This is a genomic window from Burkholderia sp. NFPP32, from assembly GCF_900119325.1.
GTDB classification, from domain to species: Bacteria; Pseudomonadota; Gammaproteobacteria; order Burkholderiales; family Burkholderiaceae; genus Burkholderia; species Burkholderia pyrrocinia_C.
The window spans coordinates 326,633-439,784 of the sequence record NZ_FPJP01000003.1; the positions used below are offsets into that span (position 1 = coordinate 326,633).

Sequence of the window (113,152 nt, forward strand, 5' to 3'; positions counted from 1 at the left end):
CGATCGGACTCGCCTTGCGACAACCGGTCGTGCTTGGCAATTTTCCGCAGAATGGTCGAGCTGGGCAGGCTCAGCGCGCTCAAGAGGGACTGAACCGGCACGCCGAGCAACTCGCGCGCGACACGCTCGATGATGACCGCGTCGAAACCCTCCGCGATCGCGCGCCGCTGCGACATCGGCGCCATCCGGCCAAAGGTGTCGAAATCGCCCTTGCCGGCGCCCAAACCGTTCGAGCCGCCCGCCGGCGTCGCGGCACGGGATGCGGCAACCCGCTTGGCAGGCTGACGGGCCGCAGGTGTGGTTGCTGTCATGGCGATTCCCAAATGGGTTAATTTGAATTCTCATTGTATACACCCAAACGGGAATTTTCAATTAGCCAAACGGCATAGCCTAGGCTAATGGGAATCGACGACGCTCCGCGCTACACCGGCAGCGCATGCGTCGACAATATCTCCTTGAGCACCATGAACGACCGCACCTGCCGCACGCCGGGCAGGTAGATCAGTTGCTCCGCGTGCAGCCGGTTGAAGCTCTCGTTGTCGCGTGTGCGCACCAGCATGAAATAGTCGAACTCGCCCGTTACGACGTGACATTCGACACATCCCGACACCTTCTGCGCGGCCTTCTCGAACGCGGCGAACGCTTCCGGCGTCGAGCGGTCGAGCACGAAGCCGATCACGACCAGCATGCCGGCCCCGAGCGGCTTCGGGTCGAGCAGTGCGACGATCCCGCGAATCATCCCCATTTCCTTGAGCCGTTCGACGCGCCGCAGGCACGCCGGCGCGCTCAGCTTCACCTTCGCGGCGAGGCTCACGTTCGAGATCGACGCGTCCTGCTGAAGCTGCCTGAGGATCGCGCGATCGATGCGATCGAGCGCGGGCGTGGCATCGGCCTGCGTCGCCGGTCTTCCAGTTAATTTCATTGCGTCTTCCTCGATTTTTTCGAACTCAAATTGCTTGATCAGCACTTGATTCGTTATCAACGTAGGCCGACGATATTTATTTCGCAAGCTCATTTCGCGCGTGCTTGCCTATCATTTTTCCATCGGGACACGGCGTGCCGCCCCTCCCGAACACACCGATGCCCGCGCCAACCCCGCCTTTCCGGAGACAAAAATCGATGAACCTGCAACGCTTCCCCCGTTATCCGCTGACGTTCGGCCCCACGCCCATCCAGCCGCTCAAGCGCCTGAGCGCGCACCTCGGCGGCAAGGTCGAGTTGTATGCGAAGCGTGAGGACTGCAACAGCGGCCTCGCGTTCGGCGGCAACAAGACCCGCAAGCTCGAATACCTGATCCCCGATGCGCTCGCGCAGGGCGCGGACACGCTCGTGTCGATCGGCGGCGTCCAGTCGAACCAGACGCGTCAGGTCGCGGCCGTTGCAGCGCATCTCGGCATGAAATGCGTGCTCGTGCAGGAGCACTGGGTCAACTACGACGATCCCGTCTACGACCGCGTCGGCAACATCCAGCTATCGCGGATGATGGGCGCCGACGTGCGGCTCGTTGCCGACGGCTTCGACATCGGCATCCGCCGTAGCTGGGAAGAAGCGATGGAGAGCGTGCGACAGGCAGGCGGCAAGCCGTATCCGGTTCCGGCCGGCTGTTCCGAGCATCCGCTCGGCGGGCTCGGGTTCGTCGGCTTCGCGGAAGAAGTACGTGCGCAGGAAGCGGAACTCGGATTCAGGTTCGACTACATCGTCGTGTGCTCGGTGACGGGCAGCACGCAGGCCGGGATGGTCGTCGGCTTCGCGGCCGACGGGCGCGCGGATCGCGTGATCGGGATCGACGCGTCGGCGACACCGGAGAAAACGCAAGCGCAGATCACGCGCATCGCGCGGCATACGGCTGAAATCGTCGAGCTCGGGCGTCGCATCGACGAGCAGGACGTCGTGCTCGACACGCGCTACGCGGGCCCCGAATACGGGCTGCCGAACGACGGCACGCTCGAGGCGATCCGGCTGTGCGCGCGGCTCGAAGGCGTGCTGACCGATCCCGTCTATGAAGGCAAGTCGATGCACGGGATGATCGACAAGGTGCGGCGCGGGGAATTCGAGCCGGGCTCGAAGGTGCTGTATGCGCACCTGGGCGGCGTGCCGGCGTTGAGCGCGTATGCGGAGATTTTCCGACAGGGGTGATGCGGGCCGGGCGGAGGCGCGGCGTGCGCTGTTAGCGCCAGTTTCGAGCCTCCGCCGAACGGGTGCCAGACGGCGCGGTTCGTCGATGCCTCGCGCGTCATCTGCTCGTTAAAAGCACGTGTCGTCGGACGAACCGCTCTGCGGACCCGCGTGACAGACCGTTGCAACGAGCATGTGGGCGGCAAAAACACATCTAATGCGCATCGACCTCTCCCTTGCGCCGAAACAACCGCGACACATACGCACCTGTCAGCATCACGAGGAACCGGCTGTTGGTCGACAGATAGCGCTTCCACATCCGCCCCGGTTCCTGGATGACGCGGAACGCCCACTCCAGGCCACTGCGCTGCATCCACAGCGGCGCACGCTTCACCTTCCCCGCCACCACGTCGAACGTCCCGCCTACGCCCATTACGAAATCGACGCCCAATTGGGATTTCCAGCGATTGATGAAGTTTTCCTTGCGCGGCGACGTAATCGCAACGAACAGGAGCTTCGCGCCCGACGCACAAATCTGGTCGACGACGGTACGCTCGTCATCCCAGAAGTAGCCATGGTGAATACCGGCAATCCGCAACATCGGGTACTTTGCCGAGACTGCGCAGGCCGCCTTTTGCACAACGACCTCGGAGCCGCCCAGCATGAAAACCGGCAGTCCGTCCTGCTGGGCCATGTCGAGCAGGCGCTCGAACAGGTCGACGCCGGCGACGCGCTCCGAAACGTCATGGCCAAGCAGGCGGGCGCCCCACACGACACCCATCCCGTCGATGTTGACGATATCGCAGGCATGCACCGAGGCGGCCAGCTCCGGATCGGCCTGCATATTGACCAGCTTGGCGACGTTGACGACCACGTGCTGCGTGAATTGCGAGCGCGCAATGCGATCGCGGATCAGCTCGACGGTTTGGGTCATGGTACCGACGTCCATCGGACAGCCGAACAGTTCAATGCGATTCATGCGAATTCTCTCCGGGACAGGGAATGGGACGACAGAGCGTCGGGCTGGACGTGGTTCGCAAGAAGGCCGATCGAATAGAACGCCCACGCTTGCGTCCATCGCAGGTAGTCAACGCGATTGACTGAACGGGCAGTGCGCTGATAGGCGAAGCGGCGTTCGGCAGGCAGGTAGAGCGTCTGCATCGCGCGATCGAATACACGCTGCGCCAGCGGGCGGTCGGACTCCACCGGCGACACCGTCAGCAGCGTGATCAGCGCTTGCGCGAACGAATGCATGTCGAGAGGCCAGATCCGGTCGGCGTAGTATTTCGCAGTGCCGTCGGGCGTGAAGAACGTGTTCCGGTAGTACTTGAGGCCCCGATCGATCGCGTCGTCGAAGCACCGCGTGCCCGCGGCCTGTCGCAGGCAGTGCAGCGCCTCGAGGTTGTAGCCGGTGTGGAAGCCGTCGACGAACGCGTGATGACTACGCAGGCCGTAAGCCCATGCGCCGTCGTCGCGCTGCATCGACACGCTGAGCATCGCCGCACGCAGCGCGCGTTCGCACATCGCGGAATCGCCGGTTCGGCGAGCCGTCTCTGCAACGAATGCGGTCACCCACAGGTTCGCGTTGTGGACGAACGCTGATTCGCCCGGGATGTATGCGTAGTATCCGGAACCGTCGTGTTCCGTATAAAGCGAATCCAGGAAGTATCCGGCATCGACAGCCGTGTCGATGAAACGGGAATCTCCGGTCGCGTCGCCAAGCGCGTACAGCGCCCGCGCGGCGTAGCACGTCGTGATTGCGTTCGGTGTGCCGACCGGTACAAAGAAAGCGCGCGCCGCCCAGTCGAAGTGATAACCCCATGCACTATGGCGCCACAGCCGCCGATCAACGCGTTGCTCCAGCAGCCAGTTGCCTAGCACGCGCGCTTCCGCAACGCTCGTTCCGTCGCCGATCCGACGTTCACGTTCAAGCAAACCGAGAATGATCAGCGCGATACCCTTCGGATTCCGCTTGCGTGGGACGCCGGCCAGACCGCGCAGATTGATCGGGCTGCGCTTGTGAAATTGAAGCCATGCGATGCGCGCGAGCGGCAAGCACGACAGGCCGGAATAACGAAACAGGCGGCTGTTCAGGCCATCGAACGGATCGTGGCCGGCGTAGTCGTGGCGCTGGCAATGCGCGAGCAGGCCGTCGGCGACGGCGGCGGGATCGGGAAATTCAGTCATCAATCGTTTCTCTTGACATCCACGGAGACAGCGCCGAAATACACGGCGAGTGCATCGACGTCAGTGGGATAGGTTTGCCAACTCGGCTTGTAGATGCCGAACTTGAGATAGCTGTGCCGATCGCCGACATACGCGTTCGGTATGCCATTCGCATCGAAAACGGCGAGCTTGTCCTTCCACACCTGCGTAATAGCCTGGCGCCCCGATGAATCGGGCGCATAGCGGATCGTCCAGTCAACCCATCTTCCCCGGTCATTCGCGGCGCAGCAGAGATGCCTTTGCGTGTCTTGCGTCGTATCGTGGCCGCCGCGGACGGATATGATGTATTCCGATCCAAACAGTTTCAGCATGACCGGGGGCGAGCCGCTATGCTCACCCTGGTGAATTTGAGTGAGGATTGCGAATTGCTTGCTATCGAATCTGAGATCGCTCGGAAGATAGGTGCGCCACCGGATCAGATATTCATGTCCGGGAGCAAGCTGGATGTCGCGCGGCAAGAGAAATTCTGCCCTCGGCAACCGATTGATCAGATGGGAAAAATCTTGACTCTTTCGAAGTTCGACTCGAATCGCGCGACGGTCAGAGGCAACCGGATCGTCAACCAGCGTGATATTCGTCGGCGTGGTTTGCTGGAACGTCAGGCCGTTCAGATCGTTATGCCACGAGTTCGAATAAACGGATTGGTAATCGGCAGACTCCACGCGAACTGCCGTCGTCGTTGCACAAGCCACGACCAGTATTGATCCGAGCCCTACCACAATGCCGGACGTGACGGGCTTGCCGAATTTCATACGGCGACTCCGTTCGTGATGTCGCGATAGCAATGAACATACCGCTCCGAAATCGCCTCGGCGACGTAGTTCTGTTTTGCCCGGGACAGTGCGGCGGCTTTCATGCGTGTCGCGAGAGCCGGATTTTCGAGTAGTTGACGAACACGGCCGGCAAGTGCCTCGGCGTCATTGGGTGGGACGAGATACCCGGTCACACCTTCGCTCACCAGATCTTCCAGCCCGCCAACCCGTGTGGCAACGACAGGCACGCCACAGAACATGGCTTCCAGTGCTGCGATACCGAATGCCTCGAACTGGCTAGGCAGACAGAACACGAATGCGTTTCGATAGAACGAGAGCTTGTCGTCGCGCTCGAGCCATCCCTCGAAATGGACTCGATCGATCACGTCATGAGCGTTTGCAACGCCACGCCATCGCTCCGTATCACCTTCGCCGGCCAGCCTCAGCGCGATATCGAATCCCTGCCTCGTGAGCAGGCCGAGAGCCTCGATCAGCACGTCGACGCCTTTCTGGGTCGACAAGCGGCCGGCAAATGCGATATAGGGTTGAACGCAGGCCTGCGGGCGATCATGCGAACCGCCGTGCATTGCATCATGTTCCGCATCCGTCGCGAAATTGGCAACGACGCTTGTATCGTCAGCGTTTCTCCGAAACTGATTCAACAGCCGTGCCGACGCAGAAGACGCGCCGATTACCGCATCAGCGCCTCCTATGAACTGACGTATTGCCGCACGCGTCACGCCGTCGGCACGCGCGACAAAGCGGTCGAAATTGCCCGAATGCAAATGGAACACCACCCGTCGTCGCATCGCTTTCGCGATCATATAGAGGGCGAACTTTCGGTAGAAGGAACCACGCTCCGAAACGTGGAAATGCACAACGTCGGCCCCCCTTGCGGCAAAGATGAATTTCGGCATGTCCGACGAAAAGAATCGCAGTGATGAACCGGTGTTCTGGAAGCCATGTGTTTCGAAGATCGTCGTTCCGATGTCGGCACGCTCGAAGCTGGCCCGCCGGGCGGCCAGTTCCCCGAGTACCGAAGCAATACCGCCGCGTTGACCATATCCGGGACCGACGTGCAATACGTTGATCCGGTTCGCGTTGGGAATCCCTGCATCACTCGCCTCATATCTCATTCGATTCCCCCCCCGATGACCTGGTATGCGCGGATAGCACATACATCATCAGCAACGCTGAAAACACATAGGATGGCGATAGAAATGCCATCGAGAACAGATTGTCGAAACAAAACGCAAGAACGACATACATCCAGATCATGTTTTTCCTCCTGGATTGCCCATAGAAAAGCATGAATGCGAGCCAGAGAATCGCGCCAAACAAGCCCATTTCGACAAACAAATGCGGGTAGAACGTATCGGTGGTCTTCAACACACCGTCGAGCCCATACCAGTTGAAGTGATAGGTCTGATATAGCGGCGAGTTGTACTTCACCGACGCGGGGCCGCCGAAACTCCCGAGGCCCTCGCCGAGCAAATTGCCGTTCAGCAGAGACTCGAACATCACCCGATAGGATTCCGCTCGCGCCGAGTTACCGGAGAGGATGTAGAACGACAGTTTCGCCATCGCGACCCGAACGAACGAATCGAATAATCCGATCAGCAGAAACAGAGTTCCGGCCAGCATCGCGAGAAGCGACACCGCCCAAACTCGAATATCCCGCCAGCCAAGAAATACCGGGTAAAGAATGACCGCGACGTACATCTTGAAAGAAAATCCGAGCAGCGAGAACAGCAGGAATACCCACGACCATTTCAGCCTGGACGAATTTCGAAAATGGAAGCGGCACAGCAAAAAAGCACAAAAGTTGATGAAGCTGAACTCCGAAAAGAATCCCATCCACCCCTGCGCACGCAGGAACAATCCCGAGTCGATCCGCACCGGCATGAACAGCGGCAGCCCAACCGCATACGACACGTAGAAATACAGCTGGAACAGGTCGTTGCTCACGACCACGCCGATGAACGTCTTGACCAGCACGTCGAGCCGGTCGCGGTACGGGAAGATCGCCACCGTGATCGCGACCGGAAAGAGGAAGCGGACGAGTTCCTCGATCCCGGCATGGACGTTGAACGACAGCAGCATCCCGATGCAGAGCGACACGGCGATGGGCAGCGCGAGAACGGCCAGCCGGTGAAATCGCGGACGCAACAGGATCGCCGCGAACACGAGGCCGAACGCGCCGATCTTCACGACCTGCGAACGATCGTCGTCGAGTGTGAGCAGCGTGTCGCTGACGCAGAAGACGAAGTAAGCGAGCGCCAGCAGGCCGGCGCCCAGGTCGGCCACGCGCGATCGACGATGCGGCACGATCGCCGGAAATCGGGCGGCCGCGTTCATGGACGCGCTCCCGCCGCCTGCATCGCTTTCATATCGGCGACGCCCAACGCGCTGATCGATTCCGTATAGGCCGCGCATACCCGCCGTGCATGCATCACGACGATCGCGTTCCGGATCAGCGTCACGACCACCGCGGATGCCAGCATGCAGAAGAACCCGATTTCGCCGCCGATGGCGACGCAGCCACCGAGCAAAACGACGAACAGTGCCGAGGTACCGATGTTGATCCGCGCGGTGGCCGCGCTCTGCTCGAACGCCATCATCACGTTGCTGCCGACGACGCCAAGGACGCCGGCCGCACACTGGATCGCCAGCAGCACGCCGCCCGCGAGCACCATGTACACGCCGTTGCCATCGAGCCCGTAGCGCCAGGTCAGCCCCGCCACCATCGCAAGGTTCGCGACAAGTACGACCAGATTCGACAGGTCGATATTGCGCCGCATCGCGCCCAGCGTCGCGTCGAGCGGCGCCTTGTCCTTCTTCCGCTTAACGAGGTCCGGCAATTGCGCGATCGAAATGGCGCGCGGCAGCAGGTTGCCGATCGCGGTCACCGAGGAAAACAACGACAGCATCCCCGCGAACGACGCACCGCACATCGCGTTCGCCATCGGTACGGTCACCAGCGCGATGCCGCCTGACAGGAAATTGGTCAGCCCGAACTGCAGCCCCTTCACGTCGATGCGCATCGAAAACGCGCGACGATCGGGCATGCCGATCGCGGCGAACATCGCGACGGCCACCACGACCAGCGCAACGGCGAGGCACAGCGACGCGGAATAGCCGTGGCGCGTGCCGATCCACAGCATCGCGCACGAGCCTGCGATCAGCAGGCAGTCGAACGCGATCGTGATCCGGTAGCGGCGGTACGACACGAAGAAATGCCGCGCGAGCTGATACACGGTCCAGCCCCACATCAGCGCGACCACGCCGCCGAGATCGAACGCGACGAAGCCTGACGCGGACACCAGCACGCATGCGATCGTGGCGGCCACGGCGGTCCATCCCGCCATCGACACCAGCGAGTAGAACGCGCCGCGCGCCGCCTGCTCCCCGTCGCTCGCCGGTACGCGTACCAGAATCAGCGTCGCCCAGCCGATGGCCGTGAAGAAACCGATCATCTGTGCGATCGACAGGTTGGACGCCGCAGCCCCAAGCTCGTCCAGCGAATAGATCCGCTGGACGAGCCAGAACGTCAGCACGCGATAGAGGCCGGGCGCGCCGGTACAGACAAGCGCCTCGACACGGCCCAGCAGATTTTTGGCGTCGGCATTCCGCAGCATGATTTTTGTGCGCCCGTCCGTTACCCGCGCGCCAGCACGCCGCGCGTGTCGATCACGACCTTGGTCTGCAGCCGCACTGGGTCCATGCGACGGAACGGGGCGTGATCGACGAGGATCACGATCACGTCGGCTTCGGCCAGCGCTATGTTCAGATCGCACAGCCGGGTCGTTGCTTCCAACGCTGCCGGCAACGCGGCGATGTTGGGTTCGACGACCAGCAGCGTCGCGTCGGCGTTCGCCGCCAGCGCTTCGACGATCTCCATCGCCGGGCTCTCGCGCAGATCGTCGATATCCGCCTTGAACGCAAGCCCGAGACACGCGATCACCGGCTCGCGGAACCGGCTCGCCGCCTGCCGCACACGCTCGTAGACGAAATGCGGCTTGTCGTCGTTCACGTTGCGCGCGGTGCGGATCAAACGCGCGTGCTCCGGCGCGGAATCGACGATGAACCACGGATCGACCGCGATGCAATGACCGCCCACGCCCGGCCCAGGCTGCAGCACGCTGACGCGCGGATGGCGGTTCGCCAGCCGGATCAGTTCCCATACGTTGATGTCCAGCTGGTCGCAAATCACCGACAGCTCGTTCGCGAACGCGATGTTCACGTCGCGAAACGCGTTCTCGGTCAGCTTGCACATTTCGGCAGTGCGCGCATCGGTCAGGATGCACTCGCCGCGCACGAACACCTCGTACAGCTCCTGCGCACGCGTGCCGCATTTGCGCGTCATGCCGCCGATCACGCGGTCGTTCTCCACGAGTTCGCGCACGACATGGCCCGGCAGCACGCGCTCGGGGCAATGCGCGATACGGATGTCCGAGCGCTCGCCGGCCTGTTGCGGAAAGCTCAGGTCCGGGCGGTGCGCCGCGAGCCACGCCGCAATTTTTTCGGTCGCGCCGACCGGCGAAGTCGACTCCAGCACCACCAGGTCGCCCTTCTTCAGCACCGGCGCGATCGACCGGCATGCGGCCTCGATATAGGTCAGGTCCGGCTTGTTGCCATCGGCAAACGGTGTCGGCACCGCGATCAGGAACGCATCGGCCGGCTCGGGCGTTGCCGTCGCGCGCAGGTAGCCTTGCGTCACGGCGGCATGCACGAGCATGTCCAGTTCGGGTTCGACGATATGGATCTCGCCGCGATTGATCGTGTCGACCGCATGCTGCGACACGTCGACGCCGACCACGCTTTTACGGCGCGCGGCAAAGGCCGCCGCGGTGGGCAGGCCGATATAGCCCAGCCCGATGACGGAAATGGTTTCGAATGACATGAATGAGGTTCTCCAGACGTCGGGGGATTCAGCAGGGCGAGCCGGCCAGGTATGCCGGCCCCTGCGTCAGGATCGGCGGCGAGACCAGCAGATCCGCAATCCGCTCGCTTGCACGACCGTCGCCGTACGGGTTGTGCGCGCGGCTCATCGCGCGATAGGCAGCGCCGTCGTCCCACAGCTCGACCACCGCGCCGACCAGCCGCTCGACTTCGGTACCGACCAGCCTCACCGTGCCGGCCGCGACGGCTTCCGGCCGCTCGGTGGTGTCGCGCATCACGAGCACCGGCTTGCCGAGCGACGGCGCCTCTTCCTGGATCCCGCCGGAATCGGTCAGGATCAGCCACGCGCGGCTCATCAGGTACACGAACGGCAAGTACTCCTGCGGCTCGATCAGCACGACGTTGCCGATGTCGCCGAGCAGCCGCGCGACGGGTTCGCGCACGTTCGGATTCAGGTGCATCGGGTAGACGATGCGGCACTCCGGATAGCGCTTCGCGATGATCGCGATCGCTTCGCAGATCTGCTCGAACCCGCGGCCGAAGTTCTCGCGGCGATGGCCGGTGACGAGGATCATGCGCCGCTCGTCGTCGACGAACGGAAACCGCTCGCGCATCTGCCGCACCAGCGCCCGGTCGTGCTTGAGGCGCTCGGTGATCGTCAGCAACGCATCGATCACGGTGTTGCCGGTCACGTGCACGCGAGCGGCTTCGACGCCTTCGGCCAGCAGGTTCGCCCGTGAGGTTTCGGTGGGCGCGAAGTGATGCAGCGCGAGCGCGCCCGTCACCTTCCGGTTCGCCTCTTCCGGCCACGGTGAATATAGGTTGCCGGTGCGCAACCCGGCTTCCACGTGACCGACCGGAATGCGTCGGTAGTACGCCGCGAGCGTCGCGCCGAGCGTCGTGGTCGTATCGCCGTGCACGAGCACGAGATCGGGCCGGAACGATTCCAGCACCGGGTCGAGCGCATTGAGGATGTGCCCGGTCAGGCTGCCGAGCGTCTGCCCCGCGCGCATCAGGTCGAGATCGAAATCCGGCACGATGCCGAACAGGTCGAGCACCTGGTCGAGCATCTGGCGATGCTGGGCCGTCACGCAGACGCCGCAGCGCACGCCTTCGCGGGCCCGCAGCGCGTGGACGAGCGGCGCCATCTTAATGGCTTCCGGACGGGTGCCGAACGTGACGAGGATGTTTTCGTGGTGATGGGTCATTGGAATCTCCGTCGGCGAATCACGTGCGATCCGCCGCGGTTTGCGAATCGGCGTTGTCATACCCGTACGCGCCGTAGTTGCCGTACCGGGCGGAGCGCAGCCCCGGTCGGAAGCCGTTGAACACGACCGCGGTCGCGCGCGCGCCGGCGCGTTCGATCCGCTTCGCCGCTTCGAGCAGTTCGCCCGAGGTCGTCACGCCGGCACGTGCCGCGAGCAGGATCGTGTCCGCCTGCGCGGCCAGGACGACGGCGTCCGTCACCGGCAACAACGGCGGCGCGTCGAGCAGCACGACGTCGTAATCGCGTGCGACGTGCATCAGCAACGCCGACAGACGATCGGAAGACAGCAGTTCGACAGGCCGGTCGGCATACGGGCCGGCCGGCAACAGGTCGACGTTCGGCGCAACGTCGCGCACGATGGCGTCGGCGGCGGTCGCGCCGCCGCGAAGGACGGTCGACAGGCCGATCTCCGGCCGCATGCCGAAGCGCTTGGCCAGCTCGCCGCGACGCAGGTCGCCGTCGATCAGCAGCACACGCTTGTTCGACTGTCCGAGCAGCGCGGCCACGTTGGCCGACACGAACGATTTCCCGACACCCGCGGACGGTCCCGTGATCAGCACACGGTTGCCGTCGGGCTGGTCCATCAACTGGAATCGCAGCGCCGTGCACAGGCTTCGCAGCGCCTCGACCGCGGGTTCGTTCGGTCGCGCCAGCGCCAGGACCGTCGCCCCGCCTGCCGCAGCGTCACGCTGCGCAAGCCGGTGTTGCGCAACGCTGTGCGGAATCGTCGCCATCACGTTCAGGTTCGTGTCGCGCTCGATCTCCGCGGGATCGGTCACGCCGCCGAACAGCACCGCGCGGCCGATCACGGCGCACGTGCCGAGCACGAGCCCCATCAGGGCGGCCATCACCGTGACCAGCGCCGGCCTTGGCCGCACGGGCTTGTCCGGCACGATCGCGCGATCGATCACGCGCACGTTGCCGATCTTGCTCGCGGTCGCCAGGCGAAGCTGCTGGACGCTGTTCAGCAAGCCGACATACATCTCCGTTTGCACGGTCACATCGCGGCGCAGGCGTACGACGTTCTGCTGCGCATCGGGCAAGCGCCGGATCGTGTCGTTGATCGTCCCGACCTGCGCGTTGGCGGCGGCGATCTGCCGGTCGACCGCCGCGAGCTCCGGGTGAGCCGGCGTCAGCGTCGACGCCAACGCCCGCCGCTTCTGTTCGAGCTCGAACAGCGACATCTGCGCGGCGGTCGATTGCGTCAGCATCGCCTTCGCCTGCTCGGTCAGGTCCACGATTTCATGGCGGGCCTGGTATTCATTGAGGCGATCTTCGGCCGCACGCAACTGACGCTCCACGGTCGGGACCTGGTCGCTCAGGAACGCCAGCGACTTCTCGGCGGTGGCCGCCTTGCGGCTTGCGTTCTGCCGCACGTAGTTGTCGGCGATCGCGTTCAGCACGGCAGCCGCGCGCACCGGATCATGGCTTTCGTACGACACGCCGATCACGCCGGACTGATCCTTGCCGCGGCTCGCTATCGTCAGTTTCTTCTGCAGTTCGGCGAGCACGACCTGCCTCGAATCCGCCTTCACGACGAACTGCGCGCCCACTTCGGCTTCGATGCCGGCCACCTGCAGCGTCACGTCTCCGGCGGCCGTCTTCACGTGCAGCGGCTCGCCGATCGCGCCTTCCACATCGCGATCGAGATCGCTGCCGGACAGGCGATAGCGCCCGTCGCCCAGCGACGTGACGATGAACGCATGTTGCTGGAAGTCGCGCGGCACGTCGAATGCCGGAACATCGATGCGCTCGTTGCCCCAGACGAACCCGCCGATCCCGAACAAGCCGGGCGTCGACAGCCTGCGATTGAAGCGCGCGACGGCGGAGCCGATCACGGGCACGCGGCGCGGATACGCTTCGATGTGCAGGCGCTGACCGTCGACGACCGGTTCGGTCACGAGCCGCGAGCGCAGGATTTCCATCTCGCCGTCGTCGGTCGACTTCACGTCGAACAGCGCGCCGAGGCCGCCGACGAGCCCGCCCTCCGCCATGCTGCGCAGGTCCGAGCCGCCGCTTTCCACCTGCACGGCAATGTCTGCCTTGTAGACCGGCTTCACGACGAAGGCATAACCGGCTCCAAGCGCGGCACACGCCGCCGTGACCGCGACGATGCGGCCTGCGTGCCGGATCAGCACGTCGAGGATGCCGCGCACGTCGAGTTCGTCGGCGTCGTGTAAATGAGGTTGGCGTGGGTTCGATGCGTTCATTGGAGGCTCACTGCAAGTGTTCCGGCGCATCCGCGCCGGTATCCGGATGCGGTTGCAGGTTCGGTTCGAAGGTGGCGATCCGCGCGGCCCAATCGGCCACGCCGTGCTCGATCAGCTGCATCGCGTAGTCGTAGACATAGCGGCTTCGGCGGTACGGATCCGGAACGTCGGTCTGGTAGCGCTCGGCGAGGCGATACACACGGCCGCGCGTCATCGGGCAAGTCCGCTCGATCAGGTGGCGATGCGCGACCTCCATCACCAGGATCAGGTCGGCCCACCGGCAGGCCAGGTCATCGAAGCGTCGAGCCCGATGCGCCGACAGGTCGAAGCCGCGCTCGATCAACAGTGCATTCATCACCGGGTCGACCGGCGTCCCGCCGATCGCCGCGACGCCGGCCGACTCCACCCTACGACCGGGCAGCGCGCGCGACAACAGCGCCTGCGCGGCCGGACTGCGGCATACGTTGCCGGTACACACCACCAGGATCCGTTTCATCATTTCGTGACGATCGCGGCCGTCAGGCCCGCGTTGATGGCCGGAAGCAGTTGCGCGAGCACGCGGCCGAAGCGCGCAAGCTTCGTGCTGTCGACGTACACGACATCGCGCGGCTGCAGCTCGAACTCATTGGCGAGCACCATCGACACCGGCGAGCTGCCATCCAGATGAAACACCTGCGCCTGCCGGTCCGCGCCGGCGCGAATCACGTAGGTCTGCTTCGGATCGGCCGTACCCTGGTTCACGCTGCCGGCCTGCGACAGCGCGTCGGCCAGCGTGAGCCGGCCGTTGCGCAGCGGCAGCGCCGTCGTCGGCTTGTTGACTTCGCCCATCACGTACACGCCGAACTGGTCGCGCGCGCCGACCTGCAGCAGGTCGCCGCTGCGCAGCACGATGCGCGACGGATCGACGCGCTCGCGAATCAGGCCCGGCAGGTCGACCGGATAGGCGGCACCGTCGCGCACGAGCGTCATGCGGCTCTGATCGGCGTCGGCCGTGAAGCCGCCCGCGCGCGTGACGGCTTCGAGCAACGTCATCGGCGTGTCGTTGAGCGGCTGCGCGCCCGGCGCACGAACTTCGCCGTCGATGTAGACGCGATTCGCGCGATACGACGCGACGCGTACCGTCAACTGCGGCGCGACGAACCATTTCGACAGCCGCGCGCGAAGCGCGGACTGAATCTCGCTCGTGCTCATGCCGGCGACATGCAGTTCGCCCACGTACGGAAAAGCCAGGTTGCCGGCCTGATCGACGACGAAGCCCGCCGGCGGATCGGCAGGGCGCACCTGTTGCGTGCCCGGGTTGCCCTGCGCCGCGGCCAGTTCGGGGTGATCCCACACGGTGATCTGCAGCACGTCGCCCGCGTCGATCGCGTATGGCGCCGGCACCGCAAAGAGCTCCGCGCGCGTGCGTTCATCCTGTGTGCGCGCCTCGCGCCGCTGGGCCGCGATCAACTCGCCGTCGATCGGCCCGATCGGTACCGACGCCGCCGCTTCACGCGAAGCGGGCGCGTTTCTCGGCTGGCCGGGCGATGCCGCGACGATGCGATGCATCGACACCGCCAAACCGCCTTCGTATGCCTGCGTCGCGATCCCGCCATCCCGCGCCGCATCGTGCGCGAGGTTCATATGCATGCCCGGTTCGACCGCGCACGCGGACAGCAGTACGACGGGCAAGACCGTCATTGCCGATCGCAAGCGTTGCGCCCGTGACCCGGGCCGTTTTCCAGTTTCCATTTCCGTTGTCCAGAGCGTGTGCATCGACGCGTCATTCAATAGGCATTGCGATGCGTGAATCCATACAGGACGGTCGCGGCCACGATCCGCATGTCCATCGCAAACGACCAGTTGTTCAGGTAGTAAAGATCGTGTTCGACCCGCTTCTGCATCTTCTCGATGCGATCCGTCTCGCCGCGATGCCCGTTGACCTGGGCCCAGCCGGTGATGCCCGGCTTGATCCGGTAGCGCTGGATATAGCCGTCGACGAGATGCTGGTAGAAGCGGTCGTGCTCCACCGCATGCGGGCGCGGCCCGACCACCGACATGTCGCCCTTCAGCACGTTGAAGAACTGCGGCAGTTCGTCGAGGCTCGTGCGCCGCAGCAGCGCGCCGACACGCGTGACGCGCGGGTCGCCTTGCGTCGCCTGCCGGACTTCGCCCGGCTCGCGCGTGTCGGGCACGCGCATCGTCCGGAACTTGTAGATCGTGAAGATGCGCCCGTAAGCGCCCCTGCGTTGCTGCCGGAACAGCACCGGCCCCGGCGACGACAACTTCACCGCCAGCGCAACGACGGCCATCAGCGGTGCGATTCCGATCAACGCCAGGCCCGCGAACACGCGGTCGAACATCGCCTTGCCCGCCAGCGCCCGCGCGGACAGCGGCGACGAGACGAGATCGAGCGCATGACCGCGAATCGCCCCGTTCGGATGAAGCGGCGTCATGCCGGTGAGGTCAGGCATGAAGCGGATGTCGACCAGATCCTCGGCGAACGCGTGGACGATCTCGCCGACGCGATCGGCCTCCGACAGCGGCAGCACGATCCAGATCTCCCCGACGTGTGCGCGACGCACGTACTCGACGAATTCGTCCAGGTCACGATGCACGGCCGGCTCTTCCGGCCCGATCGGCGACGAACCGGACATGTCGAAGATCGCGGCTATCTGGAACGACCGCCCGGTTTCCCGCGCATCGCGCCCAACGAGCGCGCGGCAACGTTCGCGATGCCCGACGAGCGCAACCGGTTTGCGCCGGGCATGCCGCGCCGCCGCGAAAACGCCGAGACACCACCGCGCGGCCTGCGACACGACAAGCGCGACCGCCGACAGCGCGAACCAGCCGGCCAGCCAGTCGAGCGCGACCGGGAATTGCCGGTCGTGCGCCATGACGGAAATCGCGCCGACGCACAACGCGACGGCCAGACAGGCCGGCGCGAGCCACACGCAACGCCACGACAGGCGCCGCCCGGGAGCGCCGTACAGACCGACCAACGGAAACAGGACCAGCGCGCACACGATCGAAACGGCGATCAGCACGGCATCCGATCCGACAGACGACGAGCCGCCCAGCCAGCTTCTCGCTGCCCATGCGGTGACGACAAGCAATACGGCATCCAGCAACCAGGACCGTGAAGCTGTTCCGCGAACGGCGGGGGTGTATCTAGTTTGGTTGAACGAAGGCATAACCCTGGGCGATCATCTGTCGCGATCGATTGGCGACGGAACGGCGGCGCATCTACACGCAATGCACGCCACGCCGACACGGATCGACTCCCGGACCGACGATCGATTTCATGTGTTGTTTAGCAATGCGAATCTGAATCGATTGACATGGACCTTCAATCAAACGTCACGGATCGTTAAATTTCGAATCTGGCTGACGTGGCCTAACAACTCCAACGAGACCGACGCCCTCCGCTTACCGCGAGTCCATCGCTTATCGAAACGATGTAAGACTTGATACTGCCATTACGATCTGTCGTTTTAAATCGGTCATGTCCTAAACTAATTGGCATAGTTATGTTTCTTGTACTATTTGCCAATGACGCCCCTGCCTACAAGGCGTGTCTATTGATGTCAAGTGACCAAGCAAGCCGCGTGATGTGTGCCGGTTCACTTTGCAAGCCGGTGTGGAAGCACCGCCATCCCGCGAACACGATGACCGACGACTGCCACGTGCGCCGGCGTTGCGACAAGAGGCAGCGTCAATGCGCCGTTGCGCATGAGCGGCGGGTTTTCGCCGCGCGTCCTGGCGAGCAACGTATGCCAGCGCTACCTACGCGCGTCGTCTCAGGTGACAGTCGACTCGGTATCGACGCGCATCGGCGTCGCCTGTTCCGACATGACGTGCCGGCTCGGCGGCGAATTCGAGGATCTCGACTGCGGCAAAAAGGCGAGCGTGTGCCGTGCGCTCGTCACGCCGCCGCTCGTGCGCAGCCGTCACGGCAGCGTCAGCGTTCGCTTCGCGTGCGAGAACAGGAAAATCCGCTTTGAACGTGATCGAAATTTGCCGCGAGATCGCTTGAGGGGCACAACCCGGGCGTAAACGAAATACCGCCGGCAAGCCGGCGGCAAAAGATGCGCCACGGATGACGTGGCGCACCTGAGGCACTCGATTCAGCGAGCGCAGGTCATTCGGCTGTGAATGACTCGTGCGACGCTGCCGCGACGGACGCGCAAAGCGCCGCGGCCAGCGCACCTTGAGTGAGACGACGGGAAAGGTGGGGCTTCATGTCGTTATCGATCGATAGTGTCGTTGTTCGGCTTATGCGTCGTGCGAACTTCGATAAACCCCCGGCGTGGCGCGATGGTGGTCTCCCCGCTGCCGCCCCCGTTGCTTCCGGCCGGATCTTCAGGACGATCGGAACAACCGGTGTCGTCGCAGATCCGCACCGTATTGCCGGTCACGGACGATCCTGTACGCACGCGGCCAACAGCAACAGCAGCCCCGGTGCAAGTAAACGGCGGTACCGTGGTACCTTCCTCGAGTTTTATTTGCGCAGCAATTCTTCGAGCTTTTCACCCCCGCGAGCTCGGCTCGCAACCCGGTCGCGCGCGGCGCGGCGGATACAATCCGCCAACGCCGACACGCTGCCCAAGGCTCTCTCAGGTTCTCTCTTTGAATCGTTCCGTCACTACTTCATGCCGCCGCTTTTCGCTGTATCGGCTGTCGCCGGCATCGATCCTCAAACATGACGCGACAAACAATAGTGACGTGGTGAGCAATAATAATGGAGAAAAATGGTATGTCAAGGTCCTTCGCGTTTTCAAAGTTTGCGTGACGCGTCACTTTTGATATGCTCTTCGTCGCCCAAACCCTCTGGAGACCCCGTCGAGATGTCCAACAGCGAGCAGGCCAACGTCGACCTCATCACCGCCAACAAGGTGCGCGACCTCCTGAACCGGAACGGCATTCCGCCGCGAAGTCACAACACGACGATCGCGAATGTGCTGGGCCTCAGTTTCTCGGTCGTCACGCGCAAGATGAAAGGCCTGATCCCGTGGAACCTGTCGCAGTTGCAGGACATCGCGACGCACTTCGGCGTGCCGCCCGCGATCCTGCTCGACGACAAGGGCGCGCAGCCGGCCGCCGCCGAGATGGTCGACGCGACGCTCGTGATCGAGTCGCGACGCTTTCGCTGCCGGGCCGCAATCTCGACGAAGGCCAGCAGCCAGATCGAAACGGATTTCGTCGCGTTGCAGTGGCAAGGCGAATGGATCGTCACCGAGCGCCAGCACGCGCGCGAAGGGCGCACGTATCCGGTCGATGTCGTCGAGCTACGCTCGAGCCAGCCGAACGTGTACGCGGCACGCATCGCCGTGGTCGACGATTCGCGGGACGTCGCCGAAACGGTATGTGAATATTTCATCGAAAAAGGCGTGAACGCGATCCCGTACTTCGACGGCGCCACGTTCCGCAAGGCGCTGGAGGTCGAGGATTTCGACGGCTACATCCTCGACTGGATGCTCGGCGACCAGACGGCCGCCGATCTCGTGCGCGGCATCCGTTCGAGCGAGAACAGCGGCGCGCCGATCTTCCTGCTGACCGGCAAGATCTCGACCGGAGAAGCCAGCGAGGACGAAATCGCGCACATCGTGTCGCACTACAACGCGCGCTGCGAGGAAAAGCCGGTTCGCCTGCCGATCCTGTTCGCCGAAGTGGCGCGCGAACTGAAGATCGCGCTGCCCGCCGCGGCCGCCGCGAGCTGAGGCCGGATCGACAACCCACCACCGCACGACCGAGGGAAAGACATGCGAGTTTCGACCATCTGGACCAAGAGCCTGCTGACGGCCTGCCTGCTCGGCATGGCCGCCGCGACATGGGCGGCTTCGTCGTTTACGTTCACCGTCGACGGCAAGATCGACAAGAGCAACCAGCAGGGCAGGACGGCCTACGTGTTTTCCGAGCAGGTACTGATGGCGCTGCCGCAGCATACGATCGTCACGTCGACGAGCTGGACGCCGAAGGCGACCTTCACCGGCCCGCGCCTGTCCGACGTGCTGAAGACCGTCGGCGCGCACGGCACGCAGATCGAATTCCACTGCATCGACGAATACACGTTCACGATTCCGGTGTCCGATGCGGACAAATACGGCGTGATCCTTGCGCGAACGATGAACGGCAAGGTGCTCGGCAACGACAACTACGGCCCGCTGTGGATCATGTATCCGCGCGACCAGTATCCCGACGAGCTGAAGACGCCGCTCGGCGAAGCCAAGTTCGCGTGGCAGATCATCGGCCTGACCGTGAAGTGAAATGACGCGGCCGCGACGGAAAAACAGAAAAATCATTCTGATCCTCGGGTCGCTGTGGATCGCGGGATTCGCCGCGTGGGCGTTCCTGCTGTGGGACCTCCTCGCAACCTCGGTCAACGAGGGCGTGCTCGAAGGGCCGCGCGAAGGCGTGTTCTGGACGGCCGCGCAATACCGGAACGTCTATACGCGGTTCGACCGGCAACTGATCCTCTACGCGACGCACGAGGACGACGATTTCGATCGCGTGCAGATGCAGCTCGACAGCCTGTCGGTGTCGTTCGGGTTCCTGCAGCGGCCGTCCGAAGTATCCGAGTACTGGCTGCGCATCCCGCGCGCGCGCAACGAGATCGCCGCGCTCGGCGAATTCATGATGCGCCTGAAGCACGACGTGCCGTTGCTGCGCGGTGCGCCGAAGAACGCGCGGCAGGTGATCGACGAGGTCAATGCGTACTGGCCGAAGGTCAACGGCCTCGCGAACTACTTCCGCGCGATCGAGATGGCGCAGCGCGATTTCACGTTCCATCAGCTGAAGGAAAAGCAGCGCGCGATCCTGATCCTCGGCATCGTGCTCGGCGTGATCCTGTGTGCGCTGTTCCTGCTGCTGTTCTATACGATGCGCACGCGCGACGACCTGCTCGAACGGCAGGACGCGGCGCTCGACGCGGAGCGCAAGGCGTCGGATCGCGCGTTCGAGATGATCGAGGCGAAGAACGCGTTCCTCGGGATGGTCAGCCATGAGCTGCGCACGCCGCTGCAGGCGATCTGCGGGTCGATCGAGATCCTGCTCGCGCGCCCGCAATCCGACGCCAACCTGAAGACGATCCGGCGGCTGCAGAATTCCGCGCTGTCGCTCGAAGCGCTCGTCAAGGACCTGACCGACTACATCAAGCTGCGCTCGACCAAGCGCCTCGCCGAACTGGAAACGGTCGGCATGGCATCGCTGCTCGCCGAAGTCATCGAGCCGCTGCGCGAGAAGATCGCGACCAGGCGGATCGCGGTCGCGCAGCAGGTCCAGCCGCACGATCTGTCGATCCGCTCGGACCGCAAGCTGTTGCGGCAGGTGCTGTCGAACCTGGTCGAGAATTCCGTCAAGTACACGCTAGGTGGGTCGATCGACGTATCGATCGCGCTCGCCGACGCGCCGGCCGGCAAGCAACTGACGATCGTCGTGCGCGACACGGGCACCGGCATCGCGAAGCAGCACCTGTCGAAGATCTTCGAGCCGTTCTATCGCGCGAACGACGCGGTCGGGCTGCATGTGGACGGGATCGGCATGGGGCTCGCCGTCGTGCGCGAAATCGTCACGACGCTGCGCGGGCATGTGGACGTGCGCAGCGTCGTCGGCGAAGGCAGCGAATTCGTCGTGACGCTGCCCGTCGAAGTGCCCGACTTCATCGAGGCCGCCGGCGAAGCGCCCGCGTGGCCGGCGGCCGCCGCGCATCGCGACCGGCGCGCGCTGGTCGTCGACGACAACGACAACGCACGCGAAACACTGGGCGCGATGCTGTCGGCGCTCGGCATCGACGCCGATCTGTGTGGCACCGGCCACGAAGGCGTCGCGCGCTTCGGCGCGGGCCGCTACGACATCGTCGTGCTCGATCTCGAACTGCCGGACCTGAGCGGCTTCGAGGTCGCGCGGCGCATTCGCGCCGTCGCGCAGCCGGACGACGAAGGCCGGCATCCGGCGATCGTCGGCGTCAGCGCATACGAATCGGCCGCGCTGCACGAGAACAAGCAGGTGTTCGACGAATTCCTGCCGAAGCCCGTCCACCTGCGCGAACTCGGCGCCCTGGTCGAGAAGCTGCTCGCCTGAAGCGGTGCGCCACGTGCAAACACGCACGGCATCGCGCGCCGGCGCTGCCTCACGCGCTCCCGCTCACGTTCCCGTTTATTCGCCGATCAGATGCAGCACGATGTCGCGCCGGTGTGCCGCGCGACGATGCTCGAACAGGTAGATCCCCTGCCAGGTGCCGAGCACCATGCGCCCGTGCTCGACCGGAATCGACAACTGCACCTGCGTGAGCGCCGTGCGCAAATGAGCGGGCATGTCGTCGGGGCCTTCGGTGTCGTGCTCGTAGCGGCTTTCGTCCTCGGGCGCGAGTGTCGCGAAGTAGCGTTCGAGATCGCGCCGCACCGACGAATCCGCGTTCTCCTGGATCAGCAGCGAAGCCGACGTATGGCGACAGAACACGGTGAGCAGGCCCGTGCGGATCGACTGCTGATCGACGAACGCGCGCACCTGCGGCGTGAATTCGACGAGGCCGCTGCCGCGCGCGTCGACGGCGACATGCGTGATGGCTTGTTGCATGATCGTGACGTCAGGCCAGCGCGGCGAAGCCGTCGGCTTCGATCTGCTTCGCATCGGCGGGCCGCACGACGCGCGCGACCTCGACGCCGTCGCGCAGGAACACCAGCGTCGGCCACAGCTTGACGCGGAACGAGCGGCCGAGCGGGCGGCCCGGACCGTCCTCGATCTTCAGGTGGCGCACGGCGGGATGCGCGGCGAACGATTCGACGATCGCGGGCTGCGCACCCGCGCAGATGCCGCACCAGTTGGTGCCGAATTCGATGACGGTCGAACCGGCGAGTGCATCGACTTCCTCGCGCGTCGGTGCATTGGCGGTATAGCGTTGCGGCGTGTCCATCGGGGCCCTCATGTGCAATTCCGGATTGTGGCCGCGCGGCGCGCGAGGCGCGGCGGCACGCGGCCTGCGTTTCTTACTGTAGCGGAAAAGCAGGCGCGGTGCCGATGCGCTGATGGCCGTTTGCGCGCCGCATGCTCGCGCCGTTGCCGCGCGTTGCAAGCGCTGCTCCGCGAGCAATTTTCGTGCGTCGCCGCATCGCGCCGATCGCCGGATGACACGACAAGAATCGGAGCGCCGCACGGCCACGACAGGATCAGCATTCGAACCGATCCCTCAACGAAGCGAAGGCTCCGACCATGAACGCTCCGCATCGCGTCACCGAACCGAACATCCTCTATTTCGGCACGCCCGTCGTGCTGGTCAGCACGCTGAACCCGGACGGCACAGCAAATCTCGCGCCAATCTCGTCCGCGTTCTGGCTCGGCTGGCGCGGCGTGATCGGCATCGCCGCCAGCTCGCAGACCACCCGCAACCTGATGCGCACCGGCGAATGCGTGCTGAACCTGCCGTCGTCCGCGCAGGCGCACGCGGTCGACCGGATCGCACGGATGACGGGCACGCATCCGGTGCCCGAATCGAAGCGCGTGAGAGGCTACGTGTACGAACCCGACAAGTTCGGGGCGGCCGGGCTCATCGAGGTGGCATCGCACACCGTGTCGCCGCCTCGCGCGCTCGAATGCCCGGTACATCTGGAAGCGGTCGTCGCGGCCACGCATGGCCTCTCCGATGAAACGCCCGACCTGCGCGGGAAGATCACACTGTTCGAGCTGCGCATCCAGCGCGTGCACGTGCATCCGGACCTGCTGATGGATGGCCATCAAGACCACATCGATCCGGACAAATGGTCGCCGCTGATCATGAGCTTCCAGAAATTCTATGGCCTGGGGCCTCGACAAGTGCATGCGTCGCGGCTCGCCGAGATTCCCGAGCGCGCGTATCGCAGCCCGGACATCGAGCGCTCGCGGGAAGCGGGCGTGCCGGCCGACGCCGGGCGGTAATGAAACGCGATGCTGGCGGGCAGCGCCGCGCAGCTCGCGGCGCGGCGCTCGCGTGGCGCGCGACCGGCTCGGTCGCGCCGGCCGGTGCGCCGAAACCGATCGGATAAAATACGGTCGGCCACGCTCATTGGCCCATGACCGAACCGACGGAGTGTTTTCAGTGATTCAAGCTACCCCAGTTTTCAAGGACAACCTCGCGCAATTGCCGGCCATCGACGGCATCGCGCGCATCGATCTCGTCGGCGCGAACGGCGACGTGGTCGCCAGCATCGAAAACCAGCCCGGCAAACAGGGTTCGCTCGCGGTCTACCACTACCTGAAGCAGGCATTCGGCGCGCTCGACGCGAAGGCTGCCGAGCACGGCCTCGCCGTGTTCGCGGAGCATACCGCCGACGCACGCAACCGCCCCGGCGCGCACCCGAACGTCGATCGCCTGCTCGCGATCGTCGCCGGCGGCGACGCGCTGCGCATCGACGTCGTCGCGAAGGGTTGAACGACAGGCGGGGCAATGATTCCGGACAAGGATGCGTGGCACGCTCATGCATCTCCTCAACGGGTGCCAATGCGTGCCGCATCATCGACTCACCCGCAGAACCGCGGCAGTTCAGTCATGCAGCATCGAGCGCATGCACGTGTCGGCACAGACTCTTCGCTTTCATCGAGCACTCGCAGTTGCCCGCCGCACGTCGGCCCGGCTTGGCGAAAGGCATAGCTCCCCGCGCATGCCATGACGCATGCGCCCGCATTCATATCATCGATGACGGCCTCGCACGCCGGTCGTCATTTTCGCGATTGGCTGCCCCGATTTAGACAAAAACCTCGCGAAGATCGCCCGCACTGCCGCCGGAGGATCACCTCATCCATCACGCGTCGGCGTCGAATTTCTTGCGACGCATCGCACACACGCACTTGAGGCGCACACGGCCCGCTGCGGGAATCGCGTGCATCCGCCGCGCCTCCGCATATCGTTCGGCATGCAGAGCGCCTCCCGCGGCAACGACGACGATGCGTACCACCGCAACGTGGGCATCCAGGACGCGCTCGTGCCGCGGGAGACGCTGCTCGCACACGATGCCCATCTGGTCGTCTCGGGGCGCCTGCACGGCGCGCTGGAATCCGTGCTGCAGGGGCGGCCTGCGTACCACGTCAGCTACGAGCGCAAGGGCTTCGGCGCGTATGCGAACCAGCATCTCGACGACTCGGTCGTCAACGGCGCGGCGTTCGACCCGGACCTTGTCGCCTAAAAAATCCTCGCCGACGGCTCGGCAACCGCGCTCTGGCAATCGAACCGGACGGCGCTCGACCGGTTTCGCACCGCGCGCGAACATGTGATCGACGCGTTGCGCACGGCTCGATACGCTGGACGACCTGGAGACCGCGAGCATACAGGGCGCCGCCCCGTTCTGCGATCGAAGCACGTCAGGATAGACGCCCGAAACCGGTGCCGTTCGGATGATTGAAGCGTTTCGTCACCGGACATCTGCCGTGACGTACGCCTCCAATGGCGTGCCGTCGTAGCGGGATACCGTGGCACCGGCATGTCCTGCCGACTACCGATGCGCGATGCCCCTCGGCCTGCGCGGACGCCTCGTCCGGCATGAAATACCGGGCCGCTGACAATCATGAGGGTGACTATTCAAACTGTCACGCGACGACATCCCGTTTCTGCTGGGGATTTCGTCGCAACAGGAAACGACAGGCACGGAATGGTGCTTTTCTATATTCCGGCACAAAACATATAACGACATGAAACCGGACCATACGCGCAGCACTTGATATCGCATCCGGCGAAAATGAATTTCGCATGCAAACCGACCAAGCATTCCGGCAAGCACCGACGACATCCCCCCGTCCATCCCGCCGAGTGGTTTCCATCAGCATCAGCTCGACCCGACAACGTCAAATCCATTTAATGTTTCAACGAAATGCGTGTCGAGATTTTCTCCGAAGATACAAATTAGTACTTGTCCTATATCCACAACCCTCCATTTCGAACACGTCAGCTTATAGGCGTACCGGCGGTACGATACCATCCTTACAACTCTTCCAAAGAGTTATTTACCCCTTTAAATCACGTTGAAACGGAGAAAATCATGGCCTTCAACAAAAGCATTCTCGCTATCGCAGCAGCAGCAGCTTCGTTCGCAGCAGCAGGCTCGGCGATGGCTGCCGACGGCACCATCAACTTCACCGGCGCAATCACGACCGCATCGTGCACGCTCACGGGCGGCGCAGGCGCCAACGTGTCGCCCGGCACCGGCGGCCAGAACATTGCGGTCAACCTCGGCACTGTGAGCGCGGATTCGATCGGCGGTACCGCCGGCGGTGGCGTGGCAGCAGGCACGCAGATCAACCTGAACCTCGACTGCGGCAACACCGGCACTGGCCTGAACATGGTCAAGATGAAGTTCGACCCGGTCGCAGGCTCGGGCATCGACGGCAAGAACAACCAGTTGCTGAAGGTCTCGGGCAACGCTGAAGGTGTTGGCATCGGCCTGTACGACAGCAACAACAAGCTGCTGAACCTGGCCGCGAACGAGACGTTCGATGCCCCGCTCGTCAAGGGCGGCACGGAAGAAGCGCCGAGCTACACCGCCGCGCTGAATCTGCGTGCCGGCTATGTTGCAAACGGCGCAACGGTCAAGGCCGGTACGGCAAACGGCACGCTGCCGTTCACGCTGACCTACGAGTAAAGCTCCCCTACGGGCGACGCGGCGGGTCATGGTTCCGTCGCCCTTCTCACTTTCCAATTCCATCATGAAACGATCACTCATTGCCGGGCTGGTCGCGGCCAGCTCGCTATTACCCTATTCCGGCGCATCTGTCGCCGGCATCTCGTTGAATGGCACGCGTGTCATTTACACGGCGCAGAGCAAGGAAGCGTCCGTGCTCGTCAGGAATCCGTCTAAGCAAGACGTGATGATCCAGTCATGGCTGGAGTCCGACGACCAGAAAAGCGATCTGCCGTTCGCGATCACGCCTTCGCTGAGCCGTCTCGGCGCCGAAAAGCAGCAAACGCTGCGGATCTTCTATGCCGGCCAGGGTTTGCCGATTGACCGCGAATCCGTGTTCTGGCTCAGCGTGCAGGAAATTCCGCAGAAATTGGATGGCGAGAACACGCTGCAAGTCGCGGTGCGTCAACGCATCAAGCTGTTCTATCGACCGACCAACCTCGCCGGCAAGCCGGAGGACGCACCCAAGCAGCTTCAATGGCACTGGCGGGCGGTGGGCGGAAAATATGGCATGGAGGTTGTTAATAACACCCCCTATTACGTATCACTGGTCAAGGCAACGCTCCATAGTGGCGCGCAAACGCATCCGATCGACACGGAAATGATTCCGCCGCAATCGACCCGCCAGCTCAGCGTCAAGAACTACACCGGCCAATCGCTTGCACCGGGCGCCAAGGTCGATTTCGAGTCGATCAACGATTTCGGAGCGACCGAAGAGAACAACGCAACAGTCTCCAACTGACAGCAAATTCTGTCAGTTCCGGCTCCGAATCGCTCAATAGCAATTCGCATTACTAAATTATCGGAGGGCGCGCATTCCTGAAATCCGGGCAGGTTGGGAAAGGCACGCGATCAAGGTCAAGGCATGAATACCACTGAAAAGAAAATCGATTTGCGGGTAGCGGCGTGCCAGGGCGCATCCTGCCTGGTGGCGCTCGGGAGCCTCGTTGCGGCCACGTCGGTTCAGGCAGCAGAATTCAACGAACTGTTCCTCAAGAAAGGGGATGCGCCAGTCGAGCTCAAGTACCTCGAACAGGGCAGCTCGGTTCCGCCCGGCACGTACGACGTCGACGTGTCGCTGAACCAGCGTCCCGGCAAGCGCGAATCGATCGTCTTTCAGGCGAACGGCGGCGAGGTCAAGCCCGTCATCACGCTTGGCCTGCTCAAGGCGCTCGGCGTGGACGTGAAGCGACTCGAGCGGGAAAACAGGATTCCGGCCGACCTGCAAGACGACGCCGCGCTGAATCTCGCGGAGATCATCGACGGCGCGTCGACCGATTTCGACGTCGGCGCACTGTCGCTGAATGTCAGCGTGCCGCAAGCCTACGTGCCGGGCCGGTCGCGCGGCTATGTGGATCCGTCGAAGTGGGACGACGGAGTGATTGCGGCCTACAGCAACTATCAGGCCAATTTCAGCCACGACTCCGACTCCGGATACAACAGTTCCTACTATTACCTCGGCCTGCGTAACGGCTTCAACGTCGGCGGCTGGCGGCTCAGGAACGAATCGTCGCTCACCGGGCGCCGCGGCACGAAATCGCAGTTCACGTCGAACCGTACCTACGCGCAGCGCGACCTGCGCGGCATCAAGGGCACGCTGTCGGCAGGCGAACTGTATTCGGCCGGCGAAATCTTCGACAGCTTCCGCTTCGTCGGCGTGCAGGTCGGCTCAGACACCGGCATGCTGCCGGACGACGAGATCGGCTTCGCGCCGGTCGTGCGCGGCATCGCGCAGACCAACGCGGTCGTCGAGGTGCGTCAGAATGGCTACGTCATCTATTCGACCACGGTCACGCCCGGCGCATTCGAACTGAAGGACATCTATCCGAGCGGCTCCAACGGCGATCTCGAAATCTCGATCACCGAATCCGACGGCAGCGTCCGGCGCTATACGCAACCCTATTCGTTCCTGCCCGTGATGATCCGGCGCGGCTCGGTTCGTTATTCGTTTTCCGCGGGCCAGTATCGCGGATTTGGCGAGGTTCGCCCGAAATTCGCGCAGGGCACGATGGTGTATGGCCTGTCCGACAACTTCACTGGCTACGGTGGCCTGATCGGCGCGCAGAACTACGCCGCGATCGCGCTCGGGATCGGCTTCAACTCGCGGCTCGGCGGCATTTCGTTCGACGTGACGCATAGCCAGTCGAACGCGCCCGGCCGCAAGGCGAACGGGCAGAGCTTCCGGTTCCTGTACTCGAAGACGCTGGCGGCCACCGACACCACGTTCACGATGGTCGGCTATCGGTATTCGACCGACGGCTTCCGCACGCTTAGCCAGCACGTCGACGACATGAGCAGCCGGCAAGGCGACGGGGTACGGCGCCAGAAGAGCCGCGTCGATCTGAACATCAACCAGTCGCTCGGCCGCAATGGGTCGGTCTACGCGAGCATCGGTGAAACGAGCTACTGGAACCGTGGCGGCACGAGCCGCAACATCCAGCTCGGCTACAGCGGCTCGCTGAAGAACATCAGCTACAGCGTCGCGCTCGCGCGCACCGAGGATACGGGGCCGTTCGGGCGCACCGACAACCAGATCTCCGCGACGGTCAGCATTCCGTTCGGCAACACCGCGCGCGCGCATCGTGCCTATTCGAACGTCACGGCGTCAACGCGCGGCGACGTGAGCGTTCAGGCAGGCGTATCGGGCTTCCTGAACGACCAGAACACGGTCAACTATTCGGTACAGGGCGAATACCAGAAGGACAACGGCGGCTCCGGCGGCGTGGGCCTCGGCTGGGATACGCCGATGGTGAAGCTGACGTCGAACTACAGCCAGTCCGGCCACGGCAAGCACGTCGACGTCGGCGCAACCGGGTCGGTCGTCGCGCACCGCGGCGGCATCACGCTCGGCCAGCCGGTTGGCGAGACGTTCGCGATCGTCGAGGTGCCCGGCGTGAAGGGCGCGCGCTTCGATTCGTCGTCGACGGTCAGCACCGACCGTCGCGGCTATGCCGTGCTGCCTTATGCGCAACCGTACCGCTACAACTGGCTCAACATCGACACGGAAAGCCTCGGCAACGACACCGAGATCACCGAGAACGCGAAAACGATCGTGCCGACGCGCGGCGCGATCGTGAAGGCGCGCTTTGCCGCGGAAACGGGCCGCCGCATTCAGTTCGACGTGACGACGACCGACGGCAAGAAGGTGCCGCTCGGCGCGACGGCGTACGACCAGGACGACAAGGTACTCGGCATGGTCGACAACGCATCGCGCGTGCTCGTGTTCGGCGTGAAGGATCAAGGCCGCCTGTCGATTCGCTGGAGCGAAGGCACGTGCGAAGGCGACTACGTGTTGCCGCAGCAGAACAAGGCGCTCATGTACGAGCGTGTTGCGATGAGCTGCCGCATGGGCAATCGCTGACGCTGTGCCGGGCTCGGCTTCAAACATTTGTGCTGATGCATACCAGGAAAACGCCACGCGCTGCTCCGAACACGGCCCGATTAACTTAACGATATTCGATCCAACATGAACCTTAAGAATTTGATAATTGGACTGGCGAGCATGTTGCCATTCGTATGCGGTACCGCGCTGGCGGCTTGCCAAGTTAGCGAGGGCGGTGTTTTAACACCGAACAACGGTGGGAGCCCCTCAGTCGTCACGCTGGCGGCCTTTAATGCACCCAACTTCGATCCCGGTGTGCCGAACGGCACTGTGCTGTATTCGCAAGAAGTCAGCGTGGTACAGAACGGCAAAGGAAACGTCTACTGTAGTAACTACATCGGTGATGTCTATCATGGGCAGCTGGGGCCAGTGGATCAATATTCCACCTGGCCAACCGGTGTCGCCGGCATCGGCGTGAGAATGCGCTTTGCGACCAAGCAATCATGGTGGCCGGAAATATTGTATTTTACCACCCAAAACATGAGTTTCACTGCTTCCCCCCTTGTCGTTGAACTGGTCAAGACAGGCCGCATCACGGCCGGCGGCAGGATGACTGGAGAATTGGCCGGCTCTTGGGTCCAAGGCAAAAATTTCCAGTACCGATCCATCAGGATCAGCGGATCGATCGAACTCAAGCCGAACGTACCGACCTGCAGCGTGACGACGAAGTCGATCAACGTCCAGTTCGGCGAGGTCAACATAAATGGCACCGCTACGGCCCCCGAACGACCGGTCAATATCGGCTTGCAGTGCTCCGGCGGCACGCGCGACGCCAAGACCCGGATGTATATCACGTTGACGGACGCAACCAATCCGGGCAACCGGAGCGACGTGCTCACGCTGGCGAACACGTCAACGGCAAAAGGCGTCGGTGTCCGGATCATGAACGGGACGACACCGGTCAAATATGGGCCCGATTCGAGCGCGACCGGCAACCCGAATCAATGGTTCGTGACCGAAGCGGGCAATGAAAACATCAATATCCCGCTTAGTGCACGTTATGTCCGAACCTCGGACACGCTCAAAGCCGGTACGGCGAATGCCATCGCCACGTTCACAATGAGCTATCAGTAACGCTTTGACTGAGGCCAGGAATGCCGCATTTCGCCGGTATTCCCGTTCTTGCGCCTCTCATACGCGATGCCCGAACAGGCGCCTCGAGCCCCCGCCTCGCGGCGTCCCGGCTTTGCATAGCGTTCGCACTCGACACTTGAATGTGCCGTGTTTCAATAGCTCGACGGGAAATCGATCCCTGATCGACGTCGCGTCAACCCACGTGACGATCGTCCGGTCTCACCGGTGATGACAACTGCCATCGCGGCTTCAGTCAATCATTCGCCATTCAAACCATTGCCGAACACGTTTCACCGTGTGATTGCGGAAGATCGTGGCCACATCCTGTCGCACGCCAGCCCTATGGCGTTCTGGAGCCACGATTACATTCCGATCAGCCGGGCAAGCGTACGTTCGATGGCTGCCCGGCAAGCCGGCCACGCCTGCGCAAACGCATCCATACCGCCCTCGGCCACGGTCCGTTCGGCATGTGCGCATGCGTCTCTGGCTTCCGTATCGCCCGCCAGAGCGAAGCCGCCCCGCAGCGAGTGAAGCTCGATTTTGACCGAATCGGCTCTGCCGTTCGATACCGCATCGTCGATCATCGCCAGCGAACGCAGCGTCGACGTGCGCAGCTTGTCCCGGATCTCGTCGGTCATCACCGGGCGCATGCCGTGCGTCGCTTTCGCGTCGCTTAGCATGCCACGCCTGGCGTGCCGCTTCAGCACCGCATCGAGCGCATTGATTGTCAACGGCTTCAGCACGACCTCCACCGCGCCGACCTGTTCGCAGCGCCTGCGGTCATCATCGGTCGCGTGCGCGGTCATCGCGATCACCGGCACCTTCGCACCCTGTTCGCGGAGAAAATTCGCCAGCGCGAAGCCGTCGAGTTCCGGCATGCCGAGATCGGTCAGCACGATATCGTACGGATGCTCGAAATAGGCCCGCATCGCTTCGATGCCGTTCATGACGATCGTCGCGTCGTAGCGCAGCGCGTCGAGTTGGTCGCGCAGCAGCGCCCGGCTCGCGGGATGGTCCTCTGCAACGAGCACGCGAAGTGGTTCGTCATCGTCGTCTTCGGTCTCATCGACTTCATGCCCTACGTCCAACGCCGGCGTCGCATCCGCGTCGAACGCGGGCCGCACATCGCCGCCCGCGCCATGCTCAGGGTCGTAGGCCCGCCAGCCGGACGGCGCAGCGCGCAACGGCAGCGCCGCGACGAACGTCGAGCCTTCGCCGAGCCGGCTCTCGACCGACAGTTCGCCATCCATCAGCGTCACGATCCGCTTGCACAGCGGCAGGCCGAGCCCCGTGCCGCCAAAGCGCCGGTAGATCGACGCATCGGTCTGGATATAGACATCGAACAGGGTCGGCATGCTGTCTTCGGGAATGCCGATGCCCGTATCGCGGACGGCGATTTCGACGCCACGGTCGGCCAGGCCCGCCTGTGCAAGCCGCACGTCGATCGTCACGCCGCCGCGCTTCGTAAACTTGATCGCATTGCTGACGAGGTTCGAGAGCAGTTGCCGCAGCCGGGTCGAATCTCCTAAGTAACCATCGGCGAGATCCGGGGCAATTCGGCACGTCAGCGCAAGGTTTTTCGCATCCGCGAGCGGGCGGAAGATCGCGGCCACGTCGTCCACGACACGACGCAGGTCGAACGGAATGCTTTCCAGCGCCATCTGGTTCGACTCGGCCTTCGACAGGTCAAGCACGTCGTTGATCACGCGCAGCAGCGCGTCGGACGACGACATGATCGTCCCCAGCCGGCGCCGTAGCGGCGCCGCCATCTGCGCGCGCTCCATCAACTCCAGGTTGCCGATGATCGCGTTGAGCGGCGTGCGGATCTCGTGGCTCATCGTCGCAAGGAACGTCGACTTCGCCTTGTTCGCGAGTTCTGCGGCTTCGCGCGCCTCGCGCAGCTTCTCCTCCGCCTGCTTGCGGGCCGTGATGTCGAGCAACGTGCACAGCAGCACGTCGATCCCGCGGTATTTGGTGCGCGCGATGTGCGCGTCGAGATAGACGGTGCCGTATCCCTCGCGCTCGACGGCCAGCTCTCGCGTCACGCGCTTGCGTGCGTTGCCGGTGGGCGCGCCGTCCCGGTACGCGCGCCACAGCCGCTTGCCGAGCGGCTCGCCCGACACGTCCCGCTCGTAGGCGATCATCGCGTCGTTGCGCACGATCGCTTCGCCGTCGATGAACGACAGCAGCACGAGCCCGGCCGGCGCCGTGCGGATCAGCGTCCGGTTGAGCGCCTCGCTTTCGATCAGGCGAATCGCTCGCCGGTTCGCCGGACGCAGTGCGCGCCGGTCGAACGTCACGATTGCAACCCACATCAGCACGAGCGCCAGCAGCGCGGAACCGACCGTCATGCCCAGGCGCAGCGCGATGTCGCTCAGCACGCTGCGCCACGTGAAGGTCGCCATCACCACTTCGTCCGCCCCCGGGAGCATGTCGCTGACGAAGAAGTTCATCCCGACCCGATGTGCAACCGCTTTCTCGCCGGGCGCGCGGCGCGCATGACCGAGCGCACGGGCCACCATCGTGCTGTCGGGCTGTCTGCCGATCAGGAGATTTCCGTCGGAGTCAACGAGTGCATATTCCCTGCCGGCGCCCGGCGAACGCAAAATCTCGTCTGTCTGCGGCCGGCTGTTGATGACCAACCAGACGACCGGCCTGCCGCTCGCGCCACGCACCCATTGCACCAGCCGCAGCACGGAGCGCCCGAGCACCGGGTCGAATCGACGGTCCAGCGTAATCGTGTTTCTGCCGGGAACGGCCGGCGTCGCCGCTACGGACGCACCATCGTTCATCGGACTCAATTGCCGGATCAGTGCCCTCACGTCGAAACCGGCCGGCAACGCGAGCGATCGCTTCACCAGCGGATACCCGGTCTCGACGAGGAAATCGCCGTTCGGATCGATCAGATAGCCGGTCAACCCCGGATCGGCCGGTTGCGGCGGCGCCAGGACACCTGTCACTTCGACCCGATCGAGAAAGCGCGCAAGGTACGGCAGGTGCGTGTTCGTCGAATCCGCCGACGGGATGTCGGCGTACGCGGCAACCGCGACTCGTCCGATCCGCCCGACGAACCGCTGCTTGCCGCGCTTGCCTTCGAGCAACCCGGGCAGGCCCGACGCATCTTCAACGACGCTTGCCCAATGTAGCTCCATGTCCTCGACATAACGATTCTGCAGTGCCTTCATGACCTCCAGCTCGGCAACGAGCTCGGCCTTGCGCTCCGTGAACTCGATACGGAAGCGCTCGAGGGATTCCTGCACGTCGAGCAGCACGACGAGCGTCGCGCACACCAGAATGAACGCCGAGACCGCCGCGCCGCTTGCGTACAGCAGGAACTGCTGCTGCCGCCGGACACGACCCGGCTCGAATGGTTTGTGAACCGCCACGGTGGCGTGAGAAACAAGTCTTTTGAGCTTTGCGGGCATGTCGTATCGATCTCGTCGCTCGTGGCCGGGCAAACCGCATCATTCGCCGATACTGGCGCGTCGGCGCCCTTGAAAACAGGGTGGTCATGTCGCGCGCCGTGCGTCCACCCACACGCATTGCTTCACTTCGGCGGCGTCTGTGCTGAAGCGGATCCAGAGCGGCAACTGGCCCTCGCGCGCGTCACGCCGACGACGACGCATCGCCGTCAGGCGCGCCGGAGAGGTTTTGCTCGTCGTTGTAACGGATCAGATCCGCGTCGCGAACGATCCCGAGTTTCTTCATCGCGCTTGACTTCTGCGAACTGATGGTCTGCTTGCTGCGATGGAGCTGCGCGGCAATCTCTCCCACCGTGTAGCCCGCGCCGAACAACCGGACAACCTCGATCTCGCGTGTCGTCAGTGCGCGGGCGGCGGGCTCGGATTCGACGTCCTGCAGGAGCTGCTTGATGTACGGCGACATGTAGTTCGCGCCGACGTAGGCGGCATGCACGGCGCCGATCAGGTGCGAGATCGCGTCGGACTTGCTGAGAATGCAACTCACGCCCTGCTTGTGGATCGCGCGCAGCACGCTCGGATTGTCGATCATCGTGATCGTCACGATATGCAGCGCGGGATAGCGGCGCTGCAGGAACGACAGCAGCACGAGCCCGTCGCCGTACTTGCCGCCCGGCATCACATAGTCGAGCACGAGCACGTCGCTCTGCTGCGCGTCGAGCGCCGCGACCAGATCCGTCGAGTTCGAAACGGTGCCCACGAGCTTGATCGTGCTGTTGCCCTGCAGCGCCTGCGAGATGCCGAGCGCGGACGCCGGATGATCGTCGGCTACCATCACGCGCACAAAGAATTCGTCCATGTTCCTGTTTCCCCGAGGCTTTCAGTCACGCATCCGGTCCCCGTCGCGACGGGGAGCATGCTCGCGCCATCGTGCGATGGCTGGCCGTATTCGGCGCACCGGACAAATAGTGCCTCAATTTTAAGATAAATCCCGGTTTGCCTTTCAATCGACGCATGGCCGCGCGGCGGACGATGCATCTGCGCCCGCGGCGCGCACGATGCGGCGGCACGGCGACACCGCGCAGATTTGCCGAAGCTCGCGACGGTTCGGAGCGTTACGGAAGGCCGCGACGTCGTCCTGCCGCGCTCCCTGGTAGCGCGGCCGTGCCGCGACACGGCGCGCTATCGGTGGCTCGAATCGCCGGGCAGATCATGCGAGTTGCCATCCACCCTATTTTTCCACTCGATCAGCGCACGTCGCCGCTGAACCGGTGACATCAGCAAAAACTCGTTCATCATCGTCAGGAATTCCCGGCGAGACTTCTCAGAAAGTGCGGCGAAATCGAGCAACAGTGCGAATATCTTCCCTACATGACGCACGATGTTCCCCTCCAGTATTGATTTGAAATCTGCCGCGCGACGTGCGTCGGCACCCTGCCGCTGTTGTTATCTCGAATACTTGTTGATGCGATCGCTGCTGTTGGTTATTTGTCATGCAATTCCGTTTCATGATTGGTTGAGCCCGATGGGCATGCGGCCACGCATGCCTCCTTCGCCGCAGCCGCGGCACGTCGCTGCCACGCATGCGCAAGCGCGCCGCGCAGGTTCCCGAGCGTCACGGGTTTCGTCAATACGCGCCGAACGCCGGCTGCCGTGCAGCGCTGCATGCCTTCGGGTGTCGCATGTGACGTCACGACCAGTACGTCGCACGCGGCATCGACGCCGCGTGCCGCTTCGGCCAGCTGGTGCGCGCGCATGTCGGGCAGATCGTCGCCGATCAGCAGCACGTCCCAGCCGTCGCTGGCCAGCGATTCGAGCGCCGCGCGCCCCGATCCGACCTCGGCTGCCCTGCAGCCGAGCGCGTCTAGTTGCTCGCTGAAAATCGAGCCGTTGATGGTTTCGTCGTCTGCGACGAGCACACGCAATGCGCGACTGCCGTGCGCGGCCGCGTCGCGCGACGTTTCAGCTGTCGCCGAGCCGCGAGCATGCAGGTCGTCACGCCACAGGTCATCGCCCGATACGACATCGATCCCGCATTCATCGCCCATCGGGCCGCCAAGCGCCAACGCGGCGCGCAAGCCGCCGAGCGAATAACTCGACACGCGTACCGTGTCGCCCGCGCGATACGGTTCGAGCGGGCCGTCGGGTATCGCGAGTATCAGCGGCGCGCAATCACTCAGGCTGTTCAGATCCGCTTGCGACCACGTGTCGGAATCGCCGAACAGCACGACCGCGCCGTGTCGTGCAATGCCGGCCGGCAGACTCGACGGGCTGTCGTACACGCTGACGTCGAATCCCCATGCCCGTAGATGCGGCAACGCAAAATCGCACCATCCGGGATGCGCGGCGATCAGCGCCAGCACGTGTGGGTGTGCCGCGCGCGGCCGGTCGAGCGCGGCGACGTCCATGCCGAGCGGCAGATGCACCATGAAACGGCTGCCGACGCCCGGCTTGCTCTCCACCGTGATGCGGCCGCCCATCGCCGCGACAAGCCGGTCACACAGCGCAAGCCCGAGCCCGGTGCCGCCGTAACGCCGCGTGATCGACGTGTCGACCTGCGAAAATGCCTTGAACAGCTTGCGTCGATGTTCAGCGCCAATTCCGATGCCGGTGTCCTCGACCTCGACCGACAGTTCCGGCGCGTCGTACCCTTCGGCAACGACCGCGACGCGCACGGTCACGCGACCGACGTCGGTAAACTTGAGCGCGTTGCTCAGCAGGTTGCGGAGCACTTGCGCGAACCGGGTCGGATCGCCGCGCATCTGTTGCGTACTGCTCGCATGGATCTCGCAGAATAGCTGCACCCCCTTCGCCTTCGCGATCGTCGCGAACGCGTTCAGCTCGCGCTCGACCGCCGCGGTCACGTCGAACGCGATCGATTCGACCGACATCGCGCCGGCCTCGATCTTCGAGAAATCGAGAATGTCGCTGACGAGCGCGAGCAGGCTCGTCGCCGACGTGCGCAGCGTATGAACGCGGCCATGCTGGGTCGCGTCGAGTGCCGAGCGCTCGAGCAGTTCGAGGTTGCCGAGAATCACGTTCAGCGGCGTACGGATCTCGTGGCTCATCGCCGCGAGGAACGACGATTTCGCGGCGTTGGCCGAATCGGCCGCGCGCACGGCCTCTTCCAGCTGCTGCACGAGTTGCCGCTTCGCGCTCATGTCGGCGACAGCGGCGATCAGCACGTCCGTGCCCTGATAGCGGGCGCCACACGCGATGAATTCGAGGTGCAGGTCCGCGGCTTGCACGTCTCCCACCAGAAGGTCGCCGTACAGCACGCCGCCCGCGTGGCCGCGCGCCTGCCATGCGTCGGCCACCTGGCTCGACAGCACGTGATAGTCACCGCCGATCCGCTCGACCATGTCCGTCAGCGCGGGGCTCACGAGCATGAAATGCCCGTCGTCGCGCGCGATCAGCCCGAGCCCGATCGGCGCCATCTCGATCACGCTGCGGCACAGCGCTTCGCTGTCGAACACGCGCTGCGAGCTCACATAGAGCGGCACGAACTCCCGCCGATGAAAGCGCAGCAGCAAGCCCCACATGACCATGAGCGCGAGCAGTGTCGCGGCGCCGAGCGTACCGGCCGAATGCGCGACATCGGCCGCGATGTCGGTCCACGACAGCGCATACGCAAGCGTCCAGCCCGTCGATTCGAGCTTGCCGTGAAACAGCAGGAAGCCGTCCCGGAACACGGGCGCGCTCGACGACGACGCGCCGCCCCGCCACGGGTTCAGCTTCAGCAGGCTTTCCACGCGGCCGGTTTCGCCCGCCGTGGGATCCATCGTGACGAGCCGGCCATCGGCCGTCGTGATGTAGAACATGCCTTCGGGGCGATAGTCGGCGAGCCAGGACAGCAGGTAATCGGGCGGATATTCGGTGACGAGCACCGCGAACGGCTTGCCGTTGTCGCGCGCCTCGGCCGCGAGCCGGATGCGCGGCTGCCCGGACACGGGATCGGTGAACGGCGCCAGCCAGCGCACGTGCGGGCGCGCATCGACGATGCCCGGATAGGAGCGCTCGAAATCGACGCGCAGCGCATCCAGCACGCGTGCGCGGCTTTCCGGCGAAACCAGCGCCGGATCGTCGCGATCCCGATGGGGTATCAGCGCGAACAAGCCCGTGCGCGTGCTGTAGTGATAGCCCTCCAGCGTGCGGCCGCGATTGAGCGAACTGGCCGCGCAGATGCGTGCCAACAGGACCGACAGCGACAGATAGCGCGCGACTTCAGCCCGATCGCTGTTACGCGCGGGCACGCCGACGACGAGCGACGGATGCGGACGGGTCGCGACGCGCTGGTCGTTGAGGAAGAAATCGTCGACGACCGCCGCCGGCACGTCGCTGGCCTCCTGCCAGATCAGTTGCGCATTCGCGACGCCGTTGCGGAACGAGGTTTCGCTTACCTGGATTTCGTTCAGCGTCTGTTCCAGGCCGTTCAGGTAGTTGCGCCGCTGCCCCTCGACATAGCCCGAGACGATCGACGCCATCCCGAGACCGCAAGCGATCAGGACAAGGATGGTAACGACGATACCGCCGCCGAACACCGAAATGCTCTGATAGCGACGAAGGGATTGAAGCGGGCTCTGCGACATGGCGCGGCAACGATTGCGAGCGCTGCCGGAACGACGTCGTTCCGGCACTCGCAATCGTCTCGGGAAACACCTGGAATAATGGGATTTCCGATCATGCCAAAGGCCCGCGGGGGTGTCCTCATCGTACGAACCATTTCGTACACGTCAAAACTGACGGCATCATAATTTCGGACTTGAACGAACTTTGACGCGGTAAATTCGAGTCGTTTGTTTCGCGTTGCGTTGACAGAGCGTTCGGCGGGTTAGCCGCTCAGGCAACACATTGGACTGCAGTTTTTTTAGAGATAGCCCCGGCCGCGCGGCTAGCTGATGCGTAACGACGGCGGCCAATACCGACTGCCCGTCGATTTTCCGGCCGTACCCGGCTCGCTGCCAAAAGAAAGGGTTCTTCGCGGATCGACGTGAAGAACCCTTGAAAAACATCGTTGCGGGAAAGACCGAGCCGGCGATGGCGCGCGAGCCGCCATCGCCAGTCGCCAACCCGTCCGGTACCTATGCCGAACGGGCCTCGCATCGAAGCCGCGACAGCGCGATGTGCCCGGGAGGCGAGCGTCACTGCAACGAAACCCGGCTCCCGGAACGGGACCGATCAGTTCCCGATTTCGCCGAAATCGAGGCCCGCGAGCGGCACCGCCGCCGCGCTTCCGCTCACGCTATTGCCTTGCATCCAGCCGAAGTTGACGCCAACCAGCCCGCCGTACCACTGGTCGTAGCCGGCCGTGTAGGCAATACGGCTGCTCGAGCTCGAACGATCGACGTTGCCGAAGTTTGAGCCTGCCACGCCGCCCAGGCGGGAACCGCGCCCGCCGGACACCGTACCTGACGACGACGACGACGCGATCTTGCCGTCGTTTTCGCCGACGAGGCCGCCGACATTACTCCAATCCCCGCCCTTCGCGGAACCGGAGGCGCTGGACGCATCGATCGATGCGCTCATGACGCTCTGCCCGACCAGACCGCCGACGTAGCTATCGGCGCCCGCGACGACGTCGCCCGACGCGCTCGACGACGACACGCTGCCTTCGTTGCGCCCGACCAGGCCGCCGGCGCTGCCCGTACCGGCAATGTTGACGCTCCCGCGCGCACTGGCATTCGCCACCTTGCCCGCGTTCTTGCCGACGAGCCCGCCTGCGATGCCGTTCGCAGCGGTCGATACACTGCCTGCCGCCGAGGAAGCGACCACCTCGCCGCTGTTCTCGCCGACGAGGCCGCCCACGGTGCTCGATACGCCGGCAATAACCGGGCCGCGTGCATCGGACGACTTCACGCTTTCGGTGTTGACGCCGACCAGGCCGCCCGCCACGCTCCGCGCGCCGACCTTGACCGTCCCCGTGGCCGACGAACCGTCAATTGCGCCGTCGTTCAAACCGACCAACCCGCCGGCCTTCACGTTGTCGCGCCCGTCCACGTTGCCGTTCGCGCTCGACGCGATCACCTGGCCGAGGACGCCGTTACGGCCGACGAGGCCGCCCAGTTCGCTGTCGGCGCCTGTCGAGACCTTGCCGTTCGCGGTGGATGCGCGAACCGTGCCCGCGTTATATCCCGCGAGCCCGCCCGCCACCGCGGCGTTACCGGCCTGAACGCTGCCGTTTGCGGTCGACGCCAGGATCGTCGCACGGTTGACGCCGGCGAGCCCGCCGACGATGGCCGACTTGCCGGCAACGACATTGCCACCCGCCGTCGACGCGGCGATCTTGCCGAGATTCTCCCCGACCAGGCCGCCCGCCTTGGCGTTGTCGCCCACGGTCACGCCGCCGGTCGCGTCGGATGCCTCGATCGACGCGGCGTTGTAGCCGACGAGGCCGCCCGCCGTCGCGTCATGGCCAGCCCGCACGCTCGCGGACGACGAGGATGCCTTGATGCTCCCGCCTTCATGGTAGCCGACGAGGCCGCCGGCGCGCGCGCCGCGGGCCAGGGCGCTGACGCTGCCCGCGGCCGTCGACGCCGCGATGGCGCCCCGGTTGATACCGACCAGGCCGCCCGTAACGCCGGACGACCTGCTGCTGACCTGTACGTCGGCGTGGCTGTTGCTGATGGTCGCCTCGCCACGATTCGGCGAAAGGAACGTGCGGTTTTCTCCAGCCAGACCGCCGACATACATCGCCTCCTTGCCGCCTTCGACGCGGCCCGAAACGGATGCGCGATCGATCCGTCCGCTCAGGTTGCTGCCGACGAGACCACCGACGATCGCGTGGCCCTCGCCGCTCACCACGACGTCTTTCGCCTTCACGTTCGTGATGTCGCCTACGTTGTAGCCGGCCAATGCGCCGACGCTGATCGGCGAGACGACTTGCCCGACAAGGCCGCGCGCCGTGATTTTGTCCAGCACGAGGTTGAAGATACGGCCGCCGTTGACCGCAAACAACCCGACGGTCGCGCTACCGGGATTCGAGACCGACAGATTGCCGATGGTATTGCCCAGACCGTCGAACACACCGCCGAACTTCGCACGGTTGCCGCCGAGGCTGCGGAATTGCGCACCCTTGCCGTCGATCGCATTGCCCAGCACGTAACGGCCGTTCATGTTGCCGTCGACACCGCGCAACCCCGCGAGATCGTGGATCACGTCATACGCTTCGCCGTTCGCCGAGAACGACGCGTTGCGACCCGACAGCGTCACCACCGCATCGTCGTTCGTCAGCGTATGGCCGCTGCCCGTGTTCAACGCCAGGCTCGCGTTTTCGCCCGTCAGCGTCACCTTGTTGCCAACGCGAATCTGTTGCGCCGCGTTCATCGTCACGCCCGCGTTCGCGCCGCTCGCCGTCAGCGACTGCTTCACGTCGACGCTGCCCTTTTTCGACGTCAGCGCCAGCGCGTTGTCGCTCGCCCACGTCACCGCATCGCCCACCGTCAGGTCGCCCGATGTGTTCGTCAGCGCAACGTTCGTCGTGCCCAGGTTGCGCGACAGCGTCTCACCGTCGATCGCACCATCGGCGCTACCGACTATCACGCCTGTACCACCGTTGCCGGTATTGCCGTTGATCCCGCCTCCGATGACGAGACCGCGCTTGCCGGCCCGTGCAGCCGCACTAACCCCCGCGTTGGCAGCCTCGATCGTCCACTGGCCGGTGCGGCCCGACGCCGCGCGCGTGTCCACCTGCGCGTCACGCGACACCGCCACCCGCTCGCCGCGCGTCGTCACCGTGCCGCCTGCCGTCGACGCGTCCTGCGCGCTCGCGTCCAGCTTCCCGCCGACCTGAACCTCGCCGCCGTCCAGCGTGATCTTCCCGGCGCGGCTGCTCAGCCCCTTCGCCTCGATCGTGCCGCTGTTCTTAACCACCGATCCCAGCAGATCGCCGGCCGCGCGCGCCGTCATCAGCACTTCCCCGCCGTCCGCCTTCAGCAGCCCGCCGTTATGCGCCTGCGCGTCCACCGCCCCGCCTTCAACCTGAAGGTTCAGCAGCCCGTTGCCGTCGAAGTTCACGTTGAACGCATTGCCCGCGCCCAACGCCACGCGGCCCATCTGCGCGCGGATCACGCCCGTGTTCGACACCCGCGCACCCAGCAGCGCCACGCTCCCGCCGTCCGCCGCCGTGATCGTTCCGGCGTTCTCCACCGACTGACCCGACGCACCCGCGAACCGGTAGCGGCCCGCCAGGAAATCCGCGTCCGACAGGTTCTGCGTCGACGCCACCAGACCGCCCACGTTCACCTGCGCGCCCGCGCCGAACATCACCCCGTTCGGGTTCACCAGGAACACGCGCCCGTTCGCGTCCAGCTGACCTTGAATCTGGCTGCCGTTCGCGCCGATCACCCGGTTCAGCGCGATCGACTGGTTCGTCGGCTGCCGGAACGACACCCGCTCGCCGCCGCCCACGCTGAAGTCCTGCCAGTTCGTGATCAGCTTGTCCGTGTGCTGGTTGATCGACATCGTCTTGCCGTCCGTCGACGTCGCGATGTCCGCCTTACCCGACGCAATCTCGCCGCCCGTCGGCAGCGCATACGCGCCCGATGCGGCCGCCAGCCCCAGCAGCGACACACCCGCCGCAAGCAGGCGCTTGCCGCCGCCCGACTTGCCGCGACGGCGCGCCGTTTCCCCGACTGCGCACCAGCCACCTTGCGCTTCGTTCCACACCAGTGAATAGGCCTTGTTCATATTTGTCGTTTCCTCATGATCGGTTTGTATACGAATAATTATTTCGCATACCTATACAACTATTTGTCGAGCGTCGAACGGTGATATTCGTTGCTCGTTCCGCAGACGATGAATCCGTCCGCGCCGTGCCCGCCGGCTCCAATCTGTCCCGGAACCGGCATGCCGTGTGCGGGCGGCACCGTTGGATTCATGGCACCGCCCGAGGCATTCGCTTCCTGCGCTGAAGGGAATTACCGACTGCCGTCGATCCGGCCGAAGTTGATGCCGGCGAACGCCTCACGTGCGGCCGCGCCGGTCGTCTTGCTCGAATCGATGTTCCCCGCGTTGAATGCCACGAATCCGCCTCTCATCGCGGCCGAGAGCGCCCCCTGATAATTGAGCATTGAACTGGTCTGCGACGAACGGATCGCACCATAGTTCACGCCCGCGAACCCGGCGGCATACGAAGCGGCGGTAGTGACCGTCCCCGAAGATTCCGAGTCGGCGATCAGTGCGCCATGGCCATTCCACCCGGCAAACCCGCCGACGAACAGGCCGCCGAGGGCCGTTACGTTGCCCGAAGCCTTCGAGTCCCGGACAGCACCCGTGTTTTCGCCGACCAGTCCCCCGGCGTAGCTGCCGTGCGCCGCAGTGACCGATCCCGTCGCGCCCGACCCCGAAATCGTTCCGCGGTTCAGGCCCACGAGTCCGCCAACCCGACTCTCCGAGCCGGCATGCACGGTTCCGCCCGACGTGGATTGTTCGATTGTCCCGTCGTTCACGGCGACGAGCCCGCCCGCGCGACCGGCGTCGCCGACACTTGCATCGCCTGCCGCCTTGCCCCGACGGATCATGCCGGCATTCCTGCCGACCAGGCCTCCCACGACACCGCCAGCGATGTCGCTCACGCGTCCATTCGCTGCCACGTCTTCGAGCACGCCGCCGTCGATGTTCTCCCCCGCGAAGCCGCCGGTGGCTGCCGCGACCTTCGTGTTCACCTCGCCGTACGCTTGCGAGCGCTCAACCTGACCGCCTCTGTTGAGCCCCACGAAGCCGCCGACCGTGCTGCCATTCGTCGCGCTCACGATGCCGTGTGCAGACGAACCACGAATCGTGCCGTGGTCGCTGAGGCCGACCGCGCCGCCGACGAAGCTCGACTTCCCGGCCGACACATCGACCGTCGAGACCGCGTTGTCGATTACACCGCCCAAGGTGCGGCCGACGAGACCGCCCACGTGCGCGCGATCGCCTACCGAGATCTTGCCGGCACTCGTCGAATCCGACACCGTCGCATACAGATTCGTGCCAACGAGACCACCGATGTCGCGCATGATGTGCGATGATCGCAGGCCCGTGATCGAGACATCGGCCCGGCTGTTCGTGATCCGTGCCCCGAAGGCGTTCCTGCCGGCGATGCCGCCGATCGAATCGGCCGTATCGTTGCCGGCGATGGTGCCCTGGAATCGGGCACCGTCGATGACGCCGGCGACGTTGTCGCCGACGAGGCCACCGACGAGGCTGCCGAAATTCCCGGTCGACGAAATCGTCGTGTTCGTCGCGCGAACGTTCGAGATCGTGCCGTCATGATTGGCTCCGGCCAGCGCACCGACCGACGCGGTTGTTCGGTTCGACGGCCCGCTAACGGTGAGCGAATCGAGCGCGAGATTCGCGATACGGCCGCGATTCATCCCGAACAGGCCAACGTACTGACCGTTGCCATTGACCGCCAAGCGGGAAATCGTGTTACCCAACCCGTCGAACACACCGCCGAATGCGCCGCCGCCGCCGAGGCTGCGGAATTGCGCACCCTTGCCGTCGATCGCATTGCCCAGCACGTAACGGCCGTTCATGTTGCCGTCGACACCGCGCAACCCCGCGAGATCGTGGATCACGTCATACGCTTCGCCATTCGCCGAGAACGACGCATTGCGACCCGACAGCGTCACCACCGCATCGTCGTTCGTCAACGTATGGCCGCTACCCGCGTTCAACGCCAGGCTCGCGTTTTCGCCCGTCAGCTTCACCTTGTTGCCGACGCGGATCTGTTGCGCCGCGTTCATCGTCACGCCCGCCTTCGCGCCGCTCGCAGTCAGCGACTGGTTCACGTCGACGTTGCCCTTTTTCGACGTCAGCGCCAGTGCGTTTTCGCTTGCCCACGTCACCGCGTCGCTCACCCTGAGGTCGCCCGACGTGTTCGTCAGCGCAACGTTCGTCGTGCCCAGGTTGCGCGACAGCATCTCACCGTCGATCGCGACGTCGGCGTTACCGCCGACCCCGGCGTTGGCCGCCTCGATCGTCCACAGGCCGGTGCGGCCCGACGCCGCGCGCGTATCCACCTGCGCGTCGCGCGACACCGCCACCCGCTCGCCGCGCGTCGTCACCGTGCCGCCCGCCGTCGACGCGTCCTGCGCGCTCGCGTCCAGCATCCCGCCGACTTGAACCTCGCCGCCGTCCAGCGTGATCTTCCCCGCGCGGCTGCTCAGACCCTTCGCCTCGATCGTGCCGCTGTTCTTAACCACCGATCCCAGCAGATCGCCGGCCGCGCGCGCCGTCATCAGCACTTCCCCGCCGTCCGCCTTCAGCAGCCCGCCGTTATGCGCCTGCGCGTCCACCGCCCCGCCTTCAACCTGAAGGTTCAGCAGCCCGTTGCCGTCGAAGTTCACGTTGAACGCATTGCCCGCGCCCAACACCACGCGGCCCATCTGCGCACGGATCACGCCCGTGTTCGACACCCGCGCACCCAGCAGCGCCACGCTGCCGCCGTCCGCCGCCGTGATCGTTCCGGCGTTTTCCACCGACTGGCCCGACGTCCCCGCAAACCGGTAGCGACCGGCCAGGAAATCCGCGTCCGACAGGTTCTGCGTCGACGCCACCAGGCCGCCCACGTTCACCTGCGCGCCCGCGCCGAACATCACGCCGTTCGGGTTCACCAGGAACACGCGCCCGTTCGCGTCCAGCTGACCTTGAATCTGGCTGCCGTTCGCCCCGATCACCCGGTTCAGCGCGATCGACTGGTTCGTCGGCTGCTGGAACGACACCCGCTCGCCGCCGCCCACGCTGAAGTCCTGCCAGTTCGTGATCAGCTTGTCCGTGTGCTGGTTGATCGACATCGCCTTGCCGTCCGCCGACGTCGCGATGTCCGCCTTACCCGACGCAATCTCGCCGCCCGTCGGCAACGCATACGCGCCCGACGCGGCCGCCAGCCCCAACAGCGACACACCCGCCGCAAGCAGGCGCTTGCCGCCGCTCTTCTTGCCGCGACGGCGCGCCGTTTCCCCGACTGCGCACCAGCCACCCTGCGCTTCATTCCACACCAGTGAATAGGCCTTGTTCATTTTGGTATCCTCTTCAATATGCTTTATAGAACCCACCCTGTCGGACGGGCCGATCACGCGCGCTCAGAAATATTGAGCGGCCTGAACCCATACGCTCGGCGCGCGGGTCGGCGAGCCGAACGCCGCGCCGAGCGGCCACGCGGCCGTCAGCGTCACCTGGCGCTTCGCGCCGAACCAGCTCGCGCCGACACCGCCGGCCTGCATGTGCTGTATGTTTCGCCCTTGCGACCACGGGTACTTGTCGGCCTGCACGCGCCCGGCGTCGACAAACGTGCTGATCTGCCATCCCGGCGCGACGAGATACCGCAACTCCGCGCTGGCCTGCCAGCCCTGGTCGCCGCTGCCGGCGCCGAGCGCGTAGGCGCGCACGCCGTATGGGCCGCCGAGACTGAATTTCTCCGATTCGTCGAGATTGCGCGACGCGAGCTGCGCACTGAATTGCGTGTACAACTCGAACCGGCGCCCCAGCGCCTGCACTCGCAGCGCGCTCACATTCAGCTTCGTAAAGCTGCCGATCGATTTTTTCAGCGCATCCGCTTCGAATGGATCGTTGCTGCGCAACCGCCCGACGCCGAACATCACCGAGAACCCGTTGCGGCCGCCGCCCAGCCAGCCGTCCTGACTGTTGCCGCTGATGCCGAAGGTCCACAGGCCAACGTTCTTGTCGCGCCGAATGTCGAATACACCGTAGTCGTCGCGCAGGTTCTTGTTTTCGTACTGGATCTGCGCGGTGACGTTCAGGTTTCGCGCGCGCACGAGCGGCTGCGTCACATACGCGGTCTGCACGCTCGCGCGGCCGCTGGAATCGAGATCCGAGAATGCTCCGCCGAGCCGGTAGCGCAACGACGAATACGCAACGCCGACTCGCGTCGACGCGGGCCCGACCGGTAGCTGGTAGCCGGCGCGGTAGTAGCGCTGCAACTCGTTGCTGACGAGCCCGCGCAGGCTCAGGCGATCGCCGAGCCGCAGCGGCGAATTGACGTCGACGCTGCCGCCGACACGGTAGCGCCCAAGCGCTGCGTCGCCGAAGTTGTCGAATTCGAGCGATCCGGACGCGAGCGGCCCTTTGTCGGCGTCGACGACGAGATCGGTGGTGCCGGGCATATCGCCCGGACGCAATGTGCCGCGAGCAGCGACGCCGGCCAGGTCGTCGAGCAGCAACAGGCTGCGCTCGAGACCGGACCCGCGCACGACATCGCCCGGATGCAGCGCCGAGAGCGGCTGGCGCAGCGCGGTACCGAGCACGCGCGAATGATTCTGGATCGTGATTGCGCCGTAGCGCCCTTCGGCGATTTCGATACGCACGACGCCGTCGTCGATGTCCTGGCGAGGCAGATAGGCGCGTGCAAGCACGTAGCCATGGCGGCGATAGTAGGCAGTGATGCGCGCGGCGGCGCGTTGCAGGTCGGCGAATCCCAGCGTGCTGCCGGCAAGATCGGCGACGAGCGGCTGCAACTCGTCGTTGCCGAACACGGTATTGCCGTCGAACGCGAACGCGCGAACGAGCACGCGAGGCCCCGACTCTGGCGCGCTCTCGGCAGCCTCTTCCGACGGCGCCACCGTCAGCTCGGGCACAGCTTCCGGCGGCAGATCCGGCCGTGGTGCCTCGATATCGCGCATCGCTCGCCCCGCATCCGGCACTTGCGCATGGACCGGCTCGAACAGGCTCGCGGCACCGCCGCAGATCAGCGCCACGCACAATGCGTGGCGAACCCGCGGGACCACACCGACGTCGTGCGACACCGAACGCGAACCGGCCTCGCGCGACCGCGTCGCTTCGACGCTACCGATGTCGGCCCGAAGGCGGTCGACGACTTGCATATGATCTACCCACATGGAATACATTCGGACCTGGCCGACAAGGCACTTGCCGACTGTGACTCAATCGCCGAATGCTACAGACAGACATTCCGCATGTATTTAGATCACGTACGAAAATTCGTGACGTAATTGTTAATTGCCGGAGCAGCCGCGCGACATGCCCAAATGGCAAAAAACGGCTTCCGCTTTATCGGAAGGATGGAAGCAAGTCGGCAGTCGGCCGGATTCTGGCGCGAGCACGGTTGACCACCTGCAGCGGCACGCCTAAAGTGGCATTCCTTTTTACACCGCTCACGCAAGAAGGATTGCAATGACCGACTTCTCCACGCTCGCGTTGTTCTCGGGCGCGTGTCTCGCGCTGACGGCCACGCCGGGCCCCGACATGCTGCTGATCGCATCGCGCAGCGTGAGCCAGGGCCGGCGCGCGGGCTTCGCGACGCTCGCCGGCATTCAGGCCGGCACCTACTGTCATGCGCTCGCTGCCGCGCTCGGGCTGTCGCAGCTCTTTCTCGCGGTACCGATCGCATACGACATCGTGCGTTTCGCCGGCGCTGCCTATCTGCTCTATCTGGCGTGGAAGACGTTTCGTTCGGACGCGACCGCGCTATCGCCCGTCGCGTCGCGGCGCCGGCACTCGACCGCCGCGATCTTCCGTCAGGGCCTGACGACGAACCTGCTGAATCCGAAGATGGCGCTGTTCGTGCTCGCGCTGTTCCCGCAGTTCGTGCGGCCCGGGCACGGCTCGATCGCCGTGCAGATTCTCGTGCTCGCGACGGTGCTCAACCTGATCGGGCTCGTCGTGAACGGCGCGGTGATTCTGTCCGCGAGCCGGCTGAGCCAGCGGATCGGCGCGCGCCGCCGTCCGTCGAAACTGCCGCAATACCTGCTCGGCACGGTGTTCGTGGGGCTCGCCGCGCGACTCGCGGTGGCGGGACGGAACTGATCTCGCCGCCTCCCGAAGCACACGAGCAGGCCTGATATCCATTCGGATAACTAGTCGAATTCAGGTCACCGGCAAACAATCTGGCTCGCACATCAGCAACGAAGCACCGGAGAAACGTCTGGACGTTTCTCCGGTGCTTCCGTGCATTCGACGAGCCGCCCTCATGACAAACACGACGGCGCTCCTTCTTGCAAGGAAATAACAAATTTGTTACCATGCGAACCGTCGCGTATGAAATCCATTTCTTCAGCGAGCAAGTCGAGGCAGGCGTGTTTGCGTTGCCGAAGACGCTGACCGCCAGGTTCTTCGCACTCGCCGACCGTATGGAGCAGTACGGCCCGAATCTGGGCGAACCTCACACCAGGCCGATGGGCGACGGGTTGTATGAAATGCGCTTGAAGGGCCTGGAAGGTATCGCCCGTGTGTTTTACTGTGCGGCCGTCGACCGGCGGATCGTCATGCTTCACTGCTTCGTGAAGAAGACGCAGAAAACGCCGGGGAAAGAACTGGAAACCGCGCGCCGCCGATTGAAGGAGATTCGATATGGCAACCTATAAGGCACTGCGCGAGCGCGCATTGTCCGATCCGAAGGTACGCGCCGAATACGACCGGCTGAACCGCGAGGAATTCGCGCTGCTCGACGCAATGCTGGCCGCCCGGCGAGCCGCCGGTCTTTCGCAGGCCGATGTGGCAGAGCGCATGGGCACGAAGGCGCCTGCCGTCACGCGGCTCGAACGCGCGCTCGCGACAGGCCAGCACTCTCCGTCGATTGAAACACTGCGCAAGTATGCAGCCGCGTGCGGAAAGAAACTCGTGATCTCTTTTGCCTGAGTCACACCGGACGACTGACGGCTCACCTCCGCGCTTCCGCTCTATTCTCTGTCCTCGAACACATCGCAGGCGCAATCGCGCGTATCCGCCACCACGCGCAGTTCCCGACTGCCCATCAAGCTCGCCGGCGTCACCGTGCGGCGCTGCCACGGAATCCGGCCGAAGTACCAGACCTTCCAGAAACCGAGCGGATGATCGGGATTCCGGCGCAGCAGCGTGTCGAAGGTCTCGACGTCGCCGAGCGCGATCCGCGTCGCGTCGCGCACCACTTCTCGAACGAAACGCGAACAGAACTGCCGGCGCGACGCGAGATTGAAGCCCGTGTCGTAGACCACGCCGACCCGGCGCATCGCCGCGTCGACGAGCCGGCTTCGCTGCGCGGCATCGAGTGGCTGCTTCAGGCGCGCGATCACGCAGGCGCCGCGATCGGAACGCGCGAGAAACCGCGACATCGTCGTGACGCGCGACAGCGGAAACGTGCTCTCCGCAACCAGTACCTCGCCGCCGCGCTCGCCGACGACGATCCCGACGTGATTCGTCCACGAGCGCGTTGCGCTGGCCACTTCGAGAAACGGCCGCACCGTCACGCGGATGAACACGATGTCGCCGATCTCCGGCTCGACCGGCAACGGCATGTCATGCGGTTCGGGAGAACCGACGGAGAAAAGACGCCGCCGGCCCGCGCCGGGCGAGCGAATCATGAGCGGCCGGCAGCCGGTATCGACAACCATACGAACCTCGCGCGAGTGAACATGGCGCGAGCATGTCAGCAGCAGCCGCGCACCGCATCCGCTGCATGCGCGAGGGTGAGAATCCGCGCCGCCGGGTAGCGAAATTCGATACCGGCGAGACGCGTGGCGCGCGATGCCGAGCGGTCAGCGCGTCGCGCCCAGCGCCACGCGCAACCGTTCCATCAGTTGCGTGTAATGCCGCAGCACGTCGTCCCTGGGCACGACATTCGCGGTCGCGAAACGATCGGACCACGCCGGCTTCCATTCATACGAGCCGTGCACGCTGCGGTCGCCGTCGGGCGCCTGGATCAGCGAACGGATCCGCGCGTCGCGGCCCGGGCCCGTGTGCATGTCGAACAGCGCGTGAATATACGTGTGATACGCGTTGTACACATCTTCGTCGAACAGATAGCGGTAGATGTGGAACGTGCGGTCGAGCTCACGCTTCGCGCGGATCACGTCGTCCGGCGAGATGTCCTTCCAGTAGCCGATCCACGTATAGAAGCACAGCAGCGCATTGAGCTGCGGCGCGACCGCGTCGTACAGCGCGAGCCGCTTCTCGATCAGCCGCTGGTTGGTCCACTGCACGAGTTCGAGCCGCTTCAGCCGGCGCGCGACGAGCCAGCCGAGACACGCGACCGACAGCGGCGTCAGCACGCCGAGCACGAGCTTGACGATTTCCAGCGAATTCCACGGATTGTTGAATGGCTGCATGGTGACCCGACAAGAAGAAACGCATCCGCGCCGGCGCATGACCCGGCGCGCGGCGCCGCCTGCCCGATCGCATCGACATTGACCGTTAGTTGCTTGTGCATCGAACGTCGCACGGCGGTGCGAGCAATACGCTCGAAGCGGCGTGACACGCCAGTTTATCCGGCGATTGTCGCCGAGCCGTGACCGTTCGTCGACTCGTCTCCGCACGCACGCGCCGCGCTAGGTCGGAAGCGCCGACGTGAGCTTGACCTTCTGCATCGGAATATCGGTCTTCACGCTCAGCACGCCCGGGATGCGCGTCAGGGTTTCCATCTGGAAACGCCGGTAGTCGTCGATGTCGGCCGCGACGACGCGCAGCAGGAAATCGCAGTCGCCGGCCATCAGGTGGCACTCGACGACTTCCGGCATCTGCTGAACGGCATCGGCGAAACGGTTCACGGATTCCGCGTCCTGCCCCTTCAGCCATACGCGCGTGAAGATGGTCAGCCCCTTGCCGACCTTCGCGGGATTCAGCACGGCCACGTATTTCTCGATCACGCCCGCTTCCTCGAGAAGCCGCACGCGCCGCAGGCACGGCGACGGCGACAGCCCGACCTCGTGCGCGAGTTCCACGTTCTGCATGCGGCCGTCGCGCTGGAGCGCGCTGAGGATCCGCCGGTCGATGGCATCAAGTTTCATTTGGCATCAGATTCCAAAAAATTCTCAAATCACGCGTTCAATGCCAAATTCTCCGAAATCCATGGCGACAACGCAACCCGATTCGAGTCAAAAAAGCAGACAATCCCTCCCCCGAAGGAGGAGTCATGAGCAGTAGCGTTTCAACGTCGTCCGGGCTTCGCGACAAGCCCGCCTATGTCGCCGAGATGGGGCGCGGATTGCGCGCGGCGCTGCCCGTCATGCTGGGTTTCGTGCCGTTCGCGCTGGTGCTGGGCGCGCAGGCGGCGCAAAAAGGGTTGAGCCTGTTCGAGGTACCGATGATGACGGGCCTGAACTTCGGCGGCGGGTCCGAATTCGCGGCGATCCATCTGTGGACGTCGCCGCCGCATATCGCGCTGATCGTCGCGATGTCGTTCCTCGTGAACTCGCGGCACATCCTGATGGGCGCCGCGTTCGCGCCGTACATCCGGCGCCTGCCGCGCCGCCGCGCGTTCGCGGCGCTGTTCTTCATGTGCGACGAGAGCTGGGCGATGTCGCTCGCCGATGCGCGCTCGCGCTCGGCCACGCACATCAGCGTCCCCTATTACGCAGGCATCTGCGCGGGGCTCTACCTCACGTGGATCTCGATGACCACGCTCGGCGCGGCGGTCGGCCCGACGATCGGCAACGTCGAGCAGTACGGCTTCGACATGGCGTTCACGGCCGTGTTTCTGGTGCTGCTGCGCGGGATGTGGAAAGGGATGCGCGCGAGCCGCCCGTGGTTCGTGAGCCTGGTCGTCGCGGCAGCCACGCACCTGGCCGTGCCCGGCGCGTGGTACGTCGCGGCCGGCGCGTGCGCGGGACTGATCGCCGCGCTGCGGTGGGAGCCGCGCGATGCCTGAGCTTCCGGATTTCAGCACCGTCGCGACGATCGTGCTGATGGCCTCGACGACCTACCTGTCGCGCATCCTCGGCTACGTGCTGCTGCGCAACCGCACGCTCAGCCCGCGGATGGCATCGGTAATGGAGAACGTGCCCGGCTGCGTGCTGATCTCGGTGATCGCGCCGGCCTTCGTGTCGACGCGCCCGGCCGACCTGCTCGCGCTCGCGATCACGCTGCTCGCGGCGACACGCCTGTCGATCCTGCCGACCGTCATCGTCGGCGTCGTGTCGGCGGGGCTGCTGCGGCACCTGATCGGATAGGGCCTGTTCCCGCTGATAGCGGGAACAGGCTCCAGGTTCCGACTCGCCGCGCACGCGGCACCTCCACCGACGAACGGGCGCGCGACGCGCCCGTTTTCACGTCCGCGCCGGCGACACGACACGACGATTCTCACGCCGGGATGCTAGCCTTGTGGCTTGCGCCACGCTGCACTTCCCTCTCATCGCCCATCTCCGCGAGGACCGCTCCGATGCAAGAAACCCGCCCGCTTTTCGACCGCGTCCTGCTGACCAACGACGACGGATTCGACGCCCCCGGCCTTGACGTGCTCGAACAGGTCGCCACGCAACTGGCGCGCGAAGTGTGGATCGTCGCGCCGGCCGAAGACCAGAGCGGCACGTCGCATTCGCTGAGCCTGCACGAGCCGCTGCGCGTGCATCGCAAGGGCGAACGCCGCTTCGCGGTGCGCGGCACGCCCGGCGATTGCGTCGCGATCGCGGTCAGCCACCTGATGAAGGACGCGCGGCCCGACGTCGTGCTGTCCGGCGTGAACCGCGGTGCGAATCTCGGCACCGAAACGGTGTTTTCCGGCACGGTCGGCGCCGCGATGACGAGCATGCTGGTCGGCGTGCCGGCCATCGCGCTGAGCCAGGCGTTCGCCGATCGCAACGCGGTGCCGTGGAACACGGCGCTCGCGCATGCGCCGGACGTCATTCGCCGGCTCGTCGCCGCCGGCTGGGACAACGACGCGTGCCTCAACGTGAATTTCCCGGCACGCCCCGCGCAGGACGTGCGCGGGCTGAAGGTGACGAACCAGGGCGCCGGCACGCTGCAGGGCGTCGAGATCGTGTCGGGCCGCGACCCGCGCGAGATCGACTATCACTGGCTGAAGCTGGCGCGCGCGCCGCGCGACGACGACGCGGATTCGGAAACGGTCGCGCTGGGCGAAGGGTATATGGCCGTCACGCCGCTGAAGTTCGAGCGCACGCACGACGGCGCGCTCGCGCGGCTGCGGTCGAATCTCGGCTGATCGGGTTGGCTGGGTTGGCTGGGTTGGCTGGGTTGGCTGGGTTGGCTGGGTTGGCTGCTTCGGCAGCTTTGGCCGGGCGGCCGCTTCGGCGCTTGCGCACGACGCCTGCGCGAGGTGACCCCGTTGCCCGGTCGCGTCGGCGCACAACGTCGCGTACGCGGCCGCCCGCACGGCGTCACGTCAGGTTCAATCCTCCGTCGAGCATCACGATCTCGCCCGTCACGTAATCGGACGCGACGAGCATCGCGACCGTCTGCGCGATGTCGTCCGGCGTCGCCGCGCGACGCATCGGCGCGCGTTCTCGCCAGAGCTGCTGTGCTTCGGTCCAGCCGGCGGTCAGCGGCGTATCGACCAGCCCCGGCGCGACCGCATTGACGCGAATCGCCGGCGCGAGCGTGCGCGCCAGCAGCCGCGTCGTGTGATTGAGCGCGGCCTTCGCCGCCGCATACGGAATCGACGCGCCTTTCGGCCGCACGCCCGCATGCGAGCTGACGTTCACGACGCAACCGGCCCGCCCGCGCGACGCCGCTTCGAGCAGCGCGGGCTGTGCTTCGGCGACGAGCCGGAACGGCGCGATCACGTTGATCTCGTGTATCTCGCGCCACACGTCGGGCGTCGCCGCCGCGAGGTCCTCATGCGGAATCACGCGGCTAATCCCCGCATTGTTGACGAGCACGTCGAGCCGCCCGTGCACGGCGAGCGCGTCGCGGATCAGCCGCACGCGCCCGGCATCGTCGGCGAGATCGGCCTGCACGTAGGCCGCGCCGAGTTCGCGCGCCATCGCGCGTCCGATGTCGGCCGAACTGCGGGAATGCAGGATCACCGCATAGCCGTCCGCCGTCAGGCGGCGCGCGATGGCCGCGCCGATCCCCGACGTCGAGCCGGTGACGAGCGCGACGGGCCGATGCAGGCGCGACGCGCGCGGCTCGGCAGCGGCTTCGGTTTCAGGCTCCGTTTCGGAAATCGGGGCATGCATCGGCGGGAGCGGCGCGTCCATATCGGGGAACCCTGTCGGTGGCGTTCCCGCATCATAAGCGCGACGACGCGAGCAGGATATCCATCGTCACTTCCTCGAACAGCGGCGTACCGAGGCAAAACACGCTACCGACCGGGTTCAGCGAACAGATGCCGGGCACGGGCAGCACGTACCACGCGGAAAGCTGGCCGCAATCGTCGCTGCCGGGAATCGGGAAGCCGGTCCGACACGATCGCTCTCGCGTCGATACAGGCCAGCCGCACGAGCCGTGATACCAGCGAAAACGGGGGCAGCGACGATCGTCACAACCGCTTGACCCAGCGATCGCCGGGCGCGGTGACCTGCAGCCTGCATCAGGGCATCGCCGATCGGCTCAGCGCTGCTTCGGCAGATCGACAAAATCCTCGAGCTCGCCGGCCACGTACAGCCGCTTGCCGATTCTCGGGTATTCGCACACGTCGTGTTCGAGGCGCTGCCCGGCGACGATCAGTTCGAGCGGCACGTCACCCGTGTTCTGCAGCGTGTGTGCTTCACCGCCGCGCGCGAAGCCCAGGAAATCTCCGGGCCCGACGTCGTAAGGGCGTTCGCCGATCGTGACCGTCCCCGTGCCGGACAGCACGTACACGCATTCTTCCTCGTACAGGTGACGGTGGTATTCGGCCGATTCGTGGCCAGGCATCAGCGTGAGCAGGTGGAAGCCGAACTGCGTGATACCGGTCAGGTCGCTGAGCGGTCTTTTGAAACGAACGGCATTGGGATTCAGCGAATGCACGGCGCGCGTCGGTTCCATCTTCGCGATATCGGCGGCCTTCAGCAATTCCCGGGGAGGGGTGATCGACATGGGGGGCTCTCGTTGGCGTGACTGCATCGGTTGGACGCGCCACCCGGGGCCGGCGAACGGGCAGCCGTCGAACGGGCGACGCGGCGCATGGGCGCGCCCCGGCATTGTCCGACATTTCCGGCCGCGTGGAGACACGGCATCGCATGGCGACGCCGGTTCGCCGCCGCTCCGGCCCCGCCACCCGTCAGCGCACGGGCGTGCCGCGCAGTTCAGTCAGCAGCGCCACGAGCCGATCGATGTGCGCGTCTTCCGTGCGCCACGACGACACGCTGATCCGGAACGCCGGACGCCCCTGCCACACGGTTGCACCGAACCACACGTCGCCCGAATCCTGCGCGGCCTCGCGGATCGCGACGGTTTCCTCGTCCGTGCCGGCGCGCACCAGCACCTGGTTCAGCACGACGCGGTTCAGCACGTCGTAGCCGGCCGCACACAGGCCGTCCGCGACACGCGATGCCTGCGCGCAATGCCGCTCGACCATCGTGGCCAGCCCGGCACGGCCGAGCGAGCGCAGCGCGGCCCACACGGGAATGCCACGCGCACGCCGCGAGAATTCGAGGTTCAGGTTCTTCTGCGCGTCCTGCGCGCCGCTCAGGTAGACGGCATCACTGTTCATCGCGGTCGCGAGCGCGTCCGCGTCGCGGCAGATCACCATCGCGCCGTCGTACGGCGTGTTGAGCCACTTGTGGCCGTCGGTCGTCCAGCTATCCGCGCCGTCGATGCCGTCCGTCAGCGCGCGTTTCGACGACGCGCGTGCCCACAGGCCGAACGCGCCGTCCACATGCACCCATGCGCCGGCCGCCTTCGCAGGCGGAATCAACGCCGCGAACGGATCGAATTCGCCGGTGTTCACTTCGCCGGCCTGCAAGCAGAGGATCGTCATGTCGTCGAGCGGCGGCAACTGCGCCGGGTCGATGCGACCGTGTGCATCGACCGGCGCGACGACGAGACGCTTCAGCCCGAAGCCGAGCACGCGCAGCGCCTTCTTCACCGTGATGTGCGCAAGCTCGGAGATCACGACCTTCACCTCGGGCGCGCCGATCAGGCCGTCCTCGTCGACGTCCCAGCCCTTGCGTGCAAGCAGTGCGCGCCGCGCGGCCACCAGCGCGACGAGCGTGCACGCCGTCGCGCTCGTGCCGAAACCGACCGCGCTGCCTTCGGGCAACGCAAGCGCGTCGACGACCCAGCGCGCGGCCTGACGCTCGATCGTCGCGGCCACCGGCGAATTCGCATACGACGACGCGCACTGATCCCACGCGAGCATCAACCGCTCGGCCCCCGCCGCGGCCGGCAGCGCGGCGCCGATCACGAAGCCGAAGTAGTTCGGGCCGTTCGACGCGACGGTCGCGGGCGAGCCCTGCTCGTCGAGCAGGCGCAGCACGTCGTCGGCCGGGCGGCCCGTATCGGGCAGCGGCTCGTCGAACGCGGCGAGACCGGCCAGCGCGGCCGCATCGGGAAACGCGCGCCGGTCGTTCGTCGCTGCCAGGTACGCGTGCGCGCGCCGGTCGGCGTCGGCCAGCAATGCAAGTTCGTCCATATCGGTTGCCTCGGTGGGGATCGGTCGAATCAGAGTTGCGAGAGATCGCGGCCGAGCTGCTGCAGCGCGCCGTCGATCCGCTTGTAATACGTGAACTTGCCGACACGGGTCGCCTGCACGAGCCCGGCATCCGCGAGGATGCGCATGTGGCGCGTGGTCGTGGCCGGCGCGATGCCGAGCTTCTCGGTGATGTACGTGCAGCACACGCCGAGTTCGTCGAAATCGCCGTGCGGCTGCGGCGGGAAATGCTTGCGCGGCTGCTTGAGCCAGCGCATCACGGCCAGACGGCTTTCGTTGGCCAGTGCGCTGATGCGGGTGACGTCGTCCATGGGGTTGGAAGGCTTTGTTTAACGTTTCGCATGTTAGCTAAATGACGAAACGTGGGCAATCTGATCGAGGTCCGATTTCAGGCTGTCGCGTCACGTTCGGGATCACGACATCGGCATTCGATGCGATCGCGGCAAAACGGCTGCCACACCCTCCCGCAGGCAGCGCGAGCAACGCGCCTTTACGCCCCCGCCAGTGCCTGCGCCAGCCGCTCGATCAACGCGCGCACGCGCCGCGGCTGCACGGCACTGCCCGGATAGACGATCTGCAAATCGACGTCGCCCGGCGAGAACGCGCGCAGAACCTCGACGAGCGCGCCGGACGCCAGATCCCGTTCGACGTCGACCAGCGACTTCAGCGCGACGCCGTGCCCCGCGATGCACCACGCGCGGACGAGCGCGCCGTCATTGGCTACGCGCCGGCCACGCACCATTACGCGCTTCAGTTCGCCATCGATGCTGAACGGCCATTCGGCATACAGGTCGGGCCCGAAACGCATCACGATGCAATCGTGCGCAGCGAGATCGTCCGGATGCCGTGGCGTGCCGTGCGCAGCGAGATACGCGGGCGACGCGCACACCGCGCGCCGTGCGCGGCCGAGCGAACGGCTGTGCAGCGAACTGTCCGCGAGCGTGCCGCGACGGATCGCGAAATCGAGCCCCTGCCCGACGAGATCGACGTAGCCGTCGCCGAGGTGCAGGTCGACCGTGACGCCCGGATGCTCGGCCAGGAACGCGTCGACGACAGGCACGACGCGCTCGTGCCCGAGATCGGCCGGCGCGCTCAGGCGCACGGGCCCCGACAGCGTCTGTACGCCTGAGCGCACGCGGCTTTCGAGTTCGCCGGCCTCGGCCAGCAGGCGCCGCGCGCCGGCAACCAGCGTGCGGCCCTCGTCGGTCAGGCTGATCGCGCGCGTCGTGCGCGTAAGCAGCGCCGCGCCGTAGTGGCGCTCGAGCGCCGCCAGCCGTTCGGACACCGTGGCCGGCGACAGGCCGACCTCGCGACCGGCCGCGGCCAGTCCGCCCTTTTCCACGATGCGCAGGAACAGCGCGAGGTTATCGAGCAGCATTATTCGCCTTATCCGAAGGATATTTTCGAATTCTGCCCAATTATCTGAAATATCCGCAAGCGATACAGTGTGATTCCGCCGACGGGCGCACGTCCGGCACGCGCCGGGCTTCGACCATTCAAAGGAAACGCACATGGAATACCGTACGCTCGGCCGCTCCGGCCTCAAGGTTCCCGTCCTGAGCTTCGGGGCCGGCACGTTCGGCGGCACCGGCCCGCTGTTCGGCGCGTGGGGCAACACGGGCGTCGACGAAGCGCGCCGCCTGGTCGACATCTGCCTGGAAGCCGGCGTCAACCTGTTCGACACCGCCGACGTGTATTCGGACGGCGAATCCGAACGCGTGCTCGGCGCGGCGCTCAAGGGCCGCCGCGACCGGGTGTTGATTTCGACGAAGACGGGCCTGCCGACCGGCGATGGCGCGAACGACGCGGGCACGTCGCGCGCACGGCTCGTGCGCGCCGTCGACGCCGCATTGGGCCGCCTCGACACCGACTACATCGATCTGCTGCAGTTGCACGCGTTCGACGCGGGCACGCCGGTCGAGGAAGTGATGTCGACGCTGGACGATCTCGTACGCGCGGGCAAGCTGCGCTACATCGGCGTATCGAATTTCGCGGGCTGGCAGATCATGAAATCGCTTGCGGCAGCCGATCGCTACGGGTGGTCGCGCTACGTGGCGAACCAGGTCTACTACTCGCTCGTCGGCCGCGACTACGAGTGGGACCTGATGCCGCTCGGCGCGGACCAGGGCCTCGGCGCGCTCGTGTGGAGCCCGCTCGGCTGGGGCCGGCTCACCGGCAAGATCCGCCGCAACGCGCCGCTGCCCGAAGGCAGCCGCCTGCATGAAACGGCCAGCTACGGGCCGCCGGTCGACGACGAGCGCCTGTACGACGTGGTCGATGCGCTCGACGCGATCGCGGAGGAAACCGGCAAGACCGTGCCGCAGATCGCGCTGAACTGGCTGCTGCAACGACCGACCGTGTCGTCGGTGATCATCGGCGCGCGCAACGAGGAACAACTGCGCCAGAACCTCGGCGCGGTCGGCTGGTCGCTGACCGATGCGCAGGTCGCGACGCTCGACGCGGCGAGCGCGGTGCAAGCGCCGTATCCGTACTTCCCGTATCGCCGGCAACAGGCGTTCGCGCGACTCAATCCGCCGATGCGCGGGTAAGGGGTGAGATCAGTCCGCGAAATTCTCTCGAGGCGGATTAATCGGTGTAAACGGGTGTCAAAATGGCGACCGGTCTTGCCCAGCATGGCTGACGTCGGCAGCCTCTGGTAGCCCGAGGGATACAAAATCTTCCTTTTCATCGGTTCTTGTATCCCCACGGCTACAACTTCGACGCGTCAATTTGTATTCGCTTCCAGCCCGGACGAATCCACCGACACCGCCTCCGCACAACGCTCCGGCCTTTACGGCAGGAGCGTTGTGCGCCGGCCGCAATCCGATTTTCCCCGTGCGAGCGGCATGAATTGATCGTTCAATCCCACGGGTTCACGACGGCGACACCGGTTGCGGCAAAGTCGGCCACGTTGCGCGTCACGACAGTCATGCCGTGCACGAGCGCCGTAGCGGCAATGAGCGCATCCCGCTCGGACCGTCGATCCGGTACATGGAGCCGCGCACATCGTTGAGCGACCGCGGTATCAACCGGCAGCACACGGCTCGCGAACTCGGGCAGGACATGTCCATCGAGCCAGGCCCTGAGTAGCGCGCCCTGGACCGGGTCTCTGCGTTCGATCTGCAAGACACCGGTCTCAAGCTCCATGATCGTTATGGCAGAAACAAAAAGCGTCGGGGCGTCGACGGTCGAACTCCAGGCCGCCAGATTCCCGTCCGCCTTGCCCGTTCGCACCTTCCGCAGTTCCGAAATGACATTGGTATCGAGAACGAACATCATCAGAAGTCAACCGGCTTGATCGTGACGTCCGCGCGCGGAGGGTCAAACTCGATGTCCTCGACACCGGGCATCGCCAGCGCGTCGGCAATGTTGCGCCTCTGTTGCGTGAGACGCTGGTATTCCTCGAAACTCAACAGCACATGAGCAGGCCTGCCGCGGTCCGTAATAAACACGGGGCCGTCCTTTGTCGCTTTCTTCGCTTTAGTCACGTCCTGGTTGAGTTCGCGACTCGAGAGCGTGGTGATGGTCATCGTGGACTCCTCAAACACATCAATGTAGGTATGTTACTACAATAAATGAATGCCGTGATACCTGCGTGAAACCCCGACCGACCATCGATCCGCTCACCCCACCGGCCGCGCCTTGATCCACAGATGCAGCGGTACGTGCGCCCACTGCTTCAACCGATCCGTATCGGCCATGGTCCGGCGGCGGTTCGCATGACCGGGTTGCGCCACATCCGGCGCTTTCCGTTTCCGGCGGCGAAGTTCTACAGTTACAGAAAACAACCCGCGCCGCCGGGCATCGTCCCGTTCGACGATACGCATCCGATTCCGAGGAAAGCCCATGCCGAGTATCGTCGCCGCTCCCGCCAATCTCCCCCCGAGCCCCGTCGCGGCGGAAACGCGCATGGTTCACGACGTCGCCACGCTGAAGCCGTCCGACTACCGTTCGGCCGATGGTTCATCGTGGGTCATCTCCACCATTACGCCGGCCGCGGACAGCGGCGCGAACGTGACCGGCGCGACGTATTTCGACACCGCGAAAGGCCGGACCGTCCCGGTGCCCGACGCGCGCCGCCGTTATGCGAATCGCGGCACGTGGCAGGTCGTCGCGAGTTCGAGCCCGTCGGTGCCCGCAACCGGCCGCTACGACTGGCTGACGCTCGCGTGGCTGCCGATCAATCGGCGGCCGCTGCCGCAAACGCCCGAGCATCTGTATTCGCCGTTCATTCGCGGCGGCACAATCGTTTATCGATGGAATCCGGCGGCAGAAGGCGGCGAGCAGTTCGGTAACGTGCGGATGATCTTTCCGGAATGGACGCAGCAGGTGGCGGATGCGTTGCGATCCGCGCCGCCGTCGTTGCCGGACGGCGCGTCGGCCACGCCGGCTGCGCTCGATCGCCTGAAATCAGACAGGAATCCGATGACCGCCGTGCTCGACTTCGGCGACGCGCTGCGTGAAGAGCCGGTGGAACGGATCGTCGCGCGGCTGCCCGCCTTGCTGCAGGTGAACGACCTGCATGAACTGTCGGCCATCGTGTTCCTGTGCCTGTCCGGGTCGCGCGCCGAAGACCGGCCGCGCTTCGCCGAAACGATCGACGCGGCGATCGCGGGCACCGACGACAGCGCACGCCTGCTCGCGATCGCATATGGCGCGTTCGCGGCGGGACGGTCCCGGCCTTATCCGTTCAACGACGCCGCGCAGACGGCCCGCATCAACGACGTGTTCGGGGCGCTGAAGCGACGCACGTCGGCGCTCGGCGTGCCGATTGCGGAAGGTTCGCCGTGGTACGAATTCTTCACGGCCTACAGGCTCGGGGGTGCGGCATCCGGCAACGGTCAGTGACCGCACGCATAGGATCGGCGGCGCGGCAGCCGATGCCTGTTTACCGCGCCTGCGTTACCGCTTCTCCTCGTTCGGATTCGGGTAGAACGAAACCGGATCGCCGCGCAGCGTGCTCATATCCTCGATCCGCGAAAAAAACGCCCGTGGCGAATAAATGCCGGGGCGTTTTCTGTCAATTCGACCATTTGAATCAGATCCCCTCATGATAAATTTTCGCCCGGCCACAGAGCCATCTCAAATAACCTTAATCCATAGACCAAATCATGAAATCTGTTATCCGTCATGCCGCTCTGGCACTGGTGACGATCGGCTTCCTGTCGGGCTGCGCAAGCAGCGTGACACGCGACGCAGGTAATCAGCAGGCGGGGGCCACCGCGACCGCGTCGACGTCCAAATTCGGCACCAAGCCGGTTATCGTGAAAGTTACGCTGGACGCGGCTGCCCAGGAAGCGTTGAAAGACAATCTGAAGTTCAGCCCCAAGAAACTGCAGGAGCAAATCGAAAACGCACTGTACGCACGCAAGCTTCTGGCAAAGGCCGATTCAACCGATGCGATGCAGCTGAACGTTGAAGTGACCGGCATTCGGGTGCGCTCGAGTTTCTCCGCGGTCATGTTCGGCTTCATGGCGGGCAGCGATTATGTCGACGGCACCGTGACGCTCGTCGACACCGACAATCGTCAGGTCGACCGCTTCAAGGTGTCGGCATCGTATGCACTCGGCGGCATCGCCGGTATGGACGGGACACGCATGGACTGGCTGTACGAGAATTTCACCGAGAAAACGCTGTCGACGCTCGACCCGTCGGCCGGCGCGCAACAAGCGGACGCGGCTCACGAGAAGAAACTGTAATGTCCGACGCCCGACGGACCGCGGATTCGCGGCCAGTCGGGCGGCAGCCGCCGCGCTCACCCAACGGCTACGATGCGGGTTGCGACCGCAACGATCTTCATCGAGCAGAGTCTCCTTTGAGCATGCCCCTTGGCAACAGGCACGCGTCGTGGCTTCGATTGCCGCATTCCGATCGGACATCCGCTCGTCCGTGTCTTCGTTGTATCGACGATCGGCGTCGTACGCAAGGCGGCAAAAAAACGGCTGCCCTGAAGCAGCCGTAAAGGAGAGGTCTTCCGTGTTCAGACGGAGACACCGGCCGGCCACCACGCCGTCCGGTAGATCCATTGTTGACGAGCGCTCCGCGTCCGGGAATCAGTCTGGTCTGATTTTCGGGCGCAAGAAGACCCACCGGCAATTCAGACAGGTCCGATAGGATTGGCATCGGGCGGCACGTAAACTCCGACCCGTGAACCTCTCGACCGCCCCCCTCGTCCATACGATGCGCGACGCGATCCGTCGCCCCAGCTTTCTCCGCGGCCTCGACATCGCGGTGCTCGCGCTGATCGTCGCGAGCGTCTTCGTCGTGATGATCGACAGCGTGCAGGAACTGCACGCGCAGTACGGGAGCGCGCTGTACGCGGCTGAATGGGCGTTCACGCTGCTGTTCACCGCCGAATACGCGGTGCGGCTGTTCACCGCGCGCAAGCCCGCCGCCTATGCGCGCAGCTTCTTCGGCATCGTCGATCTCGTGTCGATCCTGCCGACCTATCTCGCGTTTTTCTTCCCCGGCCTGCATGCGCTGATCGACGTGCGCCTGCTGCGGCTGCTGCGCGTGTTCCGCATACTCGGGCTCGCGATCTATCTCGAGGAAGGCCAGATGCTGATCCGCGCGCTCGCGCGTGCGCGGCGCAAGATCTTCGTGTTCATCGGCGGGATGTTCGTGATCGTCGTGATCCTCGGCACGGTGATTTTTCTCGTCGAAGGCCCCGAGAACGGCATCACGAGCATTCCGGTCGGCGTGTACTGGGCCGCCGTGACGATGAGCACGACCGGCTACGGCGACCTGACGCCGCACACGCCGCTCGGCCGGCTGATCACGTCGTGCGCGATCCTGCTCGGTTACGGCATCATCGCGTTCCCGACCGGTATCATGGGCGCGGAGCTCGTCGCGTCCGCGCTCGAACGCGGACGGGCGCAGCAAGCATCGTCCGGCGATGCCGGTGCGGCAGTCTGCCCGCATTGCGGCGCATGCGCATCGAAGCAACGCGACGATGCCGGCGCCACGGCAACGCAGCGTGTGCCTGACCGCCAATCATCAATGCATTCCTCATTCAATTAATGACAATGAACGCCTCCTCATGCTGAGCATCGGCCCCTTTTCCGTAAGGGTCGTGGCCGTAGCCATCGCCGCCCTGATCGCGTGGCTCGTCGCGCGCTTCGCGCAGCGCACTCGACCGTATGGTCAGCACAAAACTTCCGCGAGCCTGCTGCTCGACGCGCTGCTGATCGGGCTGATCGCCGCTCGCGTCGGCTATATCGCGCGCTGGTGGCCCGACTATTTCGCCTCACCGAAATCCATCGTCGCGCTCGGCGACGGCGGCTTTACCTGGTGGATCGGCTTGCCGGTCGCGCTCGCCTATATCGGCTGGCGGTCGCGCCGCCTGCCGGGGCTGGCGCGCCCCGCGCTCGCCGGCATCGCCGCCGGCATGCTGGCTTGGGGTGCGGCGCAGGGTGTGCTGGCGACGTTCGACCGCACGGCGCCGCCGCTGTCCGCGCTGCGCGTGGAGACGCTCGATGCGACGCCCGTCGCACCGAACCGCTACGCGGGCAAACCCGTCGTCGTAAACCTGTGGGCGACCTGGTGCCCGCCGTGCCAGCGCGAAATGCCGATCCTCGCGCAGGCGCAGCTGGATTACCCGGGCGTCAGTTTCCTGATGATCAATCAAGGCGAGGACGTGCAGACCGTGAGCGCGTTTCTTGAACGCAAAGGGCTGCGCTTCGACCACGTGCTGCTCGACCGCTCGCTCGGCGCGATGCGGACCTACGGTTCGCGCGGGCTGCCGACGACGCTGTTCTTCGATGACAAAGGCAAACTCGTCGAGTCGCACATGGGCGAGATCACCGCCGCAAGGCTCAAGGACACGGTGAATACGCGCTTCGGTCGGTGAGGTGGAACAGGCCCGCATGGCGCGGATGACGATGCGCGAGCACTTCGAAGCGCTTCGTGAGAAAGGTGTGCAGCAGCGCGAAACCGAAGATGATCGCGCCGGCAAGTTCGACGGTATGGGGCATGTCGGAATCCATTGAATTGAAAATCCGGCACGCGGCTGGTGCCGGGTGAAACACGATGGGTCGCACAACGTGCGGTCTCGCGAACGGGAATGGCAAACGGGTGGCGACAGGCAGGACGCCGTTCAGACCTGGTATCCGAAGGGTATCGCGATCGCGGAGCCGTCCCAATCGGACCAGTCCGATTAATGAGACGGACGGGACCGATTGTACGGCGCGGCGCATCGCGCACATCGAGTCATTAGAGCAGTTATCCTAAACAATTTTGGATCGTCCCGACAGGATGTTTTACGGCTTCGTCGTGCATGACGCATGGGCGACCTCTTTGGCACCCTGGCCGATAAGCATACAAAACCAGACCGAACGGCTAACGTTGGTAGAAACGCACATAACGGATCCCTGTGCAGCCGCCAATTCCCCTACAGTGGAGATACGTTTGCGCGTGCGGATGAATGGATCTTCGTGAATGGTTATTCGTGATGCGAAGGATGTTGGTCCGATTTCGACGCGTAAGCGAGCGCGGGCCGTGAGTGCAGCAACACCCACGGCCCGCTGACCACAACCAACTCACCACAGGAGTTAGTCATGGCTGACGCGAATGATAGCGCACCCGCCCTTTTCCCCGATCGTTTCGTGACGATTCAGGAGTCTTACCGATACCGGACAATCAAGTCGATTCTTCGCAACAAGCATCGCCCGAAGAAGCCACCGCCGCTGTATCCGTGGATCAAGTTGTCGGGCCGCTGGATCGAAACGGCAGGGTTCGAACCCGCACAACGCGTGCGGATCGAGGTAACGGAGCGGCGGCTGGTTATCACGCCGATGGAAGAGACCTATCTCGATCTCAAGGGGCGTCCCGAATTCCCCATTGTGGATACGGAGACGGGTTTGAGGCGCCGCCGGCATCCGGCCGGAATGGAAGAAGCCGACGTCCGTTCGCGCTGATCACGGGCGCTGAATCGTATCGTCGATGTGCCGCGCAAGATGCAGCGCGGTGCGCCGGCGAATGCTGATACCGCTCGATCTGCCGGCATGGTCGCAACGCGATCGCGACCATGCCGGCACTTGCGAACTACTCGTGACCGGCCATAATCGACGAAGCAGAAACGGATATCGGCAAACAGGAGATCAACGATGAACCGCAACGACCATCCGCAAGGCATGGACAACGTGCTGCTGGACCTCGGTTTCGACGACTCAATTGCGTTGCCGGCCAAGGCTTCGCTCGCGCTCAAGCTCAACCAGCTGATCGACAAGCGCGGCTTGAGCCAGGCCGAGACAGCGGCGATCACGGGTATGACGCAGCCGGAGGTGTCTCAGGTGCGCGGCTACAAGCTCCAGAACATTTCGCTGGATCAGGTGATGGAAGCGCTGGTGTCGCTGGGCCAGCATGTTGAAATCGTGGTGCGGCCCGCGCATCTCGCGCATTCGGCAGGCGTCACGGTTACCGAGTAACACCGGAGCAGACGGCCTGCACTTCGCGCTTTCGCAACAGTCTTCAACCTTGGTGTCATCACGCTGACGCTGATCGCACGCGGCGGCGAACGACTCAGCATCGACGCCGCGTGGTCGCGCGCCATTCATGCGCGTGGTCAGATACTGCGCTGATTGACGCGCTTCGCCAGTTCCTCCGCGCTTTCCTTCCGCTCGCTATACCGATCGACCAGATACGGGCCGATATCCCGCGTCAGCAGCGTGAACTTGACCAGTTCCTCCAGCACATCCACCACGCGATCGAAATAAGCCGACGGCTTCATCCGCCCTGCCTCGTCGAATTCCGCGAATGCCTTCGCCACCGACGACTGGTTCGGGATGGTCAGCATGCGCATCCAGCGTCCGAGCACGCGCATCTGGTTCACCGCATTGAACGATTGCGAGCCGCCGCTGACCTGCATGACGGCGAGCGTCTTGCCCTGGGTCGGGCGAACGGCACCCATCGACAGCGGAATCCAGTCGATCTGCGCTTTCATGATGCCGGTCATCGCACCGTGCCGCTCCGGCGAGCACCACACCATGCCTTCCGACCACTGCACCAGTTCGCGCAACTCGACGACCTTCGGATGACTCTCGGGCGCATCGTCGGGCAGCGGCAGGCCGCTCGGATTGAACACGCGTACCTCGGCGCCCATTGCCGCGAGCAAACGCGCGGCTTCCTCGATCAGCAGGCGGCTGAACGAACGCTCGCGCAGCGAGCCGTACAAAAGCAGGAACCGGGGCGGATACGTCGACGGCACCGCCGGCCGCAACTGGCCGGCATCCGGCACGCGGAACGATTCGACGTCGAGTTGCGGCAGGTCATCCAGACGGTCAGACATGCGTACCCTCCGCGTAATTGCAGTGAATCGTGACGTAGTTCATGCAGATGGATTCTCCCGTTTGCTCAAGCACGTTCGTACCAGCCCTTCGACCGGTTGACTATGCGCACCACCAGCAACATGACGGGCACTTCGATCAGCACGCCGACGACGGTGGCCAGCGCCGCGCCGGAATGAAAACCGAACAGGCTGATCGCAGCCGCGACTGCCAGCTCGAAGAAATTGGACGCGCCGATCAGCGCCGACGGACACGCGATGTTGTGCTTCTCGCCCACGGCGCGATTGAGCCAGTAAGCGAGCGCCGAGTTGAAAAACACCTGGATCAGGATCGGCACCGCGAGCAACGCGATCACCAGCGGCTGCTTCAGGATCGCTTCGCCCTGGAACGCGAACAGCAGCACGAGCGTGGCCAGCAATGCGGCGATCGACCACGGGCCGATCCTGGCCATCGCGGCATCGAACGCCGCCTGCCCGTTCGCGAGCAGCCGCTTGCGCCAAAGCTGCGCGAGGATCACCGGGATCACGATATAGAGCACGACCGACGTGAGCAGCGTCGCCCACGGCACGGATATCGCCGACATCCCCAGCAGCAGGCCGACCAGCGGCGCGAACGCGATCACCATGATGCTGTCGTTCAGCGCGACCTGCGACAGCGTGAACAGCGGATCGCCGCCCGTCAGCCGGCTCCATACAAAGACCATCGCCGTGCACGGCGCGGCGGCCAGCAGGATCAGGCCTGCGATGTAGCTGTCGAGCTGATCGGCCGGCAGCATCGGCGCGAACAGATGCCGGATGAACAGCCAGCCGAGGAACGCCATCGAGAACGGCTTGACGAGCCAGTTCACGACGAGCGTGACACCGATGCCCTTCACGTGCTGACGCACTTCATGCAGCGCGCCGAAGTCGACCTTGACGAGCATCGGGATGATCATCACCCAGATCAGCAATCCGACCGGCAGATTGACCTGCGCGTATTCCATCCGGCCGATCTGCTGGAACAGGCCGGGCAGCGCCTGGCCGAGCGCGATGCCGGCGACGATGCACAGCGCCGCCCAGACGGTCAGATAGCGTTCGAAGAAGTTGATGGAAGGCTTGGCGACAGCCTGCCCCGGCGGAGCGGCGTTGGACGTGTTCATTGGGCGGGTATCGGTCTCGAAGTCGCTGGCGTCCGGTGAATTCGGCCGGCCGCCATGCGAACGGTCAGCTCCGGGAAATCTCGGTCAGCGCCGCCTGGAGTTCGGCGTTGCTCATGCGATCGAGCGGCAGCGCCAGCAATTGCAGCATCCGGTAGCCGATCGCCTGGCGCGTGAGTTCGAACGCGAGCCGCTTGCCTTCGTCGCCGCCCACCGCGTTCGACGGATCGGCATAACCCCAATGCACTTTGACGGGGCTGCCGGGCCAGTACGGGCACGCCTCCGCGGCCGCGCTGTCGCATACCGTGATGACGACGCGCATTTCAGGCGCGCCGTCGCCCGTGAATTCGTCCCAGCTCTTGCTGCGGTAGCCGCTTACGTCGACACCGGCGTTCGTCAGCGCTTCCAGCGCGAACGGATTGAGCCGGCCGCTCGGCGCACTGCCGGCGCTGTACGCGCGCACGTCCTTGCCGAGCTTCGCGGCCCAATGATTGAGCATGCCTTCCGCGAGCACGCTGCGCGCGGAGTTGTGGGTACAGAGGATCAGGACGTTCGTGGTCATGGGCGGCGTATGCGAAGGTGCTTCAGCAAGGTTGCGGGCCGGACGTCGAACACGCGGACACCGGCGAGCACGGATTGCCGCCGCAGCAGTTCTCCGTGAGATAGGCCAGCAAGCCGTTCATCGTCGCGAAGTTCGCGCCATAGATGACGAAGCGGCCTTCCTGCCGGCTCGTGACGAGCGCTGCATGGGCCAGCTCCTTCAGATGAAAGGACAACGATGAAGGCGGTACATTCAGCAGCGTGGCGATCTGCCCGGCCGGCAGACCTTGCGGTCCCGCCTGCACGAGCGTGCGAAAGACGGCGAGCCGGGATTCGTGTGCGAGTGCCGAGAGCGCGGCGATGGTCTGGTTCGTTTCCATAATTCGATAATAATCGAAATATCGAATTCCGAGAAGCCACCTCGAGATGAAGCGGCGGCCAACGAACGGGGACAAACAAAACGACTGCACCAGCGGGCGAACCCTTCACCCGACGACAGCCCGGCCTTCAACTACGCGCCGCGCGCTTCCCGATGCACGTCTCGATGCGCTCCCCGGGCCGTCAGCATCGGCTTCGACGCACGGCTCACGGTTGCGAGAACACCATCACGCGCCCCGACACGCGCTGCAGCTTGAGCCAGCCCATATCGGCCGTGAAGCGCAGTTGCTGCAGCGGGAAGTCGAACGACGCCTTCTCGGCCGCGCTCACGACCGACTTGGCGATCCAGCGGATCAGCGCCTTCCCTTCCTCGGTCGTCACGCTGCCGTTCTGGATGCCGCCGTAGAAGTAGCGATTCCCGGCGTTGACCTCGTTCTGCAACTGCATCCAGTGACCCGGCAAGCCCGGCAGCGTCCGGAACAGGTCGGCCACCCGCTTGGTCGTCAGGCCGCGCGCCCACAGCGCACCGTTTACGTCCGGCCGAACCAGGTTGTGGCGATCCGCTTCCTGGGCCTGCCCCTTGATGTCGCCCCGCAGGGCATCGAGCTTCGACATGACGCATTCCTCATGGTGATGGGCGCGGGAAAATGGCCCCGCGCGCGCCGCTAGCACGATACGCCCGTTGCGTGGAGTCATCTCCTGTCAGGTTTGTCAGGCCGCGCCGCCGGCGCGGCCGTCACCATCCCGCTTACGCGACGGCCTTCGCCGCCGCCTGCGCGCCAAAGAACGTCGCCTGCGCCGCTTCGTCCGCCCGCGCATACGCGCGGTTGACGCCGCTGATCACCGCGCGGATCGACGCGGTCGTCAGGTTCGCGTCGATGCCCACGCCGAACGCGCTGCCGCGCACGCCCGAACCGGCCAGTTCCGCGATCGCGATCGCCTTCGCATCGGCGCCCTGCGACAGCGCGCGTTCCTCATAGTGCTGGATTCGCAGCGGCGTGCGCAGCGCATGCATCAGCGCATCGAGCGGGCCGTTGCCTTCACCGCGCAGCACGCGGCGCTCGCCGTGCACGTCGGCGGTCAGCACGATCGTCTCGCGGCCGTCGCGCTCCGACAGTTCATGGCCGACATAGCGCAGCGGCGCGTCGCCCTCCACGTATTCCTGCTGGAACAGCGACCAGATCTGCGCGCTCGTCACCTCGTGCCCGCTGTCGTCGGTCAGGCGCTGCACGGCCGCGCTGAAGTCGACCTGCAGGCGACGCGGCAGCGCGACGCCATAACCCTGCTCGAGCAGGTACGCGATGCCGCCCTTGCCCGACTGGCTGTTCACGCGAATGATCGAATCGTACGTGCGGCCGAGGTCGCTCGGATCGATCGGCAGATACGGCATTTCCCACACGGCGTCGGCGCGCTGCACCGCGAAGCCCTTCTTGATCGCATCCTGGTGCGAGCCGGAGAACGCGGTAAACACGAGGTCGCCGACGTACGGATGACGCGGATGGATCGGCAACTGCGTGCATTCCTCGGCGGTGCGCGCGACTTCGTTGATCTGCGAGAAATCCAGGCCCGGATCGACGCCCTGCGTGTACAGGTTCAGCGCGAGCGTCACGAGATCCACGTTGCCGGTACGCTCGCCGTTGCCGAACAGGCAGCCCTCGATCCGGTCGGCACCGGCCATCACCGCGAGCTCGGCCGCCGCGACCGCGGTGCCGCGGTCGTTGTGCGGATGCACGGACAGGATCAGCGCATCGCGACGCGCGAGGTTGCGGTGCATCCATTCGATCTGGTCCGCATAGAAGTTCGGCGTGCCGACCTCGACAGTCGCCGGCAGGTTCACGATCGCCTTGTGCTCGGGCGTCGGCTGCCACACGTCGAACACGGCATCGCAGACTTCCTTCGCGAAGTCGAGCTCGGTCGCCGTAAACGTTTCCGGGCTGTACTGCAGCGTGAACTGCGTGTCGGTCGCCGCATCGGCGCAGCGCTTGATCGTGCGCGCCGCATTCACCGCGAGCTGCTTCACGCCGTCGCGGTCGAGGCCGAACACGATCTTGCGGAATTCCGGCGCGGTCGCGTTGTACAGGTGCACGATCGCGCGCTTCGCGCCGCGCAGCGATTCGAAGGTGCGCTCGATCAGATCGTCGCGCGCCTGCGTCAGCACCTCGATCGTCACGTCGTCGGGAATGTGGCCGCCTTCGATCAGTTCGCGCACGAAGTTGAAGTCGGTCTCGGACGCCGACGGGAACGCCACCTCGATCTCCTTGAAACCGATCGCGACGAGCGTCTTGAACATCCGCATCTTGCGCGCCGCATCCATCGGCTCGAACAGCGCCTGGTTGCCGTCGCGCAGGTCGGTGCTCATCCAGATCGGCGCGTGCGTGATGGTGCGCGACGGCCACGTGCGGTTCGGCAGATTGACGGGCGTGAACGGCCGGTATTTCGTTGCAGGGTTCTTCAACATCATGATGTTCGGTCCTCGGTCGGTTTGTCGGGAAACCGCGGCGCGGCGGCCTTCAGCAGCGGAGGCCGGCTGCGCACGCAGCGATCAAAGCGGTAAAAAAACGGCAAAGCGGTACGGCGAACGACGGCCTTGACGGTTGGGCGACCGGGACGGAGCGGAGCGATACGGAGAAAAGACGAACTCAGGCGCCGGTCGACAACCGGGGCCAGGTCGGTGATACGGGGGAAATCTGGCGCTTCAGGAAAGAAGCAGATGGAAAGCGCGCAGCCGCAGACCCAGCCCGGAACACCGGGCTAGTAGTCGTAGCGAGAAGAAGGGCTGGGCGGCTTGCATGGCCGGAATCAGATCACAAGGCGGAGGGGGCTGTCAACGGGGAGCGCGTGCATCGCATGGCCGCGCCGCCTGCAAAATCAGTCCCGTCCGATAGGCGGCGGCCGCGCCCGTCGCTATGCTTCACGGGTGCGGCGCCGGTGAGGTCCTATTCATGTTCGGAGTGAGTCGGTCCATCCTCTTCGCCGGTCGCCGCGCACCCTTCTCTTGCGATCGGGCTTCGGCGTGGGCGTTCGGTGGTGGCCGGTGGGCGCGGCCACGACAGAGATGCTGATGTTGAAACGAACGCTGCCAGATGCGAACACTGAGCGCTCGCCCCGAAGCCCGATTGCACCGCAGCCGATCCGCCTATACCGAGCACTATTCAGAAAAACGACACGCACGCCGATATAGTTTCCGGAATATATAAAAACATCCTCGATTAAACATATTTCATTAAATCGATTCACTTTGGTTTTCGATTTACTGAACAATTACCATTCTCATCTGAATATTTTTTTATTTATTTTTCGACATGCTTGTCGAACCGCGTTTCAAACGGCAAACGTTTGCGAGACGCGGGGAGACGCCTTACTACTGTTCTTCAGGAGGAAAGCATGGCCGATTCTCAAACGTCATCCAATCGCGCCGGCGAATTTTCGATTCCGCCGAATACCGATTTCCGCGCGATTTTCTTCGCGAATGCCGCCGAACAACAGCACATCAAGTTGTTTATCGGCGACAGCAAGGAACCCGCTGCTTATCACAAGCTGACCACGCGCGACGGCCCGCGCGAAAACACGCTGAATTCCGGCAACGGCAAGATCCGCTTCGAGGTGTCGGTAAACGGCAAGCCGTCGGCCACCGACGCACGCCTCGCACCGATCAACGGCAAGAAGTCGGACGGGTCGCCGTTCACGGTCAACTTCGGGATCGTCGTGTCGGAAGACGGCCACGACAGCGACTACAACGACGGCATCGTCGTGCTGCAGTGGCCGATCGGCTGATGGGCTAAACGCCGATCGACCGATGACCGCCGGGCCACCGACTACCCGGCAGCCCGGCGGTTGTGCATCGAAAACGCGAAGCAACTCAATCCAAACCCGTTTCGCCTTCAGGAGACCGCCATGCCCATCATTTCGGCATCGATCAACAGCGCGCCCGTCGTCACGTCCGAGACTTACGTCGACATCCCCGGCCTCTATCTCGACCTCGCGAAAGAAAACATTCGCGACGGCAAGCTGCTGGTCACGCTCAACGTGCCGACGCCGTACGCCACCGGCAACAATTTCCCCGGCATCTACTTCGTCATTACGACCAACAAGGGGATCGTCGCGGACGGCGCCTTCTCGTACTTCTCCAAAGTGCCGGAGAATCCCAGCCGCATACCATTCACGCTCGTCGTCGCCATCGACGTCGCCGACGGCCACACGTTCGTGAAAGGCCAGTGGAAAAGCGTGCGCGGCAGCGCAATGCATATCGATTCGTTCGCGAGCCTTTCCGCGATCGGTGAAACGGCCGCGCAATCGTCGTCGCAATCCGGCGGGAATCAGGGCGCCGAAACCGGCGGCGGCAGCGGCACCGGCGGCACCGGCGGCACCGGCGGTGCCGGCAACATCGGCGGCGGCGGCGAACGCGACGGCACGTTCAATCTCCCGGCCAACATCAAGTTCGGCGTCACCGCGCTCACCAACGCGTCGAACGACCAGACGATCGACATCTACATCGACGACAACCCGAAACCGGCCGCCACGTTCAAGGGCGCGGGCGTGCAGGACCAGAACCTCGGCACGAAGGTGCTCGACTCCGGCAAGGGCCGCGTGCGCGTGATCGTGACGGTGAACGGCAAGCCGTCGCGGCTCGGCTCGCGACAGGTCGACATCTTCAAGAAATCGTTCTTCGGGATCGTCGGGTCGGAAGACGGCGCGGACGACGACTACAACGACGGCATCGTGTTCCTGAACTGGCCGCTGGGCTGATCGACGGACGTCAATAACAGGGACGCACGGCGCGGCATGGATTGCGCGCCGCTTTCGGTATCGCAAGGGCGACAGGGCCAACCACGCATTGCGATTCATTCGGGCAGCCTCGACTGCCCACGCTTTGCTCCGCGCGCGACACGGCGAAACCGATGCGTCGGCCGCGCGACGCGAGACCTTCCATTACGACGAGGACGACATGCCACAACCGTTTACCCATGACGACCTGTACGCGCTCCTGCAACTCGCCGGCAACGACGCGACTGCCGCGCAATCCGGCGGCGATCAGGCGGTGCTCGACCGGATGCGTCAGTTCATGACCTCGCAGCTCGTGGAGAAGCTGCCGCAATACGACGTGTTCGTCGACCTCTCCACCGTGCCGTACAGCTTCGACATCAGCAACTGGCAGAACAAGGTCAAGACCGATGCAACGGGGCAGGTGGTCGCCTGCACGGTGACGTGGGCCGGCGCACCCGGCGTGCTGCCGGGCGCCGCCGCGAAGTTCGGCATCGGTGCGGTGGTCACGTACTTCGCGAAAGCGACCGCGCAACCGCAACCCGCTCAGCCCGACCCCGCGACGAATGCCGGCGGCGAACGCGACGGCATCTTCAACCTGCCGCCGAACATCGCGTTCGGCGTGACGGCGCTCGTCAACTCTTCCGCACAGCAGACGATCGAGGTGTTCGTCGACGACAACCCGAAACCGGCCGCGACGTTCCAGGGCGCCGGCACGCAGGACGCGAACCTGAACACGCAAGTGCTGAATTCGGGCAAGGGGAAGGTGCGCGTGGTCGTGACGGCGAACGGCAAGCCGTCGAAGATCGGCTCGCGGCAGGTCGACATCTTCAAGAAGACCTACTTCGGGCTGGTCGGATCGGAGGACGGTACGGACGGCGACTATAACGACGGGATTGCGATCCTGAACTGGCCGCTCGGTTAAGCAGCAGAATCCTGCCGACCATCGCCACGCCGCCCGGCGTGGCGATTTGCTTGAGCGCGCCCGCCAGGCCAAGCCGCGTGTCGCAAGAACGATCAAATGCTCCCGCCACCGATACCATATAGTCCGCCCGACACCTTCATTGGCACACCATGAACCCGGTTGGAAAAGCACTCTGGTTTATCGAAACCGAACTGGACAGGGAACTGACACTCGACAGGATTTCCGCCGATTGCGACATGACGCGCTTCGGTTTTTCGCGCCTCTTCTCGATGAATACCGGCTGGCCGGTGATGCGCTATGTCCGGTCGAGGCGGCTGACGCGTGCGGCGCGGGCATTGGCGCAAGGCGCGCCGGACATCCTTCACGTGGCACTCGATGCCGGATATGGCTCCCATGAGGCGTTTACGCGCGCCTTCCGCGATCTCTTCGGCGTCACGCCGGAAGAAGTGCGGGCACGGCGCACTCTCGACGGGTTGTCTCTTGTGGAGCCGCTTCGCATGAAAGAGCTGAAAATCATCGCCGTTACGCCATCGCGCTTCGAAGCCCCCGAAAGGCAGTTGATCGCGGGCATGAGCAGCCGGTATACCTTTGAAACCAATGAAGGGATTCCGGCGCTCTGGCAAGCCTTCATCCCGTATATCGGCAACATCCCCGGCCAGGTCGGCGGCGTAACGTATGGCGTGTGCTGCAACCCGGATGCGGATGGCAGCTTCGAATACATCGCGGGTGTCGAGGTCAAGAGTCGCGACCGGCTACCCGCTTCATTTCGTTGCGTCGAACTCGAACCGCAGCGTTATGCGGTCTTCGAACACAGCGGGCATATCTCCACGCTTCACCAGACCTTCTACAGCATCTGGAACGGCTGGCTGCCGACGTCGGGGTTCAACGCGGTGGACGCGCCCGAGTTCGAACGCTACAGCGAGGACTACGATCCGGTGACGGGCACCGGCGTGCTCGAAATCTGGTTGCCTGTAGAAAAATCCGCGTGAGTTGGCTGTCTGCGCCGATCTGCCCGGCCGCTTGAACGCCGGCGCGCACGTCGATGCGCGCCGGCAACGATGCCGGCCGGCGTGGCCGACATCCGGTCAACGGTCCACGATCAGCGGTCAGCCGGCATGCGATGCGGCAGGCGTCGACATCGCGACAGGCTGCGACCACGTGGCCGAGGCCAGACGCGTGCGCGCATCGAGGGCTACGCGGTTGAACGCGACACGCCGCTCGCCATTCAGCTTCGCCGCTTTGGCTGCCTGCACGAGCGCGACCGGATCGACGATACGGTTCTGCCGCCGGACCTCGAAGTGCAGATGCGGGCCGGTCGCGGTCCCCGTACTGCCGACGGCGCCGACACGCTGGCCGCGCTCGACGCGCGCGCCGGTTCGCAGCGTCGGCTCGAACGCCGACAGGTGCGCGTAGTACGACGCATAGCCGCCGTCGTGACGAATCACCACGTACTTGCCGTAGCCGCGCGGCTCGGTGCCGATGAACGACACGACGCCGTTCTCCGACGCATGGACGGCACGGCCCGTCGGCGCAGCCAGATCGACGCCGGAATGCACGTGGCGCGCGCCGGTCACCGGATGCACGCGCGCGCCGAACTGCGAGCTGATCCGCGTCGCGGCGACCGGCATCGCGAAATGCGCACCGGCGAGCGGCACGCCGTCGAGGTCGTAATACGCGCCCGGCGAGCCTGCGTCGGGCGCAAACCATACGCCCGCCACCTGCTGACCGCGAAAGCGGATATCGAGCGCCGTCACGCGCACGCCGCCCGGCAGCGACGCGCCGTCGTCCGGTTCGAATGCCACGCGGAAGGTGTCGCCGATCAAGCCGCGCTGCTTCGGGTCGATGCGCCCGGCCAGCAAACGGACGACCTGCGCCGCGACGCCGGCAGGCAGTTCGGCGCGCGCCAGCGACGCCCGCAGGCTGCCGGTAATCGCACCGGCGCGCGTGCCGCGATCCGGCGCTGCGAGCATGAACGGCTCGGCGGACGCCAGATCGACGGCGCTCCGCTCGAATGCCGGCTGTGCGCCGATCGACGGCAACGGGGATGCAATGCCGTAGGCGAACCGCGTCGCGTAGCCACGTTCGATCGCACCGCGCGCCGCGTCGCAGAGCACGCGGTAGGCCACGCATGCGCCGAAACGAGTAACGGGATCGTCGCGATCGGCGCCCGTCGGCAGGTTCGACGCATGCGATGCGTACGCGACGTCGAGCGGCGCTGCCGACGATGCATGCAAGCCGCCCCACGTCGTCCGGGCAGAACTGAAAAAAGGCACGTCGACAAGGTCTGCCGTTTCCGCCGTCACGGGCGTGAACGGCGCGGCGTCGTGAAACGCCTGTGCTGCCGCACCGTGTGCGCCAGCGACGCAGGCCGCCACGACGACACCGCGCAGCAGTGCACGGCGAATCGGGAAACAGCGAACGCCGCGTTGCGCGGGTTGACCTTGTTCGCGTGCGAGACGGAAACGCAGGTTCAACCGCATGGCGTCGTCACTCGCTATCAATGAAAAATCGGGAAAGAACCGGGTATCGCGGAGGAACGATCGTCGCGATCCGGCAACTTGAAACCGAGTGTATCGGGGTGCTTGAAACGGCTGAATAGGACGAATCCTATTTTATGGAACAGTCGATTAGTACTAGAACGAAATCGCGATTTCACCGTCCGACGACAGGGCAGTCCGACCCCATGCATTCGCACGAAACATCGCGTGCCGTGTACAGTCGAGGACCGCCCGCGCGAGCGCAAGCCTTTCCGACCGAGACGGAAGCGCTGCGCGTCGCGCCATGTGTCTTCAAACCGGAATCCCGTCATGTTTCTCGATCAACTACATCCGGAACGCTGGACGTTCCTGTGGAACGCGCTGTCCACCCTTTCCATCAAGCTGTGCGCCGGCCTTGCGCTGCTCGTCGCGGGCTGGTGGCTGTCGAAACGCATCGGCAACTGGCTGAACCGGCTGCTCTCGAACAAGGAGCGCGTCGACGACACGCTGCGGCCGATTCTCTGCGACGTCGCCGTGTGGGGCATCCGCATCGTCGCGATCGTCGGCGCGCTGTCGCAGCTCGGCATCGAAACCGCGAGCATCGTCGCGGTGCTCGGCGCGGCCGGCCTCGCGATCGGGCTCGCGCTGCAGGGCACGATGCAGAACATCGCGGCCGGCATCATGCTTCTGCTGCTGCGACCGTTCAAGGTCGGCGACTATATCGACGGCGGCACGGGCGTCGCGGGCACCGTCGAAGAGGTCGGGCTCTTCATGACGCGGCTGACCAAGCCGGACGGCATCTGCGAATACGTGCCGAACAGCGCGCTGTGGGGCAGCTCGATCCGCAACTACACGCGCAATCCGACGCGCCGCCTCGATCTCGAAGTCGAAGTGTCCGTGCATGACGATATCGATCGCGCGCTCGACGCGCTGCGCGCACTGGCCGAAGCCGATCCCGACGTGCTGCAGGATCCCGCGCCGGACGTGATGGTGATGCGCTTCGACGACAGCACGGCCGTCGCGAACATGCGCGTGTGGACGCATACCGACAACTTCTGGGCGATGCGCTGGCGCCTCGCGCGCCAGGTGCGCAAGGCGCTCGCCGATGCGGATTGCGCGCTGCCGATCCGCACGCGCGAGCTGCACATCGTGCACGACGCGGAACGTCGCGCGGACAGCGTGCGCGTACGGGCGTCGTAACGCGTAACGACATCGGGGCGCGCAACCGCGTGCGACGCGCGGCGCACCCCGGCTTCGTCGTCACATCTTCACGATATCGAGCAGCGCCTTCTTGCCGCTCCTATATGTAAACACCGAGATCGCGCCGTGTTTCAAATCACCCTGCGGCGCGCGCTCACGCGCGCCCTTCGAAACCCAGCAGTACGTTCACCGCGTTGATGCCGATCTCCTCGACCATGTAGCCGCCTTCCATCACGAACAGCGTCGGCAGGTTCAGGCGCGCGAGCGCCTCGCCGATGCGCAGGTAGTCGAGCGAGCGCAGGCGGAAATGGCTGATCGGATCGTGCTCGAACGTATCGACGCCGAGCGACACGACGAGCAGGTCGGGTGCGTGCGCAACGATCGCGGCCGCGGCATGGCCGAGCGCCGCTTCGTAGGTGTCCCACTGCGTGCCCTTCGGCAGCGGCAGGTTCAGGTTGAAGCCTTCGCCCGCGCCCGTGCCGCGCTCGTCCGCGTACCCGGAGAAGTACGGGTACGACACGGGTGGCTCGCCGTGGATCGACGCGAACAGCACGTCCTCACGTTCGTAGAAGATGTCCTGCGTGCCGTTGCCGTGATGGAAATCGACGTCGAGCACCGCGACGCGCGCGGCGCCGCTCGCGATGCCGTGCTGCGCCGCGATCGCCGCGTTGTTCAGATAGCAATAGCCGCCCATGTATTCGCGGCCCGCGTGGTGGCCGGGCGGCCGGCACAGCGCGAACGCCGCGCGCGCGGCGCCGTTCGACAGCAGGTCGGCGCCGGTGAGCGCCGAATTCGCGCTCGCGCTCACCGCGTCCCACGTGCCCGCGTTGATCGGCGCACCGGCGTCCATCGCGAAGAAGCCGAGCTTGCCGTCGATGAAATCGGGCAGCGTCGCGGCCGCCGGCATCACACGTACCGGCCACACGAGCGGCAGCGCCTGGCAGGTGCGGCTGGTCGCGGTCCATTCGTCCCAGGCGCCGGCGAGGAAATCGACATAGCGCGCGCTGTGCGCACCGGCATAGCTGGCGCGGTCGAACGCGCGCGGCGCGATCACGTCGCCGAGGCCGGCCGCGCGGACCTGCGCGAGCACCGTTTCGGCGCGAAGGGGGGTTTCGAACGACTCGGTGATCGCGCCGTCCTTCAGTTCGACGCCGCGATGCAGGTGATGATCGCTGCTGTAGACCGTGAGCATGGTTGACCGTTGCAGTGATGGCAGTGAGGGGGTGGCAACAGTCTATTGCCGCCGACCGGCAATAACTTTGCTTTTCACATTCCCGTTTCGTACAATTTTGAGAAAACTGTCTACGGAACCACGATCATGAGCAAAAATCGCGCTTCGGTTGAACTGGATGGCGTCGACCGCGCGATGCTCCGCCTGCTGCAGGAAGACGGCGCGCTGTCGAACGCGACGCTCGGCGAAAAGCTGTCGCTGAGCGTCACGCCGTGCTGGCGCCGCCGCAAGCGGCTCGAGGACGAGCGCGTGATCACCGGCTACCAGGCGAACCTCGACCGGCGCGCGCTCGGGATGAACGTGTTCGCGTTCGTGCAGGTGACGTTCAACATGCACTCGGGCCAGGATTCGGATCACTTCGAGGATGTGATGCGGCGGCACGACGAAGTGCTGTCGTGCCACAAGATCACCGGCGCGGCCGATTACATCCTGCAGGTCGTCGCGGCCGATCTCGACGCGTATGCGGAATTCGTCGAGCGCGTGCTGAGGAAGCAGGCCGGTGTGTCGTCGATCCAGTCGAGCCTCGCGTTGCGCGAGGTGAAGTTCTCGTCGCGCGTGCCGGTGCCGGACGCGTGAACGGTGCGATGAACATGCAGCCCGTCATTCCGTTCCCTTAAACCCATCCCATGGAGCACGCCCCCATGAAACGTTTCATCCCCTCCGCCTCGCTTGCCGCCGCGATCGCGTTCGCATTGAGCGCCTGTGCGGCGCAATCCACCGCGCCTGCCAATGCGTCGGCGCCGATCGACGCTTCCGCGCCGGCCGCGCCGCCGATGGTCGGCGGCGATCGCGATGCGCACGGCTGCATCGGCTCGGCCGGCTACGCATGGTGCGAACAGACGCAGCAATGCGAGCGCCCGTGGGAACTCGCGAAGCAAAAGGGCTTCGCGAATTCGGCGCTGTCGTACGAGCAATTCTGCAGGAACAATTCGGCGAAGTGAGCGGATCGCGGCGCGCCAATCGCGAGCGCCGCACCGTCAAATTCCCGCCGGTTTTCCGGCGCGGCACACCCCGATTCCGGAAACCCGGACACGCGAAAAACCCCACAAAAACAAGGACATTTTTCGCGTGCGACACGGCAATCGACTTCGGTTATATTACGCGCCCCTTGCCACCCCGCCCCCGCCACACGCGTCGTGCGCGGCCTCTTTCCACGCAGCCTGAAGCGTCATCCGCACAGGCTTGCCGCAGGGGCCCGGGCGCGTTGCGCGCCACCGCGACGCAGGTGATTGCCCGTCCGCAAGAAGCCGATCCGAAGGTGTCCTTCTCAACGGTTTCGCGTGCGCAAATGCAACGACGGGCAGCGTCGATCCGGAATTCCGGAATCGCGATCCGGATCTCCGGATGCGCGTATCGGCCGCGATCGAAACGCTCGTCGGGCGGCATGGCAAACCGATGCATCCAAGTTGAAAAAGGGATCTGCTGTGATCAAAACGTTACGGGTAATACTGTCGGCGCTCGCGCTGTGCGTCGCCGCGTCGTCCGCGCACGCGGCCGATACGAAGAAGGTCGACGTCCTGCTGGTGGGCGGCGGCATCATGAGCTCGACGCTCGGCGTCTGGCTGCACGAGCTTCAGCCTGACTGGTCGATGACGATGGTCGAGCGACTCGACGGCGTCGCGCTCGAAAGTTCGAACGGCTGGAACAACGCCGGCACCGGCCACTCGGCGCTCGCCGAACTCAACTACACGCCGGAAAAGGCGGACGGCAAGGTCGACATCTCGAAGGCCGTCGAGATCAACGAGTCGTTCCAGATCTCGCGCCAGTTCTGGGCGTGGCAGGTCAGGCAGGGCGTGCTGAAGAACCCGCATTCGTTCATCAACTCGACGCCGCACATGAGCTTCGTGTGGGGCGACGACAACGTCCGCTTCCTGAAGAAGCGCTACGAAGCGCTGCAGGCGAGCCCGCTGTTCCGCGGCATGCAGTATTCGGAAGACTACGACCAGATCAAGCAGTGGGTGCCGCTGATGATGGAAGGCCGCGACCGCAAGCAGAAGGTTGCCGCGACGTGGACGCCGATCGGCACCGACGTGAACTTCGGCGAGATCACGCGCCAGTTCGTCGGCTACCTGAAGACACAGCCGAACTTCACGCTGTCGCTGTCGAGCGAAGTGCGCGAGATCTCGCGCAACGCCGACGGCACGTGGCATGTGTCGTGGGTCAAGCTGCATTCGGATGAAGCGCCGCAATCCGTCGACGCGAAGTTCGTGTTCATCGGCGCGGGCGGCGGCGCGCTGCACCTGCTGCAGGCGTCGGGCATCCCCGAGGCGAAGGACTACGGCGCGTTCCCGGTCGGCGGCTCGTTCCTCGTGACCGACAACCCCGACGTCGTGAAGCAGCACCTCGCGAAGGCGTACGGCAAGGCGTCGGTCGGCTCGCCGCCGATGTCGGTGCCGCACCTCGACACGCGGATCATCGACGGCAAGAAGATCATCCTGTTCGGGCCGTTCGCGACGTTCTCGACCAAGTTCCTGAAGAACGGCTCGTATTTCGACCTGCTCACGAGCACCAACACGCACAACGTCGCGCCGATGATGCGCGTGGGCGTCGACGAATTCCCGCTGGTCCAGTACCTCGCCGGGCAGCTGATGCTGACCGACGACGACCGCTACAACGCGCTGAAGGAATACTTCCCGAACGCGAAGAAGGAAGACTGGCGCCTGTGGCAGGCCGGCCAGCGCGTGCAGATCATCAAGCGCGACCCGGTGAAGGGCGGCGTGCTGAAGCTCGGCACCGAGATCGTCAGCTCGCAGGACGGCAGCATCGCGGGCCTGCTCGGCGCGTCGCCGGGCGCGTCGACGGCCGCGCCGATCATGCTGAACCTGATGAAGAAGGTGTTCAAGGACAAGGTCGCGACGCCCGAGTGGCAGCAGAAGATCCGCCAGATCGTGCCGAGCTACGGCACCAAGCTGAACGACAGCCCGGCGAAGGTCGTCGAGGAATGGACCTACACGAGCGGCGTGCTGCAGCTCTCGCCGCCGCCGAAGATCGACGTCGACGTGCCGTCGCAGGCGACGGGCACCGCACCGGCCCGCCCGGCGAAGGCGTCGGCCGACATGGCGCTGTAAGCATCGAACGCCGCCGCGCCGCACGACACGGCCGCCCTCCGGGGCGGCCGTTTTTCATGGCGCGCACGGGCGGCGGCGCCAGCTTCCGCTAGAATTGCGGCACGCGCGACCCCGTGTCGCCGCCCGATCCATCATCCGCATCGACGCAGTCCAAGCGACCGCCGGTGCGGCCCGCGCCCGAGCCGCGCGAGCGCCGCACACCGTTGCCGCGCCCGCCCGGGCGCGCCACCAACCGAATTCAGCTGGAGAAAGACCGTGTTTACCTGCAGAAACCAGAGCTGCGGCACGCAGTGGGAAACGTCCGACGTCGTCATCAAGGACGAGGGCCAGGGGCTGCTGTTCCGCTGCCCGCTGTGCGGCGCGCGCAACTATCTCGAGCGCTTCGAAGCCGACGACGGCACGATCGTCTACGAACAGATGGAAGGCCGCCCTTACCTCGGAGACCTGGAATGACCCAACCGACCGCAGCGCCCTTCAGCGCGCTGCCGCTCACACCCGCCACGCTCGCCAACCTCGCGCAGCTCGGTTATGTCGACATGACGCCGATCCAGGCCGCGAGCCTGCCGATCGCGCTGGCCGGCCAGGACCTGATCGCGCAGGCGAAGACGGGCAGCGGCAAGACCGCCGCATTCTCGCTCGCGCTGCTGTCGCGCCTCGACGCGCGCCGCTTCGACGTACAGGCGATGATCCTGTGCCCGACGCGCGAGCTCGCCGATCAAGTCGCGCAGGAAGTGCGCCGCCTCGCGCGCGCCGAGGAAAACGTGAAGGTGCTGACGCTGTGCGGCGGCACGCCGATGCGCCCGCAGGCGCAGAGCCTCGAGCACGGCGCGCACATCGTCGTCGGCACGCCGGGCCGCATCATGGATCACCTCGATCGCGGCAACCTGAAGCTCGATGCACTGAACACGCTCGTGCTCGACGAGGCCGACCGGATGCTCGACATGGGCTTCTTCGACGACATCGCGAAGGTCGCGCGGATGTGCCCATCGACGCGCCAGACGCTGCTGTTCTCCGCGACCTATCCGGACGGCATCGTGAAGCTGAGCCAGCAGTTCCTGCGCAATCCGAAGGAAGTGAAGCTCGAGGAGCGTCACGACAACAGCAAGATCCGCCAGCGCTTCTATGAAGTGACCGAGAACGAGCGGCTGCACGCGGTCGGCCAGTTGCTGAACCACTACCGCCCCGTTAGCACGATCGCTTTCTGCAATACGAAGCAGCAGTGCCGCGACCTGCTCGACGTGCTGCATGCGCAGGGCTTCCACGCGCTCGCGCTGCACGGCGAGCTCGACCAGCGCGAGCGCGACCAGGTGCTGATCCAGTTCGCGAACCGCAGCTGCTCGGTGCTGGTAGCAACCGACGTCGCCGCGCGCGGGCTCGACATCGCGCAGCTCGAAGCGGTGATCAACGTCGACGTGACGCCCGACCCGGAAGTGCACGTGCACCGCATCGGCCGCACGGGCCGCGCCGATCAGGACGGCTGGGCGCTGAGCCTCGCGAGCATGGATGAGATGGGCCGCGTCGGCGCGATCGAGCAGGCGCAGAAGCGCGACGTCGAATGGCATCCGCTCGCCGAGCTGAAGCCGGCCGGCGACGATACGCTGCTGCCGCCGATGGAAACGCTGCAGATCCTCGGCGGACGCAAGGACAAGATCCGCCCGGGCGACGTGCTCGGCGCGCTGACCGGCGATGCAGGGTTCGACGGCAAGCAGATCGGCAAGATCAACGTGACCGAGTTCTCCACCTATGTCGCGATCGAGCGCGGCGTCGCGCACGACGCGCTGCGCAAGCTCAATGCGGGGAAGATCAAGGGCAAGCGGGTCAAGGTCCGGTTGATGGACGAGGAGTGACGGGCTGCGGCGCGGACGGTCGCACCGTTTCGCGCCGCCCGGCACTTGCCCGCACCTCACGCCAGTTCCGGATACCCGTGCGCGGCGGCCTCCCGCGCAAACCGCGCAATCGTGTCGTAGTCGTCCGGCGACAGCCGTTCGAATCCCTTCAACCTCAGCATGCGCGAGCGTTCCGCATCGGCCGCGACCGCGCGATCGAGCGCATCCTGCAATGCGGCGACCTGCCTTTCCTCCAGGGCCCGCGAGGCGATAAACGGCAACCCCGGCGCGGATGCCGTCGTGCCGATGATCCGGATCTCCTTCAGCAATTCGGGCAGCGCGTCGCGCACATACGCGAACGTTACGCAGTCGATCGCCGCACAATCGGCCTCGCCCGACGCCAGCGCACGCAACACGTTCAGGTGCGAGCCGAACGGCGTGACCGACCCGAAGAATCTTCCGTCGTGCGCATGCGGCGCGACCGCGTGCCGAAACGCGTTCATTCCGCTGTGCGAATCCCCCCCATTGAATGCGGCCCGCAGCCCGCGACAGCCGGCGAGCGTGGTCGCGCCGCCCGCGTGCGCGCGGGCCGACACGACCAGCACGCTGCGGTAGCGTGCCCGCTGGCAGCCGTCCGCGTCGAAAACCGGCGTCGCGATCAATCTCACGGTGTCGCGCAAGCCAAGCATCCGATACGGATAGCCGCAGGTCTGCGACAGCAGCAGATCGTCGCGTCGCCACAGCGCGTGCAGGTCGTCGAACGGTTCGTCGGGCAGCGCGACGTCCGCCGGGCCGCCCGCGTTCGCGAACGCATCGAGCGCGTCGCGCAGCAGCGCGCGCCACAGCACGGCGTGGCGCGGCGTCACGTTGTACATCGGCAGTTCTGCGATCCATTGGCTCATGCGCGCATTCTACGCATCGGCGCAGGCGCCGCGGAACCCGGTTCGATCGCACGAAAACGGGCACCGAACGCGCCGCGGCGGCCTGAAAGCTTATCGGCCGCGCGACGATAAGCAAATGCGAATCGATTGGTTGGCCGTGCCGCGCCATCCCGGTAACGTCCCGATGCCTGCTCCCGCATCGCCGCCGCGCGCATGCCGGGCAAGCCGACCGTGATCCGCGAGACCCCCGAGCATCCGGGCCGGCTCCGCGCCGCCCGTTCCATCCCGCTTCAGCACCATGGCCGAATACTTCGACGTCGACCACGCGCGCGCGATCGCCGCGCTCGACGCCCGCTTCACCGCCCGCACCGAATGGCCGACCTGGCTGCTGATCGTCGCGATCTACGGCGGCTGGCTCGCCGTGCTGCTGCTCGTGCGCGCGCAGCACCTGTCGCTCGCGGCCGCGACGCCGCCGCTGATCCTGCTCGGCGCGTGGCACCTGTCGCTGCAGCATGAGCTGCTGCACGGCCATCCGACACGTTCCGCCTTCGTGAACAAGCTGCTTGGCTATCCGCCGCTGACGGTCTGGTATCCGTACGCGCTGTATCGCGACACGCACCTCGACCATCATCGCGACGAGGACCTGACCGTGCCCGGCGTCGATCCCGAAACGAACTACGTATCGCGCGAACGCTGGGCGCGGCTGCCGCGCTGGCGTCGCGCGCTGACGGTCGCACGCACGACCTTCGCCGGGCGGCTCGTCGCCGGGCCGCCGCTCGCCATCGCCGCGACATTCGCCGATGCGTTCGCCGCGTTCCGGCGCGGCGACTTCCGCTACCTGCCGATGTGGGCGACGCACGCTGCATGCGTGGTCGCGCTGCTCGCGTGGCTGCAACGGGCGATCGGCGTGCCGTGGTGGTACTACCTGCTGGCGGTCGCGTGGCCCGCGCTGTCGCTCGCGATGATCCGCTCGCTGTACGAGCACCGCGCCGCACGGCATCCGAAGGCGCGCATCGCGATCAACGAAGCCGGCTTCGCGATGCGACTGCTGTACTTGAACAACAACTATCACCTCGTCCATCACGACCTGCCGAAACTGCCGTGGTACGACCTGCCGCGCGCGTACCGGATGCGGCGCGACGCGTATGCGGAAAAATGCGGCGGCTTCGTGATCCGCGGCGGGTATCGCGAGCTGCTGGCGCGCCACGCGTGGACGCCGACCGATGCGCCGGTGCATCCGTTCGATCAGGGCACGGCATCGCTGTCGACGGGTGGCGCGGTGAAGGTGGCGGTGGTCGACAAGGTTCTGCAGATCAGTACGTGACGTTCGACGGCGCCGCACGTCGTCGTGAAGCCGCCCGATTCGACGATACAGGCGCAAGGCCGCACGCCATGCCGATCCGTCCACGCCAGCGCGGATTCCTTACGAAATGCCGACAAGGCTGAGGCACGTCGGCGAATTGCCAATCGCGTAGGCAATGCCCAGAATGGCGGGTCATCCGGGGTTCGCAAAACAAGCCATTCGCCCCGGCTCCGCCCGTGGCCGGGCATCCCACTCTCCGACGACGATGCAACCGAACACCCCGCCCGGCGCGATCCGCGCGATCGGCAACGACTGGTCCGTTTCCGCGATCACCGCGGGGTTTCTCGCGGTGCTGATTTCCTACGCGGGCCCGCTCGCGATCTTATTCCAGGCCTCGCAGGCGGCTCACGCGTCGAACGCGATGGTGTCGTCGTGGGTCTGGGCGATCTCGATCGGCGCGGGCGTATCGGGCCTGTTCGCGAGCTGGAAGCTGAAGGTGCCCGTCGTGACCGCGTGGTCGGCGCCCGGCACCGCGCTGCTCGTCGGCCTGTTTCCGCAACTGACGCTCAACCAGGCCATCGGCGCGTACATCACGGCCGCGCTGATCATCCTGCTGATCGGCGTGACCGGCTATTTCGACCGGCTCGTGCGCCACATTCCGCGCGGCATCGCGTGCGGGATGATGGCCGGCATCCTGCTGCCGTTCGGCACGCATGCATTCGCCGCCGCATCGGAACAGCCTGCGCTCGCGTTCGGGATGATCGCGGCCTACGTGATCTTCAAGCGCCTGCTGCCGCGCTACAGCATCGTGCTCGTGCTGCTCACCGGCGCCGCGCTCGCGACGCTGCTCGGCATGACGCATCTCGGCAACGTGTCGCCGAGCATCGCGCGGCCGATCTTCATCTCGCCCGAATGGACGCTCGGCACGACGCTCAGCCTCGCGCTGCCGCTCGTCGTCGTCAGCCTCACCGGCCAGTTCCTGCCGGGGATGACGATCCTGCGCGTGTCCGGCTATCGCACGAGCGCGCGCCCGATCATCACGGCGACCAGCGTGATGTCGCTCGCCGTCGCGTGCTTCGGCGGGATCACGATCGTCGTCGCGGCGATCACCGCCGCGCTCTGCACGGGCAAGGACGCGCACGAGGATCCGGACCGGCGATACGTCGCCGGGCTCGCGAACGGCGCGTTCTACCTGATCGGCGGACTCTTCGCGGGCACGATCGTCACGGTGTTCTTCGCGTTGCCGAAGGCGTTCGTCGCGATCCTCGCGGGGCTCGCGCTGATCGGTGCGATCGGCGCGAACGTGCACGGGATCTTCGAGGACGAGAACCACCGCGAAGCGTCGGTGATCACGTTCCTCGCGACCGCGTCGGGGATGACGTGGCTCGGGCTCGGCGCCGCGTTCTGGGGGATCGTTATCGGGTCGCTTTCGTATGCGGTACTGAACAAGGTGCGGCGACCCGCGTGATACACGTTGCGCCCGTCCTGCATGCCGCTCGGCGCCGCTGCGATCATCGCGCGTGCTGGCGCACCAGTTGCGCGAGCGCATCCGCCAGCGTCGTCGTGCCGTAAAGCCGCTCCGACACGCCGGCCTCGACGTCGATCTGCCCGGCGTTGTGCACGTCGTACAGATCGACGATCAGTTGTGCATGGCGTTCGCTGAGGCCCGCGCGCAGCAGCGTCTCGTTCCAGGTGTCGCGCGGCAGCTCGTGCGCGACGATCGCGCGGCCGGCCGCCGTGCCGAGCGTATCCGCGATCGCCGTCACGCTCACCCGCCGCGGCCCTTCGATGCTGACGATGCGCGGCCTGTTGGCGCCTTCGGGCGCATCGAGCAGCAGCCGCGCCGCGACGACGCCTACATCGGGCGCCCAGACCGTCGGAAATACCTTGGCCACCGGATGATGAAAGCTCGGCAGCACACCGGTCCCGAGCGCGACCGGCAGGATCCGCGTCCAGTTCTGCAGATGCTCGGCCGAACGCAGCAGCGTCAGTTTCGTCGGGATCGTCTTGAGCCGTTCCTCGAAGTAATGAAAGAGGCGCGTGATGCCCGTATTGCCGTCGCGCTCCGCGCCGTAGTCCGACAGCGCAAGCAACGCCGGCGGCGGGTTCGCGGCGAGCGCGGCGGTCGCGACGTCGATTGTCCGCTCCATCGTCGCGGCAGGATCGGGGTCGGCGACGGGCACCGGGCACAGAAGCTGCACGGCCCGCGCACCGTCGATCGCCGACGCGACCGCGCGCTCATCCGTCAGCGCCGCGATCGCCACGTCGCAGCCGAGCTGCGCGAAACGCTCACGATGGCGCACGTCGTGCAGCACCGCGCGCACGGGATGGCCGGCATTGCGCAAGGTTGTTACGGTCGACAAGCCGACGTTGCCTGATGCACCGAAGATCACGAACACGATCCGCTCCTGGGGGATGAAGGTGTGGTGATTGTCGGCATGCGCGGCCGGGACGGCGCGCAGGGAGGGATGATTCGGACAGGAAAGGATGAAGGATTGTGTGGTGGTGGCGGCGACGCGTATTGCCCGCTTCGTTGCCGCTCACTTTGAATCGTACGGTCTGCCGATGACGGACAGCGACACGCCTGCGATGAATGAACCGTTCACGCAGAAGGCATTGCGGCTCAACAGGCCGACGGTGCAGCGGTAAGTACGCCGTTGCAGTCGCGTTTTCTGCATTTGAACGACTGGCACGGCGAAGAAATTGTGAGCTTTGATCCGTACGCCATCCCGCCGGCAACGCCGGCCGGATGAACGCGCGTGGGCCGGCGCGTTGCGGTATGGGCACCGGCCGCCAATGACCGCTATGCGTGCGCCGCCGGGCGAGCGCGCGAGCGCGCACGCGTTGGTGCGGGAGCAGGCGCCGACGCCGATTCGGCCGCTGGCGCGGCCGGAGCTACGGTCAGGTGCAATCCCAGCGCGCTGACAACCTTCATGATCGTTGCGAATTCGGCGTTTCCACCTTCCGACAGTGCGCGGTAGAGCGCTTCACGCTTCACGCCAGATTCGCGCGCCAGCGCCGTCATACCGCGTGCCTTCGCGACATTCCCGAGCGCGGCCTGGATCAGCCGCGGATCCCCATCTTCGAACGCTTGCGCCAGGTAGTGACGAATCGTTTCCTCGTCCTTCAGGTACTTCGAGCCGTCGAATTCGGCCAGTTCGCTTATTTTCATACTCAATCCTCCAGTTCGCCGGCGATTTGCTTCGCCACCCTGATGTCCTTCTTCTGGGTCGACTTGTCCCCACCGCACAACACCACGACGATGATTTTCCCGCGTCGCACGAAGTAGGCTCGATATCCCGGCCCTACATCGATCTTCATTTCGTTGACGCCGTCGCCGACTGCCCGCCATTGGCCGAGGTTGCCGAGCTTTGCCCGCTCGATGCGCAAGTTGATCGCCGCGCAACCGACAGGGTCGCGAAGCCCATCGAGCCATTCATCAAATTGGGGAGTGGTCAGGACTTTGAACATGAAGCCATTGTAACCCATAGGGGACAATCTGGCTGCCGAGTTTTCTCGATCTCACGCTCGCTGGTCCAACATGGTTGGTCCTGGGACATGCCGTTGCACGCACTGGAGATCGGTGCACACGCCCGCTGCACGGCGCTTGCGTGATCGACGAAGGCGCCACAGATTTCAGCGTCGACGGCAAGCCAGCCGCATCCGACGGGCACTAGACTCCATGCGCGCGACGTTAAGCTCTTCGAGCTGCTACTCCAGACGAACATAAACCGCGCAGCAGATCGAGCATCAGAGCTCGATCCCGGCGAGAGAATCGACACTCACACGTCGCCCCCGCTACCCTCACCACCGTAAGCCAGCCGCAGCCCGCCCCGAGCCCCCGACCGCACAATCTCCATCGGCGTCGCACCAAGCACGCGATTCATCCAGTTCGCCATGTGGCTCTGGTGCGCGAAACCGGCTTCGAGCGCGATCTGGCTGATGCTGAGCCGGCCTTCGAGCAGCAGCGCCTTCGCACGCTCGACCCGGCGCCGCACGACGTACTGGTGCACGGGCATCCCGAGCGTTTCGCGGAACAGCACCTTGAAATGCGGCACGCTGATCGATACGAGCGCCGCGAGTTCGGCAAGCGTCAGGCGCCGGTCGAGATTCGCTTCGACATAGTCGATTACGCGCGCTGCCGCCTTCGGCGCGAGCGTGCGCCGGCGCTCGCGGAACGCCGGCTGGCTGTCGACCAGCCGCGTGACGAGCGCCGTGCACAGGCTTTCCGCATAAAGCGGATCCGACGCGTCTTCCGCTTCGAGCTCGGCGGCCATCGCCCACGCGATGTGCTGCAGGCGCGGGTCGCGCACCTGCAGCCGGCGGCGGATCTGCGCCTGCGACGGCTTCAGCTCCAGATGCTCGAAGGTCCGCCGCACGAACGTGTCGCTGAGCATGATGTGCAGGATCCGGCAGTCGGCGCTGTCGGTCCACTGGCCGGGCAGGCCGGCCGGAATCACGTCGACGTCGCCATGCGCCTGGATGCGCGACACACGCTCGCCGTCGCACACGCAGTCCGCTCGAACCGGGCCGCCGATATGCACGCCGATGCGGTGATGGTCGGCCGCCGGAATCCGGTACGTGCCGGCGCGAATGTCGAGCAGCGCCGCGCCGAAGCCCCGCCAGCCGAGCCCGCGGCTGGAACGCAGGCTGACCGGCACGCCGTTGTCCGGCGGCGCGGCAAGAATCGCATCGCTCATGGCTTGGCTCCAGCAGATCGTGTATCGAACGCGCATTGTGACGCGTTTTCGGCCGGCGTGCCGGGCCTGCGGGGGCTGTATCCGGACGGACAGAAAAAGATCATCCGTTTCTGCTCAGGACGATCCTTGCGTGCGCGCCGGCAGGCGCCGCGACGCTTACGATCGCACCATCCGACACCTCCGGAGACCGTCATGCCCCATTGCTGTCCGCAACGCGCCGCGCTCACCGCGCTATCGCCGTCCTCTGCCACCCGCCCTTCATCCGGCCCGCGCTCCCGCAACGCCAGCACCGCCATCGCCGCCTGGTGCCTGCGTATCGTCGGCTGGTATCGGCTCGAACGGCTGCTCGCGTCGATTCCCGACAGCAACGACGACTTCGGGCTAGTCTGACCGAGCGGCCGCCCGGCCGACGTCATCCACCTACTTGCGCCGCCGCTCGTGCGGCGCCACCGTCGCGCCGTCGATCACCGGCGCGCCCTGCTTGATCAGGAAGTCGCGAAACAGCCCCGTCACCTGCGAGATTCGCCGGTCGGCGAGCGTGACCACATACCATTCGCGCTCGATCGGGTTGCCGGGGAACGGCAGTTGCCCGAGCAGCCCCGTGCGCAGTTCGAGTGCACACGCGTGCAACGACAGGAACGCAATGCCGAGCCCCGCTTCGGCCATCTGCTTGATGGCCTCGTTGCTCGACAATTCGGACCCCACATGGAAGCGGTAGCCGGCCGTCTTGAACAGGCTCTCGACGGTCGAGCGCGTGCCCGCACCGCGTTCGCGCACGAGCAGGTGCGCGGATTCGAGATCCTTCAGCGCGACGCGCTTGCGCTGCATCAGCGGATGGCCGGGTGCCGCGACGAACACCATCGGATGCTTCGCGAACTCGACCGCGTGCGTGCGAAGCTCCTTCGGCGCGCTGCCCATCACCGCGAGATCGATTTCATGCGTCGCGAGCATGCGGATGATGTCGTCGCGGTTGCCGACCTTGAAATACGTCTTCACATGCGGGCGCGTCGCGGTGAATTTGACGAGCAGCGGCGGGATCAGGTACTCGGCCGTCGTGATCGCGCCGATCCGCAGCGTACCGCCGAGATCGCCCGTCAGCGCGGCCACTTCGTCGCCGGCCTCGCTCCACAGATGCAGGATCTCGCGCGCATAGCGCGACACGATCTCGCCGGCCGCGGTCAGCTGCACGCCGCGCCCCACCCGCTGCAGCAACGCGGCGCCCACGGCCTCCTCGAGCAGGCGAACCTGCAGCGACACGGCCGGCTGCGTCAGGTTCAACTCCTCGGCCGCGCGCGACACGCTGCCGAGCCGCGCAATCATGTCCAGCGCCTTCAACTGCCGGAACGTCGCGGTCTTTCCTATAAGTGAATACATATGAGTCGCTTATAAACATTAAATTGTTCGACTGGGTTCGAAACTATATCGTCGGTTCTTGAGCAATGTCATCCGAATCGTCATCAGCGGGAGCCCAACATGGACAACATCACGCCCAACCTTGCAACGGACCGCGCGCCGCGCATGCCGCGCATGCCGCGCATCGTGATCGTCGGCGGCGGCGCCGGCGGCCTGCAGCTCGCCACGCGTCTCGGCGATACGGTCGGACGCCGCGGGCAAGCCGAAGTCGTGCTCGTCGATCGCTATCCGACGCACTTCTGGAAGCCGTTGCTGCACGAAGCCGCATCGGGCCATCGCGACCCGGCATCCCACACGATCGAATACGCGGCGCAGGCCAAGCGTCACGGCTTCCGCTTCGTGCAGGGCGCGCTGCAGCAGGTCGACCGCGCGGCCCGCACGGCGACGATCGCGGGCGTGCAGGACGCGGACGGCACGGAAATCCTGCCGCAGCGCGAGCTCGGTTATGACGATCTCGTGCTGGCGGTCGGCAGCGTGACGAACTTCTTCAACGTGCCGGGCGCCGCACGCCATGCGCTGCCGCTCGAAAACCTCGACCAGGCCGAGGATTTCCGCCGCAAGTTTCTCGCGGCCTGCACGAAGGCGAATCATCAGGCCGAGCAGCATCCGGCGAAGCGCGCGGCGCCGATCTGCATCAACGTGATCGGTGCGGGCGCGACGGGCGTCGAGCTGGCCGCCGCGCTGCGGCACGCGATCCAGCAACTGACGACGTACCGCTTCAAGGCGCTGGTGTCCGCGCGCGACGTGCACATCCGGCTGATCGAAGGCGGCCCGCGCATCCTGCCGGCGCTCGACGCGCGGCTGTCCGCGAAGATGCATGCGCAGCTTCGCGCGCTGAATGTCGACGTGCTGACCGATACGCGCGTCGCGGAAGTGAGCGCCGATGCCGTGACGACCGCGACGGGGGAACGGCTCGAGAGCGACATCACGATCTGGGCGGCCGGCGTCGCGGGGCCTGCGATCCTGCGGGAGATCGGCGACATCGCGCTCAATCGCTCGAACCAGGTGATCGTGACCGACACGCTGCAAACGCCCGACGATCCGCACGTGTATGCGTTCGGCGACTGCGCCGCGTGCCCGTCGGCCGGCGCGAGCGGCTTCCTGCCGCCGCGCGCACAGGTCGCGCACCAGCAGGCCGTGTATCTGGTCCATGCATTCGCACGCCGCGTCGCCGGCAAGCCGGTGGCCGGCTTCACGTTCCGCGATGCGGGCACCGTCGTGTCGCTCGGGCACGCCGGCGCCGTGTACCAGGCCGACCTCGGCGTGCGTTCGCGCTCGCTGATCGTCGACGGGCTCGCCGCGATCGGACTGTACAAGTTCCTGTACCGCAAGCACCTGTTCAGCGTGTACGGCACGAAGCGCGCGCTGTTCCAGTCGCTGAGCCACTGGCTGCAAAGCCGCAACCAGCCGTCGATCAAGCTGCACTGATCGCCTGCCGACACGCGACAGCGCATGACGGCGTATCGGGCACGCATCGCCCGATACGCCGTTTTTTCACATGCATATGACCGGTGCATGCGCAACGTGCGCGAGTTTGGTGCATCACATTGAAAGCTGTCGATACGATGCATTGCGTGAAAAAACATTGCGCGACACGCATCCCGCGCCCACGTTGGCTCACAACCCGATTCATTAGTCGAATCGTATGAGTCGGATAAAAATATTAATTGGTTGCATATTCCGGATCGACGCTAAGGTGTGTGGCATTCCCGTCGGCGAACGGATCATCACGTTTCTGAAGAGGAATCACCGTGGTTATCGAAGCCATCGTCACCCGTCTCGACGCTGCATTCGCACAGATCGAAGCAACACCGGATTCGCGCGAATCGCGCCATCAGCGCGACGCAATCATCCAGTGGCTCGACCGTGCGTCGGAAGAAGGATATCGACTCGGTCTCGTCACGACGCTGCCGGCCGCACGGCTCAGCGACATGTTCGAAGGCCAGTTCGGCCGCGCGAACCTCGACCGCTTCTCGGTCGTCGTCACGGACGCCAATCAGCAGGACTCCGGATCAAACCAGCATCCTTTCGACGTGGCGCTGCAAGCGCTCGGCGTGCCGCCCGAACGTGCGGTGGCGATTGCGAGCAGCGAACCGGAACGCCGCGAAGCCGAGCACTTCGGCCTGTCGCGCTGCGTGAACATCACCGATACGGTGCGCTCGATCGCATCGGCCGGCCTGCACTGAACGCCGGCACACGGGCCGGCGGCAGTCGGCCATCGTCGATCGGTCCGCAATCCGACGATTGCCCGACTCGATCCTGACATTCTGCTGTCAAAGTCGCTTGCAACACTTCCGGGCTTGAACGATCTCCCCCGGAAACGGAACGACGCGATACCGCATCGTCCCGCCCGTTACACGCCACGATGACACGCCCGACCCACACCACCGCCGTACTCGCAATCGCCTGCCTGCTGCTTGCCGCCTGCGGCGGGGAAACCTCGACACCGCCCGCCACCTCGACCGACAACAGCGGCTCGACGCCCACACCGCAGCCGCAACCTCAGCCAACGCCGGTTCCCGCAACCTACTACCAGACGAAGACGCCGTACCGCCCGCAGCAGGACGCCGCGACGTACGAAGCGCCGCCCGCCGGCTACGCGCCTGTCTACGCCGAACTCGTCGCACGCCACGGCTCGCGCGGGCTGTCGGGCTTCAAGTACGACGGCGCGATCTACGCGATGCTGGTCAAGGCCGAGGCCGACGGCGCGCTGACCGCGCTCGGCGCGCAACTCAAGGCCGATACGTACGCGATGATGAAGGCCAATGCGCTGCTCGGTTACGGTGTGCCGGGCATCTCGACGCCCGGATACGGCAATCTCACGCAAACCGGCATCCGCGAACACCAGCAGCTCGCCGCGCGTCTCGCGCAGCGGCTGCCCACGCTGTTCTCGGCGGGCAACCGGCAGGTTGTCGTCGTCAACTCGGGCCAGGATCGCGCGGTCGACAGCTCGACGTTTTTCTCCGCGGCGCTCGTCGCCGCGCAGCCGGCGCTGGCCGCCGCGATCACGCTGCCGGCCGCGCCGTCCGGCTATCCGGCGAACGCACCGGCCGCGCAGCCGGCCGGCACCAACCGCTTCCTGCTGTATTTCCATTCGCTGAAACCGGCCACCGATCTCGTGACCGATGCGAGCGATCCGAACTACGCGACCTATCAGGCAAGCCAGGCCTACCAGGCCTACGCGAACGACGCGACGGTGGCCGCGAAGCTGAAGGCGATCAAGGCCGCACCGCAAGCGGCCGACGTTGCGCAAACGGTGCTGTCCGCGCTGGTATCGCCGGCGTTCATCGCGAAGCTCGGCACCGACGGCTACACGTTCGCGAACACGGGAACCCATGCATTCACGTCGGCGGACGGCAAATTCACCAACACGCTGAAGGGCGACGGCAAGACGAAGATCGCGACGGCCGTCGATGCGGTGAACGTGCTGTACAACCTGTTGCAGATCGCGCCTGCGATGAAGGCGGAAACCGGCGGCGTCACGATGGAGAAATACATCGGCGCGGAGCAGGCACAGTATCTGGCCTATCTGCAGGATGTCGAGGACTACTACCAGAAGGGGCCCGGCATCCAGGAAGCGAACCCCGTCACGTACCGGATGGCGAAGGTGCTGCAGGACGACTTCTTCGGCGAAGTCGACGCGATCGCGCGCGGCGACCTGACCCGCGCCGCGAAGCTGCGCTTCACGCATGCGGAGATCGTGATTCCGTTCGCGTCGATCATGAACCTGAAGAACGTGTTCGTGCCGACGCCGCAGGCGCAGACCTATACCTATGCGAACAACCCGTGGCGTGGCGACCAGGTGTCGCCGATGGCCGCGAACGTGCAGTGGGATGTCTATCGCAACGGGTCGCGGCTGATCGTGAAGATGCTGTACAACGAGCGCGAGACGGATTTCCAGGCCGCGTGCGACGGCGCGAAGATCGCGCCGGGCAGCCACTTCTATGACTATGCGGGGCTGAAGCAGTGTTACGGGTATCAGTGATGTGACGAGCGGTGCGCGCGTCGCGCGCGGATGAGAGGATGAGCAGGGCGCCGCGGCATCGACGAACTCGCGTCCGCCCGCGCGGTCGAACATGCATCGCCGGAGATTCCCATGAAACGCGTTGCCGCTGTCGCTGTCCTGACCCTGCTTGCCGCCGTCAGCTTGCCGGCAGCCGCCGGCGCATCATCGTCCGGCGCCGATGCGCCGGTTCCGGTTCAAGCAAACGCAAAAAATTGCGTCCCGTCCCGAGACGCCGCACACGCCCCCCGCTTCCCGTCGAAGGCGCCGCCGATCCGCGTATGCGTCGGCGATTCCGACACGCAACTGAACCTGCCGTGGTTCCTGACCGATGTCCTCACCGCGGTCGACACGCACCAGTCGCCCGGCGACCTGCTTCACAAGATGCGCAACGATTTCTGAATCGCGACCGGTGCGACGCGCCGGCACCGCATCGATCATTCGACGTCGGACCGCTTCAGCACCTGCATGAACGTGCCTACGATACCGGCCCGCATCGCAGGATCGGCACTGCGATCGAGCAGCCCCGGCCATTCCTGTCGTTCACCTTTCGACAGCACTCCATGCTTTCCGCTGATCGCGTCGTGCGCGGCGTACCGCGCGGCCGACTTCGCGCAGCGACCGCTCATGCACCGGCATTGGATCGACGAAAACGGCGCCGCGCAGAAATATTTCCTGTCGAGATGTAATCACAAAACTACACCATTTGTTGAATAACAATATTTCGGAATCTCGCGTCGCGCCTTATACTTGGCGCGCACCATCCTCGTGCCAAGAGAAGGTGTCTTTCGTCCCGGCCGCACGATCCTGCGGCCGGGGTTTTTTTCGGTGTGCTCCCGTCAACGTACATGCGCAACAGGCACATGTCATGGACGAGAGCCGCCGGATGAATGGCCGATCGCGAGGTGCCGCCGCCCATGGCCCTCACGACCGTTGAATCGATCAGCATCGGGATATCGGCGCGCGCCGTATTGCCGGACCCGGCATGACGCATGCTTGCCGTTTGCGCATCGACCGGTTCGGCCTGCGTCTCCATGCGAACAACACCAAAGGCAACTGCGGGAATGTCGGCGCTCACGCCAGGCTCTAAGCCAGTTTTCCAGCGCAGCGGCGCGTGGCCGCGGGTTGTCTTTTTCGTTACGCTAATCGTTTGCGTGCTCGTGCCGACCTTGGCGATCGTGCTTGCCGATCGCTACGCGCGCGATGCCGTCGCCACTCACGAGCGCGTCACCGCGAACGACATCGTGGCATCGGTGGACCGCATCCTCGACGGCGTTCGTCTGCGACATGCGGACGAACTGACCGCGCTCGTCGGGCGGCCATGCGCGACGATCTTCCGGACGCTGGCCGAAGTGGGCACTCGCCTGCGCTACCTGCGTGCCGTCGGGTTGGTGAACCACGGTCGCGTCACGTGCTCGTCGGCGCTCGGCGCGATCGACGTGCCGCTCGACGCATACACGCGCGAGCCGGAACCGGGATCGACAAGCGTCACGCTGTTGCGCCAGACACCGTTTCAGCACGGCATTCCGGCGCTGTCCGTGTTTCGCGCCACCGCGCGCGGCGCGGGTGTTCTCTACCTGATCGAGGGCGACTACGTGGCCGACGCGCTCGCGCGCGGCGCCCATCACGGCACGGAAACCGCGACGCTGTCGATCGCAGGTTCGGGCCATCTCGACCAGCATGGAAAGTACGCGCCGGAATCGGACGCCGGCCTCGCAGACGGAAGCACGATCGCGTCGCACCGATGGCCGTTCATGGTGTCGGTCGCCGCGTCGACGCACTACGCGTCGCAGGTCCAGCGCCACTATCGGTTGATCTGCATGACGATCGCGCTGCTCGCCGATGGCCTCGTGATGGCCGCCTACCTGCTGGCGATGGCGCCGCGGCGGCTGTTGCTGAAGGCCGTTCGCCAAGCGCTCAGGCGCAACGAGTTCCATGTCGTGTACCAGCCGATCGTCGACGTCCGGACGTGCAGGACAGTCGGCGTCGAGGCGCTGCTGCGCTGGCACCATCCGAAATGGGGGTCAATCAGCCCGGCCCTGTTCATCCCGCAGGTCGAATCGAGCACGATCCTGCCGAAGGTGACCGAATTCGTGCTGCGGACGGCCGTGTCCGAACTGACCGCGCTGACGCCGTCCGTGCCGCTGCGCATCGCCGTAAACGTCTCGCCGAAGGATCTCGAAAGCGCGCGATTCGTGTCCATCGTCGACGAAGCAATCCGCTCGCTGCCGCCCGGCTTTACGCTGGTGCTCGAAGTCACCGAGCGCATCCTGCTCGAAAAGAACGCACGGACCACCGCGATATTCCATGCGCTCAAGTCGAAAGGCGCGAAGTTCGCGATCGACGATTTCGGCACGAATCACAGCAATCTCGACATGCTGTCGCGCTTTCCATTCGACTACGTGAAGATCGATCGCCAGTTCATCGCACGACTGAGCGATGGCGGCGCAGGGCTGATCGAGGGGATCGCCGCCGTCGCGCATTACTACGGCTTGAAGATCATCGCCGAAGGCGTGGAGACCGAAGCACAGCATTGCGCGCTGGAGGCGATCGGGATTCAGTATGCGCAAGGCTACCTGTATCAGTGGCCGCAGCCGGCGGAGAACCTGAGGCGCGATTGCGCATGGGCGTAGCGGCGTTGCCGCCGAGGTGCGCGGCCATATTGAGCGCACCTCGAACGCTCAATCCTGCGCGACAGCCGCCTGCTCGATGCCGGCCGCTTCCGGGCGATGCCCGAGCCGCGCCGAAATCGCCTGCCCCGATTCCTTCAGCAATGCGATGTAATGCGCCTTCGTATCCGCGCCGCAGCGCATCGTCGGAAACGAAATCGACAGCCCCGCGATCACGCGGCCGAAACGATCGAACACGGGCACGGCAAGACACATCAGGCCGTCTTCCTGTTCTTCGTTGTCCTCGCCGTAGCCCTGCTGCCGCACATGCGGCAGGATGCTCATCACCGCGTCCGCCGACGACAGCGTCTTCGCGGTCGACTTCCTGAACTCGATGCCGGCCAGCACCGCACGCGCCTCGTCGGGCGACATCCACGCGAGCAGCACCTTGCCGATCGCCGTGCTGTAGAGCGGATTGCGCCGGCCGATCCGCGACTGCATGCGCAGCCCGTAATCGGCGTCAATTTTGTGGATGTAGATGATCGCGTCCTCGTCGAATGCGCCGAGGTGCACGGCTTCGCGCGTCAGTTGCCCGATGCGGCGCATCTCGAGATCAGCCTCGCGCACGAGGTCCACGCTCTCCAGCGCCTTGCTGCCGAGCTCGAACAGCCGGATCGTCAGCCGGTAGCGGTCGGTCTCGCCTTCCTGCGCGACATAGCCGAGTGTCTTGAGCGTTTGCAGGAAGCGATGGACCGTCGTCTTCGACATGCCGAGCTGTTGCGACAGCTCGCTGATGCCGATCTCGCGGCGATCGCCGAGCGCCGCGAGGATCGTGAAAACCTTCCCGACGGCCGCGACCGAATCGACCTTCTCCCCGGTGCCGGCCGCCGACGGGTCGGCCTGCGGTGCCATGTTCGCCTGATCGCACTTGCGCTGCCTGGGCGTTGCTGTCATGTCCGTGAACCCATGAGATGCGAAACGGGAGAGCATAACGCGTCCGCCGCGCGATACGGTCAGCGCGCGAGCCACCCGCCGTCGACGGCGAGCGTGTGGCCGTGCACGTAGTCCGACGCACGCGATGCGAGGAACACGGCCGCGCCCGCGAGATCGTCGGGCACGCCCCAGCGGCCGGCCGGGATGCGGCCGAGGATTTCGTCGCTGCGCCGGCTGTCCTCGCGCAGCTGCGCGGTGTTGTCGGTCTCCATGTAGCCGGGCGCGATCGCGTTCACGTTGATGCCGCGCGCCGCCCATTCGTTCGCGAGCAGCCGCGTGAGGCCCAGCACGCCGCTCTTCGACGCCGTGTACGACGGCACGCGGATGCCGCCCTGGAACGACAGCATCGACGCGATGTTCACGATCTTGCCGCCGCGCCCCTGCCGCAACATCTGCCGCGCAACCGCCTGCGACAGAAAGAACACGCTTTTCAGGTTCACGTCGACGACGGCGTCCCAGTCCGCCTCGGTGAAATCGAGCGCATCGCAGCGGCGGATCATGCCCGCGTTGTTGACGAGGATGTCGACGTGACCGAAGGCATCGACCGCGCCGCCGACGATCTGCTCGACCGGCTCCAGCGTCGACAGGTCCGCGCGCACATCGACGAAGCGCCGCCCGGCCGCTGCGACGCGTGCCGACGTCGCATCCGGCGCCGAGCGGTTCGCACCGACGATGTCGCAGCCGGCCGACGCGAGCGCGACAGCCATCGCCGCGCCGAGCCCCGTGTTGCAACCGGTGACGATCGCGACCTTGCCGGTCAGGTCGAACAGGCCGGCGAATACGGAACGCGCATCGGTGGAAGGAAGATCGGGGTTGTCGCGTTTCATGGTGTCAGCGCAGGTCGGCGACGGCGATATGGTCCATGTCCTTGAACACCTGGTTCTCGCCGACCATCCCCCAGATGAACGTGTACGCCTTCGTGCCGACGCCCGAGTGGATCGACCAGCTCGGCGAGATCACCGCCTGCTCGTTGTGCACGACCACGTGGCGCGTTTCCTGCGGTTCGCCGAGCATGTGGAACACGGCCGCATCGTCGACAAGGTTGAAGTAGAAATACACCTCCATCCGGCGCTCGTGCGTATGGCACGGCATCGTGTTCCACAGGCTGCCCGGCTCGAGCTTCGTCATCCCCATCGATAGCTGGCACGTGGGCAGCACGTCGGGCACGATGAACTTGTAGATCGTGCGGCGATTGCTCGTCGCCGCATCGCCGAGCGTTTCGGGCAACGCCTGCGCAAGCGTGATGGTGCGCGTCGGATACGCGGTGTGCGCGGGCGCGCAGTTCACGTAGAACTTCGCGGGATGCGCGCGATCGTCGCTGCCGAACACAACGCCCTGCCCGCCTTGCCCGATGTAGATCGCCGCCTCGGTGCCGACCGCGTGACGCTGCCCGTCGACCTCGACCCAGCCGGGCCCGCCGATGTTGATCGCGCCCAGTTCGCGCCGCTCCAGCAGATGGCTCACGCCCATCGCGGCGCCGAGCGACGCAGGCACCTCGACCGGCCGCGTGGCCGGCCACGCGCCGCCGACGATGATGCGGTCGATATGGCTGTAGGTGAGCGACAGCGCGTCCGGCGCGAACAGGTTTTCCACCAGGAAATGCCGGCGCAGGCCGGCCGTATCGAGCGCTTTCGCGTGTTCGCTGTGTATGCCCTGCCGCACTTCCATGCCGGTTCTCCGTGGGGGATGGACACGCCGCCGATGCCTGTGCGGCCGACGGTCATACGATGAATTGAAGCACAAATTGTGCAGATTCGGAACGACGAACCGAATTCTCCGCGTCGCGCCACTGTGCAATTAATCCCTTTTTATCAGCAATTTATTGAATTACGGGTATACGACTATCAGACAAATTCATAAAAACGGACCGACGTTCCGAATCATGTCCTATAGTCAGTCAGCAGACATCATTTGACAACGGGACGCATCGACGTCCACGGAGGAGACGTGAAGCTGAAACAGGCCATCGACCGTATTCCCGGCGGGCTCATGCTGGTTCCGATGCTGCTCGGCGCGTGCGTGCATACGTTCGCGCCGAATGCCGGGAAGTACTTCGGCTCGTTCACCAACGGCCTGATCGCGGGCACGGTGCCGATCCTCGCCGTGTGGTTCTTCTGCATGGGCGCGACGATCAACCTGCGCGCGACGGGCGTCGTGCTGCGCAAATCGGGCACGCTGCTCGCGACGAAGATCGTGGTCGCGTGGCTCGCGACGTTGATCGCCGCGCAGTTCATCCCCGACGACGGCATCCGGACGGGCCTGTTCGCGGGCCTGTCGCTGCTCGCGATCACGACGTCGATGGACATGACCAACGGCGGCCTCTATGCGGCCGTGATGCAGCAGTACGGCAGCAAGGAGGAAGCCGGCGCGTTCGTGCTGATGTCGATCGAATCGGGGCCGCTCGTCAGCATGCTGATCCTCGGCGCGGCCGGCGTCGCGGTGTTCGAGACGCGGCTGTTCGTCGGCGCGGTGCTGCCGTTCCTGATCGGCTTCACGCTCGGCAACCTCGATGCGGACCTGCGCGAGCTGTTCGGGCGCTGCGTGCATCCGCTGATCCCGTTCTTCGGCTTCGCGCTCGGCAACGGCATCGATCTCAACGTGATCGCGAAAAGCGGCCTGCCGGGCATCGCGCTCGGGCTCGCGGTGATCGTCGTGACTGGGGTGCCGTTGATTCTTGCCGACAAATTCGTCGGCGGCGGCAACGGCACGGCCGGGCTCGCGGCGTCGTCGACGGCCGGCGCCGCGGTCGCGAACCCGGCGATCATCGGCGAGATGATTCCGAAGTTCAAACCGATGGTGCCGGCCGCGACCGCGATCGTCGCGACTGCGTGCCTCGTTACGGCGATTCTCGTGCCGATTCTGACGGCGATGTGGGCGAAGCGGGTGGCGCGGATATCAGGGGCGCCGGTGGTGGTTGCCGGGCGAGCGGCGCGCGGGGGAGTGGTCGAGCATGAGGGGCATGTGTGAGGGGCAGGTGTGAGGGGGCGTCGGGAACTGTAATCTTCCGGTGATCCGCCGTCGTGCCGTGCGCCGGCGAATCGCCCCCATCCACGTTCGGCTTCTACGACGACGGCATTCCCTGAGACGTTTCCACAATGTCGCGGCCAACAGGAGCGTAGAACACGCGGAACCACACCCAGTAAGCCACAAAGGCTCCGCCGAGAACAACGATCGCCATCATTCCGGACAACACACTCACCCCAAGCAGGCTGCCCAGCGAGTGCAACGCCAAATAGAACAAAACCGAAACGGATGCCATCGCCGCGAGCGATGCGCCCAGCAGACGCCAGCCGTACAGTCGAACGAGATCACGAGGCAGGCCGAGCCTCGCTCCCGCAAAAACCAATGCTGCTGGAACGGCAACCGCGCCAACGTAGCTGAACATCACACGCGCGAGGTCGTCGTCAAAGTTGTCGAGCAACATCGGCACCGTCCAGGTCATCAAAAGCAGCCATACGCTTGCGAACAGCCAGGCCGCGAGGCCTGCAATGTACCGCGCTGCGTGACCGCGAGGCGCCTCGGGCAACGCATCGTTGCGAAACATGCGCGTGACGAACCACCACGCAAGCCAGGCCACGAACGCATAGAGGACGGCACTCACCGGCGCGATGAGCTTCACGATGGCCGTCAGATGGGTGCCATTGCCGGCCAGACTTAGCACCACCGCCTGGATGATGAATATCTGCGCGATCTGCCAGACCAGCAGGCATAACGCATAGACCGTCAGCAGCCACGCGGGGCGCCGGAACGCAAGCTGATCGCGATGCTCCCCGTGCCATCGAACAATCAGATAAACCAGGCCAGTTCGAAACACCAGGTTCTCGATGAAACTGGCCAGTTGCAAAGCCACCGTCTGCGAGGTTGGCGAGAACTTCGTCAATTGCACGTAGAGACCGGATAGAAACAGCACCGTGATGATGAGCGCTGCGACGAGAGCCGCCGCAACGGGTAACGAGACGGGCCGGGTGGGCGAATTCATGTGGACTCCGGGGTCAATGAGGCTATGGTGGGGATTCTCGTGCCGATTCTGACTTCGATGTAGGCAAAGCGCCGGGCGCGAGGGTGCCAGTGATGATTGCGGCGCACGTTGGTGCAATCGAGTATAAGGGGCATGTGCGAGAACTCACCGTGGACGAATACGTCACGCAGAAGCGGCACAGGGTCGTTGCGCGCCGCTGGCTACTGCGGCCGACCGATGCGGCACACACAGGATGGCGCGTCGCACCGCGGCTTCCTGCCACCTGATGCCATATGCGCCCGCCATCGGCACGGACCGCGCCCAAGCGCTAAAATCCGCCGCCTGAGCATCCACGACGAGCAAGCGTTTTGACTGCGTTCGAGCAGGGTTTCATCCTTACCCGCCACTGGCGGGACACCGCGACCGGTATCGAGATCGAGTTCTGGCTGGCAACCGAGCACGGTCCGCGCCGCGTGCGGTTGCGCCCGCAGGAAGCCGTCGCGTTCATCCCGGCCGAACAGCAGGCGCTCGCCGAACGCACACTGGCCGGCGAGCGCGATGCGGAACTGCGCCCGCTCGCGCTGCGCGATTTCAGCCAGCGCCCGGTCGTCGGTCTCTATTGCCGGCGCTATCGCCACCTGTCCGGGCTCCAGAAGCGCCTCGCGGCGGCCGGCGTCGACGTCTACGAAGCCGACGTGCAGCCGCCCGACCGCTACGCGATGGAGCGCTTCATCACGGCATGCGTGCAGTTTCGCGGCCAGCCCGGCAACGATGACACGCTGACCGGCGGCGAGCTGAAGCCCGCGACCGGCTACCGCCCGGCGCTGCGCTGCGTGTCGCTCGACATCGAAACCAGCGTCCACGGCGAACTGTATTCGATCGCGCTCGAAGGCTGCGGGCAACGACAGGTCTACATGCTCGGCCCGCCGAACGGGGACGAAAGCGGCGACGCGGGCGCCGTCGACTTCCGCCTCGACTACTGCGACAGCCGGCCCGCGATGCTCGCGCGGCTGAACGACTGGTTCGACGAACACGATCCCGATGCGGTGATCGGCTGGAACCTCGTGCAGTTCGACCTGCGCATCCTGCATGCGCACGCGGAGCAATACGGCGTGCCGCTGAAGCTCGGGCGCGGCGGCAGCGTGCTCGACTGGCGCGCGCACGGCCAGCAGCCCGACCACTTCTTCGCGGGCGCGGCCGGCCGCCTGATCCTCGACGGCATCGACATGCTGAAATCCGCAACATGGACGTTCCCGTCGTTCAGCCTCGAATATGTGTCGCAAGCGCTGCTCGGCGAAGGCAAGTCGATCGACAATCCGTACCAGCGGATGGACGAAATCCAGCGCCGCTTCGACCACGACAAGCCGGCGCTCGCGCGCTACAACCTGAAGGACTGCGAGCTCGTCACGCGCATCTTCGACAAGGCCGACCTGCTGTCCTTCGCGCTCGAACGCGCGAGCGTCACCGGGCTCGCCGCCGATCGCACCGGCGGCTCGGTCGCGGCGTTCACGCACCTGTACCTGCCGCGCATGCACCGGCTCGGCTATGTCGCGCCGAACCTCGGCGACGTGACGGGACAAAACAGCCCCGGCGGCTTCGTGATGGATTCGCGCCCCGGCCTGTACGACTCGGTGCTCGTGTTCGACTACAAGAGCCTCTATCCGTCGATCATCCGCACGTTCCTGATCGATCCGGTCGGCTTGATCGAAGGGCTCGCGAATCCCGGCGACGACACATCGGTGCCCGGCTTTCTCGGCGCGCGCTTCTCGCGCACCGCACATTGCCTGCCCGATATCGTGCGGCGCGTGTGGGAAGGCCGCGATGACGCGAAGCGCCAGCGCAACGCGCCGCTGTCGCAGGCGCTGAAGATCATCATGAATTCGTTCTACGGCGTGCTCGGCTCGACGGGATGCCGCTTCTTCGACCCGCGCCTCGCGTCGTCGATCACGATGCGCGGCCACGAGATCATGCACCGCACGCGCGAGCTGATCGAAGCTCAGGGTTACGAAGTGATTTACGGCGATACCGATTCGACGTTCGTGTGGCTCGGTCGCGCGCACGACGACGACGAAGCGGGACACAAGGGCCGCGCGCTCGTCGAGCATGTGAACCGCTGGTGGCACGCGCACCTGCGCGACCACTTCGGGCTCGAAAGCGCACTGGAGCTGCAGTACGAGCGGCATTACCGCCGGTTCCTGATGCCGACCGTGCGCGGTGCGGAAGAAGGCAGCAAGAAGCGCTACGCGGGCCTCGCGGCGACGGCCGACGGCGGCGAGGACCTCGTCTTCAAGGGGCTCGAAACGGTGCGCACCGACTGGACGCCGCTCGCGCAGCAGTTCCAGCGCGAGCTGTACCGGCGCGTGTTCCGGCGCGAGCCGTACCAGGACTTCATCCGCGATTACGTGCAGCGCACGCTCGCCGGCGAATTCGACGACCAGCTCGTCTATCGCAAGCGCGTACGCCGGCCGCTGCGCGAGTACGAGCGCAACGTGCCGCCGCATGTGCGTGCTGCGCGGATCGCCGACGAGTTCAACCAGGCGCACGGCAGGCCGCTGCAGTACCAGCGCGGCGGCTGGATCAGCTACGTGATGACGACGGCCGGCCCCGAGCCGCTCGAAACGATGCGCTCGCCGATCGACTACGCGTTCTACCTGAGCCGCCAGTTGCAGCCCGTCGCCGATGCGATTCTGCCGTTCCTGCGCGACGATTTCGAACGCGTCGTCTCCGGGCAGGGGCAGTTGTTCGGCGATTGATGCAACGGCGCTGCGCACGCCACCGCAACCTCTCCTCCGCCTGACGTCGATCTTCGTCGTGTTGCGCACGCACGTTCACTCTGACTCATCCTGCAACACAGCTGGTCAGGAATCGCCATTTATCCGGCCAGTCCGGGTTCCTAAACTTGTCTCGTCGGTTCAGCGAAGCGAATTCGTGCCGAACCGCAACGAAATCATCTGAGGAAACCGTGAAATCCGTCATCGTCACCATCGCCGCCGTCGCCGCTACCGCCACCGCCCTTCTCGCCGCACCGGCCGCGTCGTACGCGCAGTCGTCGCACTCGACGCTCACGCGCGCGCAAGTGCGCCAGGAACTGCTCGACCTCGAATCGGTCGGCTACGAGCCGGTTGCCGGCGACGGCGACAACTATCCGGGCGACATCGTCGCCGCGCAGGAACGCCTGGCCGCCAAGCGCCTCGCCGAACGCAAGAGCGCGGAAGCCGCCTACGGGGCGAACGGCGCACCGGGCACGGATTCGGGCACGCCGGCGGTCGCGACAATGAAGCGGTAACGCGCTGCCGGTCGTTTCGGGGGCGCGCTCGTCCGGCTAAAATACCGGCCTGCCGCGCCTCCTGCCGCGGCCGGAGGACATCAATCATGACCGCACGTCGCGGAGCCGCGGTCGTCATCGCGCCCAGCCACGAGACAGCCAGCCTGTCGAAAGCCCAGAAGACGTTCAATACGCTCGTCGAGCAAATCGAAAAACGGCGCGAACGTCTCGGTGCGTGGGAAGCCGTCATGCCGGTCTTCCAGAAAAAATTCGTCGACGGGCTGTTGCCGCTCGAACAGGCGTCGACGGCGTTGCGGATCCGGTTGCTCAATCTGCTCGACGACGCGTTCCTGCAGAAGGGTTTGAGCAAGGCCGAGCAGCGCACGCTGTCCGCGCTGATCGCCGATATGGCGCGCGACCTGCTCGACATCAGCGACGACGCGCAGTTGAAAGTCATCTACAACCGGCACTCCGCATCCGACGACGACGACCGCGCAGCGACCGATCGCGCACCGACGAAGCAAGCATCAGAGTCGACACCCGCCGCTGAACCGGCAGACGATCTCGACACGCTGTCACCCGACGAACTCGCCAAGCGCATGCAAGCCGAACTGGACGAACAGTTCAAGCGCGACATGGCCGCCCACGAGGCCCGCGAGGCACAGCGCGCGAAGCGCAAGAAAGCGCCCCGGCAATCGGCCGCGCAGGCCCGACGCGAAGCCGAGCAGACCGAATCGAGCAAGTCGATCCGCGAGGTCTATCGCAAGCTCGCGAGCGCGCTGCACCCCGATCGCGAAACCGATCCCCGGGAACAGGAACGCAAGACCGTGCTGATGCAGCGGGTCAACCACGCTTATGCGAAGGGCAATCTCCTGCAACTGCTGGAGCTGCAACTGGAGATCGAACAGATCGACCGGCGCGCGATCGCCGGCCTCGGCGAAGATCGGCTGACGCGCTACAACGGCATCCTGGAGGAACAGATCCGCGAACTGGATCAGGAGATCCTGCACGTCGAGACCGGTTTCCGGCGGACGTATGGAATCGCGCCGTCCGTCAAGCTGGCGCCCGATACCGTCGTCCGCATGCTCGCGCGCGACATTGCCGGCATGCAGCGCAGCAACCACGACCTGACCGTGGCGCTGCGCGAGTTCGACGATCCGGAAAAGGTCAAGGACTGGCTGAAAGACATGAAGCGCCGGCAGGCATCCTCCCGCGTCGACGACGATCCGTTTTAAGCGCACACGCGCTCTGCCCGCAGAACGTCGAGCGTCACCGCACCTCGCCCATCCCGCCCATCAGCGTCATCAACTGTTCGCGCAGCCACCGGCTGCCCTGGTCCTGATCGGCGCTGCGATGCCAGTAGCAGAAGTATTCGAGACCCGGCATCTCGAACGGCAGTTCGAGGATGCGCGCCGGATAGCGCTGCAGCAGCCGCAGCGGCGCCGTGAGCGCGAGATCGCCGCGCATCGCGATCAGCGGCGCGACCATGTAGTGCTGCACGCGCATCTGGATGTTGCGGCGCAGCCCGAGACGCGTCAATTCCGCGTCGACGTGCCCGCTGCCCTTGCGGCGGCTCGACACGTGGATGTGCCCCATCGACAGGTAGTCGTCCATGGTCAGCGTGTCGCCCTTGAATGGGTGGTCGTCGCGGATCATGCACGCGTAGCGGTCGCGCACGAGCAGCGCCTGGTGCAGATGCGGATCGCCGATCAGCGGCGCGTCGATCGCGATGTCGACGGAGCCGTTCGCGAGCGCCGTGGCCACTTCGCGGCGGTCCATCGTGTAGCTGCGCACGTGCATGCCGGGCGCTTCCCGCTGCAGCAGTTCGCCGAGTGCGGGCAGCAGCAGCGCTTCGGTCAGGTCGCTCATGCTGAGCCGGAACACGCGCGCCGACGATGCGGGATCGAACACGTCGCCTTCGTGCGCGCTCGAGTCGAGCAGTTGCAGCGCCTCGCGCACGCGGCCGACGATGTTCTCGGCCATCGGCGTCGGCATCATCCCGGCCGGCGTGCTGACGAACAGCGGATCGTTCAGCGTCTTGCGCAGCCGCGCCAGCGCGTTGCTGACGGCCGGCTGCGTGAGGTTCAGCACCTCGGCCGCCCGCGTCAGGTTGCGCTTGTTGTAGATCGCCTCGAATACGACGAACAGGTTCAGATCAATCTTCGAAAGGCGCATCGCCGGATCTCCTTGCCGGCATCTTAAGGCGTGCGCCATTCGTTCGTCCACGCCGGCCCCGCGAGCGGCACCAGGTGCGTTGCGCATCCCGGCGCGCCGCTCAACCGCGCGGTGGCGGCGTCAGGTAAGGCGCCGTCGAGCCCGGCACGCCGTCCTTGATCTCCATCCGCGCGATCGCCTGCAGGTGCACCTCGTCCGGGCCGTCGGCGAAGCGCAGCGCGCGGCCCCAGGTCCACAGGTCGGCGAGCGGCGTATCGGGGCTCAACCCCGCCGCGCCGAACACCTGCATCGCGCGGTCGCAGACGTCCGTATACACGGTCGGCACGAGCGCCTTGATCATCGAGATCTCCTTGCGCGCGGCCTTCGCGCCGACCTTGTCGATCATCCACGCGGCCTTCAGCACCAGCAGGCGCGCCTGGTCGATCTCGATGCGCGAGCGCGCGATCCATTCGCCGACCGTGCCGTGCCGATTCAGCGGCTTGCCGAACGCGACGCGCGACTGTGCGCGGTCGACCATCAGTTCCAGCGCGAGTTCGGCCGCGCCGATCGAGCGCATGCAGTGATGGATGCGACCCGGCCCGAGGCGTGCCTGCGCGAGCGCGAAGCCGCTGCCTTCCTCGCCGAGCAGGTTGCGCGCCGGCACGCGCACGTTGTCGAACGTGATCTCGCAGTGCCCTTCCGGCGCATGGTGATTGACCACCGTGATGTTGCGCACGATCGTCACGCCCGGCGTGTCGCGCGGCACGAGGATCATGCTCTGCTGCTGGTGCGACTCGGCGCCGGGATCGGTCTTGCCCATCACGATGAAGATCTTGCAGTTCGGATGCGCGGCGTTCGTGATGAACCACTTGCGGCCGTTGATCACGTACTCGTCGCCCGCGCGCTCGATGCGCGTCGTGATGTTCGTCGCATCCGACGACGCCACGTCGGGCTCCGTCATCGCGAACGCCGAGCGGATCTCGCCGCGCAGCAGCGGCAGCAGCCACTGTTCGCGCTGCTCGGGCGTCGCGAACATGTGCAGCAGCTCCATGTTGCCCGTGTCCGGCGCATTGCAGTTGAACACCTCCGACGCCCAGCTCACGCGCCCCATGATCTCGGCGAGAGGCGCGTATTCGAGGTTCGTCAGGCCCGTGCCGGGCTCGTCGCCCTTCAGGTGCGGCAGGAACAGGTTCCACAGCCCTTCCGCCTTCGCGCGTTCCTTCAGCTCCTCCATGAACGACACGGGATACTGGCCCGCATGCACTTCCTCGTTCCACTGACGGATGCGCGGCACGATGTGCGCATCCATGAACGCGCGCACGCGTTCGCGCAGTTCTTCCACTTTCGGGGTGTAGCCAAAGTCCATGATCGACTCCTCGAGATTCCTTGTTCGGTTCGGTCAGAAGGCCGAGACACCACCGTCGACGGCGACGGCCTGCCCGGTCAGAAAAGTGTTTTCCTTCGCGCACAGCGTCAGCATCGTCGCGACGATTTCGTCGGGCCGGCCGAGCCGCTTCATCGGCGAGCCCTGCGCGAGAAAATCCTGGCGGTCACCGATATCGCTGTCGGTGACCATCGGCGTCGTGCTGTAGAACGGGCACACCGCGTTCACGCGAATGCCGTGGCGCGCGTATTCGAGCGCAGCCGTCTTCGTGAGCCCGACCACCGCATGCTTCGACGCCGCGTATGCGGCCAGCTTCGGCGCGCCGCCGAGCCCGGCCATCGACGCGACGTTCAGGATCACGCCTTCGCGCTGCGCGAGCATCTGGCGGATCTGGTGCTTCATCCCGAAGAACACGCCCTTCGCGTTCACCGCGAAGCTCAGGTCGAGATCGGCTTCGTCGGTGTCGATCAGCGCCTTCATCGGCGGTGCGATGCCCGCGTTGTTGATGCCGACGTCGAGCCGCCCGAAGCGCGCGGCGGCCTCATGCACCAGCGCCGCGACGTCCGCTTCGACACGCACGTCGCAGCGCTGCGCGATCACGTCGGCGCCGGCCGCGCGCAGCGGCGCGGCCACGCGTTCGAGCGCTTCGCCGTTCAGGTCGCCGAGCGCCAGTCGCGCGCCCATCGCGGCCAGCTCGCTCGCGAGCAACGCGCCGAAGCCGCTCGCGGCGCCGGTGATCATCACGGTCTGTCCGGCGTAGCTGTCGATTTTCATCGCGCGCTCAGATCGTCAGGCCGCCGTCGACGATGATGCATTCGCCGTTCGTGTAGCTCGCCGCGTCCGACACGAGATACAGCACGGTGCCGGCCATCTCGCGCGGCTCCGCGTGGCGGCGCAGCGGGATCTTCGCCTTCCAGGTCTCGTAGATGTCCTTGTCGGCGAACAGCGCGCCCGCGAACTTCGTCTTCGTCAGGCCCGGCAGCAGCGCGTTCACGCGGATGCCGAACGGCCCGCACTCCTTCGCGAACGCCTTCGTCATGTTGACGACCGCCGCCTTCGTGATCGAGTAGATGCCCTGCCGGTCGCCCGGCTGCAGCGCGTTCACCGACGCCGTGTTGACGATCGCGCCGCCGCCGTTCTCCTTCATCAGCTTGCCGGCCTCGACCGACATGAAGAAGTAGCCGCGGATGTTCACGTCGACCGTCTTCTCGTACGCGGCGAGGTCGGTATCGAGGATGTGCCCGAAATACGGGTTCGCGGCCGCGTTGTTCACGAGGATGTCGAGGCGGCCGTGCTTGCCGCGGATATGCTCGAACGTCGCGGCGATGTCTTCCAGCCGCCCGACGTGGCACGCCAGCGCCTCGGCGCGGCCGCCCGCCGCGACGATCGCGTCGGCCACGGCCTGGCAGTCGTCGAACTTGCGGCTCGACACGATCACGTGTGCGCCCTGCTCTGCAAG

General features: G+C 65.2%; 107 protein-coding genes and 2 pseudogenes (2 of these 109 cut by a window edge). 49 read left to right on the top strand and 60 right to left on the bottom strand.

Annotated elements, in window-relative coordinates:
- Together BT264_RS08495 and BT264_RS08500 are read right to left on the bottom strand one after the other, a co-directional pair.
- A protein-coding gene (locus BT264_RS08495; RefSeq protein ID WP_072438240.1) for a type II RES/Xre toxin-antitoxin system antitoxin crosses the window boundary here: on the bottom strand, nt 1-311 show its 5' portion. It extends 193 nt beyond the left edge of the window; the window shows 311 of its 504 coding nt (coding positions 1-311); the start codon lies at nt 309-311; the stop codon falls past the left edge of the window.
- 110 nt (nt 312-421) lie between these two features.
- A complete protein-coding gene (locus BT264_RS08500) occupies nt 422-922 on the bottom strand; it encodes an Lrp/AsnC family transcriptional regulator (protein WP_072438520.1) in 501 nt (166 codons plus the stop codon).
- Between the two features lie 197 nt (nt 923-1,119).
- Here BT264_RS08500 and BT264_RS08505 point away from each other — a divergent pair, with 197 nt between their 5' ends.
- Nucleotides 1,120-2,136: a 1-aminocyclopropane-1-carboxylate deaminase gene (locus tag BT264_RS08505; protein ID WP_072438238.1), complete on the top strand. Its 1,017-nt coding sequence runs from the start codon at nt 1,120-1,122 to the stop codon at nt 2,134-2,136.
- 193 nt (nt 2,137-2,329) lie between these two features.
- On the opposite strand, the gene BT264_RS08510 is transcribed toward BT264_RS08505, so the two are convergent.
- From BT264_RS08510 to BT264_RS08565, 12 genes are all read right to left on the bottom strand, one after another.
- A complete protein-coding gene (locus BT264_RS08510; protein WP_072438236.1) occupies nt 2,330-3,094 on the bottom strand; it encodes a WecB/TagA/CpsF family glycosyltransferase in 765 nt (254 codons plus the stop codon).
- Complete coding sequence (locus tag BT264_RS08515; RefSeq protein ID WP_256260590.1) at nt 3,091-4,170, bottom strand: prenyltransferase/squalene oxidase repeat-containing protein; 1,080 nt, start codon at nt 4,168-4,170, stop codon at nt 3,091-3,093. Before BT264_RS08515 ends, BT264_RS08510 begins: the two co-directional genes overlap by 4 nt.
- 131 nt (nt 4,171-4,301) lie before the next feature.
- The gene (locus BT264_RS08520) at nt 4,302-5,093 is read right to left on the bottom strand and encodes a polysaccharide lyase family 20 protein (RefSeq protein ID WP_072438231.1); all 792 of its coding nucleotides are present in this window, start codon (nt 5,091-5,093) and stop codon (nt 4,302-4,304) included.
- A complete protein-coding gene (locus tag BT264_RS08525) occupies nt 5,090-6,229 on the bottom strand; it encodes a glycosyltransferase family 4 protein (protein WP_072438229.1) in 1,140 nt (379 codons plus the stop codon). Before BT264_RS08525 ends, BT264_RS08520 begins: the two co-directional genes overlap by 4 nt.
- Nucleotides 6,219-7,451, bottom strand: coding sequence for a hypothetical protein (locus BT264_RS08530; protein ID WP_072438226.1), 1,233 nt, complete (start codon nt 7,449-7,451; stop codon nt 6,219-6,221). Before BT264_RS08530 ends, BT264_RS08525 begins: the two co-directional genes overlap by 11 nt.
- Nucleotides 7,448-8,731, bottom strand: a complete 1,284-nt coding sequence (locus tag BT264_RS08535; RefSeq protein WP_072438224.1) for a hypothetical protein — start codon at nt 8,729-8,731, stop codon at nt 7,448-7,450. The genes BT264_RS08530 and BT264_RS08535 overlap by 4 nt, the downstream gene beginning before the upstream one ends.
- Before the next feature lie 20 nt (nt 8,732-8,751).
- Nucleotides 8,752-9,996 carry a UDP-N-acetyl-D-mannosamine dehydrogenase gene (gene wecC / locus BT264_RS08540; protein ID WP_072438222.1) on the bottom strand — a complete coding sequence of 415 codons (1,245 nt, stop codon included), beginning with the start codon at nt 9,994-9,996 and terminating at the stop codon, nt 8,752-8,754.
- Between the two features lie 28 nt (nt 9,997-10,024).
- On the bottom strand, nt 10,025-11,203 hold the full coding sequence (wecB, locus tag BT264_RS08545; RefSeq protein WP_072438220.1) for a non-hydrolyzing UDP-N-acetylglucosamine 2-epimerase: 1,179 nt from the start codon (nt 11,201-11,203) through the stop codon (nt 10,025-10,027).
- 19 nt (nt 11,204-11,222) lie between these two features.
- Entirely contained in the window at nt 11,223-13,472 is a 2,250-nt protein-coding gene (locus tag BT264_RS08550) for a polysaccharide biosynthesis tyrosine autokinase (protein ID WP_083533938.1), read from the bottom strand.
- Between the two features lie 7 nt (nt 13,473-13,479).
- Nucleotides 13,480-13,971: a low molecular weight protein-tyrosine-phosphatase gene (locus tag BT264_RS08555; protein ID WP_177318365.1), complete on the bottom strand. Its 492-nt coding sequence runs from the start codon at nt 13,969-13,971 to the stop codon at nt 13,480-13,482.
- Nucleotides 13,968-15,152 (bottom strand): polysaccharide biosynthesis/export family protein, encoded by a 1,185-nt coding sequence (locus tag BT264_RS08560; RefSeq protein WP_371287100.1) that lies wholly within the window; start codon nt 15,150-15,152, stop codon nt 13,968-13,970. The genes BT264_RS08555 and BT264_RS08560 overlap by 4 nt, the downstream gene beginning before the upstream one ends.
- A gap of 86 nt (nt 15,153-15,238) precedes the next feature.
- Nucleotides 15,239-16,645 (bottom strand): undecaprenyl-phosphate glucose phosphotransferase, encoded by a 1,407-nt coding sequence (locus BT264_RS08565; RefSeq protein ID WP_072438216.1) that lies wholly within the window; start codon nt 16,643-16,645, stop codon nt 15,239-15,241.
- Between the two features lie 538 nt (nt 16,646-17,183).
- Between BT264_RS08565 and BT264_RS08570 the strand changes: the two genes are divergently transcribed.
- Complete coding sequence (locus BT264_RS08570) at nt 17,184-17,507, top strand: hypothetical protein (RefSeq protein WP_072438214.1); 324 nt, start codon at nt 17,184-17,186, stop codon at nt 17,505-17,507.
- A 302-nt stretch (nt 17,508-17,809) separates the two neighbouring features.
- Here the strand turns inward: BT264_RS08570 and BT264_RS37975 are convergent.
- A pseudogene (locus tag BT264_RS37975) lies at nt 17,810-17,907 on the bottom strand (sel1 repeat family protein); the annotation flags it as partial.
- Nucleotides 17,908-18,298: 391 nt separating this feature from the next.
- Between BT264_RS37975 and BT264_RS08575 the strand changes: the two are divergent.
- Genes BT264_RS08575 through atsR form a run of 3 tightly spaced genes read left to right on the top strand, consistent with a single transcriptional unit; the run spans nt 18,299 to nt 21,530 of the window.
- The gene (locus BT264_RS08575) at nt 18,299-19,171 is read left to right on the top strand and encodes a helix-turn-helix domain-containing protein (RefSeq protein WP_072438212.1); all 873 of its coding nucleotides are present in this window, start codon (nt 18,299-18,301) and stop codon (nt 19,169-19,171) included.
- 42 nt (nt 19,172-19,213) lie between these two features.
- Nucleotides 19,214-19,717, top strand: a complete 504-nt coding sequence (locus BT264_RS08580; RefSeq protein ID WP_072438210.1) for a putative pterin-binding protein — start codon at nt 19,214-19,216, stop codon at nt 19,715-19,717.
- Nucleotide 19,718: 1 nt separating this feature from the next.
- Nucleotides 19,719-21,530 (top strand): hybrid sensor histidine kinase/response regulator AtsR, encoded by a 1,812-nt coding sequence (gene atsR, locus BT264_RS08585; RefSeq protein WP_072438208.1) that lies wholly within the window; start codon nt 19,719-19,721, stop codon nt 21,528-21,530.
- A gap of 75 nt (nt 21,531-21,605) precedes the next feature.
- On the opposite strand, the gene BT264_RS08590 is transcribed toward atsR, so the two are convergent.
- Entirely contained in the window at nt 21,606-22,025 is a 420-nt protein-coding gene (locus tag BT264_RS08590) for a secondary thiamine-phosphate synthase enzyme YjbQ (protein WP_072438206.1), read from the bottom strand.
- 10 nt (nt 22,026-22,035) lie between these two features.
- Nucleotides 22,036-22,362 (bottom strand): thioredoxin family protein, encoded by a 327-nt coding sequence (locus BT264_RS08595; protein ID WP_072438204.1) that lies wholly within the window; start codon nt 22,360-22,362, stop codon nt 22,036-22,038.
- Between the two features lie 296 nt (nt 22,363-22,658).
- On the opposite strand from BT264_RS08595, the gene BT264_RS08600 reads away from it, so the two are divergent.
- The 7 genes from BT264_RS08600 (at nt 22,659) to BT264_RS08630 (ending at nt 30,548) form a co-directional block, all read left to right on the top strand.
- Nucleotides 22,659-23,360 (top strand): flavin reductase family protein, encoded by a 702-nt coding sequence (locus BT264_RS08600; RefSeq protein WP_072438202.1) that lies wholly within the window; start codon nt 22,659-22,661, stop codon nt 23,358-23,360.
- Nucleotides 23,361-23,520: 160 nt separating this feature from the next.
- Entirely contained in the window at nt 23,521-23,853 is a 333-nt protein-coding gene (locus BT264_RS08605; RefSeq protein ID WP_072438200.1) for a DUF2322 family protein, read from the top strand.
- Nucleotides 23,854-24,334: 481 nt separating this feature from the next.
- Nucleotides 24,335-24,604, top strand: coding sequence for a glycosyltransferase family protein (locus BT264_RS08610; protein ID WP_177318364.1), 270 nt, complete (start codon nt 24,335-24,337; stop codon nt 24,602-24,604).
- Between the two features lie 720 nt (nt 24,605-25,324).
- Nucleotides 25,325-26,053, top strand: coding sequence for a fimbrial protein (locus BT264_RS08615; RefSeq protein WP_256260591.1), 729 nt, complete (start codon nt 25,325-25,327; stop codon nt 26,051-26,053).
- Between the two features lie 64 nt (nt 26,054-26,117).
- The gene (locus BT264_RS08620; RefSeq protein ID WP_072438194.1) at nt 26,118-26,834 is read left to right on the top strand and encodes a fimbrial biogenesis chaperone; all 717 of its coding nucleotides are present in this window, start codon (nt 26,118-26,120) and stop codon (nt 26,832-26,834) included.
- A 123-nt stretch (nt 26,835-26,957) separates the two neighbouring features.
- Nucleotides 26,958-29,453 carry a fimbria/pilus outer membrane usher protein gene (locus BT264_RS08625; protein ID WP_072438192.1) on the top strand — a complete coding sequence of 832 codons (2,496 nt, stop codon included), beginning with the start codon at nt 26,958-26,960 and terminating at the stop codon, nt 29,451-29,453.
- A 105-nt stretch (nt 29,454-29,558) separates the two neighbouring features.
- Complete coding sequence (locus BT264_RS08630; protein WP_083533940.1) at nt 29,559-30,548, top strand: fimbrial protein; 990 nt, start codon at nt 29,559-29,561, stop codon at nt 30,546-30,548.
- Between the two features lie 362 nt (nt 30,549-30,910).
- On the opposite strand, the gene BT264_RS08635 is transcribed toward BT264_RS08630, so the two are convergent.
- From BT264_RS08635 to BT264_RS08665, 7 genes are all read right to left on the bottom strand, one after another.
- A complete protein-coding gene (locus tag BT264_RS08635) occupies nt 30,911-33,973 on the bottom strand; it encodes a hybrid sensor histidine kinase/response regulator (RefSeq protein WP_072438190.1) in 3,063 nt (1,020 codons plus the stop codon).
- Between the two features lie 181 nt (nt 33,974-34,154).
- Nucleotides 34,155-34,826 carry a response regulator gene (locus BT264_RS08640; protein WP_072438188.1) on the bottom strand — a complete coding sequence of 224 codons (672 nt, stop codon included), beginning with the start codon at nt 34,824-34,826 and terminating at the stop codon, nt 34,155-34,157.
- A 323-nt stretch (nt 34,827-35,149) separates the two neighbouring features.
- A complete protein-coding gene (locus BT264_RS39560; RefSeq protein ID WP_059709215.1) occupies nt 35,150-35,347 on the bottom strand; it encodes a hypothetical protein in 198 nt (65 codons plus the stop codon).
- A gap of 104 nt (nt 35,348-35,451) precedes the next feature.
- On the bottom strand, nt 35,452-38,556 hold the full coding sequence (locus tag BT264_RS08650; RefSeq protein WP_072438186.1) for an ATP-binding protein: 3,105 nt from the start codon (nt 38,554-38,556) through the stop codon (nt 35,452-35,454).
- A gap of 589 nt (nt 38,557-39,145) precedes the next feature.
- Complete coding sequence (locus tag BT264_RS08655; RefSeq protein ID WP_072438184.1) at nt 39,146-42,652, bottom strand: two-partner secretion domain-containing protein; 3,507 nt, start codon at nt 42,650-42,652, stop codon at nt 39,146-39,148.
- Between the two features lie 230 nt (nt 42,653-42,882).
- Nucleotides 42,883-46,023, bottom strand: coding sequence for a two-partner secretion domain-containing protein (locus tag BT264_RS08660; protein ID WP_256260592.1), 3,141 nt, complete (start codon nt 46,021-46,023; stop codon nt 42,883-42,885).
- Nucleotides 46,024-46,029: 6 nt separating this feature from the next.
- Nucleotides 46,030-47,802, bottom strand: a complete 1,773-nt coding sequence (locus BT264_RS08665) for a ShlB/FhaC/HecB family hemolysin secretion/activation protein (protein ID WP_256260593.1) — start codon at nt 47,800-47,802, stop codon at nt 46,030-46,032.
- A 295-nt stretch (nt 47,803-48,097) separates the two neighbouring features.
- On the opposite strand from BT264_RS08665, the gene BT264_RS08670 reads away from it, so the two are divergent.
- The 3 genes from BT264_RS08670 to BT264_RS08680 all read left to right on the top strand — a co-directional run bounded on the left by BT264_RS08670 (nt 48,098) and on the right by BT264_RS08680 (nt 49,561).
- Complete coding sequence (locus BT264_RS08670; RefSeq protein WP_072438180.1) at nt 48,098-48,730, top strand: LysE family translocator; 633 nt, start codon at nt 48,098-48,100, stop codon at nt 48,728-48,730.
- Between the two features lie 215 nt (nt 48,731-48,945).
- Nucleotides 48,946-49,287: a type II toxin-antitoxin system RelE/ParE family toxin gene (locus BT264_RS08675; protein WP_072438178.1), complete on the top strand. Its 342-nt coding sequence runs from the start codon at nt 48,946-48,948 to the stop codon at nt 49,285-49,287.
- Entirely contained in the window at nt 49,274-49,561 is a 288-nt protein-coding gene (locus BT264_RS08680; RefSeq protein WP_072438177.1) for a helix-turn-helix domain-containing protein, read from the top strand. Before BT264_RS08675 ends, BT264_RS08680 begins: the two co-directional genes overlap by 14 nt.
- A 41-nt stretch (nt 49,562-49,602) precedes the next feature.
- On the opposite strand, the gene BT264_RS08685 is transcribed toward BT264_RS08680, so the two are convergent.
- The 3 genes from BT264_RS08685 to BT264_RS08695 form a co-directional block, all read right to left on the bottom strand.
- Nucleotides 49,603-50,292 (bottom strand): YebB family permuted papain-like enzyme, encoded by a 690-nt coding sequence (locus BT264_RS08685; protein ID WP_072438176.1) that lies wholly within the window; start codon nt 50,290-50,292, stop codon nt 49,603-49,605.
- A 144-nt stretch (nt 50,293-50,436) separates the two neighbouring features.
- Nucleotides 50,437-51,006, bottom strand: a complete 570-nt coding sequence (locus tag BT264_RS08690; protein ID WP_072438174.1) for a hypothetical protein — start codon at nt 51,004-51,006, stop codon at nt 50,437-50,439.
- Nucleotides 51,007-51,225: 219 nt separating this feature from the next.
- Nucleotides 51,226-51,684 carry an Lrp/AsnC family transcriptional regulator gene (locus BT264_RS08695; protein ID WP_006749370.1) on the bottom strand — a complete coding sequence of 153 codons (459 nt, stop codon included), beginning with the start codon at nt 51,682-51,684 and terminating at the stop codon, nt 51,226-51,228.
- 125 nt (nt 51,685-51,809) lie between these two features.
- Here BT264_RS08695 and BT264_RS08700 point away from each other — a divergent pair, with 125 nt between their 5' ends.
- From BT264_RS08700 to surE, 3 genes are all read left to right on the top strand, one after another.
- Nucleotides 51,810-52,544 carry an AzlC family ABC transporter permease gene (locus BT264_RS08700; RefSeq protein WP_072438172.1) on the top strand — a complete coding sequence of 245 codons (735 nt, stop codon included), beginning with the start codon at nt 51,810-51,812 and terminating at the stop codon, nt 52,542-52,544.
- On the top strand, nt 52,537-52,845 hold the full coding sequence (locus BT264_RS08705; RefSeq protein ID WP_034181866.1) for an AzlD family protein: 309 nt from the start codon (nt 52,537-52,539) through the stop codon (nt 52,843-52,845). Before BT264_RS08700 ends, BT264_RS08705 begins: the two co-directional genes overlap by 8 nt.
- Nucleotides 52,846-53,054: 209 nt before the next feature.
- Nucleotides 53,055-53,834, top strand: coding sequence for a 5'/3'-nucleotidase SurE (gene surE, locus BT264_RS08710; RefSeq protein WP_072438170.1), 780 nt, complete (start codon nt 53,055-53,057; stop codon nt 53,832-53,834).
- Between the two features lie 175 nt (nt 53,835-54,009).
- Here surE and BT264_RS08715 read toward each other — a convergent pair whose 3' ends face one another.
- From BT264_RS08715 to BT264_RS08740, 6 genes are all read right to left on the bottom strand, one after another.
- The gene (locus tag BT264_RS08715) at nt 54,010-54,831 is read right to left on the bottom strand and encodes an SDR family NAD(P)-dependent oxidoreductase (protein WP_072438167.1); all 822 of its coding nucleotides are present in this window, start codon (nt 54,829-54,831) and stop codon (nt 54,010-54,012) included.
- Between the two features lie 31 nt (nt 54,832-54,862).
- Nucleotides 54,863-55,135 (bottom strand): glycoside hydrolase domain-containing protein, encoded by a 273-nt coding sequence (locus BT264_RS40445; RefSeq protein WP_110281324.1) that lies wholly within the window; start codon nt 55,133-55,135, stop codon nt 54,863-54,865.
- A 48-nt stretch (nt 55,136-55,183) separates the two neighbouring features.
- Entirely contained in the window at nt 55,184-55,651 is a 468-nt protein-coding gene (locus tag BT264_RS08725) for a cupin domain-containing protein (RefSeq protein WP_072438165.1), read from the bottom strand.
- 184 nt (nt 55,652-55,835) lie between these two features.
- Nucleotides 55,836-57,188 (bottom strand): pyridoxal phosphate-dependent decarboxylase family protein, encoded by a 1,353-nt coding sequence (locus BT264_RS08730; RefSeq protein WP_072438163.1) that lies wholly within the window; start codon nt 57,186-57,188, stop codon nt 55,836-55,838.
- Nucleotides 57,189-57,217: 29 nt separating this feature from the next.
- Nucleotides 57,218-57,517, bottom strand: a complete 300-nt coding sequence (locus BT264_RS08735) for an ArsR/SmtB family transcription factor (RefSeq protein WP_034181860.1) — start codon at nt 57,515-57,517, stop codon at nt 57,218-57,220.
- Between the two features lie 179 nt (nt 57,518-57,696).
- Nucleotides 57,697-58,584, bottom strand: a complete 888-nt coding sequence (locus BT264_RS08740; RefSeq protein ID WP_072438161.1) for a LysR family transcriptional regulator — start codon at nt 58,582-58,584, stop codon at nt 57,697-57,699.
- A 133-nt stretch (nt 58,585-58,717) separates the two neighbouring features.
- Here BT264_RS08740 and BT264_RS08745 point away from each other — a divergent pair, with 133 nt between their 5' ends.
- Nucleotides 58,718-59,755 (top strand): aldo/keto reductase, encoded by a 1,038-nt coding sequence (locus BT264_RS08745; RefSeq protein WP_072438159.1) that lies wholly within the window; start codon nt 58,718-58,720, stop codon nt 59,753-59,755.
- A 310-nt stretch (nt 59,756-60,065) separates the two neighbouring features.
- Here the strand turns inward: BT264_RS08745 and BT264_RS08750 are convergent, their stop codons facing one another.
- The 3 genes from BT264_RS08750 to BT264_RS40450 form a co-directional block, all read right to left on the bottom strand.
- Nucleotides 60,066-60,485 carry a type II toxin-antitoxin system VapC family toxin gene (locus BT264_RS08750; protein ID WP_177318363.1) on the bottom strand — a complete coding sequence of 140 codons (420 nt, stop codon included), beginning with the start codon at nt 60,483-60,485 and terminating at the stop codon, nt 60,066-60,068.
- Nucleotides 60,485-60,736 (bottom strand): type II toxin-antitoxin system Phd/YefM family antitoxin, encoded by a 252-nt coding sequence (locus BT264_RS08755; protein WP_072438507.1) that lies wholly within the window; start codon nt 60,734-60,736, stop codon nt 60,485-60,487. The genes BT264_RS08750 and BT264_RS08755 overlap by 1 nt, the downstream gene beginning before the upstream one ends.
- A gap of 93 nt (nt 60,737-60,829) precedes the next feature.
- Nucleotides 60,830-61,033 carry a hypothetical protein gene (locus BT264_RS40450; protein WP_371287099.1) on the bottom strand — a complete coding sequence of 68 codons (204 nt, stop codon included), beginning with the start codon at nt 61,031-61,033 and terminating at the stop codon, nt 60,830-60,832.
- 19 nt (nt 61,034-61,052) lie between these two features.
- Here BT264_RS40450 and BT264_RS08760 point away from each other — a divergent pair, with 19 nt between their 5' ends.
- The 4 genes from BT264_RS08760 (at nt 61,053) to BT264_RS08775 (ending at nt 65,055) form a co-directional block, all read left to right on the top strand.
- A complete protein-coding gene (locus BT264_RS08760; protein ID WP_072438157.1) occupies nt 61,053-62,054 on the top strand; it encodes a hypothetical protein in 1,002 nt (333 codons plus the stop codon).
- A gap of 263 nt (nt 62,055-62,317) precedes the next feature.
- The gene (locus tag BT264_RS08765) at nt 62,318-62,905 is read left to right on the top strand and encodes a DUF4410 domain-containing protein (RefSeq protein WP_072438155.1); all 588 of its coding nucleotides are present in this window, start codon (nt 62,318-62,320) and stop codon (nt 62,903-62,905) included.
- Nucleotides 62,906-63,386: 481 nt separating this feature from the next.
- Nucleotides 63,387-64,226 carry an ion transporter gene (locus BT264_RS08770; RefSeq protein ID WP_256260601.1) on the top strand — a complete coding sequence of 280 codons (840 nt, stop codon included), beginning with the start codon at nt 63,387-63,389 and terminating at the stop codon, nt 64,224-64,226.
- 19 nt (nt 64,227-64,245) lie between these two features.
- Nucleotides 64,246-65,055 carry a TlpA disulfide reductase family protein gene (locus BT264_RS08775; protein WP_072438153.1) on the top strand — a complete coding sequence of 270 codons (810 nt, stop codon included), beginning with the start codon at nt 64,246-64,248 and terminating at the stop codon, nt 65,053-65,055.
- On the opposite strand, the pseudogene BT264_RS37990 reads toward BT264_RS08775, so the two are convergent.
- Nucleotides 65,054-65,179 (bottom strand): annotated as a pseudogene (locus BT264_RS37990) (putative Na+/H+ antiporter); the annotation flags it as partial. The gene BT264_RS08775 and the pseudogene BT264_RS37990 overlap by 2 nt on opposite strands.
- Before the next feature lie 582 nt (nt 65,180-65,761).
- On the opposite strand from BT264_RS37990, the gene BT264_RS08780 reads away from it, so the two are divergent.
- Both BT264_RS08780 and BT264_RS08785 read left to right on the top strand, forming a co-directional pair.
- Entirely contained in the window at nt 65,762-66,121 is a 360-nt protein-coding gene (locus BT264_RS08780; protein WP_072438150.1) for a SymE family type I addiction module toxin, read from the top strand.
- Between the two features lie 189 nt (nt 66,122-66,310).
- Complete coding sequence (locus tag BT264_RS08785; RefSeq protein WP_072438147.1) at nt 66,311-66,631, top strand: helix-turn-helix domain-containing protein; 321 nt, start codon at nt 66,311-66,313, stop codon at nt 66,629-66,631.
- A 137-nt stretch (nt 66,632-66,768) separates the two neighbouring features.
- Here the strand turns inward: BT264_RS08785 and arsH are convergent, their stop codons facing one another.
- From arsH to leuA, 6 genes are all read right to left on the bottom strand, one after another.
- On the bottom strand, nt 66,769-67,491 hold the full coding sequence (gene arsH, locus BT264_RS08790; protein WP_072438145.1) for an arsenical resistance protein ArsH: 723 nt from the start codon (nt 67,489-67,491) through the stop codon (nt 66,769-66,771).
- Nucleotides 67,492-67,556: 65 nt separating this feature from the next.
- On the bottom strand, nt 67,557-68,627 hold the full coding sequence (gene arsB / locus BT264_RS08795) for an ACR3 family arsenite efflux transporter (protein WP_072438143.1): 1,071 nt from the start codon (nt 68,625-68,627) through the stop codon (nt 67,557-67,559).
- 64 nt (nt 68,628-68,691) lie between these two features.
- A complete protein-coding gene (locus tag BT264_RS08800) occupies nt 68,692-69,186 on the bottom strand; it encodes an arsenate reductase ArsC (protein WP_072438141.1) in 495 nt (164 codons plus the stop codon).
- A 22-nt stretch (nt 69,187-69,208) separates the two neighbouring features.
- Entirely contained in the window at nt 69,209-69,544 is a 336-nt protein-coding gene (locus tag BT264_RS08805) for an ArsR/SmtB family transcription factor (protein ID WP_072438139.1), read from the bottom strand.
- A 205-nt stretch (nt 69,545-69,749) separates the two neighbouring features.
- Nucleotides 69,750-70,157, bottom strand: coding sequence for a peptide ABC transporter ATPase (locus tag BT264_RS08810; protein ID WP_072438137.1), 408 nt, complete (start codon nt 70,155-70,157; stop codon nt 69,750-69,752).
- A 133-nt stretch (nt 70,158-70,290) separates the two neighbouring features.
- Nucleotides 70,291-72,000 carry a 2-isopropylmalate synthase gene (gene leuA, locus BT264_RS08815; protein WP_177318369.1) on the bottom strand — a complete coding sequence of 570 codons (1,710 nt, stop codon included), beginning with the start codon at nt 71,998-72,000 and terminating at the stop codon, nt 70,291-70,293.
- A 926-nt stretch (nt 72,001-72,926) separates the two neighbouring features.
- Here leuA and BT264_RS08820 point away from each other — a divergent pair.
- The 4 genes from BT264_RS08820 (at nt 72,927) to BT264_RS08835 (ending at nt 76,217) form a co-directional block, all read left to right on the top strand.
- Nucleotides 72,927-73,316, top strand: coding sequence for a fucose-binding lectin II (locus tag BT264_RS08820; protein ID WP_072438133.1), 390 nt, complete (start codon nt 72,927-72,929; stop codon nt 73,314-73,316).
- Between the two features lie 120 nt (nt 73,317-73,436).
- On the top strand, nt 73,437-74,288 hold the full coding sequence (locus BT264_RS08825) for a fucose-binding lectin II (RefSeq protein ID WP_072438131.1): 852 nt from the start codon (nt 73,437-73,439) through the stop codon (nt 74,286-74,288).
- Nucleotides 74,289-74,487: 199 nt separating this feature from the next.
- On the top strand, nt 74,488-75,228 hold the full coding sequence (locus BT264_RS08830; protein ID WP_072438505.1) for a fucose-binding lectin II: 741 nt from the start codon (nt 74,488-74,490) through the stop codon (nt 75,226-75,228).
- A 149-nt stretch (nt 75,229-75,377) separates the two neighbouring features.
- Complete coding sequence (locus BT264_RS08835) at nt 75,378-76,217, top strand: AraC family transcriptional regulator (RefSeq protein ID WP_072438129.1); 840 nt, start codon at nt 75,378-75,380, stop codon at nt 76,215-76,217.
- A 117-nt stretch (nt 76,218-76,334) separates the two neighbouring features.
- Here the strand turns inward: BT264_RS08835 and BT264_RS08840 are convergent, their stop codons facing one another.
- Nucleotides 76,335-77,708, bottom strand: a complete 1,374-nt coding sequence (locus tag BT264_RS08840) for a M23 family metallopeptidase (protein WP_072438127.1) — start codon at nt 77,706-77,708, stop codon at nt 76,335-76,337.
- 327 nt (nt 77,709-78,035) lie between these two features.
- On the opposite strand from BT264_RS08840, the gene BT264_RS08845 reads away from it, so the two are divergent.
- On the top strand, nt 78,036-78,905 hold the full coding sequence (locus BT264_RS08845) for a mechanosensitive ion channel family protein (RefSeq protein WP_072438125.1): 870 nt from the start codon (nt 78,036-78,038) through the stop codon (nt 78,903-78,905).
- Nucleotides 78,906-79,059: 154 nt separating this feature from the next.
- Here the strand turns inward: BT264_RS08845 and BT264_RS08850 are convergent, their stop codons facing one another.
- Nucleotides 79,060-80,097 carry a histone deacetylase family protein gene (locus tag BT264_RS08850; RefSeq protein WP_072438123.1) on the bottom strand — a complete coding sequence of 346 codons (1,038 nt, stop codon included), beginning with the start codon at nt 80,095-80,097 and terminating at the stop codon, nt 79,060-79,062.
- Nucleotides 80,098-80,223: 126 nt separating this feature from the next.
- On the opposite strand from BT264_RS08850, the gene BT264_RS08855 reads away from it, so the two are divergent.
- The 5 genes from BT264_RS08855 to dbpA all read left to right on the top strand — a co-directional run bounded on the left by BT264_RS08855 (nt 80,224) and on the right by dbpA (nt 85,051).
- Nucleotides 80,224-80,712, top strand: a complete 489-nt coding sequence (locus BT264_RS08855) for an Lrp/AsnC family transcriptional regulator (protein WP_034181074.1) — start codon at nt 80,224-80,226, stop codon at nt 80,710-80,712.
- Between the two features lie 65 nt (nt 80,713-80,777).
- Nucleotides 80,778-81,077 carry a hypothetical protein gene (locus BT264_RS08860; RefSeq protein ID WP_072438121.1) on the top strand — a complete coding sequence of 100 codons (300 nt, stop codon included), beginning with the start codon at nt 80,778-80,780 and terminating at the stop codon, nt 81,075-81,077.
- A gap of 465 nt (nt 81,078-81,542) precedes the next feature.
- On the top strand, nt 81,543-83,204 hold the full coding sequence (gene mqo, locus BT264_RS08865) for a malate dehydrogenase (quinone) (protein WP_177318362.1): 1,662 nt from the start codon (nt 81,543-81,545) through the stop codon (nt 83,202-83,204).
- A 255-nt stretch (nt 83,205-83,459) separates the two neighbouring features.
- Nucleotides 83,460-83,657: a hypothetical protein gene (locus BT264_RS08870; RefSeq protein WP_072438116.1), complete on the top strand. Its 198-nt coding sequence runs from the start codon at nt 83,460-83,462 to the stop codon at nt 83,655-83,657.
- Nucleotides 83,654-85,051, top strand: a complete 1,398-nt coding sequence (dbpA, locus tag BT264_RS08875; protein ID WP_072438114.1) for an ATP-dependent RNA helicase DbpA — start codon at nt 83,654-83,656, stop codon at nt 85,049-85,051. The genes BT264_RS08870 and dbpA overlap by 4 nt, the downstream gene beginning before the upstream one ends.
- A gap of 56 nt (nt 85,052-85,107) precedes the next feature.
- Here dbpA and BT264_RS08880 read toward each other — a convergent pair whose 3' ends face one another.
- The gene (locus BT264_RS08880) at nt 85,108-85,932 is read right to left on the bottom strand and encodes a phosphate/phosphite/phosphonate ABC transporter substrate-binding protein (protein ID WP_072438112.1); all 825 of its coding nucleotides are present in this window, start codon (nt 85,930-85,932) and stop codon (nt 85,108-85,110) included.
- A gap of 277 nt (nt 85,933-86,209) precedes the next feature.
- On the opposite strand from BT264_RS08880, the gene BT264_RS08885 reads away from it, so the two are divergent.
- Together BT264_RS08885 and BT264_RS08890 are read left to right on the top strand one after the other, a co-directional pair.
- Nucleotides 86,210-87,235, top strand: coding sequence for a fatty acid desaturase (locus BT264_RS08885; protein ID WP_072438110.1), 1,026 nt, complete (start codon nt 86,210-86,212; stop codon nt 87,233-87,235).
- Nucleotides 87,236-87,479: 244 nt separating this feature from the next.
- Nucleotides 87,480-88,682, top strand: a complete 1,203-nt coding sequence (locus BT264_RS08890; protein WP_072438108.1) for a benzoate/H(+) symporter BenE family transporter — start codon at nt 87,480-87,482, stop codon at nt 88,680-88,682.
- A gap of 43 nt (nt 88,683-88,725) precedes the next feature.
- Here the strand turns inward: BT264_RS08890 and BT264_RS08895 are convergent, their stop codons facing one another.
- Nucleotides 88,726-89,613 carry an NmrA family NAD(P)-binding protein gene (locus BT264_RS08895; protein ID WP_072438106.1) on the bottom strand — a complete coding sequence of 296 codons (888 nt, stop codon included), beginning with the start codon at nt 89,611-89,613 and terminating at the stop codon, nt 88,726-88,728.
- 88 nt (nt 89,614-89,701) lie between these two features.
- Between BT264_RS08895 and BT264_RS39125 the strand changes: the two genes are divergently transcribed.
- Nucleotides 89,702-89,863 carry a hypothetical protein gene (locus BT264_RS39125; protein ID WP_177318361.1) on the top strand — a complete coding sequence of 54 codons (162 nt, stop codon included), beginning with the start codon at nt 89,702-89,704 and terminating at the stop codon, nt 89,861-89,863.
- A gap of 154 nt (nt 89,864-90,017) precedes the next feature.
- Here the strand turns inward: BT264_RS39125 and BT264_RS08900 are convergent, their stop codons facing one another.
- Both BT264_RS08900 and BT264_RS08905 read right to left on the bottom strand, forming a co-directional pair.
- Nucleotides 90,018-90,386 carry an addiction module antidote protein gene (locus BT264_RS08900; RefSeq protein ID WP_072438104.1) on the bottom strand — a complete coding sequence of 123 codons (369 nt, stop codon included), beginning with the start codon at nt 90,384-90,386 and terminating at the stop codon, nt 90,018-90,020.
- Between the two features lie 2 nt (nt 90,387-90,388).
- Nucleotides 90,389-90,685: a type II toxin-antitoxin system RelE/ParE family toxin gene (locus tag BT264_RS08905; RefSeq protein WP_072438503.1), complete on the bottom strand. Its 297-nt coding sequence runs from the start codon at nt 90,683-90,685 to the stop codon at nt 90,389-90,391.
- 74 nt (nt 90,686-90,759) lie between these two features.
- Between BT264_RS08905 and BT264_RS08910 the strand changes: the two genes are divergently transcribed.
- The gene (locus BT264_RS08910) at nt 90,760-90,891 is read left to right on the top strand and encodes a PAAR domain-containing protein (RefSeq protein WP_072438102.1); all 132 of its coding nucleotides are present in this window, start codon (nt 90,760-90,762) and stop codon (nt 90,889-90,891) included.
- Nucleotides 90,892-90,996: 105 nt separating this feature from the next.
- Here BT264_RS08910 and BT264_RS08915 read toward each other — a convergent pair whose 3' ends face one another.
- On the bottom strand, nt 90,997-91,914 hold the full coding sequence (locus tag BT264_RS08915) for an AraC family transcriptional regulator (RefSeq protein WP_072438100.1): 918 nt from the start codon (nt 91,912-91,914) through the stop codon (nt 90,997-90,999).
- Between the two features lie 192 nt (nt 91,915-92,106).
- Between BT264_RS08915 and BT264_RS08920 the strand changes: the two genes are divergently transcribed.
- On the top strand, nt 92,107-92,304 hold the full coding sequence (locus BT264_RS08920) for a hypothetical protein (protein WP_072438098.1): 198 nt from the start codon (nt 92,107-92,109) through the stop codon (nt 92,302-92,304).
- A gap of 30 nt (nt 92,305-92,334) precedes the next feature.
- Here the strand turns inward: BT264_RS08920 and BT264_RS08925 are convergent, their stop codons facing one another.
- Entirely contained in the window at nt 92,335-93,288 is a 954-nt protein-coding gene (locus BT264_RS08925; RefSeq protein ID WP_047901940.1) for a LysR family transcriptional regulator, read from the bottom strand.
- A 99-nt stretch (nt 93,289-93,387) separates the two neighbouring features.
- Between BT264_RS08925 and BT264_RS08930 the strand changes: the two genes are divergently transcribed.
- From BT264_RS08930 to BT264_RS08945, 4 genes are all read left to right on the top strand, one after another.
- On the top strand, nt 93,388-94,755 hold the full coding sequence (locus BT264_RS08930; protein ID WP_072438096.1) for an NAD(P)/FAD-dependent oxidoreductase: 1,368 nt from the start codon (nt 93,388-93,390) through the stop codon (nt 94,753-94,755).
- Nucleotides 94,756-95,078: 323 nt separating this feature from the next.
- On the top strand, nt 95,079-95,513 hold the full coding sequence (locus BT264_RS08935; protein WP_072438094.1) for an HAD family hydrolase: 435 nt from the start codon (nt 95,079-95,081) through the stop codon (nt 95,511-95,513).
- Between the two features lie 179 nt (nt 95,514-95,692).
- Nucleotides 95,693-97,312, top strand: a complete 1,620-nt coding sequence (locus tag BT264_RS08940; protein WP_072438092.1) for a histidine-type phosphatase — start codon at nt 95,693-95,695, stop codon at nt 97,310-97,312.
- Between the two features lie 111 nt (nt 97,313-97,423).
- Complete coding sequence (locus BT264_RS08945) at nt 97,424-97,732, top strand: hypothetical protein (protein ID WP_072438090.1); 309 nt, start codon at nt 97,424-97,426, stop codon at nt 97,730-97,732.
- Between the two features lie 295 nt (nt 97,733-98,027).
- Here BT264_RS08945 and BT264_RS38005 read toward each other — a convergent pair whose 3' ends face one another.
- A complete protein-coding gene (locus BT264_RS38005) occupies nt 98,028-98,408 on the bottom strand; it encodes a hypothetical protein (protein ID WP_177318360.1) in 381 nt (126 codons plus the stop codon).
- Between BT264_RS38005 and BT264_RS08955 the strand changes: the two genes are divergently transcribed.
- On the top strand, nt 98,323-99,963 hold the full coding sequence (locus tag BT264_RS08955) for an EAL domain-containing protein (protein ID WP_371287098.1): 1,641 nt from the start codon (nt 98,323-98,325) through the stop codon (nt 99,961-99,963). The genes BT264_RS38005 and BT264_RS08955 overlap by 86 nt on opposite strands.
- 48 nt (nt 99,964-100,011) lie before the next feature.
- Here the strand turns inward: BT264_RS08955 and kdgR are convergent, their stop codons facing one another.
- From kdgR to kduI, 3 genes are read right to left on the bottom strand one after another with little or no spacing between them, the layout of a single operon-like run.
- Nucleotides 100,012-100,893: a DNA-binding transcriptional regulator KdgR gene (gene kdgR / locus BT264_RS08960; RefSeq protein ID WP_072438084.1), complete on the bottom strand. Its 882-nt coding sequence runs from the start codon at nt 100,891-100,893 to the stop codon at nt 100,012-100,014.
- Between the two features lie 59 nt (nt 100,894-100,952).
- Nucleotides 100,953-101,759, bottom strand: coding sequence for a 2-dehydro-3-deoxy-D-gluconate 5-dehydrogenase KduD (kduD, locus tag BT264_RS08965; RefSeq protein WP_072438082.1), 807 nt, complete (start codon nt 101,757-101,759; stop codon nt 100,953-100,955).
- A gap of 4 nt (nt 101,760-101,763) precedes the next feature.
- Nucleotides 101,764-102,600 (bottom strand): 5-dehydro-4-deoxy-D-glucuronate isomerase, encoded by an 837-nt coding sequence (gene kduI / locus BT264_RS08970; RefSeq protein WP_072438080.1) that lies wholly within the window; start codon nt 102,598-102,600, stop codon nt 101,764-101,766.
- Nucleotides 102,601-102,879: 279 nt separating this feature from the next.
- Between kduI and kdgT the strand changes: the two genes are divergently transcribed.
- Entirely contained in the window at nt 102,880-103,899 is a 1,020-nt protein-coding gene (kdgT, locus tag BT264_RS08975) for a 2-keto-3-deoxygluconate transporter (protein WP_072438078.1), read from the top strand.
- Between the two features lie 94 nt (nt 103,900-103,993).
- Here kdgT and BT264_RS08980 read toward each other — a convergent pair whose 3' ends face one another.
- On the bottom strand, nt 103,994-104,911 hold the full coding sequence (locus tag BT264_RS08980; protein ID WP_072438076.1) for a hypothetical protein: 918 nt from the start codon (nt 104,909-104,911) through the stop codon (nt 103,994-103,996).
- 347 nt (nt 104,912-105,258) lie between these two features.
- On the opposite strand from BT264_RS08980, the gene BT264_RS08985 reads away from it, so the two are divergent.
- The 3 genes from BT264_RS08985 (at nt 105,259) to BT264_RS08995 (ending at nt 109,390) form a co-directional block, all read left to right on the top strand.
- Entirely contained in the window at nt 105,259-107,643 is a 2,385-nt protein-coding gene (locus BT264_RS08985; RefSeq protein WP_072438074.1) for a DNA polymerase II, read from the top strand.
- 209 nt (nt 107,644-107,852) lie between these two features.
- Nucleotides 107,853-108,176, top strand: coding sequence for a DUF4148 domain-containing protein (locus BT264_RS08990; RefSeq protein ID WP_072438072.1), 324 nt, complete (start codon nt 107,853-107,855; stop codon nt 108,174-108,176).
- A gap of 86 nt (nt 108,177-108,262) precedes the next feature.
- Nucleotides 108,263-109,390: a J domain-containing protein gene (locus tag BT264_RS08995; RefSeq protein ID WP_072438070.1), complete on the top strand. Its 1,128-nt coding sequence runs from the start codon at nt 108,263-108,265 to the stop codon at nt 109,388-109,390.
- 34 nt (nt 109,391-109,424) lie between these two features.
- Here BT264_RS08995 and BT264_RS09000 read toward each other — a convergent pair whose 3' ends face one another.
- From BT264_RS09000 to BT264_RS09015, 4 genes are all read right to left on the bottom strand, one after another.
- Nucleotides 109,425-110,330: a LysR family transcriptional regulator gene (locus BT264_RS09000; RefSeq protein ID WP_072438068.1), complete on the bottom strand. Its 906-nt coding sequence runs from the start codon at nt 110,328-110,330 to the stop codon at nt 109,425-109,427.
- Between the two features lie 100 nt (nt 110,331-110,430).
- A complete protein-coding gene (locus tag BT264_RS09005) occupies nt 110,431-111,675 on the bottom strand; it encodes an acyl-CoA dehydrogenase family protein (RefSeq protein WP_072438066.1) in 1,245 nt (414 codons plus the stop codon).
- 33 nt (nt 111,676-111,708) lie between these two features.
- A complete protein-coding gene (locus BT264_RS09010) occupies nt 111,709-112,467 on the bottom strand; it encodes an SDR family NAD(P)-dependent oxidoreductase (protein ID WP_072438064.1) in 759 nt (252 codons plus the stop codon).
- A 7-nt stretch (nt 112,468-112,474) separates the two neighbouring features.
- Nucleotides 112,475-113,152: the 3' portion of an SDR family oxidoreductase gene (locus BT264_RS09015; protein WP_072438501.1), read on the bottom strand. The gene runs 87 nt beyond the window's last position; the window shows 678 of its 765 coding nt (coding positions 88-765); the start codon falls outside the window, past its right edge; it ends in the stop codon at nt 112,475-112,477.

What these genes read in the sequence shown, in the direction of transcription:
- arsB (WP_072438143.1), bottom strand. Translation starts at nt 68,627, where the DNA reads ATGAACACGTCCAACGCCGCTCCGCCGGGGCAGGCTGTCGCCAAGCCT.
- BT264_RS40450 (WP_371287099.1), bottom strand. Translation starts at nt 61,033, where the DNA reads ATGCGTATCGTCGAACGGGACGATGCCCGGCGGCGCGGGTTGTTTTCT.
- BT264_RS08755 (WP_072438507.1), bottom strand. Translation starts at nt 60,736, where the DNA reads ATGACCATCACCACGCTCTCGAGTCGCGAACTCAACCAGGACGTGACT.
- BT264_RS08520 (WP_072438231.1), bottom strand. Translation starts at nt 5,093, where the DNA reads ATGAAATTCGGCAAGCCCGTCACGTCCGGCATTGTGGTAGGGCTCGGA.
- atsR (WP_072438208.1), top strand. Translation starts at nt 19,719, where the DNA reads ATGACGCGGCCGCGACGGAAAAACAGAAAAATCATTCTGATCCTCGGG.
- BT264_RS08780 (WP_072438150.1), top strand. Translation starts at nt 65,762, where the DNA reads ATGGCTGACGCGAATGATAGCGCACCCGCCCTTTTCCCCGATCGTTTC.
- BT264_RS08890 (WP_072438108.1), top strand. Translation starts at nt 87,480, where the DNA reads ATGCAACCGAACACCCCGCCCGGCGCGATCCGCGCGATCGGCAACGAC.
- BT264_RS08630 (WP_083533940.1), top strand. Translation starts at nt 29,559, where the DNA reads ATGAACCTTAAGAATTTGATAATTGGACTGGCGAGCATGTTGCCATTC.
- BT264_RS08760 (WP_072438157.1), top strand. Translation starts at nt 61,053, where the DNA reads ATGCCGAGTATCGTCGCCGCTCCCGCCAATCTCCCCCCGAGCCCCGTC.
- BT264_RS08860 (WP_072438121.1), top strand. Translation starts at nt 80,778, where the DNA reads ATGAAACGTTTCATCCCCTCCGCCTCGCTTGCCGCCGCGATCGCGTTC.
- BT264_RS08900 (WP_072438104.1), bottom strand. Translation starts at nt 90,386, where the DNA reads ATGAAAATAAGCGAACTGGCCGAATTCGACGGCTCGAAGTACCTGAAG.
- BT264_RS09010 (WP_072438064.1), bottom strand. Translation starts at nt 112,467, where the DNA reads ATGAAAATCGACAGCTACGCCGGACAGACCGTGATGATCACCGGCGCC.
- BT264_RS08625 (WP_072438192.1), top strand. Translation starts at nt 26,958, where the DNA reads ATGAATACCACTGAAAAGAAAATCGATTTGCGGGTAGCGGCGTGCCAG.
- BT264_RS08740 (WP_072438161.1), bottom strand. Translation starts at nt 58,584, where the DNA reads ATGCTGCTCGATAACCTCGCGCTGTTCCTGCGCATCGTGGAAAAGGGC.
- BT264_RS08770 (WP_256260601.1), top strand. Translation starts at nt 63,387, where the DNA reads ATGCGCGACGCGATCCGTCGCCCCAGCTTTCTCCGCGGCCTCGACATC.
- BT264_RS08830 (WP_072438505.1), top strand. Translation starts at nt 74,488, where the DNA reads ATGCCACAACCGTTTACCCATGACGACCTGTACGCGCTCCTGCAACTC.
- BT264_RS08765 (WP_072438155.1), top strand. Translation starts at nt 62,318, where the DNA reads ATGAAATCTGTTATCCGTCATGCCGCTCTGGCACTGGTGACGATCGGC.
- BT264_RS08580 (WP_072438210.1), top strand. Translation starts at nt 19,214, where the DNA reads ATGCGAGTTTCGACCATCTGGACCAAGAGCCTGCTGACGGCCTGCCTG.
- BT264_RS08715 (WP_072438167.1), bottom strand. Translation starts at nt 54,831, where the DNA reads ATGGACGCGCCGCTCCCGCCGATGCATGCCCCGATTTCCGAAACGGAG.
- BT264_RS08850 (WP_072438123.1), bottom strand. Translation starts at nt 80,097, where the DNA reads ATGCTCACGGTCTACAGCAGCGATCATCACCTGCATCGCGGCGTCGAA.
- BT264_RS08820 (WP_072438133.1), top strand. Translation starts at nt 72,927, where the DNA reads ATGGCCGATTCTCAAACGTCATCCAATCGCGCCGGCGAATTTTCGATT.
- BT264_RS08500 (WP_072438520.1), bottom strand. Translation starts at nt 922, where the DNA reads ATGAAATTAACTGGAAGACCGGCGACGCAGGCCGATGCCACGCCCGCG.
- BT264_RS08685 (WP_072438176.1), bottom strand. Translation starts at nt 50,292, where the DNA reads ATGGTTGTCGATACCGGCTGCCGGCCGCTCATGATTCGCTCGCCCGGC.
- surE (WP_072438170.1), top strand. Translation starts at nt 53,055, where the DNA reads ATGCAAGAAACCCGCCCGCTTTTCGACCGCGTCCTGCTGACCAACGAC.
- BT264_RS08885 (WP_072438110.1), top strand. Translation starts at nt 86,210, where the DNA reads ATGGCCGAATACTTCGACGTCGACCACGCGCGCGCGATCGCCGCGCTC.
- BT264_RS08925 (WP_047901940.1), bottom strand. Translation starts at nt 93,288, where the DNA reads ATGTATTCACTTATAGGAAAGACCGCGACGTTCCGGCAGTTGAAGGCG.
- BT264_RS08980 (WP_072438076.1), bottom strand. Translation starts at nt 104,911, where the DNA reads ATGAATTCGCCCACCCGGCCCGTCTCGTTACCCGTTGCGGCGGCTCTC.
- BT264_RS08590 (WP_072438206.1), bottom strand. Translation starts at nt 22,025, where the DNA reads ATGCAACAAGCCATCACGCATGTCGCCGTCGACGCGCGCGGCAGCGGC.
- BT264_RS08535 (WP_072438224.1), bottom strand. Translation starts at nt 8,731, where the DNA reads ATGCTGCGGAATGCCGACGCCAAAAATCTGCTGGGCCGTGTCGAGGCG.
- BT264_RS08680 (WP_072438177.1), top strand. Translation starts at nt 49,274, where the DNA reads ATGGCAACCTATAAGGCACTGCGCGAGCGCGCATTGTCCGATCCGAAG.
- BT264_RS08560 (WP_371287100.1), bottom strand. Translation starts at nt 15,152, where the DNA reads ATGACGGTCTTGCCCGTCGTACTGCTGTCCGCGTGCGCGGTCGAACCG.
- BT264_RS08930 (WP_072438096.1), top strand. Translation starts at nt 93,388, where the DNA reads ATGGACAACATCACGCCCAACCTTGCAACGGACCGCGCGCCGCGCATG.
- BT264_RS08620 (WP_072438194.1), top strand. Translation starts at nt 26,118, where the DNA reads ATGAAACGATCACTCATTGCCGGGCTGGTCGCGGCCAGCTCGCTATTA.
- BT264_RS08775 (WP_072438153.1), top strand. Translation starts at nt 64,246, where the DNA reads ATGCTGAGCATCGGCCCCTTTTCCGTAAGGGTCGTGGCCGTAGCCATC.
- kduI (WP_072438080.1), bottom strand. Translation starts at nt 102,600, where the DNA reads ATGGAAGTGCGGCAGGGCATACACAGCGAACACGCGAAAGCGCTCGAT.
- BT264_RS08640 (WP_072438188.1), bottom strand. Translation starts at nt 34,826, where the DNA reads ATGGACGAATTCTTTGTGCGCGTGATGGTAGCCGACGATCATCCGGCG.
- BT264_RS08530 (WP_072438226.1), bottom strand. Translation starts at nt 7,451, where the DNA reads ATGAACGCGGCCGCCCGATTTCCGGCGATCGTGCCGCATCGTCGATCG.
- BT264_RS08750 (WP_177318363.1), bottom strand. Translation starts at nt 60,485, where the DNA reads ATGATGTTCGTTCTCGATACCAATGTCATTTCGGAACTGCGGAAGGTG.
- wecC (WP_072438222.1), bottom strand. Translation starts at nt 9,996, where the DNA reads ATGTCATTCGAAACCATTTCCGTCATCGGGCTGGGCTATATCGGCCTG.
- BT264_RS08665 (WP_256260593.1), bottom strand. Translation starts at nt 47,802, where the DNA reads ATGTGGGTAGATCATATGCAAGTCGTCGACCGCCTTCGGGCCGACATC.
- leuA (WP_177318369.1), bottom strand. Translation starts at nt 72,000, where the DNA reads ATGTTGAAGAACCCTGCAACGAAATACCGGCCGTTCACGCCCGTCAAT.
- BT264_RS08920 (WP_072438098.1), top strand. Translation starts at nt 92,107, where the DNA reads ATGCCCCATTGCTGTCCGCAACGCGCCGCGCTCACCGCGCTATCGCCG.
- BT264_RS08650 (WP_072438186.1), bottom strand. Translation starts at nt 38,556, where the DNA reads ATGTCGCAGAGCCCGCTTCAATCCCTTCGTCGCTATCAGAGCATTTCG.
- BT264_RS08810 (WP_072438137.1), bottom strand. Translation starts at nt 70,157, where the DNA reads ATGTCGAAGCTCGATGCCCTGCGGGGCGACATCAAGGGGCAGGCCCAG.
- BT264_RS08915 (WP_072438100.1), bottom strand. Translation starts at nt 91,914, where the DNA reads ATGAGCGATGCGATTCTTGCCGCGCCGCCGGACAACGGCGTGCCGGTC.
- BT264_RS08550 (WP_083533938.1), bottom strand. Translation starts at nt 13,472, where the DNA reads ATGAACGCATCGAACCCACGCCAACCTCATTTACACGACGCCGACGAA.
- BT264_RS08805 (WP_072438139.1), bottom strand. Translation starts at nt 69,544, where the DNA reads ATGGAAACGAACCAGACCATCGCCGCGCTCTCGGCACTCGCACACGAA.
- BT264_RS08700 (WP_072438172.1), top strand. Translation starts at nt 51,810, where the DNA reads ATGAGCAGTAGCGTTTCAACGTCGTCCGGGCTTCGCGACAAGCCCGCC.
- BT264_RS08570 (WP_072438214.1), top strand. Translation starts at nt 17,184, where the DNA reads ATGAGCGGCGGGTTTTCGCCGCGCGTCCTGGCGAGCAACGTATGCCAG.
- dbpA (WP_072438114.1), top strand. Translation starts at nt 83,654, where the DNA reads ATGACCCAACCGACCGCAGCGCCCTTCAGCGCGCTGCCGCTCACACCC.
- BT264_RS08600 (WP_072438202.1), top strand. Translation starts at nt 22,659, where the DNA reads ATGAACGCTCCGCATCGCGTCACCGAACCGAACATCCTCTATTTCGGC.
- BT264_RS08565 (WP_072438216.1), bottom strand. Translation starts at nt 16,645, where the DNA reads ATGCCTTCGTTCAACCAAACTAGATACACCCCCGCCGTTCGCGGAACA.
- BT264_RS08725 (WP_072438165.1), bottom strand. Translation starts at nt 55,651, where the DNA reads ATGTCGATCACCCCTCCCCGGGAATTGCTGAAGGCCGCCGATATCGCG.
- BT264_RS08555 (WP_177318365.1), bottom strand. Translation starts at nt 13,971, where the DNA reads ATGATGAAACGGATCCTGGTGGTGTGTACCGGCAACGTATGCCGCAGT.
- BT264_RS08800 (WP_072438141.1), bottom strand. Translation starts at nt 69,186, where the DNA reads ATGACCACGAACGTCCTGATCCTCTGTACCCACAACTCCGCGCGCAGC.
- BT264_RS08610 (WP_177318364.1), top strand. Translation starts at nt 24,335, where the DNA reads ATGCAGAGCGCCTCCCGCGGCAACGACGACGATGCGTACCACCGCAAC.
- BT264_RS08695 (WP_006749370.1), bottom strand. Translation starts at nt 51,684, where the DNA reads ATGAAACTTGATGCCATCGACCGGCGGATCCTCAGCGCGCTCCAGCGC.
- BT264_RS08955 (WP_371287098.1), top strand. Translation starts at nt 98,323, where the DNA reads ATGCTTGCCGTTTGCGCATCGACCGGTTCGGCCTGCGTCTCCATGCGA.
- BT264_RS08995 (WP_072438070.1), top strand. Translation starts at nt 108,263, where the DNA reads ATGACCGCACGTCGCGGAGCCGCGGTCGTCATCGCGCCCAGCCACGAG.
- BT264_RS08575 (WP_072438212.1), top strand. Translation starts at nt 18,299, where the DNA reads ATGTCCAACAGCGAGCAGGCCAACGTCGACCTCATCACCGCCAACAAG.
- BT264_RS08635 (WP_072438190.1), bottom strand. Translation starts at nt 33,973, where the DNA reads ATGCCCGCAAAGCTCAAAAGACTTGTTTCTCACGCCACCGTGGCGGTT.
- BT264_RS08880 (WP_072438112.1), bottom strand. Translation starts at nt 85,932, where the DNA reads ATGAGCCAATGGATCGCAGAACTGCCGATGTACAACGTGACGCCGCGC.
- BT264_RS08730 (WP_072438163.1), bottom strand. Translation starts at nt 57,188, where the DNA reads ATGGACGAACTTGCATTGCTGGCCGACGCCGACCGGCGCGCGCACGCG.
- BT264_RS08855 (WP_034181074.1), top strand. Translation starts at nt 80,224, where the DNA reads ATGAGCAAAAATCGCGCTTCGGTTGAACTGGATGGCGTCGACCGCGCG.
- BT264_RS08905 (WP_072438503.1), bottom strand. Translation starts at nt 90,685, where the DNA reads ATGTTCAAAGTCCTGACCACTCCCCAATTTGATGAATGGCTCGATGGG.
- BT264_RS08505 (WP_072438238.1), top strand. Translation starts at nt 1,120, where the DNA reads ATGAACCTGCAACGCTTCCCCCGTTATCCGCTGACGTTCGGCCCCACG.
- BT264_RS08510 (WP_072438236.1), bottom strand. Translation starts at nt 3,094, where the DNA reads ATGAATCGCATTGAACTGTTCGGCTGTCCGATGGACGTCGGTACCATG.
- BT264_RS39125 (WP_177318361.1), top strand. Translation starts at nt 89,702, where the DNA reads ATGAAGGATTGTGTGGTGGTGGCGGCGACGCGTATTGCCCGCTTCGTT.
- BT264_RS08595 (WP_072438204.1), bottom strand. Translation starts at nt 22,362, where the DNA reads ATGGACACGCCGCAACGCTATACCGCCAATGCACCGACGCGCGAGGAA.
- kduD (WP_072438082.1), bottom strand. Translation starts at nt 101,759, where the DNA reads ATGAAACGCGACAACCCCGATCTTCCTTCCACCGATGCGCGTTCCGTA.
- BT264_RS08845 (WP_072438125.1), top strand. Translation starts at nt 78,036, where the DNA reads ATGTTTCTCGATCAACTACATCCGGAACGCTGGACGTTCCTGTGGAAC.
- BT264_RS08745 (WP_072438159.1), top strand. Translation starts at nt 58,718, where the DNA reads ATGGAATACCGTACGCTCGGCCGCTCCGGCCTCAAGGTTCCCGTCCTG.
- BT264_RS09005 (WP_072438066.1), bottom strand. Translation starts at nt 111,675, where the DNA reads ATGGACTTTGGCTACACCCCGAAAGTGGAAGAACTGCGCGAACGCGTG.
- BT264_RS08735 (WP_034181860.1), bottom strand. Translation starts at nt 57,517, where the DNA reads ATGGACGACGTCACCCGCATCAGCGCACTGGCCAACGAAAGCCGTCTG.
- BT264_RS08675 (WP_072438178.1), top strand. Translation starts at nt 48,946, where the DNA reads ATGCGAACCGTCGCGTATGAAATCCATTTCTTCAGCGAGCAAGTCGAG.
- BT264_RS08655 (WP_072438184.1), bottom strand. Translation starts at nt 42,652, where the DNA reads ATGAACAAGGCCTATTCACTGGTGTGGAACGAAGCGCAAGGTGGCTGG.
- BT264_RS08840 (WP_072438127.1), bottom strand. Translation starts at nt 77,708, where the DNA reads ATGCGGTTGAACCTGCGTTTCCGTCTCGCACGCGAACAAGGTCAACCC.
- BT264_RS08825 (WP_072438131.1), top strand. Translation starts at nt 73,437, where the DNA reads ATGCCCATCATTTCGGCATCGATCAACAGCGCGCCCGTCGTCACGTCC.
- BT264_RS08525 (WP_072438229.1), bottom strand. Translation starts at nt 6,229, where the DNA reads ATGAGATATGAGGCGAGTGATGCAGGGATTCCCAACGCGAACCGGATC.
- wecB (WP_072438220.1), bottom strand. Translation starts at nt 11,203, where the DNA reads ATGACCCATCACCACGAAAACATCCTCGTCACGTTCGGCACCCGTCCG.
- BT264_RS08835 (WP_072438129.1), top strand. Translation starts at nt 75,378, where the DNA reads ATGAACCCGGTTGGAAAAGCACTCTGGTTTATCGAAACCGAACTGGAC.
- kdgR (WP_072438084.1), bottom strand. Translation starts at nt 100,893, where the DNA reads ATGACAGCAACGCCCAGGCAGCGCAAGTGCGATCAGGCGAACATGGCA.
- BT264_RS09000 (WP_072438068.1), bottom strand. Translation starts at nt 110,330, where the DNA reads ATGCGCCTTTCGAAGATTGATCTGAACCTGTTCGTCGTATTCGAGGCG.
- BT264_RS08940 (WP_072438092.1), top strand. Translation starts at nt 95,693, where the DNA reads ATGACACGCCCGACCCACACCACCGCCGTACTCGCAATCGCCTGCCTG.
- BT264_RS08705 (WP_034181866.1), top strand. Translation starts at nt 52,537, where the DNA reads ATGCCTGAGCTTCCGGATTTCAGCACCGTCGCGACGATCGTGCTGATG.
- BT264_RS08785 (WP_072438147.1), top strand. Translation starts at nt 66,311, where the DNA reads ATGAACCGCAACGACCATCCGCAAGGCATGGACAACGTGCTGCTGGAC.
- BT264_RS08945 (WP_072438090.1), top strand. Translation starts at nt 97,424, where the DNA reads ATGAAACGCGTTGCCGCTGTCGCTGTCCTGACCCTGCTTGCCGCCGTC.
- arsH (WP_072438145.1), bottom strand. Translation starts at nt 67,491, where the DNA reads ATGTCTGACCGTCTGGATGACCTGCCGCAACTCGACGTCGAATCGTTC.
- BT264_RS08670 (WP_072438180.1), top strand. Translation starts at nt 48,098, where the DNA reads ATGACCGACTTCTCCACGCTCGCGTTGTTCTCGGGCGCGTGTCTCGCG.
- BT264_RS08690 (WP_072438174.1), bottom strand. Translation starts at nt 51,006, where the DNA reads ATGCAGCCATTCAACAATCCGTGGAATTCGCTGGAAATCGTCAAGCTC.